This window comes from Microcoleus sp. MON1_C5 (genome assembly GCF_036701875.1).
Taxonomy (GTDB): Bacteria; Cyanobacteriota; Cyanobacteriia; order Cyanobacteriales; family Microcoleaceae; genus Microcoleus.
Genome location: NZ_JAUBRN010000001.1, coordinates 1 through 115,343, shown reverse-complemented (window position 1 = coordinate 115,343; position 115,343 = coordinate 1). Strand labels below are relative to the sequence as shown.

The window sequence follows — 115,343 nt, the reverse complement described above, 5'->3', positions numbered from 1 at the left end:
TTTCGGATTACTCTGTCACCTTGGCTGGCCGATTTCTTTATTTGGCTGTTCCGAATTCAGGTGGCTGCTTGGGATAGATTTTGCATCAGCTACCGCCATTTTACCTATCAAAATCTTGTGAATCCTGAAAGCATAGGAATGCCGAGTTACTGCGGCACAGTTGCCGATATGTTAAGAACTAGCGGGATTCCCGGCAAAGATTTAAATTAGGGGAGAAGGAAGAGGGAAGAAGGAATGTGGACCAAACGAGTAATGTAGGGTGATCCGTGCACACCAAATGACTAATTTACTGTTTCAAGTTCTTTTTTGCCTTAATCCCATGCTTTTTAAATGCGATTATCGTCAATTAAGGGTCAAATACGATAAGATATCAGCATTTGCAAACTTTAACAGGGAACTGCAAGCTAAAAATTGCGCTCATTGTGTGTGGCTTAGGGGGTGTCACCCCTCGCCAGATATTCGATCGAGTGCAAGATCGTAATTTTAGCCTTAACATTAAGTCTTGAGAGTCGATCGAACTCTCAAACACGCCAGCCCGATCGCAAGTTGTTTACTGATGTGAGGTTTAACATATAATGCGAGTTCTTCTAGTTTACCCGCTGTTTCCGAAAACATTTTGGTCTTACGAGAAAATTTTAGAATTAGTCGATCGTAAAGTGCTGCTGCCACCGCTGGGTTTGGTAACGGTAGCAGCTATTTTACCCCAAGAATGGGAATTTAAGTTAGTCGATCGCAACATCAGACAAATCACCGAAGCAGAATGGGAATGGGCAGAGCTCGTTATTCTGTCCGCAATGATTGTCCAAAAAGAAGATTTGCTAGACATCATTCGCGAAGCAAAACGGCGCGGTAAATCCGTAGCTTGCGGCGGCCCCTACCCGACTTCCGTACCCGAAGAACCTCAAGCAGCGGGCATAGATTACCTGATTCTCGACGAAGGCGAAATCACCTTGCCGATGTTCGTCGAAGCAATAGCGCGCGGCGAAAAAAGCGGAATTTATCGATCGGACGGCGTAAAACCCGATGTTACCACAACTCCAATCCCCCGCTTCGATTTGCTGGAATTAGACGCCTACGATTCGATGTCGATTCAATTTTCCCGAGGTTGTCCCTTCCAGTGCGAATTCTGCGACATCATCGTCCTCTACGGCCGCAAACCCCGCACCAAAAACCCCCAACAATTGATAGCAGAATTAGACTATCTCTACAACTTGGGCTGGCGGCGCGGCGTGTTCATGGTAGACGACAACTTTATCGGCAACAAACGCAGCGTCAAACTGTTGCTAAAAGACTTAAAAGTCTGGCAAGAAGAACACAAATTCCCGTTTACTTTCAACACAGAAGCCTCCATCGATTTAGCCCAAGACCAAGAATTGATGGATATGATGGTTGCTTGCAATTTCAATGCAGTATTTCTAGGGATTGAAACTCCCGACGAAGAAAGCCTGCAAATGACGAAAAAATTCCAAAATACCCGCAATTCTTTGATAGAATCGGTAGAGTTAATTGCCAAATCCGGTTTGCGAGTAATGGCCGGATTCATCATCGGATTTGACGGGGAAAAACCCGGTGCCGGCCAGCGGATTGTCCAGTTTGCCGAAGCAGCCGCCATTCCGAGCACAACCTTTGGAATGCTGCAAGCTTTGCCACACACTGCGTTGTCCCACAGACTAGCAAAAGAAGGGCGGTTGCGCGACAAATCTGGCAACCTCAATCAGACTACTTTGATGAACTTTATCCCGACGCGGCCTCTCGAAGATATTGCCCGGGAATATGTCGAAGCATTCTGCGAAGTGTACGATGCTGAGAAATATTTAGACCGGACTTATCGCCATTTCTTAATGTTGGGTGCACCTACAGCAAATATACCTGCAAGAATTCCCAGTTGGATCGATTTGCGAGCACTGCTAACTGTGGTGTGGCGGCAGGGAGTCAAGCGCAAAACTCGCTGGAAGTTTTGGCATCATTTGTTCAGCATTCTCAAGCGCAATCCTGCGGTTTGGGATCATTATTTAACAGTGTGTGCTCACAACGAGCATTTCCTGGAATACCGCCAGATTGTGCGGGATGAAATTGAAGCTCAATTGGCTGACTTTTTGGCTAATGAGTCTCAAACTGTATATCAAGAACCTGTGGCTGTTGAGGAAAAGCAAGTGCAAGCTGTTTAGGGTTGGAGAATTCAACCGAATAGCCAGATACCCTACTTCTTAAACAAGTCTGGTATCTGGCTATTCTCTTCTGTTAGGTGGAGTTACTTATAAAATTTTTGCCTTCTTCATGACCAAACCCGCTGAATTGGATAAGCCTCAAAAGCCTCATCGCGACTAATCAAAACCAGCGAATGATTCATCGTCTGTGCTACCAGAATGCGATCGAAGGGATCTCGATGATGCAGAGGAAGACCTGCGTAAATCTCAGTGTCTTCAAATGTAATTGGTAGAATTTGAGCGTTAATGTATTGCAATTCCTTCGGCAGCTCTTGAAATGGCCGATTCAGTTGAAGCTTACCGACATTGATTTTAATAGAGATTTCCCAAAGGCTGGCAATACTAAAATACAAACCTGTTTTAGTATCGATCGCTTCTTTTGCTTTACTACCTAGATTGGAATCGCCCAGCAAATACCACAGAAAGGCATGAGTATCTAAAAGGGATTCCATGTTACATATATTCCTTTAAATCTTCCAGCGGTGCCTCGAAATCATCAGACATAACGATCTGACCTGCCCAACTACCATAACCATGAGGTTGTTCAAGTTGTTCTTGAGATGATTCAGTTTTTGCGTGTTTTTCAAGTAAATATTTTGCATAATGCAATATCTCTTGTTTGAGAGATTCTGGCATCTTGACGACAGTTTGAAAAATCTCTATATCGAGAGTCATGATTTATGTGAAATTTTTACTATGTCATATTCACCAATTATACGGTAATTGCAGTCAAAGGGTATTTAGAATGGTTATCTCGTTTAATCTCGTTTCCAAGCAGAGCCTGGAAATGTCATATCCTGCGGCTCTACCGCCTCTTGAGAGCAGGCGAGAGAGCCTCCCGAGGCATTCCCAGTTTCTGACTGAAAACTTGAAATACTACTATTGGCGGCAGCAGTTATTTCGGCAGATAGAGGCGCGATCGCCCGCAGTTATGAAAATCTAATTACAAGATAAAAAATATCAAAATAGCGATCGCCCTCAACCCGCCATGCTAGGAACCAATCAACTCAGAACAGCCGCTCTCTTAGGACTTCTAAGCGGCCTTCTCGTTTTAGGAAGTTATTATTTAATCGGCAACGAGCAAGGACTTTACATCGGTTTAGCGCTAGCAGCGTTCTCAAGTTTTAGCTCTTGGTACTATTCCGACACCGCCGCGTTAATGGCTTACCGTGCTCAGCCGATCGCCCGCAGCGAAGCACCAGAAATCTACGATATGGTAGCATCGCTCAGCGAAAAAGCCCAAATTCCGGTGCCGAAAATATTTCTAGTTCCCACTCAATCTCCCAACGCATTCGCTACAGGAAGAGACCCGGAACACGCGACAATAGCAGTTACTGAAGGCATCATAAAGCTGCTTTCTCGCGAAGAATTAGAAGGCGTTTTAGCCCACGAACTCACGCACATCCGCAACCGCGATACCCTCACTCAAGCAGTTGCAGGCACAATTGCCGGCGCGATTACATTTGTCGGGCGAATTCTGACTTTTGGAGCGCTTTACGGCCCGGTAACGCGGGATAGCAGACAAGGCGCGAATCCGTTTGGTTTGCTGTTTTTAATCATTTTAGCACCGCTATCAGCAACCGTAATTCAAATGGCGATTTCTCGGACGAGGGAATTTGCAGCCGACAGCGGTGCGGTGGAAATTACCAATAACCCGATCGGCTTAGCAAACGCCCTGCAAAAGTTGGAGAAACTGGGTCATGAAATTCCCATGCACGGCAATCCTGCGATGTCGCCGCTGCTGATTGTGAATCCTTTTTCGACTAAAGGTTTGCAGTCACTTTTCCGCACTCACCCGCCGACAGAGGATCGCATTCAACGGCTATTGGAAATCGCGCAGCAGCAGCAGCAAGGTACTCCAGTTATGGCCTACGTGCCCGGAATTTGATCGCTCGAAAATGCAGCAACAATATTTAGAAACCCCGGTGTTTGAAGCAGCCGGGTTTCTGTTTGTTTATAACGATCGCTTTATGGAGGGACTAATTCTTCGAGAGGTAGAGGCAGATCGCTTTCTCCGTAAATATCGCACAGTTTTGGAGTTACTGTGAGGGGTGATGGCTCCATTGAAAAAATTTACCCCACGCAGCAATTCATCAGGCTTGTTCTTTAAGTCCGGTGATGCTAGTAGTGGTTTATAAACTTCACCTTCATAGGGCTTCCAAACATATCCCAGACTGAACGATTGAAAAACCGAAGATGCTCCCGTTGCTTGCCAAACAGCTTCAGCTAAAACCAATCCAGGAAAAGCCAAGCCAGGCTCTTCAATCAATTCGCTGTAGGTTCTAAACTCATCTACTTCCATACCAACTAAAGCATACCGAAACGGTGGAGCAAACCGCAAACGCAGATACAGAAATCTACCTATTTCCGTCATTAAATAAGCACTTTCTGGAGTGTTAATTCCAATCTCACTGATGCCACTTGGACAAACTCGACACCACCAATTTTCTTCTATATCCTGAAAAATTTCTGCCCGACATTGGGAAACTCTACCGTTTGAGAGCACCCAGAAACTTTTATTGAAATATTGAGCAAATTGCTGTGCTTCAGATTGCTTTGTGCCACATTCAGCCGATAAGCTAAACACCCATGCCATTGCTGTTCTCCCGTTGACTAAATTAAACTCTCAAACTTTCTCCCATTCGTTCTGTGTCTGGGCCAGGGCTGCTTCATATTTCTCTAAAAGCATTGTAGCGCTTGGCAAAATACTGACATGAGTTGGACTATCTTGCACAGCTTCAATATCTCCGAGGATCTTGCTGTCGTCAATCTGCCAAAGAGGATCTTTTCCTGTTCCGCCAAATTTTGGGGGTTTGCGGAATGGTGGTAAGCCCTCGATAGAGAGGGAGACAGACATTCCTTTTGTGTTTCTAATGGCTACAGTGACAGACTCCTCTGAAGACTTGCGCTCTGTTTCTGGTAGTAAATAACCTTGTTCATCCAACCAGTCTTTGGGCACTTGCTCAACATCAATGTCAATACTGGGTCTGACTCCCAGTAGCCTCGCGTTGCGTCCCCTTTTGGGTTTACCGTTCTCTTCTGCCATGCCTCGATAATAGAGTCTTGCCATTAGCCTTTTATCAGCCCAACTCGATCGCCCGACCAATCATAATGTAATTCCTGTATTGGTTGGATGCGATCGCTCTTTGTTTTTGCAGCTAATTCGTGAGATGTCACTGCTCATTTATTTTGATTTGAGTATCAGGGAGAGCGCCCTGTGATTGCTCTGGCTGGATACCCAGTGCTTTTTGTGGTGGTTTGCCAAACCCGATCGATTGAATGAGGAAACGATCGCACACATTGCTTAACTTCATGAACCTGGAAAATGCTGTAACCTTCACGATCCCTTTGTTTCCTGGCTAATAGGGAAAAAGTCTTTGTACAATGGCGCACAGCCTTCCCTGGACTCGTCAGGTACAACCGCTTCGTGGAGTGAATTCCCTCAACCTTGATACCATTGAGCGTCTATATGCACATTTGTTTCAGACAATGTACGGGACTATCTGTCATTGATTCCACCAAGGCTCTGATCTGGTACAATCGGCCTAGACAGTGAAAATAGAGATTCAAGCTACATCTAAAAGCAATTCAAAACTATAACATCAGTTAAAAACACTCAAAATGCTTGGACTCCAAGAAATTTTAGTCAGCTATGTACCCAAGAGTCTAGTGCAACGCATCGCAGTCAACTCAGAAATCTTACAAACACCCCTGCAAGAACACTTAAAAGCGGCAGTTTTGTTTACCGATATCTCTGGATTCACAGCCCTCACCGAACGCCTAGCCGAACGCGGGCCTGATGGTGCAGAAGAACTAACCAAGCATCTGAACGCCTATTTTGGACAACTGATTGAACTGATTAGCGATCGCGGCGGCGATATTATTAAGTTTGCTGGCGATGCCATGTTGGCAATTTGGCCTGCCACGGACGAGTCACTGGCGACAGCAACTTACCGCGCTGCTGAGTGTAGCTTGGCAATTCTGGAAAAACTCAGCCATTACGTTGCTGGAGACGTGCGCCTTACCCTACATATCGGTATTGCAGCAGGGGATTTGATGAGTCTGCACGTTGGTGGGGTAAACGAATTTTGGCAATATTTAGTAGCCGGTCAACCTCTGGCTCAAATGGCGCTAGCTGAAGTACAGGCTCAATCTGGCGAAGCCTGTATTTCTCCTGAAGGTTGGGCGCTGATTCAACACTACTGCGAAGGTACTCCCCTAGAGTCGGGAGTTGTGAGATTGAATCAGGTGAAAAAGAAGTCAGAGGAGCTATTTGGGAGCTATTTGGCATCAGGAAAAGAGGATTTACTAACACCTAAGCCGGTTTGCGATTCCTCTTCCCAATTTCCCATTCCCCAATCCCAATTCTCCAATCCCAATTCCCCAATCTTAATGCCAGAAATGGTAAAAATCTTGCGGAGTTATATATCTCCGGGCATTCTAGTGCGACTGGAGGCTGGACAAAGCCAGTGGCTGTCGGAACTTCGCCGAGTCACTGTATTGTTTATCGGACTACCACCAGTAAAAGACTTGACTCAAGAGGCTTTAAAACTGATTCAGTCATGTACGCAGACTATCCAGAGTCTCTTGTTTCAGTATGAAGGGACTCTGCGAAATGTGATGATGGATGATAAGGGTCTGCTGGCGATCGCAGCTTTTGGTTTGCCGCCCATCTCCCACGAAGATGATACTGTACGGGGTGTCCAGGCAGCAAAAGCTATACAAGCGAGATTGCGGATCTTGGGGTTTGAGGCCAAGATTGGTGTCACCACAGGTCGAGTTTACTGCGGGACAGTGGGCAGCGAATGGCGACGAGAATATACAGTATTGGGAGACGTGGTGAACCTCTCGGCGCGATTGATGCAAGCTGCAAATAACGAGATTTTATGTGATGAGACGACTTATCATGAAGCCGCAAAGAGTTTGCAGTTTGAATCTTTAGAACCAATTCGAGTGAAAGGAAAAGCCCAGCCCATCCCAATTTATCGTCCCACGGGCCAGTTGCTCGCTGCTAAATCTAGTCGTAAAACTTTAGAATACCAGAGTCAAATGGTCGGTCGTGTTAAAGAGCGATCGCAAATGGCATTGCAACTACAAGTTTTTGTAGAAAACAATATTAGTGGAGTTTTAATTATCTCCGGCGAACCGGGCATCGGTAAATCCAGATTGGTAGAAAATTTTATCGCAGCAGCGCAGGGGCAAGAACTAGGGATTTTATTGGGAAATGCGGATGCGATTGAAAAATATACTCCTTATTATGTTTGGCGCCAAGTCTTCAGTCAGGTGTTCAATTTAGACTTAGAAGACAAAAGCTATCTGGAAATTCAACAGCGAACAACAAGCAGTCAGCGCGAGGCGAGCGATCGAGAACAGGAAACAGGGAAAAAACAACACTCAGCCCATAACCATCAAAAAGTTTTAGATTTTCTGACCGAAAAACCGGAAATTTTAGAGTTAGTGCCACTGCTTAATGTCGTGGTACCTTTAGATTTCCCTGAAACTGAACTAACGGCATCTCTCAGCGGCAAAGAACGTGCTGAGAAAACGCACAATTTTTTAGTTGAAGTTTTACAAATTGCTTCTCGAAAATTACCAAAACTATTGGTATTAGAGGACGCACACTGGCTGGATTCTGCTTCTTGGACACTCGCATTCCAAGTCAGCAAGCAAGTTCAACACTTACTATTAGTGATATCCACGCGCCCCCTGACTGAAAAACCACCAGATGACTATCTGAAATTACTCCAATCTCCGCACACCCAGCATTTACAATTGCAGGTAATGGATGAGTCAGATACACTGCAACTCGTGTGTCAGCGTTTGAATGTAAAGAACCTACCACCATCAGTCACCAATTTAATTGCTCAAAAAGCACAGGGAAATCCTTTTTTTAGCGAAGAAATCGCTTATGCGCTGCGCGATGCAGGTTTAATTGTGATTCGAGACGGTGAGTGTAACCTCCCACCCGGCCTATCCGATTTAGACAGTTTGAATTTGCCCAATACGGTTCAGGGTGTGATTACGAGTCGCATCGATCGCCTTTCTCCTTCCCTGCAACTTACCCTAAAAGTAGCGAGTGCGATCGGACGCGCATTTGCCTTTCAAATATTGCAAGAAGTTCACCCCATCGAAGCCGATAAAGAGGAATTAACAGAGTATCTCAAACAACTGGCTGTCTTCGACCTGACACCGCTGATGACACCAGAGCCAGAATTAGCTTACATTTTCAAACATATCATCACTCAAGAAGTATGTTACAACCTCATGTTGTTTGCCCAGCGACGCTCGTTACATCAACTGGTGGCCCAGTGGTATGAGCAAAATTATGGTAGCAAGATGCCAGAATATTACGAGATTCTCGCCTATCATTACCAGCAGGCAGAAATTTGGGAAAAAGCGCTAGATTATCTGCTTAAAGCTGGACAAAAAGCACAGCAAGCTTATGTTAATTCGGAAGCGCTATCTCATTATCAGCGCGCCTTAACTGTTTGCGAACAACTGGGAAATTCTGTAGATAGCAATACTTTAATTTCGATTTATGCCGGGGTGGGACAGATCCATTTTCTGCTGAGCGAGTTCCAGCCTTCAATTGCCGCTTATAAAAAAATGTTGGAAGTATCTCGTCGTCGAGGTGACAGACAGAAGGAAGCAGAAGCACTTTACAACATCGGGTATGGTTTTTTATGGGCGCATGACTTCGAGTCGGCCCTCGAATATGCCCAACAAGCTTATAACCTGGCATTACAAATCGGCGACAAAAGTATGCTAGCAGCCAGCCAATATGTCATGGGCTTTATATATGCCGTGACGGCCAAGCTTGATGAATCTTTTGGGTGTCTTTCTCAAGGGATAAAGCTGAGTCAGGATACGGGCAATAAAACTCAGGAAGGCTTCAATACTTTTATGCTGGGTTTGGTCTATAACTGGAAAGGAGAATACGAACCAGCACACCAATGGGGCGATCGCGGAGTCGCAATTGGCAGAGATTACAATATCCTACTCGTCTCGATAATGAACTTGTGGGAGAGAGGAATTACTCGCTGCGGTAAAGGTGAATATGAAGGAGCGTTTTCTGATTTGGAAACGCTACTGAAATTAAGCGATCGCCTCGGTGACAAAGTTTGGAAAAGTCGCAGCATTAATACTTTGGGTTGGCTGTACAGCGAACTTTATAACCTAGAACCTGCAATTGCATACAATCATGATGGGTTACAATATGCTGAGAATCTAGGCGACCCAGAAATTATTCGCAATGCCGCTATAAACTTGGGAGATTGCTATCTGCTGAAAGGAGATTTAATCACAGCCGGATCTTTTTTAGAGATGGTTTACCGAGATTCCCAAGAATACGGGAAGTGGGGAGAAGAATGGATGAAGTGGCGCTACTTGCAGCGCTGCTGTCACAGCTTGGGCGAATTGCGACTGGTACAGGGAGATGCAGAATCAGCGTTGAGCCTCGCCCAGGAGTGCCTACAGCTAGCGGAACCGACAAAAAGCCGCAAAAATATCGTCAAAGGGTGGCGGTTAATGGGTCAAGCCTTCCTTGCCCAAGGTCAGATTGAACGATCGCAGGAATTTTTAGAAAAAGCGATCGCGCTTGCCGAAGAGCTAGGTAATCCTCCCCAACTTTGGACAACTTATACAGCTATGGGAGATTTACACTCTCAATGCGGACAAACTGAGAAAGCAGTCACAGCTTATCGCCAAGCTTTGCAAGTGATCGAGGAGACAGCATTTCGATTGCAATCCAAGCAAATCAAACAAACTTTTCTCACCGCCGAACCCGTGGTGGCGATTCGGCAGAAACTCGAAAAAATTGAACTTATAAAGGTATAGTTATTTCAAATAAAAATGAGACACTAAGTTGCACAATAAGCGCGAATAATCTCATCAAGAGATGTGGCCGAATGCGAATACATTATAGCTCTCTTTAATGCACTAAAATCATGCTCAATATCATTTAAGTCAGGAGAGTATTTTGGCAAAAAAAGTATCTGATGGCCTGCTGACTCCACCAGGAGTCTAATTGCTGTCTTACGATGAATCGGTGCATTATCCATGATTAATATTGATGGTATTGTTAAAGATGGCAATAAATATAAAGCTAACCACCCTTCAAAACTTTCTGCATTCAAGCTCCCTGTAAAGACCATAGGTGCAATCAAGTCCTTGTTTCCTTTTCTTCTGCCTGTTACTAAATTTTCTCTTTTTCCGCGTTTTCCTTGTCTATCCCCATATACTTTTTTTCCTTTTTTTGACCACGCATAAACACAAGCATGAAACTCTTCAAACCCTGATTCATCAATAAATACAAGGCTTTTACTACCATGAACCTTAATTAAATTTCTCAGTGTTTGGTAGTATTTTATTCTTTCTTCTCTATTCCTTTCTCTATAACGAAATTATTTTTTTTCTCGTAATTTTCATTTTCTTTAAGGCATAGCATATGGCACTCGCTCTCACCCCGAATTTCCTTGCTCTTTCTATTAATCTTGCTTCGGGATTTTCTTCTACATCTTTTCTGAGCGCTTCGGAGTCTATTTTTCGCTCACGGTGTTCTACCTTGATTGCTCGAAGGTCTTCCCTCCCTAGCCATCTGTATATTGTTGCTCTTCCTACTTTAAACAGGGCGGCGGCTTTGGTTATACCCCCTCCATTTTCCACATAATCCACTACTCTTTTTCTCAAATCTAGACTGTATGCCATTTTTCGGCTCCGAGTTAACAATTTTTCTTGATTTTACATCATCTTGCATTTGTCTCACATTTATTTGAAATGACTATAAATTAAAAATCATCCATCTAGAGGTTCAATGTATCTATCTGGCAACTATTGCAACGGGGCTGCGTTACATCCAGAGTGCATTCTATTCTCTAACGACTTGGCGCAAGCAGTTGTAAACCCGGAGTTTGTCAGCAAAAAGTTTTACGACCACGAAGGAATTACAGGACGCCATCCTGCTCCAGCTTATATCCGCGAAGTGCTTGGCTTATGAGTAGGTCGATTTCAACCCACAATTTGTTTAAGTCCCGTTAGGTGGGCGCGAACGACTGAGAAACCAGCCCTACTCGCTTAATTTGAAATTAAAAAACGCAGATGATTTCAAATCATCTGCGTTCATCTGCGGTTTAATTAAACCCTATTAACCTCAAGCCGCAACCTTATCTAAAGGCCGCACTTGACGGAGGAATTCGCGAAGTGAATCACCTTCCACCACCTCAGTTTCCAACAGTTTCTGCGTAATTGTTTCCAACAATTCTCGGTTTGCTTTCAGAATATCCAAAGCTTGCTGATGTGCAGTTTCGACAATTTCCTTCACTTCTTGGTCGATCGCCTCAGCAGTCTGAGCACTTACCGCACGGCGGGCATTTCCCATACCGTCATTGAGGAACATTGATTGTTGACCTCGATCGTAAGCTAGAGGCCCCAAAACCTTACTCATCCCGTAAGTTGTCACCATCCGTTCAGCTAAATCAGTCGCCCTTTGCAAGTCGTTGGAAGCGCCAGTAGTAATGCTACCAAACACGACTTCCTCAGCCGATCGCCCGCCCAACAAAGTCGCAATTTGACCCCGCAATTCCGACTCATCTAACAAGAAACGGTCTTCAGTCGGTAGCTGCAAAGTATAACCCAAAGCAGCCATACCGCGAGGGACGATCGAGATTTTGGCAACTTCGCCATTACCAGTCATCAAAGCACCTACCATTGCGTGGCCGACTTCGTGATAAGCAACGATGGTTTTCTCTTTTTCATTGAGCACGCGGCTTTTCTTTTCCAAGCCAGCTACAATTCGTTCGATCGCCTCTGCAAAGTCTTCCTGCGCTACAGTTAGGCGTTTGTTGCGCGCCGCCAACAAAGCAGCTTCATTCACCAAATTTGCCAAATCTGCGCCGGAAAAACCGGGAGTGCGAGTGGCGATCGCCTTCAAATTAATATCCGGGCCCAACTTCACTTTTTGAGCGTGAATGTTCAAAATTTCTTCGCGACCCGATAAATCCGGGCGATCGACTAGAACTTGGCGATCGAAACGACCAGGGCGCAACAAAGCAGCATCCAAACTTTCCGGGCGGTTAGTTGCAGCAAGCACAATTACCGTAGTATTGCCCGCAGCAAAACCATCCATTTCAGTTAACAGTTGATTGAGAGTTTGTTCGCGTTCGTCATTCCCGCCGAAGCTAGCGTTACTGCTACGAGATTTGCCGATCGCGTCCAATTCATCAATGAAAATAATACAAGGAGCCTGTTTTTTAGCCTGCTCGAATAAATCTCTAACTCTTGCAGAACCAACACCTACAAACAGTTCCACAAACTCCGAACCCGAGATGCTAAAGAACGGCACGCCAGCTTCACCAGCCACTGCTTTAGCTAACAGCGTTTTGCCAGTTCCCGGAGGCCCGACTAACAGCACACCTTTCGGAATTCGCGCGCCAATTGCCGTAAATCTGTCAGGAGTTTTCAGGAATTCAACAACTTCGACTAATTCAGTTTTAGCCTCTTCTACTCCAGCCACATCAGCAAAAGTAATTTTCGCCGATTCGCCTTCTACATAGACCTTAGCTTTGCTTTTTCCGAGCGAGAGCGCACCCTGAGGCCCGCCACCCTGTCTGTTCATGAAAAATTGAAAAATCGCCACAAAAATCAGCGGCGGAACCACCCAGCTTAAAACACTGCCGATCCAGCCATTTTTGGCAGGGGGAGTTGCCGCAAATTCAACGCCTTTTTCTTGCAAAAGTTTAGGAAGTTCCAGGTCAAAAATCGGCGTAGTTGACAGCACTTGACCGGGTTGGTCTCCTTCGCCTTTTAGTTGGTAGCGAATTTCATTTTGGCCTACCGAAGCTCGGACTACATCTTGTTCTTGAACCTGATGGACGAACAAGCTGTAAGGCACTTGGGGAATTTGGGGGCCGAACAAATTCGGTAAAAAGATGTTTGCCAACAGGAACAAACTTGAGAGCAATAACAAGACATTGCTAATTTGTCGAAAACGAGGTGGTTGGGGCTGGTCTTTAATGGCCATTGATAGCTGTCATCCTTTGATTTAAAGCAGTTTTATTCATCTATTTTCTCATCAACTAGGCAGACAATGTTAAGCGGATTTCCTCACTTTATCGGGTGGGTTAACCCGCTAGCACGGATTTGCTATTATTAACAATGCTTTTTTTAATGAACCGCGAAGATGCTACGGACACGAAGGAAGATAAGAGCGTTATAGTATGTAGGGTGCGCCGAAGATCACCGAATATTTATGCCGCTTCTGGGTTTAATTGAATCATTTCCCAAGTAGTATAAGTGCCGATCGCACCCCAAATCACGTAAGGCAAAAGTAACAAAGCCGCAGTTTGAGAAATCGGCAAAACAGCCAACGTCAACACAGCTCCCACAATCTCGCCAGCCCCTCCCAAAATTGTCCCTACTTTGAGACTTTTGGCTCTGAGAGTAGCAGGAATATAAGCAACTGTGACAATTTCTAAAAGCAAGTACAAAGCCATCAGCAGCCAAGTTTTAAGGCTCCCTGGCTCCTGTTCCCACACGAAAGTAGCGCTGCCGGCCCCGCAAGCAAAAATCACCGTCCAAATTAACGGAATAGCAGGCTCAAAAAACATCCAATCCGGTCTTTGAAGTTTGACGGCCCAGTTAATATCCCGCAGTTTAAAAGACAGAGTGCCGAAGGCGACTGAGAAAGTCACGCCGCCGATAATCATCCAAGATTCGATCATGGTTTTCAACTTTCAAATTGCTCGATCGCTCATTAACTTGATCGTGTCAAATCCAAGCCGAACTTAGATCCGCCTTTAGTAATAACTTTTGTAAAGCCCGATGCAATTATCGCTAACCGCCAGACAAATTCTTAGCAAACTCTTCACGTCCCGACACCAAATTAGCTGGAATTCCGTTCGGGTAATTTTGCGCGATTAAAGCTTGCAACTTTTCAACTCGGTTTTCAGGGTTGGGGTGAGAACTCAAAAACTCCGGTGGCGCTTCGCCCTTCCTAGCGGCACCGAGAATTTGCATCACCTCAACAATAGCTCTAGGATCGTAACCCGCCTCCGTCATAAACCGAAAACCGAGCCGATCGCTCTCAAGTTCATCAGACCTACCGTACCGCAAACCGACCACTTGATTGACAGCTTGAGCAATTAATGCTGCCTGCTGGCCGCCCCCGCGCTCGTCGCTAGTAGCCACCCCAACCGCCGTTACCAAAGCCCTGCCCAACTGCTGTTTTGCCAAGTGTTCCGCACCGTGCCGGCCCACCACGTGACCGGCCTCGTGCCCCAGTACAGCAGCCAACTGAGCCTCCGAATTCAGGCGCTGCAGAAGTGCGGCGGTAATGAAAACTTGTCCCCCCGGTAAAGCAAAAGCATTGACAGTTTGGGGGTCTCGCAGCAGGTGGAATTCAAACGGATAACCCGCTTGTTTCGCCGCCGAACTGTTGACAACTCGTTCGCCGACTCGATCGATATACTGCTGAATACTCTCGCTGGGATAAAGCCCCCCGTGCTTGGCGGCCATTTGATCTCGCGCCTGCAATCCCAAAACTATCTCTTGGCGGGGAGAAAGCTGCACCCGCTGTCTCTCTCCAGTTACCGGATTTTGTACGTCGTTTGTAAAATAGGTAATTGCCCCAAAAAATGCCATTAACAGCCCGATCGCGGCCCTGAATAAAAATTTTGTCACAGACTTTTACCTAAAAAGTTTCGCGATTAGAATACTAGGGTGACAGCTACCTCCACATCTGTCTGAAGTATCAAGAATGGAAAGTTGTTAGAGTTTTTTGAGATAATTTGCCAACAAGGCTTTTTTTAACGAACCGCGAAGGCGCGAAGGGCACGAAGGAAGAGAAGAAGAGAAGAAGATAATAGAAGAAGGTTATAGTTATTAAATCGGTTAAATCTGTTGAATCAATTACACAATCCGTTGCCGAACTTCCTTCGCAATATGTTTCAAGCTACCCGCCGCCGCCTCGCTATTTGGTACACTGCCGTTACTGCTGTATTGTTACTGGTATTCGCCACAGGTTTCTATTTCTACGTCCGCAATACTTTGATCGATCGCATTGATGACACCCTCAATCATGTTGTCGAAGTAATAGAGCGAACTCTCGTTATCGAACCGCTAAGTTTCCCTACTATCAAAGATAAAAATAAGTGGCAAGTTAATATTCAAGCCAGTTTTCCAGATAGCACCGATGCAGTAGAAGACGACCACATTGATTTAGAATGGTTCAGTCCTACGGGCGAATTGCTGTGGTCTACATTATTGGAACCGTTGAATATTCCCATTCACGCTAACCGCACCGGCGAAACAGTTTGGATAATTAATAATAAGTTGCAGTCGGAGCAAAACTACTCCCTCAGACAAGTAACGCAGCGAGTACAAATCGGACGCCAAGTTCTAGGATATTTGCGAGTCAGCCATCCTTGGTTTGAAGTGACAAAACCCATCCGCCAATTAATTCTCGATTTGATTTTGGGCGCGAGTTTAACTCTAATTTGCGTTGCAGCTATTGGCTGGCTGCTGTCGGGATTGGCTATGAAACCTGTGCGGGAATCTTATCAGCGTCTCAAACAGTTTACCGCTGATGCTTCTCACGAACTCCGAAATCCGATCGCCACTATTCAAACTAACGTCCAAGTAGCTTTAGCGGAACCGGATATCGAACCGCAGCAGCATCAACAGCTACAAGTTATCGAACGCCTAACGCGCCGTTTGGGGCGCTTGGTTGATGATTTGCTGTTTTTAGCCAGACAAGATAGCGGTATCGTGCAGCAGCAGTGGATTGAGGTTCCTCTCGATGCTTTGCTGATGGAGGTAATTGAAGAACAACAGGCGATCGCCACTACCCAAAATCTCTCTCTTTCTTTGGAAATTGTCGATCTGCCCAACGCTGAGGACAACTTTACACTGTTGGGAGACTGGGATCAATTAGCCCGACTGTTTACCAATCTCGTCAGCAACGCCGTGCAGTACACCCCCTCTGGCGGTCAAATTCAAGTAGAATTGCAGCTTGCAGCTAAAAACAAAAGAAATTCGGCGATGTTAAATCCTGCGCTGCAAATAAAAGTAACAGACACCGGCATCGGAATTTCCGCAGAAGCCCTGCCGCATTTGTTTGATCGATTCTACCGCGCAGATCCCGCCCGCACCCACCGCAGCGCCGCCGGTTCCGGCTTAGGATTAGCCATCGCCAAAGCAATTGTCGAAAATCACCGCGGCCAAATCCGCATTGACAGCCAAGTCGATCGAGGTACCGCCGTTACCGTCACCCTCCCCGCCCACAAATCAGAAGCATCTCGCCCCTAAAACTTTCCCTCCTCCTCTGCGCCCTCTGCGCCCTCTGCGGTTAAAAAAAAATCTACCCCTCAAGCCTGGTTCTTCTTACCTCTGCCCCAAACCCAGCTATTAAAATTCAATTCACGCATAGATTAACATGAACTTTGTTGGAAAACCTCGATCGAACTTGTGAGGAGTTATTTATGTTTCGCCACAATCTACCGTTAAAAAAAATCAGCTTGCTAGCAGCCACCTGCGGAGGTTTACTCGTTAGTCTCGCAACACTTTCCCACGCCGGCGGCCCACCGCCCCAACAAGGAAAACCCGTTTCCCAACCCGCAGAGACTCCCTCAGAGACTCCCGCAGCCACTGAAGAACCCGTCAGCGAACCAACTCCGGCTGCAAGTCCGGGCCTCAGCGGGATGCCATCTACACCCACAGATGCGCCTCCCCGCTTTCCCCTGCCCAGTGCGCGAGTTACGCCTGCCGAAGGCGGGATAGTAATTAAACTGGTGAATACCACCAATGCTGTCATCAATTATCAAATCGTAGGCGTTACCCAGCCGCGCACTCTGGGCGAACAATCGGAAATTTTGCTTCAAACCCTCCCAGTGCCAATCACTCTCACTTACCAGCGCCCAGACGGCGGATTGGTGCTGGTTCGCCCCCAAGCAACCGCGATGCCGGGAATGTTGCAAGTCAGTTTCGGCGCGACAACTGAGGTGGCCGCTGATACAAAATCCCTGGAAATTCAGGAAGATGGGAGAGTATTTGTGAATTAGGTTAATTGGTTGACGGTGGACTGTTACCATTCGTGTCAACTTAAGACTAAAATCCCTAATAAATATCGTTTATAGTTGAGTTTCGCTCCCCCCTAACCCCCCTTATTAAGGGGGGGACAATAGTATTCTCACGTCCCCTCTAACTCCTATTAATAAAGGGGGAAGAGCATTCTAATTCCCCCTTCTTAAGGGGGATTTAGGGGGATAGAAACTTCGATACCAACGAGATATACACAGGGTTTTAGTATTATGTTGACACCGATGGGCTGTTAGTAATTCCCAATTTCCAATTCCAAATTCCCAGTCAACCGTCAATCGCCGAGTAACAACGGAGGTAACTTAGTAAAAGGTAAATCCTCGTTGATTGCATCAATTTCTTCCTGTTCTCTTTCGTTGATTTGACCGATATAAGACTTGAGAATTTGGGCCAGACGGTTGTTATAAAATCGGTGCAAACTATAATTTGGCGTAGCTGGAAAGCCGCGCCGTTTTTTGTGCCGCCCGCCGGCACCGGGATCGAAGCTTTGGATGCCCCGATCGATCGCCCATTCGATCGGCGTATAGTAACAAGCATCGAAGTGCAAGCAGTCTATTTCCTGCAAACTGCCCCAATAACGCCCGTACAGTCGATCGCCCTTATACAAACAAAAAGACATACCCACCGGCTGTCTCTCATCTTCCTTGTCGTAGGCGGCTACAAATAAAACTCGATCGCGATAATTGTGGTGCAACTGTTCAAAAAATCGCTTAGTCAGATACTTGCTTCCCCACCAACCAAATTTGTCGCAAGTATTCTCATAAAAAGCATACATTTGACCAAACATGGCTTGGGGAATTTCATCGCCCGTCAGCGTTTTTACCAACAACCCAGCTTGATCGACTGCTTTGCGTTCGCGTTTGATATTGCGGCGCTGGTTGGCATTAAATGCGCCTAAATAATTGTCAAAATTTTCATAGCCTTGATTTTGCCAAATATAGCTGTGGTGCAGCCAACTGCTGAAACCGTGGCGTTCCATTCTTTCGCGCCATTCGGGATCGACATAAAGGAAATTGCAACCGGAGATATTGTGGCGATCGCAAAAATGGTCGATCGCGCTTACCATTACTCCAGTTAACTCGTCTTCATCTTCTCCCTCGGCAATCAAAAACCGATAGCCTTCAGCCGGAGTAAACGGCGTCATTCCCATCAATTTGGGATAATAGTGAACACCCAAACGTTGGGCTAAATCCGCCCACTGATTATCGAATACAAATTCCCCGTAACTGTGACTTTTGACATAAAGTGGCGCGCAAGCAATCAACTGTTTGTCTCGCCAGACTGTTAAGTGATGCGGTAGCCAACCGGTTTTACCTGTTGCACTGCCCGAGATTTCGAGATTGTTCAGCCAATCCCATTCCAGAAAAGGAGTTTTTAGTGGCATCGCCAAGGCATCCCACGACGCTTGCGGGATTTCGCCTATTTTGCTAATCCAGGCTACAGAATATTCAGGTTTTGGCTGTTTCAGCATAGGGAGATTTGAGCGTAGAGCGATCGAACTTCATTTAAGTTAATACAATTATTCGATCGCTGGGAAAGCTGAATGGCAACTGGTGTCAACTGAACCTTGAAACCTCACAAATCTCGCTTTTGTCCGAAACCCGATCCCCCTAAATCCCCCTTAAGAAGGGGGACTTTGAGCGGAAGGGGACTTTGAGTGCCTCCGGTTCCCCCCTTGTTAAGGGGGGCTAGGGGGGATCGGAGGGCTTAATCGTCAAACCCTAGTCTCGGAGTACGTTTGAGCTTCAGTTCGATCGACCCGATAATGCAAAAATACCTCTTGTCCCACCTGTTTAACCGCCAAAAGCTGCAATTTCGGCGCTACATCCGCCAAAAAACCCTCTCCCTCAACAGCCGTCGGTGCATCCGCGCCGCCCAAAATTAACGGGCACACCGTCAGCCAAAGTTCGTCTACCAAGCCTGCAGCCAGCACAGAGGCTACCAGTTTTCCCCCGCCCAGAATCGCCAAGCGTTTGATACCGAAGCTTGCTAGCTGTTGAAACGCATCAATCCAATCAATTTCTCCACCTGCGGTTTTTGCATAGATAATTCGATCGAATTGAGATGTTGCACCATTCTCAATAAGCCTTTTATGAACAGGCAAGATGCCTGTTCCACAAGAAAATTCATCTTTTGTGGAACGGGCATCTTGCCCGTTCTTGAGAATGGTGCCAGATGTGCGATCGAACTTAGTGTCTTTTGTCGGGTACGGAGACGGCATTGCCGTTTCCCTACTGTCTTGCCCTGTCAGCAGCCAGCGAGGCACCGGTTGCTGGAAAAATCGCAAGTTTGGGTCAAATTGGGACGATCGCGAACACACAATTTGCATCGGTTGTGGGGGCTTCCCTTGCAGTTGCCTCTGTTTGACCAATTCCGGCGAAATCACTCTCATCGTCGTCCCATAAGCCTGTAACGTGCCGTTGCCGAACAAAACGGCGTCGCTTGCTGCTACTTGCTGTTCGAGGTGGGCTTTGTCGTTGGCAGAACCGAATCTCGCGGGCGATCGTACTGCATCTGCAATTTTACCGTCTGCGCTGATCGCGAGTATTACTGTGGCGTGAGGTTCAGTCATGACTTATCAGAATTTCGCAGAACATTTAAATGTAGCAATTCACAACTATTTGTAAAGTTTGTTTTCAACTCGATCGTACTGGTTTTATTTGACGGATAATGTGGGTTTATTTATTTTGCAACCGCAGCGACCGCCCTACCAAAGTATTTACTTTTCTTTACAAACTGCAGACAAAAAACGGCGCGGGAAGTAAAAAATCCGTTGCAGACTTTAAATGCGCCGCGCGATCGACTAGAGTAAAAAAAATGGCTTGATCCGTTTATTCATCGCAAAGGAAAAAAAGCTCATGGTTCAACGCGGTTCTACAGTCCGGATTCTCCGCAAAGAATCCTACTGGTATCAAGAAGTGGGCACCGTTGCTACGGTAGACCAAAGCGGCATTAAATACCCAGTTATCGTTCGCTTTAACAGCGTAAATTATGCAGGCGTCAACACCAACAACTACGCCCAAAGCGAATTAGTGGAAGTGGCACCACCCACAGCAAAATCGAAAACAGGGACTCCAGTAGCTTCCGGCGGCAAACAAACCACGCTCGACGAGAGAACTCGGCAAACCGGCCAGGGTACCCCCTCGCAGCAGCCGAAAACTTCTACGGACAGCAAACCGGGCTCCGAAACGCCGGGCACGGTCCAAGGTTCGCCTCAAGGTCAAGGAACAGAACAACGCTAATTGTGCCAGAACTGCCAGAAGTTGAAACTATTTGCCGGGGTTTGAATCAAGCGACCCTCGATCGAGAAATGTTGGGCGGGGACGTGTTGTTAAACAGCACGATCGCCCGCTCAATATCTGCGACCGATTTTTTGACAAAACTCAAAGGAAAGTCGATCGCCCGCTGGTACAGACGCGGCAAATACCTCCTGGCAGAACTATCTCAATTCCCAGAAGGAGAAAGAGAGAAAGGGAAAGGGGAAGAATTTAGGGCTCAAACTCCAAGCTCTTCCCCTCTTGCTTCTTCCTTCCTCCTTCCTTCAAAAGCCGGCTGGTTGGGCGTTCACCTGCGGATGACCGGGCAACTGCTGTGGGTGAACAGATCCGAACCCCTGCAAAAACACGCGCGAGTGCGGCTATTCTTTGAAGGAAACCAAGAATTGCGGTTTGTAGACCAGCGCACCTTCGGGCAAATGTGGTACGTGCCTGCAGAAACCGAGGTTTCGAGCACTGTCATAGGTCTGAAACTATTAGGCCCCGAACCGTTTTCCGAGGAGTTTACAACAGAATATTTGGCCCGCAAGCTGCACCGGCGGGCGCGACCAATTAAAACAGCTTTGCTAGACCAAGCACTGATAGCTGGTTTGGGCAATATTTACGCAGACGAAACTTTGTTTTTGTCGGGAGTGATGCCCACAACTCTGTGCGCGGATTTGACCGCAGAGCAAATTGGGCGCATCCATACAGCTATTATTCAAGTTTTACAGAAGGCGATCGAATCCGGCGGCACGACTTTTAGCAATTTTCTCAACGTCCAAGGTGTCAACGGCAACTACGGCGGCGTCGCTTGGGTGTACAATCGCGCCGGTCAACCCTGTCGCACTTGTTCCACAACCATCGAACGTATAAAATTAGCAGGGCGATCGACTCATTTTTGCCCCGCCTGCCAGCAATAAGCGGAAGGAAGTTCGGCAACGGATTCTGTAACGGATGTAACGGATGTAACGGATGTCAGGAAGAAGGAAGAAGGAAGTTCGGCAACTGATTCTGTAACGGATGTAACGGATGTCAGGAAGAAGGAAGAAGGAAGAAGGAAGAAGGCGGAAGAGGGAAGAAGGAAGGAGGAAGAACTGATATCTTGTACCCTTGTCAATAAGGTTTTCAGGGGCGGGCGGGGCCCCCAGCGCAAGAATATTGAACTATGGTGGAACAGGTGGGAAATCCTGTTAAGCGAGAATGGTGCCAGATGTCAGAAGAAAGAAGAAGTCCTTTCCAGCCCAATCTAGATTAAAATTTGTATAGTTTTTTAAACTAAACAAAGCAAGTTATGGCAATCAAGAAAGGCAGTATAGTTCGCGCTGTACGCGAAAAATTGGAAAACAGTCTAGAAGCCAAAGCCAGCGACCAGCGCTTTTCCTCGTATATATTTGAAACAAAGGGCGAAGTGATGGATGTTCGCGGCGACTATGCCTTCGTCAAATTTGGCAAAGTACCCACCCCCAATATTTGGCTGCGGGTAGACCAACTCGAAGATTTTAACTAACTCACCAAAACTAAACATCACTGTTCTTAATGTAGCGAAGGGTGCACACCGCGCACCTTTCCCCAATTAAGCTCATTGCTCAAATCTAAAATCTAAAATCTAAAATCTAAAATCTAAAATCCAATGAATTCTCCATCAAACCGCGTATCAATTATTGGTGCAGGCAAAGTCGGCAGTACGTTAGCCCAGCGAATTGCTGAGAAAAATCTGGCAGATGTAGTATTGCTAGATATTGTGGAGGGTTGGCCGCAGGGCGTTGCTTTGGATTTGATGGAAGCCAGGGGAGTAGAACGCCACGATCGCCAAATTGTCGGTACAAATGATTATAGAGATACCACCAACTCAAATATCATAGTAATTGCCGCCGGAGTGCCGCGCAAACCCGGTATCAATCGGGAAGATTTAATTAAAATCAATGCTCGAATTGTCACCGAAGCCACAAAACAGGCGATCGAGCATTCTCCCGAAGCAATCTTAATCACAGTCACAAATCCCCTAGATATCATGACTTATTTAGCTTGGGAAGCAGCGGATTTGCCCAAACACCGAGTCATGGGTATGGGGGGAGTTCTCGACTCCGCCCGCTTTGAAACTTTTATAGCAATGGAATTGGGCGTTTCAATTGCTGAAATCAATGCAACTGTCATCGGTTCTCACGGCGATTTGATGGTTCCTTTGCCCCGCTATTCCACCGTCAACGGTATTCCCATCAATCAACTTATGGATGCTGGCGCGATCGATCGACTCGTACAGCGGACTCGCCACGGCGGCGCAGAAATTGTAGAATTGATGAAGACTGGTAGTGCTTATTTTGCACCCGCATCTGCTGTCTGTTTGATGGTAGAATCTATTTTATTTAATCAGTCGCGACTCTTGCCTTGCTGCGTTTATTTGCACGGCGAATACGGCCTGCAAGATATCTTTTTAGGAGTGCCCTGCCGCTTGGGATATCAGGGAGTCGAACAAATAGTGGAACTTGAACTCAGCGATACTGAAAGAGCAGCCTTTATCGAGTCGGGCAAATTGGTTGCCCAAAATATTGAGGAAGCCAGGGCAATACTGAAAACGGCTTCTTAAGTTTTTAGCAGTTCGTCGATCAGAGCAGCCTGCTCGCCACTTCAATATAATAATTTATATCGAGTATGGCAGTGCGATCGCTCGGTCTGAAATAGGCTTACTGGCTCTCAATCCCGCTTTTATAAATATCATTGAAAATGCTTTTTATGCTGCATTTTAAAAGCAGAAAAATGGCCGCAAGGAACCGATCGCTAAACTGAAAGTTTTATTATATCAACTCCGGTAGCATCGGAATTAATATTACCTGCAGTCAGGAGACGGCTTGGCCTAAGTCCCTACAATTAATCGGGGTAGGGACGGCCAAGCCGTCTCCTCGGTATCATTCCGATACAACCGGAAACGATATTATCCAAAATTTGGTAAAAATGCCAAGACTGGCAAAAGCACTTGAACTTTTTCTCCGCGAAAACAACCTCGGAATTTCTCTAAAAAGCAAAGAAAAAATTTAGCCTTTCTTTACTACTAAACCGACAGCAGAAGCCATCAGTTTTGGATTGTCTCTGCATCGCGATATTATTGCCCGACAGCAGGGTGGCACTTTAAATATACAAAGCGCAATGCGAGTTTATACGCAATTTATCATTACTTTGCCCAAACTTTAATCCTCGCGATCCCCATTTCTGTGCATCAAGCTTGAAAGACCTTGACTTTAGTCAAAAATGTGATACCCTAAATCTTAGTATTATCTAAGAATTTCTACACTTCTCAAAAAATGCAAAAAGTGGGCAAAAACTGTTCGTAAAGCGAAGCTATCCCGAACCCGGGTGCGTTCGGTCAAGGGTAGGGAATCGCCCTTGAGTTCAGCCAATTTAACCATACTCTGCAACTACCTCAAGTGTTTAACTTAAAACTGATCTCTGCTGCGGTGGGTTTTAATAAGTTTAAAAAATCAAATCGATAGCATAAAACAATTAGAAGGCTAGGAAAATTCTCTAAAATATCGGATTGCCCGAAACTCTGTATTAAATTTAATTTAGGACAGATAAATCGAGAATTAGCGAAAACCATAGAAAAGGCGAGCGCCTAACTTTAAACAAATTTTCATACAGGCGCTCCCAACAGGATATTCGATCGCCCAACCAAGGAAACCATAGAGCGAGTTTGCCGTAATAATAAAAAGGTGACAATTGCAACCGAAGGCGAGCGAAAAAAATGTCAAGATTAGTCAGGATGCTCCCCACGCTCCTGGCATGAAAGGCTGTTTCTTGTTTCCACTTTCGGAACTTCCCTGACTTAATTACCTTAAGAAACCGGGTTTATGTTTAAGCTTTGTTGCCATTATTCTCAATAATTGCCAATTTATTAAGTAACAAGTTATGCCATTTTTTCAGTAAAAATACAGGAGCTAACATGGTCGATTGACCATTCAATCTAGAAAAAATACGGAAATGCAGCGTGAGTAGCTGCTAAGTGCTAGCAGAAGGAAGAGAATATATTCTTTGCCTTTTTGAGTTACCAGGCTCAACTTGCATATCGCTATGGAGATGCCATCAACCTCGATACCAAACCGCAAAATAACTAAAGAAAAAGCATTATGTTTCATGAATACCTGTATCACGAAGTCAACCACCTGCGCGAGAAACTAGCTCACCTAGAAAGACAAACGCAGTCTCAAACCTGGTTCAAAAAGCTGCAAGCGCTGATGGGAGTTATTAGCAAAATTCGTGAATCCCTAGACTTAGAAACAATATTCAAAATCACAGCCACCGAAGTTCGGCAACTCCTAAATGCCGATCGAGTCGCCGTCTACCGCTTTCTTCCCGAATCCGAATGGAATGAGGGCGAAGTAGTGTCCGAAGACGTACTGCCCCAATACAGCCCATCTTTGGGAGCAAGAGTCAGCGACTACTGCTTCGGCGAACAATTTGCCGCCAACTATGCCAAAGGATACGTTCAAGCAGTCACGGACATTTACAAAGCCCGGTTGAGCCCTTGTCACCTCAAAATCCTCAAGCGATTTCAAATCCGAGCCAACTTAGTCGTACCGCTGCTGCAAGGGCAACACCTGTGGGGATTGCTGTGCATTCACTCCTGCGGTCAACCCCGCCAGTGGCAAGAAGACGAAATCGAATTTGCCAGACAAGTAGGCGACCATTTAGCAGTTGCCATCCACCAAGTCGAACTGCACTTGCAAACCCAGAGGCAAATAGCAGAAATCGAAGCGGCACAGCAGAAACTCCGCGACAGCGAGGAAAAATATCACCAAATTCTCGATTCGATCGGCGATATGGTATTAGTCAAAGGCCCCAAATCCAAAATTGTTTGGGCAAATCAAGCGTTCCGCGACTATTACGGCATGACTGAAGAGGAACTTCAAGACATAGTAGACGCACCTTTCGCCGATACCGACAATACTCTCCAGTACATCAAAGATGACGCCTTCGTATTTGAAACCGGACAGACTCTGCAAATTTCCGAAGAACCGGTGACGCGCTACGACGGAGAAGTGCTGCTGTTCAGCACAGTCAAAACACCGATTCGCAACGCAGACGGCCAAATTGTCATGACTGTCGGCGTCTCCCGCGACATGACGGAACGCAAAAAAACAGAAGAAGCCGTCAAAGCCAGTGAAAGCAAATACCGCAGCCTGGTAGAAACCTCCCAAGACATGATTTGGTCGGTCGATGCTTTAGGACGCTATACCTTCGTCAACCCAGCAGTTAAGTACATTTACGGTTACGAACCAGAAGAAATGATCGGTAGGTCGTTCTCCGACTTTGCGACACCAGAACAAAGCCAGAAAGATTTAGAAGTTTTCGCCCGCCTGTTTGCCGGAGAATCAGTTTTCCAGTACGAAAGCACCCACATCGCCAAAGACGGCAGCATGAAACATTTGATGTTTAACGCGATCGCCCTCTACGACGAAACCGGAAACTTCCTCGGCACCACCGGTACAGCTACCGACATTACCGATCGCAAGCGAGCAGAAGCAGCCTTACAACACGCCAACGCAGAACTAGAGCGCAGAGTAGAAGCACGCACGGCAGAACTGCGCCAGACTTTTGCCGCCCTCACCGCCAGCGAAGCCAAGTTTCGGACGATCGCGGCCACCATGCCCGGAGCCCTGTTCCAGTTTTGCAACCGTGACGGAGTTTGGCGCATTGACTACATGAGCGATCGCATCGAATATATCAGCGGCGTTACAGCAGCAGAAATGATGCGAGACATGAATACATTCATTTCCCGCGTCCACCCTGAAGACTTGGAAAGCTACATCGCCTCTGTCTGCGAAGCCGTAGAAAACCTCTCCCTGTGGCACTATGAAGGGCGGTTAGTCAAGCCCGACGGTGAGATTCGCTGGTGGCAGGGCGACTCCATGCCCACCCGCAGCGAGAACGGCGAAATAATATTTTGTGGCGTATTGTTCGACATCACCGATCGCAAAGTTGCCGAAACCGCCATCCGCAACAGCCAGCGGCAGCTACAAGAAGCCCAGAGACTCGCCCACGTCGGCAATTGGGAACTCGACGCAACAATGGGAACCGTCACTTGGTCAGAGGAACTCTTCCGCATCTTCGGACTCGAACCGGCCGAAAGCGCGCCCAACCTAGCCGAACAGGTCGCTCTGATCCATCCAGAAGATTTGGAATTGTGGCAAACTCAAGTGCAGCGGGGACTCACAGCAGGCATCCCCTTTGATTTGGACCTCCGCCTTTGCCGTCCCGACGGCACGCTGCGGCATCTCAACGCCGTAGGCCGCGCTGAAACCGATGCCAGTGGCAAAGTGCTAAAATTGTTCGGCACGGCGCTCGACATTACCGATCGCAAAGCCGCCGAAGCAGCCCTGCGACAAGCAGCCGCCGAGCTGGAAGACAGAGTGAGCGAGCGCACGGCCGAACTTTCCCAAGCAGTCACGCAATTAGAACAAGAAATTGGCGATCGCAAACAGGCAGAAGCAGCGCTGCAAGTTTCCGAGCAAAACCTGCGAACCATATTTAACAATGTCTACGATGCTATTTTCATTCACGATTTAGAAGGCAACATTCTCGATGTCAATAATCGAATGTTAGAAATGTACGGAGTGAGCCAAGAACAAGCAACAAAATTATTAACTAAAAATGACTATTCAAGTGGCGACAATCCCATTGAACAAATGGGAGAACTTTGGGAAAGAGTATTAGCCGGCGAAACAGGTCGCGTGGAATGGAAAGCGAGGCGTCCAAACGACGGTTCAACTTTTGATGCAGAAGTTGCCCTGTCCAGAATTCATCTCAACGGGAATCTCAGCATCATTGCCAACGTCCGAGATATTAGCGATCGCAAACAGGCAGAAGCAGAACTGCAACAGGCTCAACAGTTTATGGAATCAGTGCTCAACACCATACCCGTAGGAGTATTTGGCAAAGAAGCAGAAGAGTTGCGATTTGTACTGTGGAACCCGGCAGCCGAAGAGTTGCTCGGTTTCAGTGCAGCAGAAGTTATGGGCAAAAATGATTGCGACTTTTTCCCCAGAGAACAAGCCGAATTTTTCAGCGCAAAAGACCGGGAAGCGCTCGCCAGCGGGCAAATTGTAGACATTCCCGAAGAACTGATTCAAACAAGAGAAGGCGATACTCGCATATTTCATACCAAGAAAACCGCAATACTCGATGCTGATGGCAAACCGCAATATCTATTAGCTGTCACCCAAGACATTACCGATCGCAAGCGGGGAGAAATTGCCTTGAGGCGATCGGAAGCCCGACTCAGACAGCAGGCCGATCGAGAAAAATTGCTCAACAACCTCACTACTCAAATCCGCAATTCCCTCGATTTCGACAGCATTATTGCTGTCGCCGTCCAAGAAATTCGCGCTTTCATGCAGATCGATCGTTGCAACTTTAGCTGGTATCGCTGCGACGGGGATGAACCTTTCTGGGAAATTATTAAAGAATCTCGCATCCCCCAACTTCCCGATTTAATAGGTTGCTATAAAGCTTCTGACTTCGGCGCTGTAGGAGAACCAATCTTGCGTCTAGAAACGCTGCAAATCGATGATGTCGAAGCAATCGCAGACCCTGTTTGGAGAAAGTCTCTTCGTTCTATGGGCTACCAATCTATATTGGCAATTCCGATGCAGGCACTTTCGGGAGTCCTGAGTGTTGTTACCTGCTCCCACTCCGCTTGTGTGCGGGATTGGAGCGACAGCGAAGTAGAATTGTTGCAAGCGATTACAGTTCAATTGGCGATCGCTCTCAACCAAGCCGATCTTTACGCCCAAACTCGCAATAAAGCTCTCGAATTAGAACAAACCTTGCAGCAATTAACCAGCACTCAATCGCAGTTAATTCAAAATGAAAAAATGTCGAGTCTCGGTCAACTTGTGGCAGGAGTCGCGCACGAAATTAACAACCCAGTTAACTTTATTTACGGCAATCTCACCCACGCTAACGACTATACTCAAGACTTGCTACACCTGATCGAACTTTACCAAAATCACTATCCCGATCCAGTCCCGGAAATTCAAGACGAAGTAGAGACTATTGAACTCGACTTTCTGATGGAAGACCTGCCAAAGTTGCTTTCTTCAATGAAAGTCGGTGCAGACAGAATTCAACAAATTGTTGCTTCTCTCCGCACATTTTCCCGCATGGACGAAGCGGAAATGAAAGCAGTCAACATCCACGACGGCATAGATAGCACCCTGATGATTTTGCAGCACCGGCTCAAAGCTAAACACAATCATCCAGAAATTGAGGTGATTAAAGAATACGGTCAACTGCCCTTAGTAGAATGTTATGCCGGACAGTTAAATCAAGTATTTATGAACATCTTGAGCAATGCTTTGGATGCTTTGGAAGAACGGGATCTGCGCCGTTCTGCTGAGGAAATGCGGGAACAGCCGAGCCACATCCGCATCCGCACTGAAATATCGCCAGCGGGCAAGGTAATCATTCGGATTGCTGACAACGGGCCGGGAATACCGGAGGCGGTCGGCACTCGCCTTTTTGACCCGTTTTTTACCACTAAACCTGTGGGTAAAGGTACTGGGATGGGGTTGTCAATTAGCTATCAAATTGTTACAGACAGACACAATGGGTCGCTGAAATGCAGTTCTTCACCGGGAAAGGGTACAGAATTGACGATCGAGATTCCCCTCAAAGCTAATTGTTAATGGGGAATTGGTAAGTTGTAATTGGCAATTGGCGATTGCGAAAGCGTTACTGTGCGTCCGTTGGGTAATTTTCAACCCGATCAAATCCGGTAGCATCGTCAGCCGTAAAATCCAGTCAATAGTCAACAATCAGCGACTGTGCAACCGGGATTGATAGAATTCATCTGCGTTAATGTGTGTTTATCTGCCGTCATCTGCGGTGTGAAAAAGATAATTTCTCGGGCCGCATATGACAAGGGATTAACGCGGATTCACGCAGATGCCGAGAATAGATATATGAATATAGCAATCCTTGCAGGAGTCGTAAATTTTTGACCCCACCCCAACCCTCCCCTTATCAAGGGGAGGGAGTAAGAAATTCACAAATGATTTAGGATGGCTATAATTCCGATGCTAACAGATTTGATATCATCACCGAAAATCTAATTTTGATGCACCATTTATTCCCTGGTGCATCTGTTTTGAGATTGTGAGTTTGTAGCAAAAATGTCTTCACGGGGTGACGCACTATTTACCAATCTGTACCTCACTCAGTCCATAATTGCTCTATTACCGAGATCTATCAGCATTTCGGTCACGGTGGAACTGTCCAAAGGTTTAGAAAACCAATATCCCTGAGCTAATTCGCAGTCGAGTTCTCGAAGCTGTGCTAACTGTTCGCCTGTCTCTACACCTTCGGCGATCGCATTCAATCCCAAGTTGTGAGCCAAAGTTACGATCGCCCGCACAATCTGCAAAGGCTGACCCCCGTCGTCACCATTTTCGCCAGCCCCCAAGCGGCTCACAAAAGATCGATCGATCTTCAGTGTATCCAGCGGAAAACGGTGCAAGTAACTCAAAGACGAATAGCCAGTACCGAAATCGTCGATCGACAATCGAATATTTCTAGCTTTTAATTCGGCTAGCACAATATTGGCTTTCTTCACATTTTCCACGATCGCGCTTTCAGTAATCTCCAATTTTAAACAGCTCGGATTGCAGCCCGTTTCTGCTAAAATTTCATCTATTTCCTCAATTAAATTCGGCATACCTAACTGTTTAGGAGAGAGATTGACGCTCATTGTTAATTGCGAAGGAGCAATAATTGGTAATTTAAAATTCGGAATTGGTACCTGGGAAGTTGTACTGAACGTAGCCGAAGTATTGGTAATTGGGAATTGGGAATTGGTAATAGATGAGTGGAAATCGGTAATCGGGAATTGGTAACTGGGAAGTGGTAATTTTTTACCGATTCTTTCTTCCCTGTGACCAATACTGGGGCTAACCTCAGTAAAAGTTCCGTGTTCCTCATTCCCTGTATGTGTTACATCAGTTAAATCCCCTACATTGCCCGTTGCCATCTTCCCTGTTGTTACCCTGACCGAAGTCGAAGCGCCTTCTTCCTTTTTGTTACCCTGAGCGACTTGCCCTGAGTGAAGCCAAAGGGAGTCGAAGGGCCTTATTCCGACTTCCATTGGACTTCTTCTCTCTTGCTCCGTTAACATTTCTTGCCAAATCCGCAATTGCTGACAAGCTTCCCGCAACACCCAGGCTCCCAGAGGCACGATCAAACCTGTTTCTTCAGCTACAGGGATAAAAGTAGACGGCGGAACTAGACCGCGAACTGGGTGGTGCCAGCGCACTAAGGCCTCAAAACCTTCGAGCGCACCGCTGGCGATCGAAACAATCGGTTGGTAGTGCACAATAAAGTGCGAACATTGATCCTTGCTCTGTCCTAATTCCTCCTTCCCCAAAATAGCCAACCGCAGGTCAGTTTCTAACTGCAACAGCGACATAGTTTGGTCGTGCATCGCCAAATTAAAGACTTCGTGGCGGGCCTTACCCAAAGCTTTAGCGCGGTACATAGCGATGTCAGCATCGCGTAGGAATTCTTCCGGGTGAGTGTACGAATTTGATTCGCCACTGGCGGTGGCGTCGCCTCGACTGAAAACAATGCCAATGCTAGCGGTGGTAAATACTTCGTGCCCTTCAAGATGAAACGGCTTCGTCAGTTCTGTTTGTATCTTTTTAGCTGCGAGGGTGGCGTCGCTGAGGCTCTGAATGTGGTCTAGCAGGATGGTGAATTCGTCTCCCCCCAGCCGGGCGACAGTATCAGAAACCCGGACGCAGTTTTGCAGTCGCTGCGCGAGGGCAATTAGCAGTTTGTCTCCTAAAACGTGTCCTAAAGAATCATTAACTACTTTGAAGCGGTCTAAATCTAGGAAAAGTAAACCAAATTTGTAATCGGGGGACTGATGGGATCGGCGGATGGCTTGTCCTAGCCTGTCTAGGAACAAAAGGCGGTTGGGCAAACCTGTCAGCGCATCGTGAAAAGCGCCGTGCAGCAGTTCCCGTTCTACTCGCTTGCGCTCGGTGACATCTCGGATAATAATCTGGGCGGCGGTCAAGCCTTGATAAGTAGCGGGGATGCCGGCAACTTCAACGTCTATTATTTGTCCATCGAACCGAATCAGTTTTTGTTCGGCAAGGTCGAGCGGCTGATTTTCTGTCTCGACTAGCCGAATGCGCTCTCTGGCTGTTTCCACATAGTTTGGATGAACGAAATGCAATACCGGAAAGCCGATTAGCGCCTCGGGAGAACTCGCACCGAGGAGTTTAGCGCCGGCAGCATTGATGTAGGCGATTTTCCCTTGGCTGTGAACTGCGATCGCTTCGGGAGATAGTTCTACTAAACGGCGATAGCGTTCTTCACTTTCTTTGAGAGATACTATCAACTCGCATCGCTCTTTTTCAGCTTGCTGGCGTTCGACTTCCATTTGGTGAACCGCCAGAATTTTGCCAATACTTTGAGCCATCAGTTCTATAATTTCTATCTCCTCGTACTGAAACTTTTTTTTCTTTATTTCTCTAGAGCTAAAACTCAAAGTGCCGTAAGTTTTGTTATTAACAAATATCGGCGTCCCGATGTAAGATTCCGAGGGGCATTTTTGATAAGCTGGATGTTGGCGCATCTCAGGCTCTGCTCCTATATGAGAATACGCAACTGTTTTGTTAAGTTGAATGACGGCAGCGCAGTAAGTATCGCTGAGGTTCAATTCACAGCCTCGCACTAAGTATTCTAAATCAGTTTTCGCTGCTCGTACAATAAAAGTCTCGCGGTCAACTTCAGCCATGATGCCCCTAGAAAGTCCAAACATCAAACAGCCTGCTGTTAGATAATCGTCAACCAGTTCTTCAAAGTTTTGATAATGATAAGTTGTAATCCGGTGCAAGTGTTTGAGATTAGCGCTAAAAGTTGCTAAAGCTTGAGAATTTAAAAATAATTCTTCTTCCGAGCGCTGGCGGTCGGTAATGTCTGTTTGTACTCCAATAAAGTGGGTTAAGTGTCGCCGCGAGTTGTAAACCGGAGCGATCGACAGTTCGTGCCAAAAAGGCGTGCCGTCTTTCCGAAAGTTGCGTAATATAACTTGAGATTCTCTGCCTTCTTCAATCGCAGTTCGCAATTGTTTGGCAGCGGGGCTGTCAGTGTCTGTGCCCTGCAAAAATCGGCAATTTTTGCCGATTAACTCGTCTCTGCGATAACCAGTAATCCGCTCAAAACTGGGATTGACATAAATAATCGGATTATCTGCAACGGTTGCGTCGGTGATTGCAATGCCGTTGCTGCAACTTTCGATCGCCCGTTCCATCATTTGTAAGCGCTCTTGCGATAGAATGCGCTCGATCGCCGCAGCTAACAAGTTGGCGATGGCTTCTACAAAATAAACGTCATCTTGGCTGAAAACCCGCCTTTGGCTGGTATGAACCCCCAAAATGCCCCAGGCCTGCGAGGAGGAACTGTTCGTTGGTTCTGCTTGTCCCCAGTTGCTTCCCAGTTTTCGATTGCCGGGAATAATTACAGTAACGCCGCTGACAGCCCGGTGGTTGTGCAGTAGCGGCAACTCGCTAAAGCGCGTTTCCACCCGCAAATCTTCGACGATAGTGGGTTCGCCCACTAGCAATGTGTAACCTGCTTGCGAGCGGGCAGAAGCGGCAACAGTAGCGCTGCCGACGAGGCCCTGCTGCCAGCCAACCCCCGCTCGCAGCAGAAAAGCATGACCGGAGGGCAACAGTTCTAACAACTGGCAATAATCAACGTCGAGGGTTTGAGCAATTAAAACCGCAGCTTTGTCCATCAGTGCAGACAAATCTGTTTCGGCCAGGGCCTGCTGCCCCAAGTAAGCGACGGCCGCTTGCTGGCGGGCCCGCGAGTGGATTGACGTGAGCAATTCCTGCTCCTTCGCGGCCGCTCGTTTCCGAGCGGTAATGTCGCTGAACACCGACAGAACAGCTTTCCCCGACACCAATGTCAGATACCGCATCGATACACTTGCCCAAAACAGCGTGCCGTCAGCTTTTTTAAGCCGGACTTCTGTCTCGCAGACGTGTTCGTTGCGGGCGAGCCGCAACAGCAATTCCTGGCGATCTGCAGGTTTGTGGTAGAGTATTTCGGCTTTTTGGCCGTCGATCGACTTGAAGGCTGTGAACCCGAAAGCCTGACGGCATAAATCGTTACTATAAAGAATTGTGCTGTCCGCCAGACTGCTGACGATCAGTGGCATTGGCATCGAGTGGGCGATCGTCAGCAGTAATTCTTTGGTTCCTTGCAGCTCTTTGTACAAGTCTGGCTTAGAGGCCCAGCCGTGACAGTTTTCAGACTTTTCAGGGATAAAACTTTCCATTGTTTAATCGATCCATTAGCAGGACAACTTTTTTAAACTTGTGGTAAATGACGATTTCCGATGCAGAGCATTGGTAACAACTGAAAAACTTAATTTCATTTGTCAATCAGTAAGATTACTCAAAAAAACTGCTTTTCTAGGAGTAGAAAATTCGCGATTTGGGAGTGGGTGAGCCTAAATATGGCACTCGGCATGATTCCTCGATCGCGCCAATCTGAGTTTTGTACCCACAATCCGAGTAAATTCTGAGCATAATTGCTCACTGACAAATGCTTCCCTAGCTTTAGCTGTTAGGGATGGATGCAGAGGACGAGCGATCGTAGCCCACAACACATTAATCTTAACCACAACAATGCAACTGACGGCCTCTACACTGCTCGGCTGGAGTGCGATCTCGTACACTCGGAATGGAGAACACATCTATCTTTGGTATGACAATCTACTGTTTTTAAAGTTGCGTTAAGTTTTTATAAGAGCGAGGTACTTTACTCAATGTGCAGCGGAAGCTCCTAATCTAAAAAGTAAAGTCACCTGCTTGCCAACCACCGAATATTATCCGAGGAGAGAGGAGAAATGCTTGAATCTTACCGCCGTACCGCGGCCGTTCGGGCCGCTTTGGGAATTCCACCGCTGCCGCTGGACGCCCAGCAAACGTCGGAACTGTGTGAACTGCTGAAAAATCCGCCGGCTGGAGAAGAAGAAACCTTAATAGAATTATTGCGCGATCGCGTCCCGCCCGGAGTAGACAGCGCCGCCTACGTCAAAGCTGGTTTTCTAACTGGCATTGCTAAAGGTGAAATCCACAGCCCCCTAATTGCTCCCAAATGGGCCGTTTACCTGCTGGGGACAATGATGGGCGGTTACAACGTCCAATCTTTAATCGATTTGCTCAACCCCACTGCCGAGGTCGCCATTCCCGCCACCGCAGCCCGGGCACTGAGCAAAACGTTGTTAGTATTCGACGCTTTCCACGACGTTATAGCTTTGTCGGATACAAATCCCTACGCCAAGCAGGTAGTCGATTCTTGGGCGGATGCCGAGTGGTTTACGGGTCGTCCTGTGTTGCCAGAAGCGATTACCGTTACAGTCTTCAAAGTTCCTGGAGAAACGAATACTGACGACTTGTCGCCAGCACCTCATGCTACCACGCGGCCCGATATTCCCCTGCACGCTTTGGCGATGCTGGAAAGTAAGATGCCTGGGGGTTTGCAAACCATTGCAGAATTGAAGCAAAAAGGCCATCCGGTAGCCTATGTTGGTGATGTTGTCGGTACCGGTTCGTCGCGGAAATCAGCGATTAATTCCGTGCTGTGGCACATTGGCAATGATATTCCGTTTGTGCCCAACAAGCGCAGTGGCGGTTATATTCTGGGAAGTGCGATCGCCCCGATTTTCTTCAATACCGCTGAAGATTCCGGTGCATTGCCGATCGAATGTGATGTCTCCCAAATGGAAACAGGAATGGTAATTACCATCCATCCCTACAAAGGCGAAATCACTAACGAAGCCGGAGAAATTATCTCCACCTTCACTCTCAAACCCGACACAATTCTAGACGAAGTTCGCGCCGGTGGTCGAATTCCGCTATTAATTGGACGCACTTTAACCGACAAAACCCGCGCAGCTTTAGGACTAGAACCTAGCACTATTTTTACCCGCCCTACAATCCCAGTAGATACGGGCAAAGGCTTCACTTTAGCACAAAAAATGGTAGGCAAAGCTTGCGGTTTGTCCGGCGTTCGTCCCGGTACATCTTGCGAACCAGCCATGACAACAGTCGGCTCGCAAGATACCACCGGGCCGATGACTCGGGACGAATTGAAAGAACTTGCTTGTTTGGGATTTAGCGCCGATTTGGTAATTCAAAGTTTCTGCCACACCGCCGCTTATCCGAAACCAGTTGATGTCAAAACTCACCATGAATTACCCGATTTCATTTCACAGCGGGGCGGCATAGCTTTGCGCCCCGGAGACGGCATTATTCACTCCTGGCTGAATCGAATGTTATTGCCGGATACAGTGGGAACCGGCGGCGATTCTCACACTCGTTTTCCTTTGGGAATTTCCTTTCCTGCGGGTTCGGGATTGGTGGCCTTTGCTGCTGCCTTGGGCGTCATGCCTTTGGATATGCCGGAATCGGTTTTAGTGCGGTTTAAAGGTGAATTGCAGCCGGGAGTAACGCTCAGGGATGTTGTGAATGCCATTCCCTATGTAGCAATTCAAAAAGGTTTGCTAACCGTCGAGAAACAGAACAAGAAAAACATCTTTTCTGGGCGAATTATGGAGATTGAAGGTTTGCCGAATTTGAAGGTGGAGCAGGCTTTTGAATTGACCGATGCGACGGCAGAGCGTTCTTGCGCTGGATGCACGATTAAACTGAGCGTGGAGACTGTTTCCGAGTACATTCGTTCCAATGTCGCGCTGCTGAAAAACATGGTGGCGCGGGGCTATCAAGATGCGCGGACGATGATGCGCCGGGTAGCGAAGATGGAGGAATGGCTGGCAAATCCGGTACTGTTGGAGGCTGATGCTGACGCGGAATACGTTGAAATCATCGAAATCGATTTGAACGAGATTAAAGAGCCAATTGTGGCTGCCCCCAATGACCCGGATAATGTTAAGTTGTTGAGTGAGGTTGCGGGCGATCGGGTTGACGAAGTATTTGTCGGTTCTTGCATGACAAATATCGGTCACTACCGCGCCACTGCGAAGGTGTTGGAAGGTGCAGGGGAAGTGAAAACTCGCCTGTGGATTTGTCCGCCCACTCGCATGGACGAACAGCAACTCAAAGAAGAAGGTTTCTACAGCATTTTTGGAGCCGCTGGAGCTCGCACAGAAATGCCCGGTTGCAGTCTTTGTATGGGCAATCAAGCGCGGGTTAAAGATGCGACAACGGTTTTTTCCACTTCTACTCGCAACTTTAACAACCGCATGGGCAAAGATGCACAAGTTTATCTCGGTTCGGCGGAATTGGCGGCCGTTTGTTCGCTGTTAGGTCGCATTCCTACAGTCGAAGAATACAACGACATTGTGTCGAAGAGAATCGATCCTTTTGCTGGCGATTTGTATCGATATTTGAATTTCGATCAAATTGCTGGTTTTGAGGATGAAGGGCGAGTGATTGCTTTGGAAGATATGCCTCGAATTGAGGATATTTTGGGGATTCCCGATGGTGTGTTGAGCAAGTAAAAAGTGTGGCGGGCTATGGCCCGCCTTCTGTTTATAATATGAGTAAATGAGAGAAAGGAAAAAAGTAATTATGTCAGAACACGTTTTAAGCAGCGAAAGCCAAGGGACAGTAAAATCCGCGCCCGAAGCTCCTATGGTTGAAGACAAAGAAAGCGATCGCCCCTTAAGCCAGCCCATCGCCGAATTTCTGCGCGTAATTCAGCAAACTCCCAGAGAATATTGGCCGAATTTACTTCAGATGATGCGCTTATTTCTGGAAACGGTGACAGTAAAGCCAGTCTTGTCCGAGCAGACCCAAATATCTGAGCAAATAGACATTACTAAACTGTCACTGGAGGAACGGATACAAAGAAATCAAGGTGCAATTGAATTATTGCGATCGTGGCGAGAAGATGATGATGAACAAGAGCAAAAAGAAACTGCGGAATATCTAGAACAAGTCATCAATGAAGATCGGATGTCTAATCGACCCTTGTTTCAATGAGCAGAATAATTATTTTGGATTCTGGCCCATTAGGGATGGTAACAAACCCTCAAGCCAAACCTCCTTATTTGGAATGCCAACTTTGGCTAGACTCCTTACTACAAAATGGCGAAATGGTACTCCTGCCTGAAATTGCTGACTATGAGGTGCGGCGAGAATTGATTCGAGCGGGAAAAGATAGAGGTATCAGAAAACTTGACCTATTCAAGAAAGTCCTTACATACCGTCATTTGACTACAGAAGTAATGCTTTTAGCAGCTCAGTTGTGGGCTGATTCGAGAAGGAGAGGAAGACCAACCGCAGAAGCCAATGCACTTGACGGAGATGTGATTTTGGCGGCTCAACCAATATTGGAGGCCAGTGAAGGCAATGAGGTGTTAATTGCGACAACAAATGTGGGGCATTTGTCGCAATTTGTTGATGCTCGCGAGTGGCGACTAATTCAGTAATCTTTAAATCGATCGCACTTACCTAATCCCTGCTATACTTTCAACTACAGATATTTTTGCAGACACCGTTAGCGAGATAAACAGCATGGTGGAAACAGTGGACACAATCGAAAAAATTGACGATCGCACACAAACCCGCTACTGGGGTCAAGTGACAGTCATAGATGCGGGCGATCGTTATAAGATCAATCGCATTGAAGTCAAGCCGGGGCATCACATCAGCACCCAAATGCACTATCACCGCAGCGAACACTGGGTTGTCGTCTCCGGTACCGCTAAAGTTATCTGCGACGACAAAGAGACGATTCTCATGCAGAAACAGTCAACCTATGTTCCCATGAATACTGCTCACCGCGTAGAAAATCCAGGCGTTATTCCCCTGGTGATGATTGAAATCCAAAATGGTGAATACCTCGGCGATGATGACATTATCCGCTTCGCCCAAGATAGTCACGAGGAAGATTGATCCTAGATCGAAATATGAAGCAATCCCAGACGCCAGGGAAAAGCTTCGCACACCGAACAATGATCGAAAGCATCCAGGATACAAGCCCCCGGATTAATACGTGGGGTCAATGCTTCAATCTAAAATCTAAAATCTAAAATCGATTGACCTACGCAGCGATCGGAAACAAGATAAATCCTACAATTAAAACTGTAGGGGCAATTTCAGAATTGCCCCTACGTTATTATATTAAGTTTTGTAAGCAGAATTTGATATAGCAATTGGCGATCGTCCTACGGCAAAGAAGCGTTTTTCAAATCTACATTTGCCATATTGGCATTCTTTAAATTAGCACCTGTCAAGTCCGAACCGTTCAAATTTGCACCATTCAAATTTGCATTGGTCAAATTTGCATCCCGCAAGTTGACTCCCTGTACCTCCATTCCCGACAAACTGCCACCTCTGAGGCTAACATTCGCTAAATTCGCTACAGACTGGCGAGCATTTCTCAGGTTTGCACCCGCCAAATTGGCGCTTTCTAAATTAGCGCCGATTAAATTAGCGCTGGTGAGGTTGGTATTTTTCAAACTCGCAATCACTAAACCCGCCATACTTAGATTAGCACGGCTCAAATCCGCACCCTCCAAATTAGCCCCGTGCATTTTAGCCGCAATTAAACTCGCACCTTGCAATTTAGCTTGTTTCAGATTGGCTTCGTTCAGTTTGGCTTCGTCCAAATTTGCACCGTTCAAATTTGCACCTCTGAGATTCGCACCGCTCAAATCTGCCCCGCTCAGATTAATACCAGCAAGTTGCGCTCCCGTCAAGTCACATTGGCTACATTTTTTAGTTTCTAATAGTTGCTTGACGTGGGATACGTTTTCTGCCTTTACTCCCGAGGCCCAGCCCATCGCAATCAGCAGCCCTGTTGTTGTTAAAATTCCAAGTTTCATATACCCACCCTCAGCAAAATCTCTCTTTTAATAATATCCCACATTATTAAAGAGGTTAGGGTGATCAGTCTCTTTGAGAAACTGTGACAATCATCACCCTGTTGTGTACAAAATATGCAATAATTATTGACGTTTCAACTCCCCCAAATTATTGTAACGAATTATTGCTTCTTCAGGAACCAAAAAGGAAAAGATTGCGTCGGTTCGAGACGAACCCCAGCGATGGTGTTCTGAGCAAATGTATAGTCCTTATCCTGCCAAAGAGGGATGAAAGGTACATCTTTACCCAGTATGTCTTGAATTTCGGCAAATATGCCTTTGCGGGTTTCAGGGTTTGTTTCTTTGCGCTGCTGGTCGATCAGTTGATTTACCCGATCGCTATAATAAAACGAACCCTGACTTTGACTTGCACCCTTGGAGCAGCCCCCAGCCTCCGAACCTGTGGCACAATCTAAAAACGGCTGAATGTAATTGTCAGCGTCAAAAAAGTCGGCGGACCAATCCACTAAAACCGCAGGATAAATTCCCTTCTCTATGTTTTGAAACAAAGTCGGAGATTCAACGCTGTTAATTTCTACCTGCATTATCCCGTCCATTTTGAGTTTAGTTTGCGCCTCGATCGTACTGGCGACTAAAGCTCTTTTTCTGGAAGCCGAAGCATACCAAATTGGCAGAACAAAAGGATTTGTAGCCGAGTATCCCGCTTTCGTTAAAAGTTCCTTGGCTTTTGCCGTGTTGGCGTCGCCGTACAGTTCTTTGAAAACTGGTTTTTGAACGTCCAAGGTTGTGGGAATCAGACTGTAAAGCGGTTGTGCTTGTCCCTGCAGTACGCGCTCGTTAATCAGGGGGCGATCCATCACTGATGCGATCGCTTGTCTCACTTCTAACTTATCCAGCGGTTTAGACTGCATATTCAGCGTCATGTAATTAACCGTACTGCTTTCCCCCGCGATTTCCTGCCATTTCCCTTTTTTTGCTCCTTCGTCCAAGCTGCGAACTTGGTCTGCATCCAGAGACAAATAAGCCACATCGACTGCACCAGTCTGAAAAGTATTGAACAAATTTGACGAACTAGAAAGCAGCAAAATGTCAATTCCTTGATTAACCGGCTTTTCCCCCCAATACTTGTCAAACACGTCAAACTTGAGAGAATCGCTGCCGTACTTCGCCAGCTTGTAACGTCCAGTTCCCACAAAGGTATCGGGTTTAAATTTACCCTGCCCAATCTCGTAAGCTTTTGGAGAAACGGCACACATACCGGAAAATGTCAACAGGGAAGGAAAAGCAGCAAAAGGCTTTTTGAGTTGAAAAGTTAATTCGTATTCGCCCGTCGCTTTCACCGATTCCACTGCATCGCTTAACAACAAAGCCGGACTGCCGCCATTTTGGATAAACCGCTGCAAGGAAAATTCCATTGCTGCGGCGTTAAACGGTGTGTCGTCGTGAAAAATAACTCCTTGACGCAAGGGGATTGTATATGTCAATCCGTCTTGGCTAACTTTTGGCATTGCTGTGGCTAAGTGGGGGATTAACTTTGTAGTTCCCGACTCGTAGGTGTAGAGAGTGTCGCCCAAATTTCGCAGCAATTGTCCTGATAAGGTTTCGTAACCGTCCGCAGGGTCGATCGTCCGCAATTTCAAGGTTGTGCCAATAGTAACGCGGTTATTAGCATTTTCGCCGCTCGCAGTCACCGATCTACGTGGCCCCTGTCCGCAACTTGCAGTTAAAAAGCAGCATAGAAAGAACAGAGCTATTGCTTTAATCACTGAAGGTTTTATACGTATTCTAGGCTGCTGCTTGTTAATTCCCATCGTCTTTTTTTGACACTCCAAATTATTGATTATATTATCAGGACTTACGCACTGTTAGACTAGAAACCGGATTTATTTGTAGATTCTCGTGCAATACAAATATCGCTGCCTAACCACAGCAACTTAAAAGCTTGGTGATGTTCGATCGGTTTGAGCTCCTTGGGTTCAATTTTTATAGCTGGCTGGGTCATGAGTGTTCTTGCTAAGAAGTGCGACGATCGTCTTAATTAATTCATCCGGTGCGATCGGCTTTGCCAGATGTCGGTGGAATCCAGCTTGCAAAGCTTGCTGTTTATTAAACTCGCCCGCATAGGCAGTCAGGGCGATCGCGGGAATCAGCCCACCCCGTTCTGGCGGCAGGGCTCGCACTTGCCGCAACAGCATATAGCCATCCATCCCCGGCATTCCAATGTCGCTCAACAGGACATCGGGCTGGACATTAGTCAACGCTGTGATGGCTTCTTGAGGGACAGCAACAGTCAGTACCTCTGCACCTGCATCTTCTAGCAAAAAGGAAATCAAGTCTCGCATATCCGGCTCATCATCTACAACCAGTATCCGCATCCCGGATAACGGTTCATCCGCAGTCGATCGTTCCGAAAGTCCTGCAAGAGAGTTTTCTTGTCCCTTTACCTTCCCTGATAGGGGCAGTCTTACGGTAAAGGTAGCTCCTAGCCCTTCACCCGGGCTATCTGCGACAACGGTGCCGCCGTGCAGTTCGACTAGATGGCGCACGATCGCCAGCCCCAATCCCAAGCCACCAAAATTGCGGGTTGTGGCGCCATCTTTTTGCCGGAAGTAGTCAAACACGTAGGGTAAAAACTCGCGCGCGATGCCAATCCCTGTATCCGCCACCGTAATTTGAGCGTGATTGCCAACACGAGTCAAATTCACCTCAACGCGCCCTCCGGCTGAGGTGAATTTGACCGCATTAGAAACAAGATTCCAAACAATCTGCTGCAAACGGCCCGAATCCCCCAAAATCTGTCCCACCTGAGGATCTAACACAGTCCGAATATCAATGGATTTGGCAACTGAAGCCAAATTGACGGTTTCGATCGCCGATTCCACCGTTAAAGCTAAATCGACTGGACGCATATTAAGACTGAGCTTGCCTTGAAGAATTTTCGAGACATCGAGCAAATCTTCAATCAGTTCACTTTGCAGCCTGGCGTTGCGTTCGATCGTCGCTAACGCCTGTGCAGTTTTCGCCGCATCCAGCTTGCCAGTTTGCAGCAGCTTTGACCAGCCCAGGATGGGATTGAGGGGCGATCGCAATTCATGGGATAGTACCGCTAAAAACTCATCCTTGATCCGATTTGCCTGTTTTAGCTGTTCCGCTTGCTGCTGGAGTGAATCGTTCAGGCTTGCCCGTTCCAGAGCGATCGCGATTTGGTCACAGGTCGATCGCAGCAGCTCGATTTCTGCAGGCGTGAAGTGCGTCCGAGTCCGACTGGCAAATGAGAGCGTTCCTAATAACCGCCCTTGAGCGATTAACGGTTGACCCGCGTAAGCCGTGATGCCCATTTCAAAGAGGGCTTTAGCATTTGGATGAGTGGAAATTTGGGCTTGATTCAAGATTAGTTGCTGCTGCGTTTGGGCAACGACTCCACAGAGATATTCACCTAATTCGATCCATGCGATCGCCTGCACCCTTTCTTCAGAGAGGCCGTCGTAGTTTCTCAAATGCAGCATCAGGCGGTTGTCTTTTTCTTCCACCATGAAGTTGTAGTAACAGTGCAGATCGAGTTGCACTGAAAGTTTGCGGAATAGCGCGTGCATCAAAGCCAGAGGCTGTTCTGTCTTCAACAGATCGCGGGTAGTTTCATAAAGCAATTGCAGCCGCTCACTTGCTTGCCGTTGTGCGGTCTTGTCCTGCATGATTTTGACAAATCCCTGCGGACAATCGGCTTCATTAAGCAGGGGCATCATCAATCCACTGGCCCAAAAGCGATTCCCATCTTTGCGGACGTGCCAGCGTTCGTCTTCGGCCCGTCCTTGCAGTAGAGCCGTTTGCCTCTCGCACTCGGCTTGTCCTTGTTCGTTATCTTCGGGCGTGAAGATCATCCGAATCGAGCAACCAATTGCTTCTGTCTCGGTATAGCCCAACAACCTTTCTGCCCCTGAGTTCCAACTGGCAATGATGCCGTTAAGGTCGAGGGTGAAGATGGCATAATCTTTGGCGCTTTCAAAGATCAGACGGAGGCGGGATTCACTCTGGCGCAGGGATTCCTCAGCTTGTTTGTGGTCTTCAATATCAACACAAGAGCCTATGTAGCCCAAGAACTCACCTTCCCATCCGTACCGAGGAACAGCTTCATCCATAATCCAACGGTATATGCCATCAAAGCGTTTCAAACGATATTCCATCTTGAACGGTTGACGGGCATCAAAGGCAGTCACATAGGTGTGTAAACACCGATCGAGGTCGTCGGGGTGGACTCCTTGTGTCCAACCATTGTCCCTTTCTTGTTCGATCGTCCGTCCCGTAAAGTTTAGCCACGGGAGGTTGAAGTAATAACAGAGTTTATCGGTGCCAGCCATCCAAATCTGCACAGGGGCAGCATCTGCCATCAGCCGGAACCTTTCCTCACTCTCCCGTAGTGTGGCTTCGGCTTGTTTGCGATCGGTGATATCGTTGACCAGTGCTACAAACCCTTCAACTTTTCCCTGGCTATTGAAGCGGGGAACATAGGTTGCATTGACATAACGGGTTACACCATTTTTGTAGGGAATTTGGGTTTCAAAGGTCACTTCCTCTCCTGCCAAGACTTGCTCAACATAAGGACGAATCCCTTCATAGGCAGTTTCGCCTAAAACCTCTCGGAGGTGCTTGCCAAAGATTTCCGCTGCCGGATGTCCAAACCATTCTTCATATGCTCGATTGTTGAAGCGGTAGCATTGGTCTGAGTCTACAAAGGTGATCAAGGCAGGCACGGCATTGGTAACTAAACGAAGTTCTGCTTCTCGTTGTTGCAATACCTCCTCGGCAAGTTTTCGATCGGTAACATTTCGGAAATAAATGGTAATCCCGTTCGCGGCAGGGTAGGTGCGAACGTCATACCACCGATCGTGGTCGGGATAAAACGCCGTGACTGATAAAGCCACGCGCTCGTTGGCCACGCGCCGATAAACCCGCTCAAACTCGCTACCATCGAATCCGGGAAATTCTTCCCACAAACTCTTCCCAATCAGATCGCCCGAAGTGCGGTCTAGCAGAAGTTCCGCTGACCGATTCACGTAAGTGAAACGCCAATTCTCATCCAGGGAAAAGAATCCATCATCAATGCTTTCCAGAATGTTCCGACTCTGCTCTTCGCTTTGACGCAACGCTTCTTCGGCTTGTTTGCGATCGCTGATGTCGATCAATACGCCCCGCGTCGAAATTATGATTCCCTCAGCGTTGTAGGCGCAATCGCCCTTTGCCAAAATCCAACGAACGGTGCCATCTGCCCACAGCGTCCGATATTCTATTTCAGTATGCGCTTGATTCGCTTTTAGCTCAGTGAGTACGGTGTGAACGAATGGGCGATCGTCGTGATGCACGGCTTCTAAAAACACCTGCACCGACATTGCCTTATCCACGGGTAAACCAAACATCGCTTTGGCTCTATCCGTACAACTCAGCGTGTCTGTTTCTATATCCCAATACCACAAACCCAAATTTCCGCCTTCGGAAGCCAGTCGGAGCTGTTCTTCGCTCTCACGCAACGCCTGGAACGATCGATCGCGCTCGAAGGCGATGCTGGCAACTTGCGTGCCGAACTCGGCGAGTTTATATTCCCAATCCGTCGGCCTCCGCGTCTCGCTAAAGCAAAGCATCAGCGACCCCATAGCTACATTGTCCTGCCCGATCACGGGCTGAGAATGACACCCTAGAATGCCATGAGCCACGCATAAATTTCGCCATGCTTGCGACCAGCGATCGTCGTTGGCAATGTCGGCGCAGGTCACGGGCTGACCGCAATACACTGCTTCGCCGCAGGTTCCAATGCACAAATCGTTAATCGGAGCATCCTTGAGTCCTTCACCAAAAGACGGTGGAAAGTCTGGACTAATGGAAGCGTTAAACGTCAGTCGCCGATCGTCGGCTAGCAGGAAGCAGGCGCGGGTACCCGGATTTAGCCTGGATACTGAGCCACACACGGCTGCCAGACAGTCGTCTAGTGGCTGTCCGAATGCGATCGACTCCAGCAGTCGTTTCTGCTCGATTAGGATGAGTTCCGCCTGTTTGCGATCGGTGATGTCAGCAAGCAAAACGGTCAGTCCACTGGGCGAAGGGTAAATTCGATGGTCGTGCCAACCATTCCAAGGAGAGTAGAGATAATCAAACTGGAGCGGCTTTTGTTCGCGCATTGCCCGATGAAACTGCACATAAGCATCGGTGTCAACGGCAGCGGGAAATAGCTCCCAAACGTTCTGACCCAGAATCGCTGACCGCGGCATTCCAACCATTTCACAGTAGCGATCGTTGGCATAGGTGTAGCGCCAATCGCGATCGAGGATGTAAAACCCATCGTTGATGCTAGAAAGTACCGTTTCTAGCTGTTCTTTTGCCTCAGTCACCGCAGCTTGTGCTGCTTCGCCCTGCATCTGTTGTTCTAGTTCCATTGCCTGCTGTAAATTTTGCAAGGCTGCTTTCGTGTTTTTTATAGCAGTGCGCCAGGATAGATTGAGTGAAGCGATCAATCCTGCCGCGATCGAAAACATACCCAACCGAACTATTGTCTGTAGATTAGCGCTCTGTAACGAATAGAACGGCTCAATAAAAAAATAGTTGATTGCCAGCGTGGATAAAATTGTTGCCAGCAATCCGGCCCCGAAACTGCCATACCAGGTACTCACTATCACCGCGATGAAAAACAGGGGCGTCGTGGTTGGGTAGATCCACGGTAAAAGCGATCTCGTTAGCCCCAGTGCCAGAGCCACAGAGAGGGTCGCCACACCATAGGGAAATAGTCGAACTCTGAAAATGCTGTTGATTCCCTCTAAACTCACCCTTTGTACTCCTTATCCGAAAAATATCTTGCTCGGAGCGCCTTAATGTATTCGCGAAGCGTTGCATCTGGCGAATTACCTAACTCATCCAGCAAGATGTAAATTTGCTTGAGTGTCCAGCGAGAACGGGTAGCGTGTCCGTTTTCCCAACGATTAATCGTGGGAATGGTCATCCCTCATTCATCCGCCAACTTTTTCTGAGACAGCTTCAGCGCTTGCCCCAGTTCTCGCCCCCAATTATCGATCGCTGCTTGTTCCGCCCTCAGCCGTTCTATTTTTTTGAGAGGTCTCAGAATTAACAATAAAGCTTTTTATATTTTACACCTTTGACAGAGCCCGGAGGTCAGTCATCTCTCTCAAGATAGGTTTTAGTTGTTGCGGCTTGAACATATAAACGCTTCAGCTTACAAACGCGCGTCTATTACCGGGGACGGTTTGGCTTTGCTTGAAACTCTCGGGTTTATGCTTTTCCTAAAAGTTCTATTTTTGATGGTGTTGTGGCTGATTTTAAACACGCGATAGGCTTCTGTTTTCTTCATCCCAGAAAGCTCTCGGGCCTGGGATGACTTGGTGACGCAAGTCATAACTGTAGAGTTTGGCCATGAGCGGATTGAACATTATCAAGACGAGGGACTATCTCTAGTATCTGTCCTAACAGCCTTGGCGACTGTTAGTTATATTATTCGGATGTAACCGGATTTGATATGATTGATGATTCATGACTCCGCCCAACAACGGATATTTGCTTTCCGACAGGAGTTGTGAGCAGTTGAAAATTTTAGACCAAACTTCAATGTCCCAGATTCCTCCGTGGAATGAATCTAAAATCGACTAACTTGCTTTAAATTCCTTTGAGGAGCGATCGCCAATCCCGACAGCGTTTCAAGTAAATGCGAGCTACCCGATCGCTCGGATTTGTCCGCAAACATTCTTCAAACAATTTCCCCGCTTCTCGGAAATCCTTGCGATCGCACAGTAACATAGCTTCATTATATACAGGCAAATTTGCTAGCTTGGCCGACAGAATTTCCGGCGGATCTGCATCAAATACCTCATAGACTACGACATATTGAGATTTTCCTTTTACCTGTACTTTATCTACAATCCTAATAGCATAATCGTTCGGATTTCGCAACCGTTCCAAAGTCTGCTGAGAAATTAACAGAGGTACGCCGTAATCTTTGGTCAATCCTTCAATGCGAGATGCTAGATTAACAGCATCGCTAATCACAGTGCTGTCCATTCGGCTTTTACCCCCGACTGTCCCCAGCATCAAAGAACCCGAATTGATGCCAATTCCAATTTGAATCGGGATGTAGCCGACGCCTTGACGGTATTCGTTGTAATTTTTTAGGAGATTTAGCATTGCAATACCCGCTTTCACTGCATCATCTGCAAAGTCACTAAACAAAGCCATAATTGCATCGCCGATGTATTTGTCAATAAACCCGTTATTGCTAGTAATGGCAGGCTCCATCCGCGAAAGATAGGCATTGATAAATTTAAAATTTTGTTGGGGAGTCATAGTTTCTGAAAGCGTCGTGAAATCGCGAATATCCGAAAATAGCACCGACATTTCCTGCTGCACTTGGTCGCCTAAATTGACATCTATAATACTTTCATATCCCAACAAATTTAGAAATTGGTGAGGCACAAATCTACCGTAGGCATCAGTTAACTCTGATTCGGCATCCAGGGATTTTTCTAAATTTTGATTAAGGTCAAATAGTTTCTTAATAAATAAATGGCGATCGGCTTCAGCTTCTTTGCGTTCCGTGACATCTTGAAAAACTGCGATCGCAAAAGCAACTTTGCCAGCCTCGTCAAAAATTGGCGTTCCCCAAATCTCAAGGGGAACTTTCTTGTGGGGTTGATGAATTTCCAAATCCTCAGCCGTCGCGTTTTCGCCCCTCAAAGCTCGGACGATCGGCAAATTCTCGAAAGGGTAAATAGTGTCAGTTCCCGCAATATAAATTTGATAACTTTCTGACAAATCCTCAACTGCATTTAATGGCAAAACTCCTTGACCGAGTAACTGCTGTCCGGCCTGATTTACGTAGTAAGGTCTGCCTTGAGAATCCAGCACGAGCACACCTATGGGAATCGCTTCGAGAAATTGAGCCAGCTTGACTTCGCCTTCGCGCACCGCCTCGAATGCACGAGATCGCAACTCAGTTTCCACCGTATCGGAATGTTCAGCAGTAGTTTCCAGCAAGATTTCCAGATCCGCTTTTTCCTCCTTCAAGTCTTCCACTTGCTGGCGCAATCTTTCTATCTCTAAAAGTAGCTGTTCTCTAGATGGTTGTTCTTCCAGCATAACTCGAGAATTGGCGCCTCGACTAACAAAAAATTGCTCAACAGCTCGCACCCTAAAAGTAATCGTGTTTCTAGAAAAATTCCAACTCCAAACCAGGCATCAGGCGCTGGAAATTCTTCAAAGATTTACCGTGCCAAGCTATGCTTTGAGAACCTTGTACCGCCATTTGCACCCTGGCTGTTTTCCGAACCTCGATAATAAACTTCGATAGCATATTGATGCCAGAACTGTTCAAAAATTCTAACTGCTGCAAATTTAGGGTAATTTTCATCGGTTCCACGTCGGCAACCTTCGCCAGCAACTCCGCTATCGGCGTGTACTCTGCAGGCCCGCTCAGCCTTAGAGATCCAAGAAAACTCACGGTTGCCGTTGCTGGATCGTAACAGATCTGGTAATCTCGTGTATTAATTTCCATAGCCACAAAAAAAAGTCCCTTAGATATTATCGATCGCCAGCGTTGCTTATACTGTTAATTGCACCATAGTTGTCACCGCAATTACTTCCGGGTCTTGGTGCACGGTCTGGAATTTCCAGCCAAGTTTAGCAGTATAATCGGTGAGCATGGTCAACAAACCCAATCCAGAATTGGTACAGCTTTCGTCAGCAGCATTTTTTTCCAGCCGCTGAATGTAAAGTTCGCTTGGCTCCGAGGACAGCAACTGCTGAATATAAGCCTGAAACTTGTCCACAGCTTGCGGAGAGATGCTGTTAGCAACTGAGAAAATCACACCGTCGCTCTCTAATTGCAGTTTAATATCGATCGGGTACTCCGAGGTTTCATCATTAAACTTCATGGCATTTTCTAATAACTCGTTGGCAATGTAGCTAACAGCGCTTTTTATTTCAGCTTGTCTTTCAATTGTCGAGGGCTCGTCTTCGTGGCGCGGAAAAAAAGTCGTCAGGTAGTCAGCCAGAAAATCCGCCGACAAACCGTTGTTCCGCCACCGCTGCTTGAGAGGAACCGAACTCGGAGAAAATCCAATTATTAAGTATTCTTGGCTAGCGGGCTGCTCGATGAAATCGCCGAAAATCTGGGTCATATCGGTGTAAGAGCTAAAGTTTGAGATGAGGGGTCTCACTAAATATATTTTAAACTTTAGAAGGGATATCCAAGTAGTTATTTTTGTTTGAGTACCAGCAATGTGATGTCATCAAAAACTTTTTGTTCGCCGATGTGCGATCGCACGTCGTTAATTACAGCCTGCCTGATTTCGGCAGCCGAACGCTGCGAATTAATCTCTATTACCTTAATTAACCGCTCTAAACCATAAAGCAGTTTATCCATATTTTTAGCTTCCGTAATCCCGTCAGTGTACAGCACTACCACATCTCCTGAATACAAGTGCACAATTGTTTCAGCAACGAATTCAGCAATATCTGCATCCAGTCCGATCGGGAAACCCAAATCGATCGTATCAAACCGCTCTACACAACCGTTAGATCGCACTACAATCATTTCTTCGTGCTGGCCGCTCAACTTCAGCATTCCCTGCTGATAGTCGAGCAAGGCAAGGCTAGCGTTTCTGTCGCATTTCATCCGCTGGATGTTATCGTAAATTACACTGTTAATAGCGCTGAAAAATTTAACCGGGTCTGATTCATTGTAAGCAAGCAAAGTTCGGACGGCCGTTTGAACCATAATCATTACAACGCCGCTCTCCAATCCATGTCCCGTCACGTCGCCAATGCCAATTATCACTCTACCTTTGTGCTGGAGTACGTCGTAATAGTCGCCGCCTACTTCATCGGCAGCTTCCATAAATCCCGCAATATCTAAGCCCATAACTTCCTTGAGTTCTCGGTCTTTCGGCAGCAGCATCTGCTGAATCTTGCGAGTAACGTCTAGTTCTGCGCTCATTCGGAGATTTTCAGCTTTTAAGCGATCGTTGAGAACAGTAATTTCTTGATTAGCAGCAACTAAGGCATCGGCAATTTTGTTAAACGCAGCCACAACTTGCCCCAGTTCATCTCTGTTATCCAAAATAATTTTGTGATCGACATTGCCACTTGCCATCTTTTTTGAGGCTTCGTCTAGGACAAATACTGTTTGCATAACGCTTCTGTAAAAAGCTACAAATAAATAAATAACTATTAGTAAAGTTATTAACACCAAAACCGAAATAAAAAGTTTTTTTGTAACAAAACTCTCAATACGTTTGTGCAGTAAGAAGTCTAATTCCTTAGAAGTTTCGTCCCATAGTTCAAAACTCGAATCCAGAACTCTATCGCTTCCATCAAGATAGGCATAATATTCCACTAAGGCTGTGGGATTAATCAGTTTATCTAGTTGCGCGGTTAGCAGATCTACTACCGAGTTAAATTTTGTCAATTTATCGCTTAATTTCGATCGCAGATTCCCGTGACGATTATTGCTAAATCCTACCTCCATATTGATTGCTAAATCATGATTAAGTTCTCTCAATTTGCCAGCCAAAGTAATCAGTTTTGCTCTTGTTTCAGGTTTGGCATAGGAAAGCAAGCTGTTTTTTTGAGAAAGTAGTCTAATTTCTGATAAAATTTTTTGCATTTCTGGAATCTTCAGCAAAGTTGCATCCATTAAATAATAGGTATCTAAATCAGGGTCTAATATGAGATTGGAAATATCGCCGACGTGAGCGCTCAATCTATTAATATCTTCTGTTAAACTTTGGCATACAAAATCGTAAGTTTCTCTACTCCAATGGCTGCGACGAAGTTTAAACTTTTGCCAAGTGTGATAGATTTTATTAAAATACTCGCTAGAAACTAATTCTTTTCCTAACTGACGGTCTGTATATACCAGGGATTGAAAGTTCGCGTCAATCTTACCTTCTAAATCTGCTATCGTATCTTGCGGGCTTAAATTTGTATTTAAAGGCTGATAATTTAACAGTTGAAGTTTAGGTATGTATTGCCTCAACTGGCGGAGCGGGCGCAGGTATTCATTACCGTATATTTCTTTTTGGGCAAAATCAACCCTGCTATTAATTTCTGAAATCAGCAGGTACATGACTAAGGTTAACGGTATTGCAAATAGAAAACCGATTAGGGTAAATTTTTGAGGATAGCTCAACCGATTCATTAAATGGATTCCCAGGGATTTTCTACTCATAATCGATAGATTTCAAAAATATTGAACTAAAAAACTAACGTTTGCTACTAAAGTATTTCCCGGGACTATCGCTCTAAAAAACAATAATGCTAATACAATTAATCAGCGATAGCTAGCTTAGTTTATAATGCGTTTCCGTCCTGTTGCAACAAGTTTTGTGGCATCCCTTTCATCTCCTCGGCTCAGCTCGCCTACCACAGTCTAAAACACCTTTAGCAGTTTTGGAACGATGAAAAGTCATTCGTGCTGAGATTGTGGGACACAATTAGAGGATTTTAAGAATATTTACTTAAGCATAAATTTTTCTTAATACCCCGAGACAAAAAGTAAAAATTAAGTGATAACTGGGTAGTGCAAGTTTCCTGAAACACAACTGCCGGCCGCGAGTAGGAAATACTTGGGCCGCACCAGCAGTCAAGTTAGTTCTGCACAAAGGAACTAGCAGCATCAGCAAAAGTGCCTAAATAAGTATCTGCAGTTGAGTGTTCAGGAGCGATCGCGCATTGTGTAAAGTGAGGCAGAGGGCGTATGATGAAAAGAATCTCCACAAATAAATTTCCCCAGAATAAAAACCGAGACCAAAAGCAGCCCAATCCAGTAATCTTGGCTTTGGTGCTGACAGGAATTCTGGTATGGGAAATGTATCCGGCGCTAAGACACACCGCTGCGGCGAACGCGGGCGCTCTCAAAGATTCCCTTGCCCAGTTGGATAAGCAACAGCAGCAAACCGCGCAGCAATTTTCCTCAGCAGCGCTGCCCCCAAAAATCAGCTATTCGGTATTGGCACTTAATACTCTAATTTCCGAACCGGGCAATTTGGCCGAGGCTACACGCCAAAATCCCCCGAACAAATTGCCCGCAACCGTAGCAACAGCAGTTCGCCGAGAGTTGTCGGACTCCACTGGCATTGCTGCTGACAAGTTGAAAGTAACTGAATCGAGCGGACAAAGTTGGCCGAATACTTGTTTAGGACTCTCGAAAGCAGATGAAATTTGCGGTCAAATGATTGTCGAAGGTTGGCGGGTTGTGGTTTCTGATGGTAGGCAAACTTGGGTTTACCGTACTAATGCTAGGGGAAATATCTTGCGTTTGGAAAAAAAGTCAGCTAGGTAAATGTACCCCTGTGAAATGAAATATAAGTTTCATTTTGGGACAGGCTTTTGGGCCTGTTCCACAAAGAGTGAATTTTCTGGTGGGAAGTTGGTTGTGGGCTTCTGGGAACAGGCAAGATGCCTGTTCCACAAAGAGTGAATTTTCTTGTTGGAAGTGTCTTGTGGGGTGAGCTTCTGGGAACAGGCAAGATGCCTGTTCCACAAAGAGTTAGTTTTTTGGTGGGTGGTTTCTTGTGGGGTGGGCTTCTAGCCCGCCCCTTGCCTTAATTTGGGAGTTGGTTTCTTTCGATGATGCCGCCGCCCAACAGCACGTCTCCGTCATACCAAACAGCCGCTTGTCCGGGGGTAATGCTCAACTGCGGTTCGTCAAAAATCAACTTAACTCTTGTACCGCCGGCTTTTTCCTCTGCTTGGGATGGTTCCACAGGAATAATAGTAGCGGGCACGGGGTGCGATCGATATCGAATCTGTACCTGAGCCCGAATTGGAGCCGTCGGAGCAGCCACAGAAACCCAATTCACTTTCTGGACTGTACACTCAGATTCTACTGCCAACTGTCGATCGCCCACAATTACCCGATTGCCAGCAGCATCGAGTTCAATCACGTACAGCGGTTCCGGTGCAGCAATACCGAGTCCCTTCCGCTGACCGATAGTGTAGTGGTGTACGCCGTCGTGCTGTCCGAGCACCCGCCCAGACTTGTCCACAATGTCACCCTTTTGCGGCGCAATGTACTTGTCCAGAAAAGCCCGCATCGAACCGTTACTTTCCACCAAGCACAAATCCTGACTTTCCGGCTTATCAGCAGTTTTCAAGCCAAATTCCGCCGCAATTCTGCGAGTTTCAGTCTTGGTAATTCCCCCCAAAGGAAACTCCGTACCCGCCAACAAATCCTGTGTTAGATCGTACAAGAAATAAGACTGATCTTTCGCAGGGTCGATCGCCCGCAGCAACTGATAGCGACCTGTAGCAGCATCGTAAGTAATCCGAGCGTAGTGCCCTGTAGCGATTTTTTCAATTCCGAGTTCTTCGCGAGCATACTTAAGCATTGGCCCGAACTTCACAGTTTTATTGCACTGCGAACAAGGCAGAGGTGTAACTCCTGCACTGTAACCCTCCACCAAATAATCGACAATACTTGCCTGAAAGACCTCGCGGCTGTCAACAATGTGGTGGGGAACGCCCAAATCTTCGCAAATTTTAGCTGCATCGACCATTCCCTCAGAGCAGCACTGACCTTTGCCCTTCATCAACCACAGCGTTAAACCCACCACTTCATATCCCTGATGGTGTAAAATTGCGGCTGCTGCGGAACTATCGACCCCGCCGGAGAGGCCTACAACAATCTTGTTCATGGTTGGGGAGAAATTGCTATTTTACTGTTACTTTGTTCGATCGAGCTAATTCATTGTAGCACTAAAATACTACAAACTGCGACTGCTGCTGTTAGCTGAAAGCTTACCACCACTGTAATCGAAATGACTATTCAAAAATTTGTTGTGACCGCCGACCAAATGCGGCAAATAGAAACGAGAATCTTTGCTGCTGGAATGCCAGTCGCAGCTTTAATGGAAAAAGTCGCGGGACTGATTGCTAGACGCATTCAGACGCTTTTGAAAGCGGAAGGAAGTTCGGCAACGGGCAGTGTACGGGATTTAACGGATAGAAGGAAAAGGCAAGAAGGAAAAAATCTTGTTAATTCTCAATTCCCAGTTATCGGCGTATTGGTTGGGCCGGGACACAACGGCGGCGATGCTTTGGTTGTTGCCCGCGAATTGCACTTTCAAGGATTCCAAGTAGTTATTTACTGCCCCTTTTCTAAACTCAAAGAACTAACAAAAAATCACGCTGATTATGCGCGTTGTTTAAATATTCCATTTATTGACAAAATTGAAGCGCTGAAAAACTGCCATTTGCTCGTAGATGGTTTATTTGGATTTGGATTAGAACGAGAAATTATTAACGCCACTGCCGCAGCCCTTGAGGAAATAAATAACTTAAATATACCAATTTTAAGTATAGATATTCCCTCGGGAATTCATACAGATACCGGAGAAGTTTTGGGAACGGCAATCCGGGCAAAACATACATTATGTTTGGGTTTGTGGAAAATGGCATTTATGCAAGACCGAGCATTAGAATATATCGGCAGTTCCGAATTAATTGATTTTGATATTCCCGCAGCAGATATTGCAGCAATATTGGGCGAAACGCCAGCACTCCAACGCATTACAACAGCCTCGGCAACTCAGCATTTGCCGTTACCCCGATCGCCCATTTCGCACAAATACACCAACGGTCACTTACTAATTATTGCAGGTTCCCGCCGCTACAGCGGAGCAGCAATTTTGGCAGCATTGGGAGCAAGAGCTAGCGGCATCGGAATGCTGTCAATTGCTGTTCCTGAGTCGATTAAACCGATGTTGAGCAGTCAGTTGCCAGAGGCATTAGTTATAGGATGTCCCGAAACCCAAAGCGGTGCAATTAGCGAGTTGCCAGTAGCAATTGATTTGAGTTCTTATGATGCGATCGCCGCAGGGCCAGGTCTGACATTGGAAGCTGCAATAGCTGTAGAATCTTTACTGGAGAGCGATCGACCTCTGGTTTTAGATGCTGACGGTTTAAATATCCTCGCTCAACTCGGCACAGTCCCGATTTTGTCCGAACGTTCAGCACTGACAATTATCACGCCTCACCCGGGCGAATTCAAGCGTTTATTTCCCGACTTAGCGGATCTAACGGGCGAGGATCGAATTGCTGCAACTCAAGCAGCAGCTCAACTTTGCGGCGCAACGATATTGCTCAAGGGAGCGAGAGTTTGCATAAGTTGGAAGGAGGAGGGCGATTCCCTACCGGATAGCTACGCTTCACGTACCATAACCTACCTCAATCCCGAAAGCACCCCAGCCCTCGCCAGAGGCGGCAGCGGCGACGTTCTGACAGGCTTGTTAGGGGGACTATTAGCAACTGCGATCGCCCGCAAATCCCCCCCCCAATCAGTTGCCGCAACAGCAGCTTGGTGGCACGCTCAAGCCGGAATCATGGCTGCCAAAGAACGGACGGAATTAGGAGTAGATGCCTTTACTTTGACACAGTATTTAATTCCAACATTGCGAGAATTTGCTGAGTAAACAATCAACATGAGTTGGTAGGGTGCGTATCCCGCATCTTTGTATTGGGTAGGTGTCCACCGCGCACCTTACCCCTTGGTTTGTATTGACAACGAAAGTCCTCATAAAAATATTACAACTTGCATTCCTTGCGACAAACCAACGGGTAACTCAAACGAGTGACACTCACATGAGTGACACTCCAAAAAGTGACTGTGCATCCACAAATCCCACCAGTTATACCTGAAATATCAAAGACCAAAACTTAAATGTTGAGAGGAACCACATTATGTATACCGAAGAAAGAAGCTTGAACAATGAAACTATGGCTCTCGTCGCCGATACTACTGCTCAATCAAGTCTTGCATTTGCTGAAACCACGGGAGTAAACAAACCCACTTTACAAATGGGTTCAACAGGTCAAGCTGTCAAGGAACTACAACAGCTTCTATATCATTGGGCATATTATTTCGGGCCGATTGACGGTATTTTCGGCGTCCAAGTTCAAAACGCCGTCAAAGGCTATCAACACCGCGTCTTTTTAAAAGAAGATGGGATTGTGGGTTCTATCACTTGGGAAGCACTATACTCTGGTGCACCTGTGAATATGCCGATCGTCATGAAGGGCAGTTCTGGTAATGCTGTTAAAATTGTTCAGAATGTCTTGAAAATCAATGGATACTATTTCGGTTCCATTGACGGATTCTTCGGGGCGATGACAGATGTAGCAGTGCGGCAATTACAACTGAGCAACGCTTTACCGCAAGATGGAATTGTCGGCTATAGAACTTGGCACGCCCTCAGCAAGTTACCGCACTAATGACTGGTTGGATTAATATCTATTCCGGTTACACGAGCGAGATGATGGTTGACTTTTGACGGTTGACTCGGGGTCGAAAAACTGAATGGTTGAGTGTTGACTGTTGACTGGATTTTATTATTCCGATGCAACGGGAAACGATATTACTTTCAGTGAGCGCCCAAAATCGGTAGATAAATTAGGGATTTAGGCTTTGCCTAAGTCCCTAATTCTCGTTAAGGGGAAGGCAGTACACGGGAAGGGCGATCGCCAATTATATTACCGTTCCCGGCGATGAAAAATATTCTTAACCTTGCCGTGTTTTTTGTTAGTATACCCTAGGAAATTGGGAGTCACAATCCGGTTTATTTCCCTTCTAATTTAGTTGTAAATAGTTGCACTCATAAAATTATTATTCCGATACTTACCTAACAAGACTTAGGCATGGGGGGCTTATTCCCGGTTTCTACGAAAAATTCCAGGTTGAGTAACGAGAAATTTAGGAATCAACCGGGTTTTTAAGCCAAGCGCGCGCAAGTCCAGAACTAGCCTTTGATGAACTTTTCTAATTTGTGAGCCATCTTCTCTACAATTCCCTCTGAAGTATCTGCCGCCGATGATTCAGCTTCAATACGCTTGACCACATCCTCTGAAAGATTCAGCAACTGCACTAATTTTTGATAAGCAGCAGCTTCTTCAGCGTTAATTTTTGGTTCGTCGGGAGTGCGAGAACTAGAAGAAATCACTTCATAGCCGAGTTGCAGGACTAATTCCCTTTCCTCTTGAGTTTCTAGTTGACCGATCAACTCGTCAAGGGGGATATTTTGCATGATGTAATCCCGCAGTTCTTGTTGCATTTGTTGTCCGTCGCTATCTGGGGCAAACAAACTGCAAAAGCGATCGAGCATTAAATCAACTTCTTCTGTCGCGAGTTGGCCGTCAGCCCAGGCCATAGAAGTAACAATCCTCAGCAGATTCATCTGGCGGGGTGTAATTGATGGAGGAGGTGGGGTTTGCATAATCAAAATTGGTAATTGGTAATTGGGAATTGGGAATTGGGAATTGGGAATTGGGAATTGGGAATTGAGCCTGATTCCTTCTTGTCTTTTCTTTCCCGTTCCCCTTCATTTATGTCACAATTTCGATAGAGGAACTCCCAGCCATCCAGTAAAGTTTTGTTTCTGAATAGCGGTGGGCTGTTCCACCGGCACGATCGAGTAGCGCGTCGGCCGCGGCGGGGCGAGAGTAACACGACAAGTCCGCAGTTCGTCTTGGTGAAAAACCGTCACCTCTATTGTGTCCCCCGGCTGATAATCTTTAAGCCTCTCACTCGCTTGTTCTGCATTTACCCGAAAACCTTCGATCGCCAGCAACTCGTCCCCAGCATCAATTCCAGCCAATTGTGCCGGAGATCCTACTTCGACAAATTTCACCATTTCCCGCCCGTTTTCCGCTCCCAACATCCAACCGATGCGAGGCGTTTGGTCAATTTCACCGGCGATGAGTTCCAGCCCGAAAGGTTCGAGATACTGGTTGTAAGGCAACTCTTCTGTGCCGTCAATATAGCGCGCGAAAAAGTCGCTCAAATCGATGCCGGCGACGGACTCGATCGTACTTTGCAACTCTTCGGGAGTAAAGCCTATTTCTGCCGGCAGCGAAGGAGAATTTAACTGTCCGTTTGATGTCAGATGCGCCGACGTGGCGTCTGTTTCCGGCTTCTGTTCAAAATCGTCGTTTTTACTCGAATTAGCATTGCCAAACTGCTGCCACATCAAACGCATCACATCGTCGAGCGATCGCTCGTTGCCGTGTCTGGCTCGAATCAACAAATCGAGCAAAAACGAAACAACTTCCCCTTTCAAATAATAGGAAACCTGCGAGTTGTCGCTGTTAGCATCCCTGCGATAAAGTTTAATCCAAGCATCCCAGCTCGACTCACTGACCGGCTGCACGCTCCGCCCCGGAGTCGTCTGCAAGCGAGTGATTTCCTTAGCCATACTTTGGAAATAACCTTTCACGCTGTAGATACCAGCTCGAAAAGGAATCACCAAATCGTAATAACTGGTCGTGCCTTCAGAAAACCATAAAGAAGGAGTGTAGTTCTCCTTTTCGTAGTCAAATACTTCCAGAGCTTTCGGTCGAATGCGCTTGACATTCCAGAGGTGAAAAAACTCGTGAGCCACCAACTGAATAAAGCGTTCGTACTTTTCCTTAGCCCGAAAATTAAAACGGGGATAGTTGAGAGTGCAGCACTGCTTGTGTTCCAAACCACCAAAACCAGAGCCGGACAAATGCAGGAAAAACACATAGCGTTCGTAAGGCAAACCGCCGAACATTTTTGCCTCGACTTCGATAACTTTTTGGATGTCTCGAATCGCGCGCTCGGGTTCTAAATTGCCTTTTCCCCAAACAACTAGCTGGTGGGATTTTCCCATCACTTCAAAATCGTAGACTTCGTGACAGCCAATCTCAAAAGGACTGTCTGCGAGAGTGTCAAAATCCGCTGCAGCAAAAGTAAGATTTTGCCCGGAAACAGGCGGCAAAGCAGTAACTGTGCGCCATTCCGGCTTCGGCGGCACAACTGTCACGGTGTAACAGTTGCGCTCAAAAGCGGGCAAGAAAAAGCACAAAGCCGCCGGATTGAAATAACCGTGAGTCGAGTCTAAATGATTGGTTCGCACTGTCAGTTCGTTGGCAAAAATACGGTAGCGAACCGTGACATCTGACACCGAATCGGTCTCGATTTGCCAGTGATTTTTGCTGAGCTTGCGCCAAGGTAAAGCTCGATCGCCTGCCTGGGAGCTAAAATCTTGCAGGTGGCGGGCGTACTCTCGAACCAAGTAAGAACCGGGAGTCCAGACAGGCATTTTTAAATCCAGAACCGGCTCCGACCAACCTTGCACGCGCAAAGTTACTTCAAAGAGGTGGGATTCAGGATTGGGCATCGCCACCGAATATTGAATTGTCGGTGCTGTTAGTTGCCCCTGACAATTGCCGGCAGCGGACGAGGTATCCAAAGAAGTAACATCAGTCATTGACTTGCCAAATTAATCAAGTGCTTGAGGTTGATCAAATGGATAGTTTGGCGGTCTGGATCGATATTGATCCAACCTTTACTATCGAGTTTTTCCATAATTTTGCTGGTTTCATCTAGGGTGATATCTGTGACATCCGCTAAGTCTTCATAAGGAATATTGAAGATATCTTTGCCCTCAGCAGTTTTCTGACCGTAGTTTTCTGCCAGCTCGACTAAAGTATTTGCTAGTTTAACCGCTGGCTGGCGGTTTCGGAGTTGATAGCGGTGATTGGTTTGGCGGAGTCGCCGCACCATCAGTTGCAGCATCCGGTGGTGCAATTGCGGGTCTTTAAACAGGGTTTGGATAAATCGCTGAGCTGTGACGCTCAGCAGCCGCACCGGCGAGAGAGCAAGTACGTCATTCGATCGGGGAGATTCGTCAAGAATTGCCATTTCGCCGAAGAACGCACCCCGTCCTAAAATAGCCATTGATACAGCTCGATCGTTTGACAAGCGCCGGACTTTTACCCAGCCAGACACGACAAAGTAAATCGCGTTGCCCCAAGAATCCTCCATCACCACAGCTCGGCCCGGGGGATACTCATGCTTGACGGCATTTGATAGCAGCCCTCCCAAGGTTTCTGGGTTAGCACCCTTAAATAGAGGGAATAGCTCACTGAAAGCTTCTGTCTTCATGCAAACTCGCGGAGGTGGGAAATATGATTAGGCGACACCCAACAGCTAGGGAACGATCGATGTTTGGGAACACAAACAATCCGTTGCTCCTTTAATTGATGATAAGGGTGCAGAGGCCCGGTTCACGTAAAATTGGCACATTCTTTAATCTTAAACGGGTTTACAAGCCTGCCACTGCCTGTTGAACTTTGCCCAACAGAGGTTCTATGTATTCCGGCCAGCCGATCGCGATTGACTGCGTGTGGGCCAAAGTCTCCGGCTCGATCGCATCTTTAGTCCACCTCAGCGGTTGACCTTGCATATCGCAACACACCAATCCGGCTGCTTTTGCTAAAGCCAGAGGGCCGGCGGTATCCCACACTTTAACTCTGCCGTTGAGATACAAGTACAAACCAGCTCGACCGAAGATAACTTCCATCACTTTTAAGCCAAAGCTGCCCAGCGAGTAAAATTCTGCTCCGGGTATGCTTTGGGCGATCGCCCGGGCGTAGTTTTTTTGGTCTTTGTCTCCGAGAACAATTTTACAATTTTCCGCTGTCGGAGCCGGGGGTTTGCACAGCGCGATCGGCTGCGGCGCTTGGGTTCCCACAGTTTGGAACAATCCCCAATCTTTGCCCCCAAAATACATTTGGTCAAAAGCCGGGGCGTAGAGCCAGCCGGCCACCGGTTCTCCTTCCAGCAGCAGCCCCACCATCGAAGCGTAGTGCAGTTTTCCCCGAATAAATTCTTCAGTCCCGTCGAGGGGATCGATGCACCAAAGGCGCTGATAATTGGCGCAGTAAGCTGTTCTGGAGGCGGCGTTTTCCTCGGTGATCCTGCCGTCTTCAGGAAACAAAGCGCTAAATGCTGCCGATAGTTGTCGGTCTAGGTATTGATCGATACTCGTCACGTAGTCGTTGGGCCCTTTCTCGGAAACTTCAAAAGGTTCGGCTGCTAGCTTGTAAGCTTCTTGACCGCACTCGCGCATGGTGTAGCGAATTTTTTGATCTTGCTCTGGAGAAATATACATGAGGTTAAACATAAATTCTTTAGCTAACTTCAGCATAAAAGCTTAAGTCCTTGGAATCGATCGGTGCGTTTCACTGTTTTTGATTCGTACAGGATTTGCGCGCGGGTGTCCATAAACCCGGTTTCCTAACCGTGAGGGCCGTTGCTATACCAGCCCCAGACAGGATTCGTGGAACTCACAAAAATTTAGACATGAGGGAGAACCCCCCAGATTTATCTGTAGACTCAAATCTCAAATCTAAAATCTAAAATCTAAAATCGACTGACCGATCGCACTAGCACTTTCAACAGCAGAGGATAGAATCTTCTGAGGTTAGATAATTTGTGGCAGCACCAACATGATTATAAGGAGAATACTTTGAAATACCATTTGGCATTAGGTCGCAAAATAGACCTAGATGGAATTGACCGCGATGCACAACTCGGCAAATGCCCTCGCCACGTCCTGCGGGCCCTCAGAGACCGCTTAAATGCCACCGTTCATGCCCCGGATGGCGAAGGGATATCGTTGAGTGACAAGCTGAGATCGAAAATTTCTTCTAAGCCCGAACATTGGGCCGCCGCCCGCAAATTGTCCGAGCAAGTCAGCAGCGACGACGTGATATTTTGTAACGGTGAGGACATTGGGATTCCAGTGGCGGCGGTGTGTGGCCAATTGCCCAATCGCCCGAAAATTGTTGTACATTTCCACAATATCGATCGGCTGCGCGGCCGCGTCGCCCTGAAACTATTTGGTTTAGCCGACAAAATTGACGTGTTCATGGCCTGCGCCAGCCCTCAAACTGACTTCCTCCGCAGCTATTTAGCTATACCTGAATCGCGCATCTTAGTGCTTCTAGACCAGACAGACACCCAGTTTTTCACACCTGGCCCCGTTTCTGGCGAGAAAAAGCGGCAAACAGTTGTTAGCGTCGGATTAGAAAAGCGCGACTACCGACTCCTAGCAGCAGCAACTGCTGACTTAGATGTTGACGTAAAAATTAGCGGTTTTTCTAAAGATGCCAAAGCTTTATCGCAAGCTTTCCCCGATACTATGCCAGAAAATATGTCCCGCAAGTTCTACGAATGGCCGGATTTAGTGCAGCTTTACCGAGATGCAGACGTAATTGCAGTTTGTTTGGCGGACAATAAATATGCTGCTGGAGTGCAGGGTTTGCTGGAAGCAATGGCCTGCAAGCGCCCGGTCGTCATTACTCGGACTCAAGGTATGGTCGATTATTTAGCGGCCCCGGATATTGCCAAAGTGGTAGATGTGGGAGATGTATCAGGTGTGCGCGAGGCGATCGTCCATTTGCTAAAAAATCCTCAAGAAGCTGAATCTCAAGCGCAGCGTGGCTACGAAATGGTTGTGAACCAGCACAGCAGCGAACCTTATGTCGATGTTTTAGCCCAGAAGTTGCGATCGCTTTAATAAAAATGTAAGGTGCGCGGAGGCGCACCATAACTCACGTCCGGAGGATGCACAATGCACACATTACTGCTATACATAGAAGGTCAAAATATTGATGATCTAAGTCATCTTTAAAAAGTAATGAGTTATGAGTTGCAATTAGGAATTCAATCTCACAGCAGTTATGCACCCCTACTCAATCAACTGGGTTTTTAAAACATAATCGAAAGCCTGAAACAAGTATTTTCGTCCATCCAACCCGGTTGATGCACCCATGACTATCTTACTCAACACTCAAAACTCAAAACTATTAAGACTCCCGTCCACTCGCCCACTTATCCCGCCATTTCACAGTCCCTTCCGAAACTAAAACCCAGCGGCGACAAACCAGATTTTCTCGCAACGGCGACAGTCCTTCCCGTAGCAGCGCATACTTGTAAGAAATTAATTTCCCCGCACTTTCATTAAAAGGAATTTCCCCAAACCAAGTATTAGTATTGATATACTCCAGGGGGTAACCCTTACTAATATCCCAATTCCCTAATTCAGGACAATCTCCAATCACCACAATTCTTTCCCCAGGCTGAGTTCTAACGCTGTTAAGCTGCGCCCGCACAATAGTTTTCGCCTTAACTCGCTCTCCGACGCGACTAAAAATCATTACTTCCCGCGCACCCAGCTCTAAATTGTACAGCATCCCATCTTTAACTTCAAACTTACGGCGCGATAAAACCTCCGTATGCTCTCCATCAGGCAGCTCAGTATCAACCTCTGTAATTGTAACAGCATTGCCACGATTCATCGCTACAAACACCACCGAATCGCGATAGCGGCGCACGTAACAATAAACATCAGCAGTTAGATATTTTTGCCACTGACTCCCCATCGAAATAGCTGGATTAAGCCGCCGCAATCCCGACAGCAAACGCACATCTCGGTAAATTGGCGAATCAGTATCCCACTTTTCCATCATCGGGCGGTTGTAGGGGTCATTTCCCCCTTCTGTATCATCATGCAGATACTGTTCAGTGCCGTAATAAATGCAGGGAATGCCGCGAGTCGTCATAATTAAACATATCGCCAACCGCAGCATTTCTGGATCGGGATTCAACGACTGAAACCTGGGCATATCGTGGTTGTCAATAAAAGTAATCAACTCCGTCGCCCCGTAGTAGCGGTGATCCAAATTCAGGACATCTTGGATTAACTTAAATCCTGCGTCGGCACCTTTCCCCAATACTTCTCGAATTGCCACGCACAGACCAAAATCTAAAATAGTCATCCCCGACTCGTTGACAAATTCCACAGAACGATCGTTTCGAGGATCGCTGTAAATCCATTCGCCAAAAATGAAAACATCAGGTCTATGTGCTAAAATGTCAGCATTAAATTCTTGCCAAAACCAAATAGGCATATGCTTAACTGTATCAACCCGCAAAGCATCAACGCCTCTGTCGAGCCATTGTTTAATTGCTGACTTAATGTAATTGCGGTAGGCAATATTGTTTTCGTTGAAAGTTGCTAAACCCGACAGTTCGCAGTTTTGGACTTGCCATTCATCTTCCCAGTTTGTGACTTCGCCGTAGTGGTGATACCAGTTATCTTCATCGTCGTTAAAGTCAGCTATTTTTACGCCGTCGTCGTAGAGTTCCCCTTTTTTACCACTAAAATCTGGGTTGCTGTGATTGCAGACAATATCGAGCACGAGTTTCATGTTTCGCTGGTGCAACTCGTGTACTAACTTATCAAATACCGTATCTTTACTTTCTTGTGTTTGGTTAATAGAAGGATTGTCGTCTGTGGCGATGAAGCGGGGATTTAGTCGCTTGAAATCTTTAGTCCAGTAGCCGTGAATAGCAGCTTGTTCGACAAATAATGCTTCTACTTGCTCGAACAGTGGCGTCAGCCAAACTGCGGTAACACCCATATCTTTTAAGTAGTCGAGTTTGTCAATAACTCCCTGCAAGTCGCCGCCCCAATATTTGCCCCAATCTTTCCCTTCTGGATCGTAAAGTTCTGGGTTTGGCCCTTCGTTATTTGCGGGGTCGCCGTCGTAAAAGCGATCGACTACAATGAAATAAATTGTTTCTTGGCGAAATTCAATGTCTCTGGTGTAGAGGAATTCTAAATCGATTTCGCTTTCGGGCTTAACTTCTTCTACCAGAGACTCAATTTTTTCTTCTGCTTCTGTAACTTCGTATTGAGAGGAAGTTTGATTGGGACTGACTGGTGTCATGAGATGTATTTTTTTATATTGTAAGATTGGTCAGTTATTGGGAGCTCAAGTCGGAAATAGCTTTACCCTCGGACTGACTTTTACAGCATCATACGGAATTTACTCGTTTAAAGAAATCTTCCTTTAGAGGGAGGGCAGACTCATCCTTAAGCATTAGGTGGATGAGAGTTAATATTTAGCGGAATTATCAATCCAAGAGGCCGAGCCTCAAAAACCTGCGCTACCAGGCTAAGCCTGGTAATGAGAAAAGGTGTACTAATTGTGCGATCGTCCTTTTTTCCTTCCTTTCATTCCTCCCGCAAATTTTGGATATCTTCAACCCTCAAACCAGTTGTTTGAGTAATGCTTTGATTGTCAAGTAGATTGAGAAGTTGCCTAGAAATTTCCCGAGCATTTTCTCTCATTCCTTGCTGCATTACTTGCTACAATTCGTGTTGTAATCCTTGTGCAAGCCGTTTATCCTCACATCTTGCACCATTCTGGCTCGCACAGGCTTTCGAGCCGGTTCGACAAAGAGTTGATTTTCTTGTGGGTGGGCAGGAGCTCCCGCCCTGAAAGGATTATTGAGAATGGTGCAACATCTCAGCTATCCTGACTATGCAGCAGTATTTAACTAGAGCGATCTACTTATCCCAAAAAAGAGCGATCGCCCGGCATCTACCCAAACCCTAGCTAACTACAGCCACCGCAGACTCGGACACCTGAGAATGCTCCACCCGAAACACATTTGCACTTAAATTAGCAACTACTTGTTTCCCCTGCTGTGTCAGTTCCAAATAGCCGATCGCATCCTTCACATACCGATAAACCACATTCCAATAAAACTTCGGATAACCATCGCGCAACTCCCCCGGATTTTGATAGCCCAAAATCAGATTCTGCCCTGTTTCTTCAAACTCGTAAAACAGCGCAGCAATCTTTTGCAAATATCGCGGATCGCTCAACTGACCAATTAAATCAGCAGCGCGAACTAAGCCCGGATAATTTACCGTATCTTGATAATCTTTATCGGCCGGAACCGGGAAACGAGTTAGCTCAATATTACGCTTAACCAGCTCAGCATCAATCAGTTTATGACCGCCAAAACGCTCGTCAATAAACATTTTTCCGCGATCGACATGATAATTCATCAAACTAGCATCCGTCGCCCCCGGAGCCAGCGTTAATTTCAGGTCGCCTATTCCCGTCGCATACAGTCCCAAATCTGTTCTATCTTGCCTGCAAACACCTTTAACATACCCGATATCGTGACATAGCAAAGCAATGTGGAAGTGCAGCCAATCTTCGCAGGAAACGCCCCCTTCGCGGATGTGCTTCCCACCCAGAATTGCTTGTCCCACCAAGGTTACTAAAATAGTGTGTTCGACATTGTGGTAAAGAGCATCGCTATTAGCAATATTTTCTAAAGCCATACTCGCCACCCAAGCAATAATCTCTCCATAGTCAGATTTAAACCCGCCATAAGTGTGGCGGTAGCCTTCAATCAGGCGATTGACAAAAGCCTTAATCAGCAGTTCAGTTGCGTTAAACATATTCACTTCCCTGAGTCCACGTAAATTATTAAATTATTTTTATAGTTATTGTTTTTGCTGCTAGCGTTTGATGTTATTTTTGGCTTAAGCGCCACAATGGATACCCGCTCCTATCGAGAGGCATCCATCGATATTATCAACAATTATGGCTTAAATTATGGCTCTCGCAACTACCAGAGCGACATACCCCATAAATAATTGATATCAAGGGGCGATCGAGGTATGACACCCCTCAATCAGCAGTACCGTGTTACATCTTCCGCGCATACCTCAGTCGATTTTAGATTTTAGATTTACTCCACAGATACATCTGGCGGCGGGAACTAGGATCTAAAATTTTGGGTTGCTTACCACTGTTGTCGGAAACTTGTCTCTGTTTTGGCTGACCCCGCCCAAAAACGAGAGCGAGCGAAAGCGTAAACCCATTAATTCCTCATACACAGGATTAAGCTTGCACATAGGCGGTATGTAGAAAAGATGGTGTCCCCATAACGGAATATCTCTCTCACAAGAACAGCGGGCGAGTATAAGTTGGCACACCACGGAGTTATTGAGGGCTCTCCCACTGCAATGCTATCGAGGCACTGTCGCACTGGTTGCACGAGGCGGGCGGGGCGATCGCGAAAAGTTAAGTCTTGGTACTGATTTTTCAGGAAAATACTTGTAGTCAAGTTCATGATTGATCTCAGTAATCATTACTAACAAAAACTTATGAATCACCCGACTTAATCATCAACGAAACCCGCTGCTGCTCCAGTGACGTGAATAAGTTTTATCCGTGACACTCGCCGCCCCCAAATGTGATGCGAAGAGCTAGCATTTGTGATTTAAAATCCGCAAAAGTGTGAGACAGATCACGCCCGCTCTTCCCTACAGAATGTATATTTAGATAGATGGCAATAAAATAAGACAGAATAACTTGCAACCCTCCGTCGCAGCTTCCCCCTCCCATAATCTGCGCTCTACTGCTCTTTATACTTACTAATATAAGGTTTCAGGCAATGATTAAACAAAAACATAAATATGCCGACCTTGCTCAAATCCCTCACACAGATACGGTGTTCCAAAAGCTCCCTGTAGAAGTTAAAGATTGGGCCCAAAGCTTGCCTTGGAACCAACGGCGCTATGTCCTGTCCCTCTGCTACATATTGTGTGCATCTACTCCCGACTTGCAAGCAGAATTTTTAGATGATTATACAGCCGACGGTTTAGTCTCAAAAATGTTTGAAGATGTAGATACTCTACACCGAGTCAAAGAGTATTTAATCAGATTTCGAGTCAAAAAACAATTAAACGAATCAGATTTAAGAAGCTACATCAAACAATTTTATATCCACTCATCTCAACAATCGCGGCGAGAAACTGACCAATATTTAGAATCTGCACTCCGCTTCGTCTTGAGTACAGAAGAACGCAATAATGTTTTTAACTACATTTTGGGCTTTGAATTTATTAAAATTGTGTTTCAAATGAGCTGGTTGCAACACGAAAGATTAGCGAGACTGCAAAAAAATCAGTCCCAGTTTATTGAAACCTATATCAAGCCGATTCAACACGCACACAGAATTAATGGCATAATTCTACCGAAAGATGAGAGAATTTTTTTTGCCAGACGCACTTATTACGTTCAACTGCCTAACATTTCCTACAGAAAGCTCATTGAGTTAGTCATGGCAACTTTTACTACAGAAATGGTGAGTAATTGCGGATTTTCTATCAGCCGCCACTCTCAAGCTCTGCGCTTTGACTGCGATTACATTTACGATCCCGAACCAGAAGAAGAAAGATTTCCTACCGACTTGCAATTTATTCATTAATTTTAGGCAGTAAGGTGTACCCTACATTGCTTTTTTCTCTTTAGTTTTAGTGTCGCTTGCGGCACAGGAGAGTTTTTTTTGAAGCATGGGACTTCTACGGGGCAGGTTAAGACCGAATTTTTCAGCCGGATTTGATATAAAATACGATAGCCGTATCAATTAACCTTCCGCTTGCATTTCTTCAATGTCAAACCAGCTAACTATCACTCCCGCTAGGGGAATAGCCAGAAATATACCTAGAAGTCCTGCGGCTCTTGCCCCCACTAACAGTGCAAAAAATACCACTACCGGGTTGAGGTTAAGCGAATTTTGCATCAGTCTCGGATGAATAAAGTTGTCTTGAATTTGCTGCAAAACAATGCAAGCTGCCAATACTTTTAAAGATAGCCACACATTTTGAGACAATACAATAAAACAAACTAAGCTAATTCCCAGCGTCGCTCCGATCCCTGGAACTAAATCAAACAATCCGATAATAAAGGCTAAAATCAAGGGAAATTTCACATCTAACAGCAGAAAAATTAAAAAACTTGCTGTTGTCAAAAATAACATTAACAAAATTTGGGCCTGAAAAAATCCTAAAAAGTTTCGCTCTATTGTTAAACTTAAACGCCTGTGCAGGTGTCGGGGTATAAATTTGAGAACCAACACCCACAGCCTCTCTCCATCAAGTAACATGAAAGAAGCCACGACCATAATTAATATTAAATTCAATAAATTGGTTAAAAATACTTGTAAAAAAGCAATACTCGAAACAACTCCTGCCAAAGCTTGATTTCGCAGTTGTTCCTCAATAACTCGCAGGTTAACTTGCAGGTTTCTCGCCCGCAGGAATGTTTCCAGGCGCTCGGACAGAGGCGCCAGAGCATTCAGAAATTCAGTCATGCTGTCAATTAATTGCTGCCCCTGAGATAAAAGAGTGACGCCTACCGTGACGGTGAGACCGCCAAAAACTAAAATGGTGAGCAAGACAACGAAGGCGACAGCTAAACTTCGCGGTAAAAATCTCTGGAGAGTTCGCACCGGATAGTTGAGCAAAAAAGCCACGAGGGCAGCAATGGTGAAAACCGCGACTGCTGTTTCAAAGTAAGCTAAAAGTTGCAGTCCAGCCCAACCAGAAGCAAATAAAAGCAAAAACCGGACTAAGGCTAAATTGCTTAGCATATTCCAAAAATTGGGAGGGGTTCTTTCTTGCTCTTTCACAGGGATTTTTAGGGGTTAATACTAGAGCTCAAAAATATTGCAGAGCCCTCTTTTAGAATCGCACCCAAGATATATCTGCGGCTATCCCCCTCAAGGCAGAAAACAGATGCCGAACTGAGGTAGGAGTGGGTTCTATTCACCATAAGTTCGATCGTCACGAATACCCAATGAAACACGCTCGCGATCGAACAAACAGCCTTTCTGAGTCTAAAACCGCCTCGGAAACTCTTTGCGATGGCAGTATGTGTCGTGGCAGTCCGATCGCAACTAAAACACAAACGCTCAAACTTGCCGGCGCCGAAAAACGGAGTTTCCCTGCCAGTCGCGAAAAATTTCAACTCTGCCTCGTGGAAGATAGTATGAACAGGTCAATTTTTGGGATACTTGAAACTAGCACTCAACTTAGCTGAGGAACAAACGTGCTGCTATCAAAAGGCTTTGAAGTAGAAATGTATACCGGCACTCCCGAAGGTGAGGTTGTCGGTCTCTCCGATCGCATAGTTGCCGATCTAGACGGATTTGTCCGGGAGCCTGATAGCCGTAATGTGGAGTACACGACCGCCCCGCTGTGCAGCTACGATCGCCTGTTGTGCGCCTTAGTCAAGCCGCGAGTCCGGTTGCGGGAGTATTTAAAACAATTGGGCGACTATACCTTGCTGCCGGGAAGTACCCTGTCTCTCGGAGGTAGCGATCAATTTTACAGATCCGATCCCAACAACCCCTACCACACCTACATCGAGCAAACCTACGGCACCAAAGTCGTCACCGCCAGCATTCACATCAACATCGGCATCTCCCAACCAGAAATGCTGATGCGGGCCATCCGCCTCGCCCGCGTCGAAGCACCGCTGTACCTGGCCTTGAGCGCCTCTTCCCCCTTCCTCGACGGCGAAGTCACGGGCTATCATTCCACTCGGTGGGGTTTGTTTCCCAAAACTCCCGCCATCGTCCCCCTGTTTGAAAGTCACAAGCATTACATTCAGTGGACTGAAGAACAGCTAGAACTCGGCACCATGCAAAATGTCCGCCATTTGTGGTCTGCCGTGCGGCCCAATGGCGATCGCCGCCCCTACTGTCTCAACCGCCTCGAACTGAGAATTTGCGACCTCGAAGTCAATCCTCTGGCTTTGTTAGCCATCACTGCCTTACTAGAAGCTCGCATTTGGCAGATGATGGAAGACCCCAGCTTAGACCCTTTAGAACTCAGCACCTTGCCGGCGGCTACCCGTAACGAAGACTTAGTTGCCCTCACAGACGCCAACGAAATTGCTGCATCCCGGCAAAGTTTGGATGCCGAACTCACCCATTGGCAAGACGGCAGAACTATTCTGGCACGAGATTGGATTGAGGAAATTTACCGAGAAGTGTGGCCTATAGCCAAAAAACGCGGCTTTAGCTGCTTTCTCTCGCCACTCAAAAAGATTCTCCGGGAAGGCAACACGGCGCAGCAGTGGTTGAAGCTACACGAGGGCGGTTCGGACACCCGCAGTATTATTCTCCAAGGAATTCAGGGGATGGCTCACCAAGAATGGGAGCTCGAAGACAACTTGTGCGCCCAGTTAGCTGCCTGAAGTACCCGCCGTTATTATAACGGGGGCTTTCACTAGCCCCCTGGCTATGCGTACTCAGCCAATAATACAAATAGCCCGAACCTCCCTGAAAAAAGTTGCAGAGCGACGCCCAAAAACAAATCAGAATATTTAATCAATGGAGCTCGACAAAGGTTATAAATAAAAGCTATAAGCTAGATCTACCTTTGGGTGGTTGGAGAAATTTCTCAATAGCTGTATTTTTTCCTTTTAATTAGCTTCATGCCCCAACTTGTCTTGATTCACCCGCAAATCCCCCCAAATACTGGCAATATCGCCCGCACTTGCGCTGCCACAGGCACCGAACTGCATTTAGTCGGCCCGCTGGGGTTTGAAATTAGCGATCGCTACCTGAAACGGGCCGGCTTAGATTACTGGCCCTACGTCAATCTCCACTGCCACGAAGACTTAGCGGCTTTTCAGGCCTGTCGGCAGCAGCGCGGGGGACGATCGATCGGATTCAGCACTGGCGGGCGATACAGTTACGCGCAATTCCAATTTCAGCCCAGCGACTGGCTGATGTTTGGCTCGGAAACTGTAGGCATTCCCCAATTCGTCTTGGATGCCTGCGACGCCACACTTTTTATTCCTATGAGCCAGCCTGGAGTCAGGAGTTTGAACCTCTCCGTCAGCGCCGCTGTGGGTTTATTTGAGGCTAAACGACAGTTGGGCGAGCTGGGATAAATCATTATCAACACATAAATATATAGATATTTAATAGCTGCCGCAGGCTGGCAAATCTTCTTTTAAATATAAGAAATTTGTATCAAAGGGGTGAAAATCTAGATAGCAGACATTAATATATTTTATTCATTCAAAAACAGATTGTTATCAGCAACACCAAATGACTGCCAAGAGGATTCAGCAACAAAAATAAAGAATTTTAGCGGTTTAGGGCGTGAGCGAGCGCCAGCTTAGGTCTGAACACTATATCTAGTAAATATACGGTTGTTGCCTGTCCGGAAATTAGCATAAAGTCGGATAATAGGTAAGAGTTCAGAGCCTTACAGGAACGAAGATTTTATATATTCGTTCCAGCTATTGCGGTGTAAGGCTTTTGGGGTTAATTGCAGCAGGTTTGACCGAGAATTTTAAAATTTCTGACGGTTTGAGCTTGTCTAAATTTAAAAAGCAAGGTAATCTGGCCTAAGCATGGTAGCTGTCAACAATCAGAATACTTTTGCTTGTTGATTTAAACTCAGCGTCATGCGATCCCCTTGAGTGTTTCCAAGGACAGTTAGCGCTTCTCAGTAGGAGGTCGTTTTTTTGAAACGAACATATCCCCAAATTAAGCCTGTTCAGGCTAGTGAAATCGACAGAGACGGTTCTGCGGAACCATCCAAACAGACAACGCTCAGCACAGGCAGAGTTCGCTCTCTCGCCACGATCGGGCTGGCAATATCGGTAGGTGCTTCTGGCATCCTGCTACCGAGAAATGGAGACAGCGCTCGCGCGTCTGAACTCGCACCGACATCCGAATCCACCGCTGAAGTACAGCCAGTATCGGCCAACGGGCCCGCTACGTCGGCACAAGTTGACGGTTCCAGGGCCGAACAGCCCGGATCACCTTCTGAACCCGCGACGGTTAAGGTGCAGGAGGGGCAAAGCCTTTGGGAGCTTTCTCGGGATTATGAAGTTGAACCGTTGGCACTAGCAACTGCCAACGACATCAAACCCGAGACTCTACTCCAAGTTGGCCAACAGCTCAGAATTCCGACTGCGACGGAAGCCACACCACAACAGAACGCCGGCTATAGCACATCGGCTTCGCTAGATCGCGCAGCGACGGTCAATCCCGAACAAGAGTTAAATCTGACTGGCTCCGAGCCATTGGATAGTGCAGCCATGACAGCGCTGCCATCAACCGCAGCGACCCCGCTGGCCACGACGGTACCGGAACAAAGTTCGATCGACATCCCGAATGCAGACGGGGCGATCGACAGTTTGAAAAAACAGGAAAACCGCACCACAGAATCGGGTCGAACTATGTTCGGGTCGGAGGGGGGAGCAAATTTATCTACACCTGCGGCATTTTTGCCCGAGTCAGCACCGACGCTGACCTCCCCCGGATATGCAACTGGGACAACTATTCCTGACCTCGATGCCACACCTGTAATTCCCAATTCCGGGGGAGGTCAAGCAGCATCGCCCGATCGAGCATTCGAGTCAATTGAACAGTCTTTGGCAACACCCAGTTTGCCCTCGGCTGTGGTAGTCCCCCCTGCGGGAAGTACCGCCGCGCCGGCTGAGGCTCTCTACAGCGTGCGTCCGGGAGATACCCTAGATGCGATCGCCAAAGGTCACGGCGTATCGCCCAAAGATCTGATCTCCGTCAACAAGCTCGGCAACCCCAACTTGCTGAATGTCAATCAACGGCTCAAAATTCCCCAAGTTGGGTTTAAAAATCCAGGGGTGGAGGCGGCAGCCTCTTATTCTGCATCCAACTCTACATCTGTCTGGTCGGCGACTTCGGTTCCCGCATCTTTGAACCCCAGCTCGTCTACTTCGGAAATAGCCGGTGCTGGCGTTGCAGCACCCGCTCCCACAGTGCCTGTTGTCTCTCCCCTGGAGAACCTGGAAGGTCTGAACAATATTTCAGCGCCGATGGTTCCTCAAATTAACAGCATTCCGCTCACTCAAGTTTCCCAAACGATTCGCGATCCCGGGAAGCTGGCTCTTCAAGGCGAACCAACATTTACAGGTGCAGTTGACACCAGTGCCCTGCCTGGGCCAGCCAGTGCAACTGCTACCGCCATAGCTACGGGAGAATACCCGCAGCCGATCAGCTTCGTGGCAAATACTAGCGCCCCGGCTTCAAATGCCGATCCAACTAGCGCTTTACCAGAGTCGAATTCGGAGGCTCTCCCTACCGCAGAAGCTCTCAACCCTTATTCCGAACGCTTGAGGGCAGAAGTGGTCAGGCTGCGAGAGGAATATCGCGCCTCGCGCAATTCGATCGGCGCCAATGCGGTGTCCCTGACTCCAACTGACGGGCCCTCGGTCAACCCGTCTGAGGATATGCCAAGTGTCAATCCATATCTCTACACCCCCGACTATACTGAGGCGGTGCAGAATGAAATCAGCAGACCGCCATCAAGAGCGTGGTCTGAGCAGGTTCAGAAGCAGCAGCAAGAGCGTTTAGACCCCGCTCGCGCAGCCGAAATGCAACCGATAAACCTGACGCCGACCTCTGCTCAGCAGCAGCCTATGGTAGCAACTGCTCCTTTGGGCTCTGAGGGTTACGACCCCCTAAGCAACCCGTCTTTGGGACGCATGGTTTCTCCGGAACTGCCTCCGCTTTCTAACCCTGATACTTATCTGCCTAACGGCAAACAACAGTCGGCTAGCGGGTTTATTTGGCCATCTAAGGGCGTTCTTACTTCTGGCTACGGTTGGCGGTGGGGACGGATGCACAAAGGAATTGATATTGCAGGGCCGATCGGCACGCCAATTGTGGCAGCATCAGACGGGGTGGTTACCTATGCTCAGTGGAACGACGGCGGCTACGGGTATCTGGTGGAAATTACCCATCCTGACGGCACTGAGACTGTCTATGCCCACAACAGCCGAATTTTGGTGCAAAAGGGTCAGAGAGTTGCTCAAGGGGAACAAATTTCAGAAATGGGCAGCACTGGCTTCAGTACCGGGCCGCACTTGCACTTTGAAATTCATCCCGCCGGACAGGGTGCTATCAATCCAATGGCTTTGCTGCCCGACGATGCGTCCAGCGCTTCTCGGTAACGACTGGTCGAAAGTTATGGGTTTTGAATGATTACCAAAACTCATAACTTTTACTGTAAGTCATTAGAAATAGTGTTGCTTGAAAAGAAGACATAGCTAGCCCTACCGTGCTACGATAGTAAATCGTGAAGTAGATTTGGCTCAGTGGCGCAGTGGTTAGCGCAGGGGACTCATAAGCCCAAGGTCGCAGGTTCAAATCCCGCCTGAGCCATTATTTAATCAAAAAAACTGCGCTCTCAAATTTGAGAGCGTATTTTTTTTGATTGAGCGAGAAGATACTTGTAGTCGTTATGAGTATGATATATTTGTAACAGTTCGTAAAACAGGAAACAAAATCTATGACCAGTGAATGCCTCCGGGTTGGTCAAGCTGCACCCGATTTCGCAGCAACAGCCGTAGTGGATCAGGAATTCAAGACAGTTAAACTGTCAGACTATAAAGGCAAAAAGTATGTAGTCCTGTTCTTCTACCCCTTGGACTTCACCTTTGTGTGCCCGACTGAGATTACAGCATTTAGCGATCGCTTCGAGGACTTCAAGAAAATCGATACCGAAATCCTCGGCGTATCCGTTGACAGCGAATTCTCTCACCTCGCTTGGATACAAACAGACCGCAAATTAGGCGGTGTCGGCGACCTCAACTATCCCTTAGTTGCTGACCTCAAAAAAACAATTAGTTCAGACTACAACGTCCTCGACCCAGAAGCAGGCGTTGCCCTCAGAGGTCTGTTCATCATCGACAAAGAAGGCATCATCCAACACTCTACTATTAACAATCTTGCCTTCGGCCGCAACGTGGATGAAACTCTCCGTACTCTGCAAGCTATCCAACACGTCCAGTCTCACCCCGATGAAGTTTGTCCCGCCGGCTGGCAGCCCGGTGACAAGACTATGACTCCCGATCCGGTCAAGTCTAAGGTATTCTTTGCTTCAGTTTAAGCACATTATAGGTGTAGGGACACGACACTGCCGTGTCCCTACCCGCAGGGGAATTCATTTAACCGGATTTTTAATTAACAATTAGCTATTAGCAATTACCCAATTAGGAAATATGCTGACTTCTACTAATTTTAGCGGCTTGTTAAATGAGCGGTTTTTCCAAAATTTATTGCCTGTTCCGGCGAGTAATGTTCTGAAGCTGGGACAGATGACGCCTGATTTTGAATTGCCGGATATTAATAATGACAAATTGGTGCGGCTGTCGAATTATCGGGGCGATAAACCGGTAATTCTAGCTTTTACGCGGATTTTTACAGAAAAGCAATATTGCCCTTTCTGTTTTCCTCACATTAAAGCTTTGAATGAAAACTGGGAAAAATTTGCCGATCGCAATATAGAATTACTGATGGTTGCCAGTACCGACGATCGCCAAAGCCAAATTGTGGTTAGAGATTTAGGCTTGAAAATGCCTCTGCTTTCTGATCCAGGCTGTAAAGTATTTCGGGCTTATCAAGTCGGTCAGGCTTTAGGTGCTCCTTTGCCTGCTCAGTTTGTTTTGGGTGCAGATGGAAAACTCCTCTTCAAACATTTGTTTTCTTTCATAGACCACAATGCTAGTGTAGACACTTTGCTGCAATATGTCGATCGGTAAGGACACCGCTACGGTGCCCTAATTTGAAGTTTTTCACCGCTGATGTACGCTGGTTTAGGCCCATCAGCGGGATTTTTTTATCGGTTGACACTGGCTGCAACAGATATTTAGTCATAAATACTTATTGTGCCAATTTCAATGGCGGAATGTTGCTATGTTCGCTCGACATTAATCTAGGCTATAGCTTGAAGGTACTTAGTACAAGTTTAAGCCAATGTCGTCTCCCAAAGATCGATCGAGCAAAATTGAATTGAGCGTCTTAGCATCGCATCCTGAGTTGTTGACAGGTTTAGATGCGTGGCTGGGGCTAGGTTTACTTTCGCCCGCTGAGGTTGAGGAATTGTGCCGACAGTATTTAGTCTGCCCACTCAGAGATCTCGCTGTAGACCTTTCTGAAATTGAGAACCCGCGAGCTCCTATTGCGGAGCCAAAAGTACCTGCCTTATCAACGCAAAAAGCAGTACCTAACAGCAGAGAAAGGGTTGCTAGGCCCACAGAAACTACTCAAACCCCTAATTTTATCGGTCAAATTTTGCAGTCGCTAATGGCAGAAATTAGCGTGGTGTGGCTGTTGTTTTTAGGAGTGTTCATGGTAGTTGTCTCCTCTGGAGTCTTAGCTGCCAGTCAGTGGGAAAGATTTCCTGCCGCCGGACAATATGGAGTTTTGTTAGCTTATACTTTAACTTTTTGGGCGATTAGCAGTTGGGCAAACAGACAGCATAATTTGCACTTGACTGCTCAAACTTTGCAAGAAGTGACACTGTTGCTAGTGCCGATCAATTTTTGGGCAATGGATACTTTTGGATTGTGGCGGTATCCTTGGGATTGGGCGGTAGCAATCGCAGCGGCACTTATTTTGACTTGGATAACAGCCCGGATTATAAAAGATCAATATCAAAGCTTTTCAGGAAAAAACATCACTCGCTCGATCGCCTTAAATCACTTGGGATTGAGTTATTTGCACTGGGGGTGGGCATTGGCCGGCTTTTCCCTGGCTGCGGTTTATTTAGGTACAGTGGGAACTGCTGCTGCTAGAGTTTATCAAGTTCAGCAACAACGATTGCAATCTATCAAACGCGGAGAAAATACTGAAAGATTCGCCGCTGCTTTCAGTTTGAGCCGAGATTTTCTGACTTACAAAAAAGCGGCTTTAGTAGCTTATTCGTTAGGAATTTTACTGGGTCGGGCGATATTTGTCAAGGATGTAAATATCGCTGAAATGGGTTTAGCTTTGGCGATTTGTGGCGTGCTTTTAGCATGGCTAGATTGGCAGCAACCCCGGCAATCTGGAACTATTAAAAACAATATATCCGGTCAGCCAAATCCCAGCAACTTTTTTAACTGGCAATTAGCGGGAGGGGGTTTGTGGGGTTTGGGATGGCTGGTTTGTTTTCGCCAAATTCCGCTAGAGGCGATCGCAGTTAGCGGATTGGCTGTTTGGTTTTTTTACAACCGTTTAGTGCGGTTTTGGCAAGAGTTTGATTTGGTAATGCTTGAGGCGGTGGGACTTCAGAGTATTTGGCTGTTTTGGCGAGTGCTTCCTTTAGGGATTAAAACACAAGTTGTAGCATTTTTAACTCAGCTTACAAACTCTCAGGAAACTCCTTGGGCTTTTTGGGGTGTTCTGCTGTTGCCTTATTTAATTTTAATAGTAAGTGCCGCCGAGTGGCTCTACCGCAAGCGAAAGTTTAAACTTGCCAGTTTTGGCGAAAACCTTGCTCTCGGTTTGGGGAGTGTTTTAACTGTTATTAGTTTTGTTAATCCGTTTTGGCGATCGCTCAATTTATTGGTATCTACTTTAACTTTAGGTTGGATCGCTTGGAAATACGTAATTGCCGAGAATTCCCGCCGAGTTTCGATCCCGGCTTCTGCTGTTGAACACGAGGGAAAGCCGGCAATTTTGGTTCTCCTAACTCATATTATGGGTTTAGGCGCGATCGGTTCGGCAATTGACTTAGTTTTCCCGAACCAGACACCCAATATTTGGACGGCAATTTTATTAATTTTCATGGCTGCTGAATGGGGATTTTTTGTCTGGATGAAAGCGGCCAATGCCCGAGAAAGTTCTGCGTTTTTCCGCTGGCATCCTGCATGGTTCCAAAGTTCATGGTATCTAGGCTTAGCAATAGCAGGATTCAGCTTTATCTTGTTGCAAAATTATTTGAGTGCGGGTACTGCCACTCATCGCCCTCAGTGGAGTTTGCTCTGGCTGGCGACTCCTTTGGCTTTGACTGCTGTTGCTAAATATACTGAGGTTCCTCACAAACAAGTTGCCAGTACCTTTAGTGCGATCGCTTTAATACTTGCACAAGTTCTAATTTTTATTTTTCCGGGATATCGATTAATTGGTTTGGGCTTGGCATTGGTGTTGATGTTAGTCAATACTTACTATTTAGTTGAGCTGCCAGCGGCTGCAATTGGAGTGGGATTTGGCTTGAGTTTCGTAGCTGCGGTGATTTATGAATTAGGTTTTGTGTCGGGTTGGGATTGGGCAATTGCTGGGGCGATCGCTGTTTTGTGTGTGTGGTTGCTTCGCAGCATGATTGTTCGTTTTTCCAGGGATTTACCTGAGCCTTCTCAATTAGCTGAAATTTACGATCGAGCTTTAGATGGGTGGGCAATCTTACTGGCAGGCTTACTGTTAACAACTATTACTTTTTATTCCTATGAACTCTACGCAGACAGTACCTTGAGTTTCCCGCCCTCTGCTGAAGTTTTGGCTGCTATTTTGGTGATAATGGCTGCGATTATTTTCCGAAATTTACGCCAACTTTCCCCTCTGGCAATTTATGCTGTGGCTTGGAGTTTGGAGTTATTGACAGCAGTGGGTTTAAGTTTTGTCGATCGCACTACGATTAATTTGGCAGTTGCTAATATCGCTCTCGGGTTGTCTACGCAATTATTGGGCGATGTGTGGCGGCGCCGCCACCGCGATCCCACAATTTTACCTAGCATTCATTTTATACCTTTGGTTTACGGGGTATTGGGTTTAACTTTCCGATCGCACACTTTGACGAATTGGACTGGTTTAAGTGTGTTGGGGGCGTCTTTAATTGCGATCGGTATTGGTAGGCGGGAGCCAGAATTCAAACCTTTGGTTTATTTAGGATTAATTGGCGTGTCCGTTGCTGCTTACGAATCGCTACTCTATCAACTTTTTCAAACACCAGGAGGAGCTTTTGGCGATGGCTTAATTGTCCTGGCCACTCTCGGCACAACTTTAACATATATCTATCGAATTTTATCTCCTTGGCTCAGTAATTATTTACATTTAACCAATGCTGAACTAAAAATCTTTGCTCACCTGCACTGGCTTCTGAGCAGTTTGCTCCTGATTTGGGCTTCTGCCTATGATATTAAATCTGGCTTAAGTTTAGGATTAGTCACTGGTGCTTTATTAGTTCAATATGCTTTCTTGCAAGGGCGAAATAATCTCGATCGCCAATGGGCAGAAATTTGGATTTACTTGGGCTGGCTAGAAGCCTTTGGCATCCGGCTTTACTGGATCAATACACCTTTAGTTAAGTATATTTCCGGCCCGCTGGGGCCTTGGAAAGTTGCCTTCGCTTCTCTATTAGCCTATTTCATTTACATTTTGCCTTGGGACAACTGGGGTTGGTCAAAAAAACCTTGGCAGGTAATTGCTTCGCTGATTCCAATAGTTACTATTTTGGAAAGTCCGGCTAAGTTTTATCCGATTAGCTTGCTGATAGCTGGCGCCTTCTATGTTTTCCTGGCTTGGGAAAGGCAGGAAGTCCGTTTTACCTATGTGAGTGTGGCGATAATTGACTGGATATTGCTCAGGTGGTTTGGACAAATGGGATTGACTCAGCCGCAGTGGGTTTTTACTCCTTTAGGGCTTTCTTTCCTTTACGTTGCTCAGTTCGATCGCGCTCTCAAATTACCAGCACAAAAACCGCTGCGCCACACTCTGCGAATGCTCGCAACTGCGCTGATTTGCGGGATACCTCTTTTGACTCAGCAAAGCCACGGTTTAGTTGCGGCAGCTTTTAGTTTAGTGGCGATTGCAGCGGGTTTGGCACTGCGAGTTCGGGCGTTTTTGTTTGTGGGAACGGCTGTATTTTTAATCAATGTTTTCTATCAGTTGGTGGTTCTGATATTCGATTATCCGCTGATTAAATGGGCTATTGGTTTGGCTTTTGGGATTGTATTTATCTGGATTGCGGCTACTTTTGAAACTCGGCGCGATCGCATTTCTGCTTTTGTGCAGCATTGGGTTGAGCAATTGCAATCCTGGGATTAGATTCATCGATAAGTTGCTTTTTTTTACTGGTATTTAATGAAAAACCCGGTTTCTCAGAGAAACCGGGTTTTTCATCAACAGTATTTATCCGTCTGTAGAGCCCATTAATGGCTCAATGCGAATTCTGGCAATTTAGGCTCAGATGGACCATCGGGCACTACCTTAACCTGACCGTTTTCATCCACATCAACGATCGCCTTTTGGCCGTCTTTCAGCTTCCCAGAGAGCATTTCCTCAGCCAGTACATCTTCCAACAACCGCATGATTGCGCGGCGCAAAGGTCGAGCACCGTAGCTGGGATTGTAGCCTTCTGTAACTAACAAGTCCTTGAACCGGTCCGTCACCGACAAAGTAATACCCTGTTCGGTTAAGCGGCTGAAGACTTGCTGCAACATGATGTCCGCAATCTGCTTGACTTCTTCCCTGTTCAACTGGCGGAAGACGATAATCTCATCCAAGCGGTTGATAAATTCGGGACGGAAAACCTGTTTCAGTTCTTCGTTTACCAAGCTGCGAACGCGGTTGTACTGACCGTCTGCGGCACTTTCAGCAAACTCGAAACCGAGACCGCCGCCACCTTTTTCAATCACTCGCGAACCGATGTTGGAGGTCATGATCAGCAGTGTATTCTTAAAGTCAACTGTCCGACCTTTAGCATCCGTCAAGCGGCCGTCTTCCAAGATTTGCAGCATCATGTTGAAGACATCCGGGTGAGCTTTTTCGATTTCGTCGAACAAGATGACCGTGTAAGGACGGCGCCGGACTGCTTCTGTTAGTTGGCCACCTTCGTCGTAGCCGACGTAACCGGGAGGCGAACCGATGAGTTTAGAAACCGTGTGGCGTTCCATGAATTCGGACATATCTAACCGAATCATGGCTTCTTCGGAACCGAAGAAATAAGTTGCCAATGCTTTTGTAAGTTCCGTTTTGCCGACGCCTGTGGGGCCGGAAAAGATGAAACTGGCGATCGGGCGATTGGGATTTTTCAAGCCTACCCGTGCGCGACGGATAGCCCGAGAAACTGCGCTGACAGCTTCTTCTTGACCGATCAAGCGCTGGTGCAGGGTGTCTTCCATGTGCAGCAGCAATTCCGATTCGGATTCTGTCAGCTTGCTGACTGGTACTCCCGTCCAATTAGCCACGATGTGGGCGATGTCTTCTTCGGTGACGATGGGAGAAGTTTTGAGCTGACTTTTATTGATCGTAGCTTCGGCGATTTCGGCTTCAATTTCTAATTCGCGATCGCGCAATTTTCCAGCTTTGTCGAAGTCTTGCTCGCGCACTGCTGCATCTTTTTCTTTTGTTACTGCAGGCAGTTGCTTTTTGAGTTCTTTAACTTCGGGCGGGGTTTGTGAATTCATCACGCGGACGCGGGAACCTGCTTCGTCAATTAAGTCGATCGCCTTGTCTGGCAAAAACCGATCGTTAATGTACCTGTCTGACAGTGTAGCCGCTGCTTCTAAAGCTGCGTCGGAAATTGTCAGTCTGTGATGCTGTTCGTAAGCCGATCGCAACCCGTACAATATTTCTATTGTTTCAGCCACGCTCGGTTCACCGACTTTGATCGGTTGGAAGCGGCGTTCTAAGGCAGCGTCGCGCTCGATGTGCTTGCGATATTCCTCCAAGGTAGTGGCGCCGACACACTGCAATTCGCCTCTAGCAAGGGCGGGTTTGAGCATATTGGAGGCGTCCATGCTGCCTTGAATTGCGCCTGCACCGACTAAGGTGTGAATTTCATCAATTACCAGAATGATGTTGCCGGCAGCGCGAATTTCGGCCATGATTTTCGTTAGCCGTTCCTCAAATTCGCCGCGGAACTTTGTACCAGCAATCAGCGAACCCATATCGAGGCTGATTACTTGTTTGTCTTCTAAAATTTCCGGGACGTTTCTATTAACAATCCGCTGGGCTAGGCCTTCGGCGAGGGCTGTTTTGCCTACTCCCGGTTCGCCTACTAACACAGGATTGTTCTTCGTGCGGCGACCGAGCACTTGGATCACGCGCTCGATTTCATTTTCGCGGCCCACTACGGGGTCGAGTTTGCCGGCTGCGGCTAACTTGGTCAAGTTTGTGCCGAATTCTTCTAAAGTCGGGGTTTTGCGATCGCCGCTATCTCCCCTACCTCCGGGTACCGCTGCGACTTCTCCCACGGCACGAATTACCTGTGTGCGGACTCTCTGGCGATCGATCCCCAAGTTTTGCAGCACCTTCGCCGCCACCCCTTCATCGTCCTGAATCAGCCCCAGCAGGATATGCTCAGTGCCGATGTAATTGTGCCCTAACTGCCGCGCTTCGTTAAGCGCCGTCTCAAAAATCCGCTTGACGCGGGGCGTAAAAGGAATTTCCGGCGGGAGGAACCCAGAACCTCTACCGATGATATTTTCGATTTCATTGCGTGCCTCTTTCAAGTTGAGGCCCATATCCAGTAATACTTTTGCAGCGATGCCAGTGCCTTCGCCGACGAGTCCCAGAAGAATTTGCTCGGTGCCTACAAAATTGTGACCGAGGCGCCGCGCTTCCTCTTGGGCTAGCATGATTGCTTTAATGGCTTGTTCTGTAAAGCGTTCAAACATATTTTTTCTATCCTACTGTCTTGGCGAGGGCTGTATCGCTGCTGGTGAGGAGCGATTTGGAACACTACACAAATTATAGATGTAAATTTTTGTGTATTTCGTTCTCTAACAATGTATCTTGCTAAGGGAGGAGGGACAGTGGGGAGAGCCGAATAGTAGGGGTGTGGTTGCCGTCAAAAATCATGCTATCTGCTGTGCCTCAATCTACTTTCGCACGGGCATCCTGTCAAGCATCCTCTCAAAGAAAGCAAGCGAAACTGCTTCGATCGCGACCGGCGAATGCTTTTGTGGGCAATGACGCGCTGCGACACAGAGTATTTGCACTTTAAGCAATTTTATTTTAACAGGTTAAGGGACTTCTGGGATCTCCGGCTCGCAATGGTAAAATTGGCAGTGTTTTTCAATTGCTATTATTTGCATACTTGCCGGAGAAATTACCCGGAGTTTAGCCGGCAGTTTTTTTGTGTTTTTGGCCTTTTTAATCATGACAATTTTATCCTGTTTTAAAGCAAATGTAGGGTGCGTGACTGCGAATAAATTCGAGCAGATCCACAAGGTTTCAATCGTCACGCACCATAACTCGATATAGCAAATGTAGGGTGCGGGACTGTAAATAGATCGAGCAAGTGAAGAAGGGAGCATCCCGTTTTTGTAGCTGTAGGGTGCTTCCGACAAGTCGGGACGCGAGAGTCACAGCATGGAGCGATTGTGGCAACGCACCCTACAAAACAACGACATCTCGCTCTTTTACAATGTAGGGGATGCTCCCAGTCAAACAACTATTATTGTTCCCGCACCATTGGTAACAGGTTAAGCTAAGAAAGCATTTGTCAATCAGCAATTATGCTCAACATTTACTCGGATTTTGGGCATAAAACTGAGATTTGGGCGGTCGAGGAATCATGGCTCCCATGATATTTATACCTACTTTCTCTCAAATCGTGAATTTTCCACTCCTAAACAAGCAGTTTTTTGAGTAATATTACTGATTGATAAATGCAATTAAGTCTTAACTTGTCACCAATGTTCCCGCACTGATAGATAATGTAGCGGTTCTCACTGATTTGCCAAACCTAATAATTGCCAAAAAACCTGTTTCTTTGAGAAACCGGTTTCTAGATTTTCACCACTTAATGTAGGAACGCTATGTGAACTACCAGACGCTGACCGATTAGGCGGTACAGCGCTGGCTTCCTGATTCAACGGGGATAGCGTCCAACAAAACCGGGCGTTGCTGAATTAGGGTATGATACGAGCAAAAATACGGGAGGGGAGTCGAAAATGATTTCCAGGATTTTGATGGGGAATTGGAACATCTCCAAATTTTAGATAATGAATTAGTAATTTAATTGAATATCCTAGCATTTTTTCACACTTAGAATAACAAAGAGTTTTTCTTGTAAGCCGAGCCAAATAATGTCTAAGTCTTGTATTTTTACCTTCAACTGCAAGTCATATAGGTTTTGCTGATAATCTGGTCTCCTTCTGGAATAAAATTTGGGTAAACTTTCCAGCCATCTGTTACATAAAAGTAGCATTTCCATTTACTAACAAGATCCCATAGTGGGTCAAAACTTTTGGCGCTATGGTCACCTAAAACCCATCCTAAAATACCTGGCTTAAAATGGTCTACCGCCGTCGCTCGCCAGGTTTTGTTTTTTTTTGAACCCACAAATGTTTGTAATTCATCTAATTCTCCCACTTCGGGATTTGTTTCTGGTTCGTAAAAATTTGGCAAGAGTTTTTCGGCTTATTTTACCCAATTAATGATTGTAGTATGATGTACATTCTTGACTCTTTCAATTGCTCGAAAACCATGCCATTAACATACATTTTTAGACATTCACGTTTAACTTCTTCTGGATATCCTCTGTGAAGTTTATAATCATCTATAAATTGTCTTTTGCCTTGGACACAAATATAATTTTGTTTGCCTTTTGTGTGACCATTCTTATTGATATGAGTTGAATTGCATTCAGGGCATTGCATAATATTTTTTTTTTAAATATGTGTTATTTTTGACGCTCAGAGGACAACTTCATCATACCATAGTTCAGCAACGCCGGAAAACTTATAGGGTTGAGCAGGCGAAGGCGGCGGAGCAAATTACCGAGGGTGGCGATCGCATCCGTGCTGGAGGCCAAACGCCGGGACTGGCAGCCAAACCTTTAACTAGCGTGCGGTCTGTAGTCGCCGTTTGTCAAGTATCCTCTGCCGATCGCACATTTGGCTTGACGATTAACCTCAGTTTGCAAAAAATGCAAATCGCCAGTTAATACATTAGGTAACTAACTTCATAGTTTACAGTATAAGCGGCTTAATTGCAAAGTCGCCCAACGTTACCGTAAAACTCTGCTGCTGTTTAGCGGCGGCAAAATTAATAATAACTTCACAAGCAACAGCTACTGTTAGCATCACCAAGTTTCTCGCTAGCGGATAATCGCAAATGTCATCATTTGCAGGTGAAGGAACGCGATAGTGCTGATTCCAAATTACCTCCGCATAATCAGCAGCTAAACCAACGTGGAGACAGGGTATTGATGTGCTAGCACACCAATCTTTCACCGCTTGCCGCCCTACGCTATTATCAAAAGTATCTACTATTAGTCCGCTGTTGGCAAGTAGTTGAGCTGCATTCGTCGCTGTTAGTTCTTTTGACTGTGCATCAACTTTAACCCCCAAAGCACGGTACAGGTTATTAGCGAGAATTTTTGCTTTGAATGCGCCGACATCTGAGCGATAATAAGGTTGAGTGGATAAGTTGTGCTCCTCAATGCGATCGCGCTCGATAACCTTTAAATTTTCAAACCCAGAACGCGCCAAATTTTCCGTAACATTCGCACCCAAAGCGCCAGCGCCGCATACGGTTACGGGCAACTTTTTCAACTGCGCCATAGTTGCGGGAGTGCGGTAAAGTTGCTCGTGAAAAAAGATAGACATAATGGCTAATTGCTAATGGCTAAATCCTGACTTATCTAGCTTCAATTACTCCCACTAATGATTGTAAATCAAAGTTTCTGTCTAGTCCGCTAAGACAGATGCCAGCGCTGACAACTGTGAGGTCATTTTTGGCGATCGCACTCGTATGGCGATCGCCATTTCCCGCCGTCCACTCGATCAGCCAATAATCATCGCGATCGCGAAACTCCCGCAACTCGCCGCCACCCATTTGTAACGCCTCCCGCAAGCGATTTTCATCCCGCCTTTGCTGAAACTTTTCACTAAACTCCTCCGTCTGCTGTGCCACCAACTCGTAGACAGTACGCATCTTTGGTGTCATCCCCTTAAAGCGGATTTCTTGAGGAGAAATCACCTTGTTTAAACCTTTTCTCAATTCCTCAGATGGCAGCGGATCGGCACGGCGATCGATATCCTCAAACCACCAAGATTGACCATCCCACCTAGCAATAATTGGCTCAAAACTAGCGCCGTCATTTACTAAATGCACAGGTAGAGGTTTAGCAACACCAAAGCGCTGTTTAGCATCGGATTCATTAACAGGATAAGCCAACCAAGTTTGACCCTGCAAAGCGCCAACCAATTGCAAGCGAATTGGCACCAGCAGTTGCAAATACTCTGTCAGTTGTGGCAAAGTTGGTTCTTCCACCACCTCAGCAATCTTTTCATTAACTGGCTGAAAAATACCCCAACCTTCAAAGTTTCGGGGCTTTGGTTTGAAAGTACAAACCATTCCAGCTACCCTTGTCCGCACCCGCCCCCCGCGCGTACAAGGCGCGAGAAACTTAGTGTCGCACAAGTGTGTTTCCTGTGCAGCCAGTTGGCTTATGAGATTGCGGATATCTGCCACTGCGTTTACCTCCCGACTCCCTTAAAAAATTTCGTAAATCAAATGTTGATGTAAGTAATCCGGCATAAATAAAGTAAACAACCGAAAAACTGAAATTTTTGCCCCAAAAAACTTTGAGAATTTTGGATTGTAACTTTATAAAAGTTCACATCCTTAGTAAAAGTTATATACTATAATAAAGATTAACACACTAAAAATATTAACTTTCAAGGAACAAGTGCATAATGTTGGTAAAATCTTTCCATCGCGGCATCCTAGCAGCAGCCCTATCGCTTCCAATCATTTCATTTAGTATCCAGAGTGCCCTAGCTGAATCTATTTCCTTTACTCTTATTAACAGAACCAGCCGCAATCTACTAGAGTTTTATGCTGGCTATCCTTCTGAACGGGAATGGGCGGACGATATTTTGGGAAGAGATGTACTCGCGCCCGGAGAATCGGCGACCATTACGATCGGGAATGCTCACGAAGACTGTCGCTACGACTTTCTAGGTGTGCTCGGTCCCAGTGATGACGGAAGGGTTGGTCGCGGAGAATTAATACAGACTAACGTCGAGGTTTGCGATGGCGGCACTTACGAATACACCGAGTAAACGAAAACCACTATTAAGATGGGGGCATCATTGTCGCTTTAAGAGAAATTGCTAAGCGATTGCAACCCATCCACGCAGGTTTCTATAAAGAAACCTGTTTTTGTCACAGGAAATAATATACTGACCAAATTTCAATAAATTGAAAAATCAAACGATTGCATTCAGGAAATTTTTGTGTTAGGCTAGAGTTTAAAATCCTAGAAGTTACGACCAATCATCTCAATACAATGGAAAAACAGATTATGACTACTCCAATATTTTTAAAGGTGGCAGTTGCGATCGCAGGTGCAACTCTGAGCTTAGGGTCTATTCTCGCTAACCCAACTAAAGCAGAGGACTACAAATTTACAATTGAAAATAACACAGACGTAGCTATTAGCAAAGTGTTGGTAGCTCAAGACGGGGAGAGTTGGGTGCCCTTTCATATCGAAAGTAACATTCCTCCTCATGGTGACGGAGAGTTAATTTGGGGTAATGTCGCTGGCGAAGATTGCAGCCAGTGGTTAAAAGTAGGGTTTGTGGACGGCACTATGTCAGAGGCGGTGAAATTTGACTTTTGTGCCAATCCTGAGATAGTCATTAACTAAAGGTTAAGCTGTTAAGTGGCTTAAAAATCTAGTTTATGTGAAAGCTGAGGTGATGTAACTTCAGCTTTTTGTATTAATTTATTTATTGAAAATAATTATTTAAGCCTACAATCAATTCAAAGTTTTAGGATGTTGGAGTCCCCCTCTAATTTCTGGATAGGGCTTATTATTAAAGCTCTAAATTGAGCAATTCTTCTACTAGCAATTTGATTTCAGTGGCAGCTAGTCCTTTAGGCTCTGTTTCCAATACAGTACAGCCAATGCCTGCGGATTCTGCAAAGGCAACTCGCTGACAAATGGCTGATTTTAAAACGGGAATTTTATAGCCAGAAAGGGCTTCTACTACATCCTTAGCAATGGATGTATTGACTATTTTACGATTAATTAAAAATACTGACTTCAGCCAATTTTTATAGACAGAAGCTTCTTGGATCAGGCTAATAACTTTCTCTGTTGCCCAAACATCGTAGGCAGAAGGTTGAACGGGGATGAGTACCAGATTGGAGGCCATGATCGCAGAACGAGCTAGGTCTGAGACTCTGGGCGGCCCGTCAATGATCACATGATTATAACTTTTCGCGATCGCGGGTAAATCGCCGTGGATAGTAGGGCGATCTAAACCGACAACGGAAAAGGGTATTTCGCTGGTTCTAACGGCTGCCCAATGTACTTCATAAACCTGGAATACGCTGTAAGATAGCGAGCTTTCCGCGAACCCTCCAAAAACGAGATGCGAGCGTGCACAATGCCTCAATAGTCACGCACCATACCTCTATCTGCACCTCTGGCTCACATACTTGCCGGAGAAATCAGGAAAACTTGTGAAATGTACTTTTTGGGAGCGTTTGCCTTTTCAACTATTACACTTTGCTACTCTTAAAGCCATCGTGAAAGCAACTCTTCAATTACTTCCACAAAGCCGATCGCAATTTGGATCAATGGCCAACCCACAAAACAAATTAACACCGCCCAGCGAGTTTGAATATCCAAACCTTGGCGAACCGCCACAATTACAGCTAGCAAACTCCAGACAGCTAATATCCGCTCTATTCCTTCTCCCAGCAAGGGAATTAGCGTTAAAAAATTCAGCACCTGGGGGGCGTAAGCAAACCCGATCGGAACCAACAACTCGCCATAATTTACGTGCCCCGGCTTCAGCCACTCCCCGATTTTAAAGATAGTGAAAGTCCAAAAATAATAACCCCCCGCGACTGCCAAACCCTCTATGAAAAGTCCTAGAAATATTACTGATAGCTCAGTTCGGTTGATTAACAAGATGACAGCACTGCCCAACACGCGGGACAGCGCAGCTAACATTACAATTGTTAAAGCTATTCGCTTAGTTCTGCCAGTGTAGGGAGTTTTTTCGTAAAAATTGCCGTTCAAAGAAAGTGCGTTCCAAAGCGTTGCCCCCAAACCTGCAATTGAATCTTCTCCCTTCACGTTGAACTCCTGCTCCTCAAGATAGTTGACAATTTTTACAAAATAAGCTCTAATACAGCAGAATCACCGAACTATTTCTACGTAATTAAGTAATTAATTGGCATTCTACCAGATTTTATTAAATGCTAAGATTGATTTTACGGATACTTGCATGGCTGCGCGGGGGAAGTTTAAATTTGTTGCTCATCGCAGGTGTAATCCTGATAATTTGGGGCATTCTTTCGCCGGTGGGAACTGTTATATGGTGGCTGAATCAAAGTGCCGAAACTTTGGGTCTCAAGAAAAATCCGCCGGAGATATTGCCCTCAAACAAGGGCAATCTAGAAGCCCGCAAGTCTTCGCAGCTCAATTGTTATATCATCTTTTTACCGGGAGTTGGGGATTTTTCGGGGGACGAATTAACCCCTGGTGAAGAGTTGTTTCTCAAGCGTTTAGTTAAAAGTCACCCGCAGTGCGTAGCAGTGGGCGATGTTTTTCCTTATTCAGCGTCTAACAAAAGTTTAGGAGGAGAGCGGTGGCTAGCTCCTTTTTGGCGGTTTGCAGAACAGGCAAAAAGCGGGCCGATTGCGGGGGATATATTCATCAAAATTCGCAATCTCTGGAGGTTTGCAATTTCTCTAGATTATCGCTACGGCTTTGCATACAATCAGGGAATGGCTAATGCAATTATCGAGCGCATGAATGCTCAATCTCCCATTTCAGTTAATTCTCAACAACCTTTGAAAGTTATTTTAATTGGCACTAGCGGCGGCGCACAAGTTGCTTTGGGTGCTACTCGCTATCTTAAAGAATGGCTGAAGGCAGAAATTACGGTTGTTTCGGTTGGGGGCGTGTTTTCGGGACAAAATGGTTTTGCAGAGGCCGATCGCATTTTCCACTTTCGCGGCACTCGCGATTCAATTGAGGATATTGGCGGCATAGTTTTTCCGAGTCGCTGGTACTGGTACGCGACTTCTCCTTTCAATCAAGCTCGTTTGCAAGGCCGCTATGCAGAAGCTTTGAGTGGCCCTCACAAGCACGACGGCGATGATGGATATTTTGGGGAAAATCAAGCGGCGGACGGTAAAAAGTATGTAGATATAACCCTGGACAAGATTAATCAATTGCCTGTATGGTCTGAGGGCGCGTCCGATTGATGGGTTCTGGCATATTCGATACCTATACAATTATAATTAAGTTAGGAGGAAAAATTTTAGTTTTAATTTATTCATAAAGAGAGGAGTGACGTTCAGAATTAAAAAATAATTTTATTATAGTCAATAATAATAATAAAACTCTTCTGGGCAGTTGCTCAGAGCAACGCCAGGAATATATAGCAATCCTTGCTGCAGTCGTAAATTTTTGACCCCACCCCAACCCTCCCCTTATCAAGGGGAGGGAGTAAGAAATTCACAAATGATTTAGGATGGCTATACAAGTTAAATACACAACCGCTTAGTCATTAGTCATTCCTTATTAATTGTGTCATTGTTCGTTGTGCGTCGCTTGAAGCTTCGCCTTGTTGGCTTCCCGTCTCTACCTCCAATTCCCGATGCCCGATGCCCGATGCCCGATGCCCGATGCCCAATTCCCCATTACTAATTATCAATGTCTCGACCAACATTATATATTGCCATCACGAATCATGGATTCGGCCACGCTGTCCCAGTCTCCTCCGTAGCTGCAAAAATTCAAGAGTTAAATCCAGATATTTTACTAATTATCACAACAACAGCACCTCGCTGGCTGCTAGACTCTTACATTGGCGGCGACTTTATCCACCGTCCCCGCGCTTTTGATGTCGGAGTCGTGCAAGCTGACAGTTTGAATATGGATAAAGACGCGACACTGGAAAAATTGCGGGAAATTCGGAAAAAGCAAAATTCGCTAATTGCAAGCGAAGTTAATTTTATCAAGCAAAATCGGGTGGGTTTGGTGCTGGCCGACATTCCTCCTTTGGCAACGCGAATTGCGGCATCGGCTGGGGTTCCTTGCTGGATGATGGCCAATTTCGGGTGGGATTTTATCTATAGAGATTGGGGCGGGGAGTTTGCAGAAATGGCCGATTGGATTGCTGAATGTTTCGGAATGTGCGATCGGCTTTTTCGTCTTCCTTTACACGAACCGATGCCAGCTTTCCCAAATATTCAAGATGTTGGCTTAACTGGCGGCAATCCTCGCTACAGTAACGAGCAAGTTCGGGAAGTATTCGGAATAGAAACACCGCTGGAAAAAACTGTATTGCTGACTTTCGGCGGACTGGGTGTAGAGGACATTCCTTATCAAAATTTACAGCTATTTAGCGACTGGCAATTTATCAGTTTTGATGCTGGATGTCCCGATTTGCCGAATTTGATTAAAGCCACAAATCAGGAGTTTACAAAATCTCTCCCGAGTTTACCGCGTCCGGTTGATATTATGCCTGTCTGCGGGCGCTTACTTTCTAAACCGGGATACAGCACTTTTGCGGAAGCTTTGCGCTTGGAAATACCTATTATTTCTATAATGAGAGAAGGCTTTGCCGAATCTCCCGTATTGCTGGAATGGCTTCAAAATTATGCCGAACATCAAATTGTGACGGCGGCGGAGTTTTTTGAGGGGGATTGGGAGTTTTTGCGACAACCGCTGCATCCGCCCCGTTTGTCGGATAAATTGGATAAAAATGGTACGGAGGCGATCGCCCAAGCTGTTGTAGACTATTTTTCATAAGTGCGATTAGAAATCGATCTTACACAAACAAAGTCTACCTCCGCCGACTGAAGACTTTTGCCTCAGTCTCATCCAAAATCTCAAATCTAAAATCGAATGAATCACTATCAACAGATACTCAAGATTCAAACTACAGGGAAATCTCTGTGCAAAATCACTCCTAAGATAGAAGAGGCGGTGGCGACTTCAGGTATTAAGACGGGACTTTGTAGCTTATTTTTGCGCCATACTTCTGCTAGTTTGGTGATTCAAGAGAATGCTGACCCAGATGTACTTAAGGATTTGGCTAACTTTTTGGCTAAACTGGTACCGGAGGGCGATCGCTACATTCACGATGCGGAAGGCCCAGACGATATGCCGGCACACATTCGCACTGCGCTGACTCATACTTCCGAACAAATCCCGATCGATCGCGGCAGGTTGCTGTTAGGAACTTGGCAGGGAATTTACCTGTGGGAACACCGCCAGCGGGGTCACATTCGCGAATTAGTTGTTCACGTCAGCGGCACTTGATGGGAATTTGTACCTCGCTGATTTTAGTTGCTTCCGGCGTCATCGGGGAATTGTAAAAAAAGCGGCGCGGCGCCCCGACTATTTCGTATTCGGGATGTTCTTGAAGCCAATCTTTGAGTTTCTGGAGGTTATTTTCGTAGCTTTCCCAAGTGTAGGCCCCGCGCACGCCGATGCTGACAACCGTCATCGGCGAAGTATCTGTAACTTCTACAGCGGAGTTAACGCTGCTGGGGGCGATATTTGGTGCGGGATAGAGGAACGAAACTTTTGCTTCGGGAACCGCATCGATTTCCCCGGAAGTTTCGGTGTAGCGCGCTTCTACTGGCGTTGTCATCGCAATTTGGTTGTTGCTGATGTGTTGAAATAAGGGATTGAAGGCGATGCCAGTTGCTTGTCGCAAATCGCCCGCGTGGGTGTAGGTGACAGCGCGGTAGTGAGGATATTGCTTAACTTCTATGACTCCAATCTGTGCGGGTTCAGGAAATCCAGTAGGTAATACCATTTGAGATTTAAAAGTTTAGATTTTACGTTGAAGAATGGGGAAAGACTGACTCCGCAAGGGTTTGGAAGTTGCTTGCAGTTGCATTATTTTTGACAACTGGTATAAATAGGCTGAGATTGTTTGCAGACAATCGTTCAGGCGGCACAATTAGTTTAGCAGTTATTTAAGGCGCTGCTAACTGTCCATCGCCTAGAATTAATTTAGAGATTATTAATTAACCTCGTAATAATACGGACGGCACCGAGTAAGCAGAGAAACATTAATCTAGTTGTGCTTGAAAAATTAGCGTTTTTCAGGTGTTTGCTATTTGTGTCGGAAAATATTCCGCTGTTGGGCCGATCGAGCTGTGCGTTCTCAGTTATTGGGACGCTTATGGCGTTCAGTAACGCCTATCAATTATACCGCTTTCAGGGAATGACGTATGAAAAAAATTCTAGTGATTGAGGACGAGCAACTAATTCGCGAGAATATTCTCAAACTCCTCAAAGCTGAAGGTTTCGACGTGACGGGTGCAGAAAATGGAGCACAAGGTTTATATGCGGCGGTGTCAAATGTTCCCGACGTGATTATTTGCGACGTGATGATGCCAGAACTTGACGGGTATGGGGTGCTGGTGGCCTTGCGATCTAATCCTGTTACTGCTACAGTACCTTTTGTTTTTCTCACCGGTAAAGCCGAGCGCTCTGAAATGCGGCAAGGTATGGAATTGGGAGCAGATGATTACCTGACTAAACCCTTTAGTAAAGCTGAACTTGTGGGCGCGATATCGAGCCGCTTGAAAAAACAAGAAGCTGTCGCCGAACAGTACAATACTTTGCGAGGGGAAGGCAGCGAATTTATCCAAAATACTGCCGACAAATTAGAGCCGATAAAAACCCGTTTGTGCAACGCACTGGAACGAGAAGAATTCCAAGTTTACTATCAGCCGCAAGTCAATGTCCAGACAGGTAAAATTATAAGTGCAGAAGCTTTAGTGCGCTGGCTGCATCCAGAAAAAGGGCTAATTTCGCCCGCAGAATTTATTCCGGCGGCCGAAGAAACTGGCTTCATTGTACCGTTAGGCGAGTGGGTGTTGCAGACAGCTTGCAGACAAATGCAAGTTTGGCAAAATGCTGGTTTTCCGCTCCGAATAGCGGTAAATCTGTCGGCGCGCCAATTTCGCCAACCGGATCTCAGCAGCAGAGTTGCCCAAATTTTAGCAGAAACTGGTTTGGAAGCGAACAGTTTGGAATTAGAGCTGACAGAAAGTTTGATGGTGGAGGATGCCGAAAGTGCGATCGCGACTTTGCAACACTTGAAAAATTTGGGAGTTTGTATATCTCTTGACGATTTCGGAACTGGTTATTCTTCTTTAAGCTATCTGACGCAATACCCATTCGATACTTTAAAAATAGACCGCTGTTTTATCAGCAAGATCACCGACGGTTGCACAAATGCAGCGATTGTAAAAGCTATTATTGAAATGGCCCACAGTCTGTGTCTTGAGGTAATTGCCGAAGGAGTTGAGACGGAAGCAGAAAAAGATTTTCTCTGGCGCTATAAGTGCGATATGATGCAAGGATATTTGTTCAGTCCTCCTTTGACAGCAGCGGATTTTGAACAGTTGTTGCTCGAAGGCAAATAGAATATCGGTTAAGTCAATATTTGTCCTCTAATTAACTTCATTTGGGGTGGAATATGGTTTTAGAATCCAGCAGTAATGTTGACTCACTCAAATCAAGCACTAAAAAAAATAAGGAGTTTTACATAGCTGTTCAACTAGCTCTAGTGATAGTTTTTTTAGCTATATTGTCCAAATTTTTTATCATAGTTAACGCTGGAGAACGGGGCGTGCTGATGCAGTTTGGTAAAGTGCAAGAACAGGTACTAGGAGAAGGAATTCACGTAATATTCCCCACAGTTTATACTGTAAAAAAGTTGAGCGTCAGGGTGCAAAAACAGGAAAGTTCCGCTGAAGCTTCCTCAAAAGATTTGCAAGATGTTTTCACGGATGTAGCGCTCAACTGGCACATTATCCCAGAAAAAGCCAATGCTATTTTTCAACAAATAGGTGACGAAAAAGAAGTGGTCGCTCGCATTATCGAGCCGGCCGTTCAAGAAGTATTAAAAGCAGTTATGGCAAAATACACGGCTGAAGAAATTATTACTAAACGCGGAGAAGTTAAAGCCGCAGTTGATGATTATTTGACCTTGAGGCTGGTTACATATTACATTGCCGTTGACGATATCTCTTTAGTACACGTTCACTTTTCTGAGCGATTTAGCGAGGCGGTGGAGGCGAAACAAATTGCCGAACAGGAGGCAAAAAGAGGGGAGTTTTTAGCGCTGAAGGCAGTAAAACAGGCCGAGGCTAAGGTGAATTTAGCTAAGGGAGAAGCCGAAGTGCAAAGGTTGCTGCGGGACAATTTGACTCCGGAACTTTTGGAAAGGCAGGCTATAGAAAAATGGGATGGGAAATTGCCGCTGATTGTGGGTGATGGGGGTAAAAATTTATTGGACTTGAGGAAATTGGTTGAGAGATAATTATAATCCTGGACGCACGGGGGGCCAGAAACCGGGTGTTTTTACGACACAATACACGGCGTTTAGCTTCTTATGTCGGTAAAAAACCCGGTTTCTTGAGTATTGGTGCGTAAGCCCTGAATTATTAATTAGCAGCACCTTGACTTAATATCTCTTCAAAAGCTTTAGTAATTCTAGTTTGAAAACGCTGTCGGTGCTTCAGTTTTAAAACAGGTTTAATTATTTCAAGACCTACTTTAGAACTTAGTTGGCTATCTATAATTTTAATCGATCGCAGTGTAGATAGCTGCAATTCTTTTTTTACCATCAATTCAGGAATAGCCGCTGCACCTGTGCCGCTTTCCACGACCGCTTTGACCATTTCACTGCTGTTCAAAACTAAAGTTACATTTAATTCATGGGGATTAATGCCCCAACTTTGTAAAGCTTGTTCCAACATTTGCTGAACTCCAGAACCAGCTTCTCGCATCACCCAATCCGTTTTCACAATTTCCGTTAAACTCACCTCTGCACGTTCAAACCAAGGGTGAGATTTGCCAACTACAATCAGCAAGCGTTCGCTGCCTATAACTTCTTCCTCCAGAGTGTTCTTAAGTGAAGCTTTAATATCTCCGGTCACTAAACCCAAATCAAATGTTCCCGTCGCCGTACCCGCACAAATTTCTTCGGCATTTGCCAAAGTACAATTCACGGAAATACCAGGATATTGCTGTTTGAACTTGCTAATTTTATCAGGCAACCAATAATTGCCAATGGTCAGACTGCAACCCAATTTTAAATCGCCTCGCTGTAAGTCGTTCAACTCCCGCAAACCTCTCTCAGTCAAAGCAACTTGGTCGAGAATTTTCTGCGTTTCAATTTGCAGCAACTTCCCGGCTTCAGTGATTTCGATGTGGCGGCCAATGCGGTGAAATAGTTTTACTCCATATTGCGCCTCTAAGCTTTGGATTGCCGCACTAACAGCGGGTTGAGTGATGTAAAGTTCCTCCGCCGCGCGGCTGAAGTGCAGGTGTTCCGCGACAGCTAGAAAAACTCGCAGTTGGTCAAGTGTCATTCCGGCCATGCTGAGTACCTTTTTACTAAATACAGTTATTTTTTGAGATTAAAATCTCTGGCGGCTCAGCTTCGACCTGAACTTCTCGATCGACTCTATTGTACAGGTTGGAATTACCAAGAAAGTACGGTTGCCAGCCGCTATTTCAATTTTCCTTTTAAGGTCAAGGGTTTGAGCTGGTGGCGACAGATACGTCTGGTATTCCAACAGTTCTTTGGCGGCGGCACTGCATCACTTGCATTTATTAATTCGATAAAAAACAACATTTGATTTTACCTCAGAAGGGGATTAGAGTTATATTCAAGCTTCTAACGCAGGGCCCAATGCTGAAGCAGCACCGACAAGTTTAAGCCGATCGCCAAAAGTCGATCGACAAAAAGAGAGAAGATAAATGACTAAGAAAACGCCAAAAAATCAGAGTGCACACGGCTTAAAGCCGGACTGCCTCTCATTCGGGGAGGTTTTAGCTCAATCCTTTGCCGTCATTGCACCTACAACGATACCAGCATCTAATATAGGGTTAATTGTGGCTCTTTCGGGTAACGGGGCATGGCTGAGCTTTCTCATCGGCTTGATAGGCCTAGTATTTGTCAGCATCAATATCAACCAATTCGCCAGCAGATCGGCTTCTGCCGGTTCTCTTTATTCTTATATTGTTAAAGGACTAGGCCCGACTGCCGGCGTAATTTGCGGCTGGAGTTTGGTACTCGCTTATTTATTTACTGCGATGGCCGTTTTGTGTGGTTTTGCCAACTTTACGGGTACTTTCATCGGTCATTTAGGCATCCATCCCTCACCGATTACGCTGTTAGCGATCGGGGCCGGCGTTGCTTGGTATGCAGGTTATAAAGATATCCAACTCTCAGCTATGGCGATGCTGTGGCTGGAGGGAGCATCAGTGGCGGCGATCGCACTTTTAGGAATGATTATCTGGGCGCACAAAGGTTTTGCCCTGGATATGTCGCAATTAACTTTGGAAGGCGTAACTCCGGGGAACATAGCGACGGGACTTGTCTTAGTAATGTTTGGTTTCTCGGGTTTTGAAAGCGCTACATCTCTGGGCGACGAAGCGAAAAAACCCTTAAAAAATATCCCCAGGGCTGTCATTGGCAGCGCTGTCATGGCAGGCTTATTCTTCATTTTGATGACCTATATTGAGGTTTTGGGTTTTAGCGGTACGGGAGTTTCTATTACTAATACTGAAGAACCTCTGAGTTTTCTGGCGCAACAAGTGGGCATGGGTTGGCTGGGAGAGTTAGTGGCTTTCGGCGCTTTATTTAGCTTTTTTGCTTGCGTGCTCGGCAGCATCAATCCAGCGGCGAGAGTGTTTTTTATGATGGCGCGCCACGGTTTGTTTCACTCTTCATTAGGTGTAGCGCATTCATCTAATAAAACTCCTCACGTTGCAGTAACAATGTGTACATTTATGACATTTTTGGTGCCTGCCGTGATGTCTATGTTTAACATCAAACTGTTCGATTGTATGGGTTATTTGGGGGCAATTTGCAGCTACGGATTCTTAACGGTATACATCTTGATTTCGGTCGCGGCTCCGGTTTACCTGCACAAAATTGGTAAATTGCGCCTGCGGGATGTGGTGTTCTCGGTTGTGGCGATCGCATTTATGATGATTCCGATTGCGGGCAGTGTGGGCATTCCAGGCAGCAATATGTTCCCAGTTCCCGAAGCTCCTTACGATGTGTTTCCTTACTTGTTCTTGATGTATTTGGTTGCTAGTTGCGGATGGTTTGTCTGGCAGCGGCGGCGCTATCCTGGACTTGTGGGTTCGATGGAGCAGGGTATTGACGCAATTCATGCTAAATTCGACGAAGAAAATGCAATTTACGGCGGTGTTCGATTCAAAGCAGTCCCGTTTGACAGCGATCGTTTTTGATTAGCAGTTACCAGTTCGCCGTCGGAACGAAGAGTTTTTAGCAACGGGGTTTTTACTGAGCTCTTGCAGCATTGCCGATCGGCATTTCAAGGGCGGGCTAGCCTCCACAGCCCACAATAAAATTTAATTTTTGTGGAACGGGCATCTTGCCCGTTCCGAAGATACGATCCCAGCGAGTACAACGAAATAAAAAATCTGAGGAGACACAGAAATGAATGAGTTACTAACAGCAATTTCTACCGCACTGACAGCTTTTACGGCTACGAATCTAGACGATATTCTGATTCTGCTGCTGTTTTTCTCGCAGGTAAATGCAGTATTTCGGCACAGGCATATCGTCTTCGGTCAGTATCTGGGTTTTACTGCACTGGTGTTTGTTAGCCTTCCCAGCTTTTTTGGCCGCTTAATCTTTCCCCCAGATTGGATCGGAATGCTGGGTTTGCTGCCAATTGCGATCGGGCTTAGCCGCTTGCTGAATCCAGAAACTGACGATTCGGAAGCTGAGGCAGAATTAGAGCAATCTGAGAAATCTTTTTTTAGCAGTTTTCTGTCTCCTCAAACTTACAGCGTAGCAGCGGTGACGGTGGCAAATGGGGGCGACAATATCGGGATATATGTGCCGCTTTTTGCTAGCAATACTTTAGAAAGTTTGGCGGTGGTTCTCACTGTATTCTTCGGGATGGTGGGCGTTTGGTGCTACGCTGCTTATCGGTTAATTCAGATGCGGGCGATCGCAGATACTTTGACTCGCTACGGCAATCAATTAGTACCTTTTGTTTTAATCGGATTGGGAATGGCGATTCTGGTTAAAAGCGGCACTCTGGCAAGCCCAACTTTAAGTATAATATCTTTAGTCGGTTGTGCTTTCTGTTTGATAACTATGAGCAGAGGTAACGCCAGGGAAACTGAAGTCTAGAAAAATTGCAGGGACAGCACATGAATTGGATTGCAGCAGCGATTATTGCCGGGATTACGTCTTTTGCCGCAACCAATATCGACGATATGGTGCTTTCGATGCTGTTCTTCGCCCAGGTAAATGATACTTTCCGCCCCCGGCATATCTTTGTCGGTAAGTACCTCGGATTTGCAGCACTCATCGCTGCTAGTTTGCCCGGTTTTTTTGGCGGTTTAATTGTGCCGAAAGCTTGGATTGGCTTGCTGGGTTTGGTTCCGATCGCGATCGGCATCAGTCACTTGGTCAAGAGAGAAAATGAGGAAAATGACGTACAAGCGGTATCGGGCGAATTTAACCCTCAATCTAATTCATCTGCTTTGTCAAAATTAGCAAATCTTTTTAATCCCCAAACTTTGAATGTGGCTGCGGTAACAGTGGCAAACGGAGGAGACAACATCGGCATTTATTTGCCGCTGTTTGCTAGCAGCGATTTGCCGAGCTTGGTGGTGATTTTGGCGGTTTTCTTCGTGATGGTAGGTGTTTGGTCTTATGCCGCTTACCTGTTAACTCGCCAAAGGGCGATCGCCCATATTTTGACTCGCTATACCAAGGCTGTTGTCCCTTTTGTCTTGATTGGCTTGGGAATATTCATTCTGATTGAAAGCGGTACTTATCGCCTGCTCCCGGCATTTCAATCTAACTAAGAATTAGCCCCGGTTTCGCTACTTACATCCCTCTATAGGTAGATAGTTTTTCCTAACTTCATAAGTTCTAACTTATCATTTTTACCTTACCAATTGTTTTCTTAAAAGCGTGTCTAAATTACTTGCCATATATCACTAAATATGCTAAGTTAATAATGAACTAATTGACCGAGCTAAAAGCAGCTTCAAACTAATTTAGCCTCGAATTTTTACGAAAGTTCAAGCCATATTGTGAGCTAGCCAGTTGCCAGACTTAGGCAAGAATATACCTGTCATTTCACTAAATCCTGTAGTGGTGAATCCAACTCAGCTAAAAACTTGAGGAGGAATCCTTAAAATATCGCCCGAACACTTCGCCACTACCCCACGCCGCTCGACTTTGACAATAGGTCTAATCCTAAAAAACCAGAATTTTCGATTCTGCTAAATTTGGTTTCTGTGGCCAATCAGTTAAAGAGAGTTCGTTTTTGCCTAAGTCCTAAGATAGCAAGCAAACAGAAAGTGGGAAAAAACCTGACAACCTAGAAAAGGACAAAAATTGTGAAAATCTTCAAATTTGTTTTAGTGCTCTTGGTAATGGTCGCCAATTTAGTATTCGTTCCCCCCTCCTGGGCCGACGCTCCAAAAACGCCGAAATATGCGAGCAATCCCGACTACATAGAGGTGACTGAAGCTCTGACTGAAGCTCTGAACACTCTCAAGGCTGCGAAAGACTCACCCGATACCGCCCAGAATTATACCCCTAAAGAACTCCGGAAAAAAATCTCTCAATTGGAGTTTCAAAAATACACTTTAGAAACGGGAAAACCTTGGGGTCAGTGCCGCAACGAGACAGGGAAAACCCTGGCTGTCTACGGTCCGAAAGGCAAAAAAGCAGCGGACTCTTCTTACGATAATGCCCTGTATTTTCTAGCTGACGGCCAAACAACTGAACATAAATGGGATTGCGATGGGATTTTTCTACCCAGCGATGTCAATGCAACCGATTTAAGAACGACCGATCAACCTTCAGAAGAATTGACTGGCGGTCTAGCTGTTAAGATAGTTGACGGAACTCAAGTTGTAGCGAGAGCTAATCCCGATACGGGGGCTGTAGAATTCAACGTTCCTACTGCTAAGGTTTTCCAGCCTGGGGATGCGAATTGGTTTGTTCCTGATGTGACTCAGGCTTACATAGATGCACAAGTTCCCAACGCACCTACTGAGGAAAATGATTAGTTTTGGTAAAGTTGTAATGCGATCGCCTGTGTAAAGCCCGTTGCAACGCAAGAACCCGCCGGGGATCGATCCCCGGCGGATAACCGTCCCAGCGAAAATATATCGGTTCCCCTTCTTAATTTGGCGTTAAAATTAAAAGGTTTATCTATGCTATTAAATTGGAAATCCACGAAAGTAAATACAGAAAAGATTAAGCGACCAAATCCGTCGCGGGTGCGGGATCACTTGGCCAACGAGCGCACTTATTTAGCATGGATGCGGACAGCAATATCGCTGATGGGTTTTGGCGTAGTTATCGTGCGCCTTCGCGCCTTTCATCCCCCTCTGCTGCCCACTCCCGGCAATGGTTGGAAGTTAGGTTTGCTTTTTTCAATAGTTGGTTTGCTTACGGTGCTATTATCAACTAAGCACTACTTCGGCGTCCGCGAGGATATCGATTACGATACTTATGAACCTACCGATCGCTGGGTAATTCTTTTCAGCCTCGCGATCGCCATCCTAGGGGCTGGGGTAATATATTATATGTTCACCGTTCCTTCTAGCTTAGAAGGTTTGATGGCACCAGAATAAGGGCGCCGGTTTTATATCAATCTTAAAGAGTTCGATCGCGTGCAATTATCGTTCAAACCGATGCAAGTAGATGATGAGAAACGAACGCAGCAAAATCTGTCGCGGGCGATCGATCGATCGGCAAATGAGCGAACCTTCTTAGCATGGATGCGGGCGGCGGTCGCCCTCATGGGTTTTGGCGTCATCATCGTCCGACTTCGCGTCGTGCAAATGCCCGTACAGTACCGCCAGGGGATGGGGTGGAAGTTGGGTTTAATCTTCTCTCTAATAGGTTTGGCGACAGTCTTAATCTCAACTAAGCACTACTTTACCGTTCGCCGCCAAATTGACGAGGATACCTACGAACCGTCAGATTGGTTGATATTCCTCTTTAGTTCGGCTGTCGGCTTATTGGGCATTGGAGTAATTTATTTTATCTTTGCAGCCGCCGTCAGCCCAAATAGTTCTGTCATACCCGATTAATTGTCAACAGGAGTTAATTATGAACAGCGATACAGTTGCCACGATCGCTTCCATTATCATCTTAGGTGCTGCTATCTGGGCAGCATTCGTAGTGCTGGAGACTGTCGCGAAAATAGTCCCTAAATTGCTCGGCGTGACAGTCGCGATCGGGCTTTTGCTCGTTTACCTGCAATTTTACTGGGGCATCGACACAGCATATCTTTGGCAAACTGTCAAGCATTTGCCTGAAACTTTCAATTTCTCGATCGGCGCCTAAATTAGCACTAGCCAGCATTCTCAACAACCTCTCTCGGATAGATATTTTTGTACTGGAAACACAGTATATTTAGCCGAACACCCACAAAATACGGTAACTAGATTGACTTACTAGACATAACCGATTTGGGCTGTTAAACTACGGTTAGTCGATCGAGTAATGAGTTATTAACGTGGAAAACGCTAAAAAAGTCAGTGAAGAGTACCAGCTTGCAGGACAACTGACCCAACAGTTGCCACAAGCTAAGGGCTTTAAGGAAGTCTGGTTTAAAAAGCTCAGAGGCGGGTTGTTTCTGGCAATTGGATATTTGCTATCACCGCTGTGTTGGTGGAACGACATATTTTTCAATCTGCCAATTGCCTATGCCTTTGGGTATATCTGTAGCTTGCTTTCCCCAGATTTACTGTTTCCTTGCACAATTGTCGGCTACTGGCTTTCCAATATTGCGGGAATTCTGTTGATGCAGCTAGGAACTTTAGATGTTTTTACAGACCAACCCAAGGAAAAAAACTTCAAGAAAGAGTTATTGACGGGTTTAGTATCATCAACCGCCTTCACTCTTGTCATTGTGGCATTGATTCATTTTAATGTTCTCGATACTCCCGATTTCTTTGCCGGCAAGCAGTCGGTTAACCTCAGCTCTACTTTACCTATGACGATCGTCACTTCAAGGTAGAAGACAAAATTAAACCCCATAAATCAATCCAGGGTTTTTGATCGGTTACACAGGTACATTTAAGAAAATCAGGGAGCTTTTACACTACAATTTCTGTAGTCTTGTTTATTTGCATTTACTTACTTTTACCAAGAATATTGTTGCTGAGAACGCGGCCACTCTAAAGCCTTGAAGAGACAAGTTTTTGGTAAACAATATTGAAATGCAAGTGAGATTTAGCCTGTGTAGCTGTGTTACAGGAGCCGCCCCAGTTATCTATTTGTGGGTTGGCAGCGCTTAAATACACAGTTTTTGGGCATAACCGTGAACTACTTATTACTATCCTTTCTCAGCTTTTTTGTGGGCATTATCGTTGGTTTGACCGGAGTTGGCGGAGCCTCGCTCATCACCCCAATGTTAATTTTTGTCTTCCAGGTTCCGGCATCAATTGCTATTAGTTCGGATGTCGTAGCTGCTACACTGATGAAAGTTGTTGGCGGCTTCAAACACTGGCAGCAAAAGACCCTCGACTTGCAAATAGTTAAGTGGCTGGCTTTGGGCAGCGTGCCCGGTTCGCTGACTGGCGTGTGGATTTTACACTGCATCAAATCCAGCGGAAGTCACGACTTAGACAGCATATTGCTGCGCTGTCTCGGAGTAGGGATCGCACTAATTGTCGCTTTATCGCTGACCCAATTAGTGCTCAAAACATTTTTCCCTAGTTTTAAATTGCCTTGGCCCGGTAAATGGGACTTAAATACTAATTATGGCCGTATTTGTACTGTGAGTGCGGCAGCAATTTTAGGCTGCATAGTGGGAATCACTAGCGTGTCTTCTGGTGCGATGTTTGCACTGTTGCTGATTGCTTTTTTCCGCCTGGATACTTCTAAATTGGTGGGTACAGATATTTCGCAGGCGGCAATTTTGTTGATGTTTACATCTCTGGGACACCTCAGCCTCGGAACAGTAGACTGGAGTTTAGTTTTGCCAATTTGGTTGGGTTCGGTGCCGGGAGTTTTGGTAGGTGCTAAATTCTGCCAAATTATGCCTCAACGCCCGCTAAAGTTTGTTATTTACGGAATGTTGGCGATGGCGAGTTGGAAGTTGTATCAAGTCTGAAAATTAGGGGTAGTGCCAAGAAGACCTACCCCTAATTTGCAAGGGCAACCACGGGGATTGCCCCTACTACGTATTAATAATTGCTGACTAATGCTTCGAGTTCGCGGACTGAAGGCAATTCTAAATCTTTGAACAAGACTGTACTGAGGTAGCGTTCGCCATAAGAAGGCTGCACAAAAACTATCAATTTTCCAGCATTTTCCGGACGCTTGCCGACTTGAATTGCGGCATACAAAGCGGCGCCTGCAGAAATTCCTGACAACAATCCTTCTTCTCTGGCTAGTCGGCGACTGTAGGCGATCGCATCTTCGTCGCTAACTGCGATCACCTCATCAATTAACTCGGGTTTCAACACTTCCGGGATGAATCCTGCACCAATCCCTTGAATTTTGTGAGCACCAGATTTACCTCCAGAAAGCACGGGGCTGGTGGCGGGTTCAACTGCGATCGTCCTAAAACTCGATTTCCGCTGTTTAATTACCTCAGCAACTCCAGTAATCGTACCGCCGGTGCCAACTCCAGCAACTAAAAAATCTACTTTACCCTCTGTATCTTCCCAAATTTCCTCGGCCGTGGTTTCCCGGTGAATTTTCGGATTAGCGGGGTTGCGAAACTGTTGCAGCATGAAAGCGTCGGGGGTTTCTTCTACAATTTCTTCCGCACGGGCGATCGCGCTTAACATCCCTTCATGTCCGGGCGTCAATTCCAACTGAGCTCCGTAAGCTTTCAGCATCGATCGGCGTTCCGTACTCATCGTATCCGGCATAGTTAAAATCAGACGGTAGCCTTTCGCCGCCGCGATCATTGCCAAAGCAATTCCAGTATTGCCTGAAGTCGGTTCAACTAAAATAGTTTTCCCGGGTTGAATTAACCCCGCCTCTTCTGCAGCCTGAATCATGCTGGCTGCAATCCGATCTTTCACCGAAGCAGCCGGATTCATCCCTTCCAATTTGGCCACAATTTGAGCAACTACTCCTTCGGCTTGGGGAATTTTATTGAGCTGAACTAAAGGAGTTCTGCCAATTATTCCTGTAACATCCTTAGCAATTCTCATGGCTTAATTTCTCTCCATTTAAATGTAGTACATGGGATGTGCTTGTTTGCGAATATCCCGCTGTTCGCACAAATCTTGTAATGTGTATTTGCCCAAAACCGCCAAAGATGCCTGTTGAGCTTCCTGCCAGATTTCTAGCACCGCAGTTTTTTCTATTGTTGCAGATTCCGAAACTTTTTGGGTCTGGCCGCTGCCGTCGCCTTCGAGAGTCGAAAACACCTCTAGCAAAGTAATCTGCCAAGGCTCTTTCGCTAGCAAATAACCGCCTTTAGCGCCCCGCAGACTCTGGACAATACTTGCACGCCGCAGCACGGCAAGTATTTGGTCTAAATAGCGTTCCGGTATCTCTTGAGAAGCAGTAATTTCGTTTACTGTTAGGGGCGAATCCTTCGGATGGTGGCTCGCCAGTTCCAAGAGCGCTAACAGGGCGTATTCTACTCTAGAAGATAGTTCCACATTCCCCACTGGCGATCGAGTTTAAATTGTACATTATATAATAGTACACAATTCCGGTAGGCGTACAGGGGTTAGTATATTTTTATTACAAAAACGGTTGGAGGAATCCCGTGAGCAGCGTAAATGTAGGTTTAAGCTGTCGGCACTGTCGGTTTTACGAGCAGCACGGGCACAGGGGCGGAAACTGCCTGATGCTCGGCGTGGGGGTACAGGGTGGGTGGAAAGCTTGCTCCTTCTTGGTTCCACCCTTTGCACCGTCTTGGGAACACCCCGAAGCGGGTAGAGCCCGAAAGTCTCAAATGTTGCAGGAAGCGAGTATTTTAGAGGCACTACCACCCCCTTAAAGTAACTGCTAAGTACGTAGGCGGATATATGCTGTGTCATCGTTAAGTTTATTCATACTGATATCTTGCACCATTGTCAGCAACAGGCAAGATGCCTGTTCCACAAAAGATAAATTTTCTTGTGGAACAGGCATCTTGCCTGTTCATAAAAGGCTAATTAAGAATGGTGCAACATATCAGTTCATACTCACCTACTTAACGGCAGTCAACAGGTGCGAGATATCGCATCTGTTGGCAGCCAGAAGAAAGAAATCAACAGAAAGAAAAAAGCAAGGGCGACGATCGCCCTTGCTTTTGAACTTATTGACGAGTCGATGAGAAAATTTAATTAACGCAGATTCGATACAAATTATTTGTTGTCTATAAAACTGTGAATTTGCTCGAATATCGCATTGTCACCGAAAAAAATATTTCGACTGCATTCGTATCACCTACATCGGCGCTAGTAAACAATTAACAGTTAATAACCTTTTATATTTCGTAGTGCCAAACCTCGGAAGGTTGTAGAATAATCCGGTGGAGCGGCAGACGATCGATCAAGCCTTGCTGCTCAAAATGACCGAGGGTGCGAGTGACAGTTACGCGACTTGTACCGATGATTTCTGCAATGTCCTGATGCGTTAAAATCATATCGATCAGATGTCCTTGCTCTACCTCAGAACCAAACCTCTTAGCCAGCCAAGTTAATAGTTGATAGAGCATAAAATCCACTCTTTTGTACCCTCGCATTACCATAAAGTCTTCAGCCTGCTGAATGTGATTGAGCAAAATCTCTCTATTTAGCCAGCGATCGCCACATAGTAAAATTGCCTCGACTTTAGTGAGGCATTCAATTTGAAAAGGATCGCATTTTGATATCGGTTTGCCGATCGTATCACCAGGCCCCCACAATCCCAAGGTGATAATCGTGCCATCTTCAAGCCACGTTACCGTTCGCACTACTCCAGTTTCAATGCGCCACAGAGCATTGCTTCTGTTGGGCAAGTGCGAACGACGAGAAAATATATGTCTGCTCGTTTCATCAAAAGTTTTAGTGGAAAGAGAAGCAATAGTCATAGCCAGTTACTGAAAGAATAAAAGTTAGTTTGTCCAATGACCACAGGATAGTGTGGCTGGCAAAAATCTATATAAATTAAAGCTTTACTAGATTCCTGCACCGTCTAAAAACTGTGTAATGAATAAATCAGAAGACAGGAATAATTCATGTTTTTCGACCTCTGCTTGCTCTGATTGAGTTGTTTTGAGCGGAGATTGTTGAGATTTCAAAAAAGCAACCTGCTCTTCTAAATCCTTAATTCTATCGAACAAAGCTCGAATCGCTTGAGCTTCCAAATCCGGTAGGCCTTGAGAATTTTGAGCATCTTCCACCTGCTTTTTCCGAGAGATAATACGGCCGGGAATTCCCACCACAGTGCAATCGCTAGGGACATCCCGCAGCACCACCGAACCCGCACCAATCCGAACATTATTGCCAATTTGAATATTGCCTAAAACTTTAGCACCGGCTCCTACCACTACATTTTCTCCGAGCGTTGGATGCCGTTTTCCTATTTCTTTACCCGTGCCACCAATGGTCGCTCCTTGATAAATTACAGCATAATCTCCAACGATCGCAGTTTCGCCAATTACCACCCCCATGCCGTGGTCGATAAACACCCCCCTACCAATTTTCGCACCTGGGTGGATCTCAATACCTGTTAAAAAGCGGCTCACTTGGGAAATCAAGCGCGGTACAAACGGCAGGCAAGCCGAATAAAGCCAGTGTGCTATCCGGTGGAAAAAAAGTGCTTGCAGTCCGGGATAGCAAAATAATACTTCCAGCCAGTTGCGCGCCGCGGGGTCGCGTTCGTAAATAATTTGCAAGTCACTGAACATATTTACTCTCGCCGTGTTTGGGTTATACAGTATCGGCAGTGCCGACGGTTTAAGCTGCATAAAGCAGTATTGATTGCGGCATTATTACATATAATACTATAATCCGACCGAATTACAGTAGTTAATGAGAAAAAAATTTTCCTTCGCCAGCCCTTTCTAAGCTGCCTCGGATATTTTCCGCGAAACAAACGGTACAGCTTGTCTGACTTCTTGCCGCAGCGGAATCTCGATCGAGAATTCCGTCCCCAATCCCGGTGTCGAATCGCAGCGCAGCGTACCTTTGTGCTTTTCTACGACAATTTTATAGCTGATGGACAGTCCCAATCCTGTGCCTTTTCCGACCGGTTTCGTTGTAAAGAAGGGGTCGAACAGCCGTTTTTTGACATTTTCTGCCATACCGGGGCCGTTGTCAGATATCCGCACAATTATTTTGTCAGGGATTGAATATTCTGTGGTTATGGCGATCGCGATCGGATTGGCTTTCGCTGTTTTGGGCCCGCGATCGAGGTTGTAACTCTCAAGGGCGTCGATCGCATTAGCCAGAATATTCATAAACACCTGATTTAATTGTCCGGCATAGCACTCTACTAAAGGTAAATTGCCGTAGTTTTTAACAATCTCGATCGGCGGGCGATCGCCTGTCGCTTTCAGGCGGCTTTGCAGAATTAGCAGAGTGCTGTCAATGCCTTCATGGATGTTGACAGGTTTCATTTCGCTTTCATCTAAGCGAGAAAAATTCCGCAAAGATTGGACTATTTGAACAATGCGATCTGCTCCTATTTTCATTGAGGACAGCAGTTGTGGCAAATCTTTTTTGAGAAAGTCAAAGTCCACCTTTTCTAAATACTCTAAAATTTCCGCCGGAGGGGATAAATAGTGTTTTTGGTAGAGTTTTACCAACTCCAACAAATCGCTAGTATATGCGCTGGCGTGGTGGATATTGCCGTAAATAAAACTAATAGGGTTGTTCACTTCGTGGGCGACACCAGCGACTAATAAACCCAAACTAGACATTTTTTCCTGCTGAATCAGTTGACTTTGAGTTTGCTGCAACTCTTGCAAAGTTTGTTCTAGCCGTTGAGATTTAGCCGTGCGTTCCGCTGCTATTTTTTCAATTAGAGCGGTATAATTCCACAAGCTCATTAAATAAAGTGTCGCCGCCAAAGTTAAGATTGTCCCAAAGATTAAAACAGTCAAAGAACGCCAAAATCTTAGAGGATTAATGTACTCTGGCGTTAGCCGCAGTTGCAGCAACCACCGGCGATTTTCAATATTGAGAATGCGGGTGCAACTGCTGCCATCCGGGCAGTAAGCTCTTTCCCCAATTTGAAGTTGATTTTTAATGTTTTCGTCGGTGACGATCCTTTTAGTCTTTGCTTCGTAAAAAGCGAGAAATCTTTCTGCTTCAGGAGCCATAGCATCTTGAAGATACACATTAACAAAGTTGAGTTGAGTTTCCTGTAAAGCTGACTTAACAATAGCATCAACCAGCAAAATTCCCAATGCAAAACCTTTTAAGTTTTCGGGATTCCTAGCAGGTAAATTTTGCGACAATTCTGCGGTGTCGCCAGGAGAATTTTGACTAAAAATTGGCAGAAATACGAAGACGCTTGGTTGATTTTGTGAAGACCATTTTTGGCGGTCAGTCGCGATAATTTCTTGTCTTTTGGCGGCTTTTTCTAATGCTAGCCGATTGGCAGTCAAATCTAAACCTAAATCTATTTCATCAGTCAGGAATTGCGGAGAGTCAGAAACACGGGGCAGCCAAGCGATCGCCTTCAGGCTCGGATGGCGGTACAGGGCAGAACCAACGAATGTCTTTATTTCTGGTTTTTTAACGCCGTCAAATACGCTGTAAAATGCTCCAGCAGCACGAATTATTTCTAAATTGCTGCTAACATCTTTCTGAATGTCTGTAGCTATTTTGTCCAGTCGGTCTTGCAGTTCGGCTTGCATGGATTTGTATTCCCAATTGTACGCAACTGAAGAGGCGATCGCAGACAGTCCCAATCCTGCACAAAGTGTTAATCCTGCCTGGAGGTAACGGCGATAACTAAGTAAAGTGCTAGTTGCTAAATTCTTGAATTTGTTAGCAGTCATATTCTTCACCTATCTTTTTTTTAGTTCTTCCAGCCTCTGCCTGGGATTTCTCGTTTTTCTCGTTCTCAGGCTCTGCCTGGGAATGAATTTCAGGAGGCTCTGCCTCCGGTTTAGAGCCACGAGACAGCATTACCAGGCACAAGCCTGGTAACGATGTGGGAGCAGTGTTTTGTAGAAGCGCCCGGATAGTATTTTGAGTAAGATGCAGTCGCTGATTTAAATTGAATAAGCAGGGAAAGTCATGGCGTGTTTGGGCTTGACGTAAACGTGCTGATCTCGCGTTAACTGTAGAGAATCGAAGCGCTCGCGACTCACGTAAGCTGTTACTACCTGCTCGGATTCTAACACTAACTCGGTTTGTATTTCCCGCCCTAAATGAATGATGCGGCTGACTTTTGCTAATGAAAAACCCGACTCCGGCTTAGTTTTAATTTCCACGTCGTGGGGGCGCAAAAACACTACGTCCGAATGAGCGGCGCCATTATTGCGAGGCGTTGGGGCGTGGCTGGCGAACAAACCCGCAGCATTCGAGAGTACATTGACAGGCCCAATAAAACTCATCACAAAAGCTGAGGCGGGTTTGTCGTAAATTTCAGCAGGAGTGCCAACTTGTTCGACTCTACCTTTGTTCATGACCACAATTTCATCGGCTACTTCCATAGCTTCTTCTTGGTCGTGAGTCACAAAAACTGTGGTGATGTTAACTTCTTTGTGAAGGTTGTGCAGCCACGATCGCAATTCTTTGCGGACTTTAGCATCTAATGCTCCAAAAGGTTCGTCTAGCAGCAGCACTTTTGGTTGAACCGCTAGAGCTCTGGCCAAAGCAACCCGCTGCCGCTGGCCCCCAGAAAGTTGCGAAGGATAGCGATCGCCCAAACCTGTCAACTGCACTAAATCCAAAAGTTCCTCAACCCGCCTGCTAATTGAGCCTTTAGGAACTTTGCGAATTTCCATCGCAAAGGCAATATTTTTCCGAATAGTCATGTGTTTGAATAAAGCGTAGTGCTGAAACACAAAACCGATATGGCGTTCCTGCACCGACTGATGAGTAGCATTTTCACCGATCAGGTAAATCTCACCGCTGTCCGGCGGTTCTAGCCCCGCGATCATCCTCAGCAGAGTCGATTTCCCGGAACCGGAAGGCCCCAACAGCGCGACTAAAGAGCCCCTTTTAATTTCCAAATTCACGTTGTCAATTGCGTGGAATGAGCCGAAGTGTTTCGATACGTTCCGAATTGTAATGCTCATGAGTTTATTTACCTATTTTTGGAGTTCAAAAAGTAAACTCCGCTTATCTGACAGATTTACAGTAGTATATCCTGAAAATAATATTTTGCAAGGTCTGTAACTTTTTGTATAGGATCTCGATGCCCTCCTGATGGGGACTGCGTTTCAAAGTTAAGGCTGGCGGGCCGTCCGAGTTAAGCCGTCAGCGTTTCGAGATGTGGCTGTAGCGGTAAATGCGATCGTCCCAGAGTAAGCAATGCTGAAATTACGCAGAAACCGGGTTTGATGGACGAAAATACTGCATCAAAACCTTTAAAACCTTTAATCCCCCTAAAAAACCCGGTTTCTTTGCTGTCGCTGTATATTTTACGGCTGCCGACAATTCCCCGACTCCCGGCGATATTGAAGATTTCAGGTAGGAATTGCTCAATCTGAGCTGCGATCGCACACAATTTAGATCACAATAGTTAATTCAGAAGCCAGCCAGCTTCACCTTTGAGAAACTGACAGAATAGTAAATTCTAACCAGAACACCACTATGGGAAAACCAACAGGCTTTATCGAATTCTTGCGCGAATTGCCCTCTGAACTCTCACCAGTCGAGAGAGTCCACAACTGGGACGAATTTCACCTACCGATGGAGGAGGATAAACTCCGCACCCAAGGCGCGCGCTGCATGGATTGCGGCATTCCGTTTTGCCACACGGGCACAATTATCAGCGGCATGGCAAGCGGCTGCCCGATTAACAACCTCATCCCCGAATGGAACGACCTCGTATATCGCGGACTGTGGAAAGAAGCCCTAGACAGACTCCACAAAACTAACAACTTCCCCGAATTCACCGGCCGCGTCTGTCCCGCACCCTGCGAAGGCGCTTGCGTGCTCGGCATCAACAACCCGCCTGTCACGATTAAAAACATCGAAGCCGCAATTATCGATAAAGGCTGGGATGAAGGCTGGGTTACGGCGGAACCACCGGCAAAACGCACCGGCAAAAAAATCGCCGTCATCGGTTCCGGGCCCGCAGGTTTGTCCGCCGCCGCGCAACTCAACAAAGCCGGTCATTGGGTAACAGTATACGAAAGAGCCGATCGACCAGGCGGCCTGCTAATGTATGGTATCCCCAACATGAAGCTAGACAAAGAACAAGTCGTGATGCGCCGCCTCAAAGTCCTCGAAGACGAAGGCGTGACATTCGTCTGCAACACCGAAGTCGGCAAAGACTTGCCCGCGGAACAACTGCTAAAAGAATACGACTCCGTTGTGCTCTGTACCGGCGCGACAAAACCCCGCGACTTGGGCATCCCCGGCCGGGAATTAAAAGGCATCCACTTCGCGATGGACTTCCTGACAGCCAACACCAAAGCAGTTTTAGACAAGAGTACAAACGATAACTTCATCTCCGCCGAAGGCAAAGATATCGTGATCATCGGCGGCGGCGACACCGGCACCGACTGCGTGGGCACCTCCATCCGCCACGGCTGCAAAAGCCTGGTACAGCTAGAAATCCTGCCGAAACCGCCCTCGGAACGGGCGGCCAACAATCCCTGGCCCGAATGGCCGAAAGTCTACCGCCTCGACTACGGTCAAGAAGAAGCAGCAGCCAAATTCGGCGACGACCCGCGCGGCTATCTCACCACGGCGACAAAGTTCGAGGGCGACGAAAACGGCAATGTCAAAGCTGTGCACACCGTTGAGGTGGAGTGGACGAAAAACGAGAAAGGCCAGTTTATTCCGAACCACATCCCGGGCACGGAAAAAGTGTTGCCGGCGCAGCTTGTCTTGCTAGCGATGGGCTTCCTCGGCCCGGAACAGCCCTTGCTGGATGCGCTGGGATTGGAACGGGACGCCCGCAGCAATGTGAAAGCCGAGCACGAAAAATATACAACCAGCATTCCGGGAGTGTTCGCGGCTGGGGACTGTCGCCGGGGACAAAGTTTGGTGGTTTGGGCGATTAATGAAGGGCGCGGCGTGGCCCGGGAGTGCGACCTTTATCTGATGGGGAGCACTGATTTGCCTTAGTCGCCCAAGCGGGGGCGGGTTTATTAGATTGTTGGTTTCTAACATAAATGGTTGGTAAAACCCGCCCCTACGATCGGCTGTAGGGGCGGGTTTTACCAACAATATTTGATTAATACAAACAATCTATAAAAACCCGCCCCCACCCAACCAATAACCCAGATTAACCTGATGTTCGATCGCCTAAAAAAAATGTAGATTCGGATTTACCGTTGGGCGGGGCGGGTTTATTATATTGTTTTTTTTTAGGCATAGAGGGTTGGTGAAACCCGCCCCTACAAATCCATCGACATAATATTACAGAACGATCGACTGTATATAAGATTTACCATTCGATTCGATCGCCAATGGACTAGATTCATTAATTTTGACGGAAGTATGAGGATACAATTCATTTTTTCCCCACAACAAAGGATTATTAATGATATATTCGCGAATGGCAAATAATGATTCTTCATTGCGGATGATATGTTCGTAATAACCGCGCTGCCATACCGATACGCCACTCACATATCGCATTTGGTTAATTCGCCGGGCCGAAGATGTTTTTAAACCCCGCACAATTTCCGACAAAGGATAAATTTTTGCTTTTATCAGCCCCAATTTATCGGATTCTGTATAATTTGTTTCTGGGCTGCCTTTCAAAAAAATAATTCCGTGCACGTGATTTGGCATCACAATAAAATTGTCTAATGCTACGTTTTGGTAACGTTTGGGAAGAAGGCTCCAATTGAATAAAACAGTTTTACCATAGGGACTCAATTGCATTTTATCATTAATAACTTCGCCGAATAAACATTCGCGCTGCCAACTGCAAATAGTGATAAAATACGCGCCGGGAGTCCTATAATCATATCCTGGTAGGCGAATTGAGCGGCGGTGGTGTTTGTTAGGATCGTATTTCATAATTTTGTTCCCATAAAACATTTGTTCGTTGGGCGGGGGCGGGTTTATTATATTGTTAGTTTCCGGCATAGATGGTTGGTGAAACCCGCCCCTACGATGGGCCTGTAGGGGCGGGTTTTACCAACAATATTTGAGGCTCACACACCATCTATATAAACCCGCGCCCACCCAACCCATAACCCAATTTAACCTGATTTTCGCTCGCATTCAAAAAAATCTAGATTCGGATTTGTCCTTGGGCGGGGGCGGGTTTATTATATTGTTGGTTTCCGACATACATGGTTCGTGAAACCCGCCCCTACGATGGGCCGGTAGGGGCGGGTTTTATCAACAATATTTGAGGCTGATAAACAATCTACAAAAACCCGCCCCCACCCAACCAATAACCCAATTTAACCTGATTTTCGCTCGCATTCAAAAAAGCTAGATTCGGATTTGTCGTTGGGTGGAGGCGGGTTTATTAGATTGTTGGTTTCCGACATACATGGTTGGTGAAACCCGCCCCTTGTATCTTAAAAGAGTCAGTTAATTGATCGCAACGTCAGGCGATCGAGCTGTCAGTCAGGCGATC

At 46.3% G+C, this 115,343-nt stretch carries 92 protein-coding genes, 1 tRNA gene and 2 pseudogenes (1 of these 95 running past the window's edge); 49 read left to right on the top strand and 46 right to left on the bottom strand.

The genetic code is table 11. The annotated features are described in order from the left end of the window. Window positions 1–210 carry the 3' portion of an NAD(P)-dependent oxidoreductase gene (locus QUA71_RS00475; protein WP_333280875.1) on the top strand. 756 nt of this gene lie to the left of the window's left edge, so only the last 210 of its 966 coding nucleotides appear in the window; its start codon lies off the left edge, out of view; the stop codon is at window positions 208–210. A gap of 365 nt (window positions 211–575) precedes the next feature. Continuing rightward, complete coding sequence (locus tag QUA71_RS00470; protein WP_333280872.1) at window positions 576–2,168, top strand: B12-binding domain-containing radical SAM protein; 1,593 nt, start codon at window positions 576–578, stop codon at window positions 2,166–2,168. Window positions 2,169–2,275: 107 nt separating this feature from the next. Here the strand turns inward: QUA71_RS00470 and QUA71_RS00465 are convergent, their stop codons facing one another. After that, the gene (locus tag QUA71_RS00465; protein WP_333280869.1) at window positions 2,276–2,659 is read right to left on the bottom strand and encodes a type II toxin-antitoxin system VapC family toxin; all 384 of its coding nucleotides are present in this window, start codon (window positions 2,657–2,659) and stop codon (window positions 2,276–2,278) included. A 1-nt stretch (window position 2,660) separates the two neighbouring features. After that, window positions 2,661–2,882 (bottom strand): type II toxin-antitoxin system VapB family antitoxin, encoded by a 222-nt coding sequence (vapB, locus tag QUA71_RS00460; protein ID WP_333280866.1) that lies wholly within the window; start codon window positions 2,880–2,882, stop codon window positions 2,661–2,663. A 313-nt stretch (window positions 2,883–3,195) separates the two neighbouring features. On the opposite strand from vapB, the gene QUA71_RS00455 reads away from it, so the two are divergent. Further along, a complete protein-coding gene (locus QUA71_RS00455) occupies window positions 3,196–4,095 on the top strand; it encodes a M48 family metalloprotease (protein WP_333280863.1) in 900 nt (299 codons plus the stop codon). 66 nt (window positions 4,096–4,161) lie between these two features. On the opposite strand, the gene QUA71_RS00450 is transcribed toward QUA71_RS00455, so the two are convergent. Both QUA71_RS00450 and QUA71_RS00445 read right to left on the bottom strand, forming a co-directional pair. Then, on the bottom strand, window positions 4,162–4,803 hold the full coding sequence (locus QUA71_RS00450; protein WP_333280861.1) for a hypothetical protein: 642 nt from the start codon (window positions 4,801–4,803) through the stop codon (window positions 4,162–4,164). A gap of 30 nt (window positions 4,804–4,833) precedes the next feature. After that, the gene (locus QUA71_RS00445) at window positions 4,834–5,277 is read right to left on the bottom strand and encodes a Tse2 family ADP-ribosyltransferase toxin (protein ID WP_333280858.1); all 444 of its coding nucleotides are present in this window, start codon (window positions 5,275–5,277) and stop codon (window positions 4,834–4,836) included. Window positions 5,278–5,828: 551 nt separating this feature from the next. On the opposite strand from QUA71_RS00445, the gene QUA71_RS00440 reads away from it, so the two are divergent. After that, on the top strand, window positions 5,829–10,043 hold the full coding sequence (locus tag QUA71_RS00440; protein ID WP_333280855.1) for a tetratricopeptide repeat protein: 4,215 nt from the start codon (window positions 5,829–5,831) through the stop codon (window positions 10,041–10,043). A gap of 23 nt (window positions 10,044–10,066) precedes the next feature. Here the strand turns inward: QUA71_RS00440 and QUA71_RS00435 are convergent. Beyond that, window positions 10,067–10,913 (bottom strand): annotated as a pseudogene (locus QUA71_RS00435) (IS630 family transposase). A 106-nt stretch (window positions 10,914–11,019) separates the two neighbouring features. Between QUA71_RS00435 and QUA71_RS00430 the strand changes: the two are divergent. Beyond that, window positions 11,020–11,202, top strand: coding sequence for a hypothetical protein (locus QUA71_RS00430; protein WP_333280852.1), 183 nt, complete (start codon window positions 11,020–11,022; stop codon window positions 11,200–11,202). Between the two features lie 153 nt (window positions 11,203–11,355). Here the strand turns inward: QUA71_RS00430 and ftsH4 are convergent, their stop codons facing one another. The 3 genes from ftsH4 to QUA71_RS00415 all read right to left on the bottom strand — a co-directional run bounded on the left by ftsH4 (window position 11,356) and on the right by QUA71_RS00415 (window position 14,882). Next, window positions 11,356–13,224 (bottom strand): ATP-dependent zinc metalloprotease FtsH4, encoded by a 1,869-nt coding sequence (gene ftsH4, locus QUA71_RS00425; protein ID WP_333280849.1) that lies wholly within the window; start codon window positions 13,222–13,224, stop codon window positions 11,356–11,358. A 226-nt stretch (window positions 13,225–13,450) separates the two neighbouring features. Continuing rightward, window positions 13,451–13,924 carry a tryptophan-rich sensory protein gene (locus QUA71_RS00420; RefSeq protein ID WP_333280846.1) on the bottom strand — a complete coding sequence of 158 codons (474 nt, stop codon included), beginning with the start codon at window positions 13,922–13,924 and terminating at the stop codon, window positions 13,451–13,453. 112 nt (window positions 13,925–14,036) lie between these two features. Beyond that, on the bottom strand, window positions 14,037–14,882 hold the full coding sequence (locus QUA71_RS00415; RefSeq protein ID WP_190659666.1) for a M48 family metalloprotease: 846 nt from the start codon (window positions 14,880–14,882) through the stop codon (window positions 14,037–14,039). Window positions 14,883–15,143: 261 nt separating this feature from the next. Here QUA71_RS00415 and QUA71_RS00410 point away from each other — a divergent pair, with 261 nt between their 5' ends. Further along, window positions 15,144–16,508, top strand: coding sequence for an ATP-binding protein (locus QUA71_RS00410; protein ID WP_333280842.1), 1,365 nt, complete (start codon window positions 15,144–15,146; stop codon window positions 16,506–16,508). A gap of 173 nt (window positions 16,509–16,681) precedes the next feature. Beyond that, a complete protein-coding gene (locus QUA71_RS00405; RefSeq protein WP_333280839.1) occupies window positions 16,682–17,260 on the top strand; it encodes a hypothetical protein in 579 nt (192 codons plus the stop codon). A 311-nt stretch (window positions 17,261–17,571) separates the two neighbouring features. On the opposite strand, the gene QUA71_RS00400 is transcribed toward QUA71_RS00405, so the two are convergent. Both QUA71_RS00400 and QUA71_RS00395 read right to left on the bottom strand, forming a co-directional pair. Next, window positions 17,572–18,768 (bottom strand): GNAT family N-acetyltransferase, encoded by a 1,197-nt coding sequence (locus tag QUA71_RS00400; RefSeq protein ID WP_333280837.1) that lies wholly within the window; start codon window positions 18,766–18,768, stop codon window positions 17,572–17,574. 243 nt (window positions 18,769–19,011) lie between these two features. Continuing rightward, the gene (locus tag QUA71_RS00395) at window positions 19,012–19,869 is read right to left on the bottom strand and encodes a dihydrofolate reductase family protein (protein ID WP_333280834.1); all 858 of its coding nucleotides are present in this window, start codon (window positions 19,867–19,869) and stop codon (window positions 19,012–19,014) included. A 286-nt stretch (window positions 19,870–20,155) separates the two neighbouring features. Between QUA71_RS00395 and QUA71_RS00390 the strand changes: the two genes are divergently transcribed. The 5 genes from QUA71_RS00390 (at window position 20,156) to QUA71_RS00370 (ending at window position 29,232) form a co-directional block, all read left to right on the top strand. Continuing rightward, window positions 20,156–20,539 carry a photosystem I reaction center subunit IV gene (locus tag QUA71_RS00390; protein ID WP_333280831.1) on the top strand — a complete coding sequence of 128 codons (384 nt, stop codon included), beginning with the start codon at window positions 20,156–20,158 and terminating at the stop codon, window positions 20,537–20,539. A gap of 2 nt (window positions 20,540–20,541) precedes the next feature. Then, window positions 20,542–21,474 (top strand): DNA-formamidopyrimidine glycosylase, encoded by a 933-nt coding sequence (locus tag QUA71_RS00385; protein WP_333280828.1) that lies wholly within the window; start codon window positions 20,542–20,544, stop codon window positions 21,472–21,474. 371 nt (window positions 21,475–21,845) lie between these two features. After that, window positions 21,846–22,061, top strand: a complete 216-nt coding sequence (locus QUA71_RS00380; protein WP_006635201.1) for an NAD(P)H-quinone oxidoreductase subunit O — start codon at window positions 21,846–21,848, stop codon at window positions 22,059–22,061. A gap of 123 nt (window positions 22,062–22,184) precedes the next feature. After that, on the top strand, window positions 22,185–23,138 hold the full coding sequence (mdh, locus tag QUA71_RS00375) for a malate dehydrogenase (RefSeq protein ID WP_333280826.1): 954 nt from the start codon (window positions 22,185–22,187) through the stop codon (window positions 23,136–23,138). Between the two features lie 1,534 nt (window positions 23,139–24,672). Further along, window positions 24,673–29,232 (top strand): PAS domain S-box protein, encoded by a 4,560-nt coding sequence (locus tag QUA71_RS00370; protein WP_333280823.1) that lies wholly within the window; start codon window positions 24,673–24,675, stop codon window positions 29,230–29,232. Between the two features lie 530 nt (window positions 29,233–29,762). Here the strand turns inward: QUA71_RS00370 and QUA71_RS00365 are convergent. Further along, window positions 29,763–33,893, bottom strand: coding sequence for an EAL domain-containing protein (locus QUA71_RS00365; RefSeq protein ID WP_333280821.1), 4,131 nt, complete (start codon window positions 33,891–33,893; stop codon window positions 29,763–29,765). A 174-nt stretch (window positions 33,894–34,067) separates the two neighbouring features. Continuing rightward, window positions 34,068–34,313, bottom strand: coding sequence for a hypothetical protein (locus QUA71_RS00360; protein WP_333280818.1), 246 nt, complete (start codon window positions 34,311–34,313; stop codon window positions 34,068–34,070). A 153-nt stretch (window positions 34,314–34,466) separates the two neighbouring features. Here QUA71_RS00360 and acnB point away from each other — a divergent pair, with 153 nt between their 5' ends. From acnB to QUA71_RS00340, 4 genes are all read left to right on the top strand, one after another. After that, a complete protein-coding gene (gene acnB / locus QUA71_RS00355; protein WP_333280815.1) occupies window positions 34,467–37,082 on the top strand; it encodes a bifunctional aconitate hydratase 2/2-methylisocitrate dehydratase in 2,616 nt (871 codons plus the stop codon). A gap of 70 nt (window positions 37,083–37,152) precedes the next feature. Beyond that, window positions 37,153–37,566, top strand: coding sequence for a hypothetical protein (locus QUA71_RS00350; RefSeq protein ID WP_333280812.1), 414 nt, complete (start codon window positions 37,153–37,155; stop codon window positions 37,564–37,566). Between the two features lie 35 nt (window positions 37,567–37,601). Continuing rightward, the gene (locus QUA71_RS00345; RefSeq protein ID WP_333280810.1) at window positions 37,602–38,015 is read left to right on the top strand and encodes a nucleic acid-binding protein; all 414 of its coding nucleotides are present in this window, start codon (window positions 37,602–37,604) and stop codon (window positions 38,013–38,015) included. A gap of 85 nt (window positions 38,016–38,100) precedes the next feature. Next, on the top strand, window positions 38,101–38,481 hold the full coding sequence (locus QUA71_RS00340) for a cupin domain-containing protein (RefSeq protein ID WP_333165736.1): 381 nt from the start codon (window positions 38,101–38,103) through the stop codon (window positions 38,479–38,481). A gap of 272 nt (window positions 38,482–38,753) precedes the next feature. On the opposite strand, the gene QUA71_RS00335 is transcribed toward QUA71_RS00340, so the two are convergent. The 9 genes from QUA71_RS00335 to QUA71_RS00295 all read right to left on the bottom strand — a co-directional run bounded on the left by QUA71_RS00335 (window position 38,754) and on the right by QUA71_RS00295 (window position 51,630). Beyond that, the gene (locus QUA71_RS00335) at window positions 38,754–39,413 is read right to left on the bottom strand and encodes a pentapeptide repeat-containing protein (protein WP_333280807.1); all 660 of its coding nucleotides are present in this window, start codon (window positions 39,411–39,413) and stop codon (window positions 38,754–38,756) included. Window positions 39,414–39,574: 161 nt separating this feature from the next. Continuing rightward, the gene (locus tag QUA71_RS00330; protein ID WP_333280804.1) at window positions 39,575–41,224 is read right to left on the bottom strand and encodes an ABC transporter substrate-binding protein; all 1,650 of its coding nucleotides are present in this window, start codon (window positions 41,222–41,224) and stop codon (window positions 39,575–39,577) included. A 165-nt stretch (window positions 41,225–41,389) separates the two neighbouring features. Further along, on the bottom strand, window positions 41,390–46,222 hold the full coding sequence (locus QUA71_RS00325; RefSeq protein ID WP_333280801.1) for a PAS domain S-box protein: 4,833 nt from the start codon (window positions 46,220–46,222) through the stop codon (window positions 41,390–41,392). Beyond that, window positions 46,219–46,395: a hypothetical protein gene (locus QUA71_RS00320; RefSeq protein WP_333280798.1), complete on the bottom strand. Its 177-nt coding sequence runs from the start codon at window positions 46,393–46,395 to the stop codon at window positions 46,219–46,221. Before QUA71_RS00320 ends, QUA71_RS00325 begins: the two co-directional genes overlap by 4 nt. Before the next feature lie 3 nt (window positions 46,396–46,398). Beyond that, window positions 46,399–46,524 (bottom strand): hypothetical protein, encoded by a 126-nt coding sequence (locus QUA71_RS00315; RefSeq protein ID WP_333280795.1) that lies wholly within the window; start codon window positions 46,522–46,524, stop codon window positions 46,399–46,401. Window positions 46,525–47,063: 539 nt separating this feature from the next. Continuing rightward, the gene (locus QUA71_RS00310) at window positions 47,064–48,539 is read right to left on the bottom strand and encodes an adenylate/guanylate cyclase domain-containing protein (protein WP_333280793.1); all 1,476 of its coding nucleotides are present in this window, start codon (window positions 48,537–48,539) and stop codon (window positions 47,064–47,066) included. A 70-nt stretch (window positions 48,540–48,609) separates the two neighbouring features. After that, entirely contained in the window at window positions 48,610–48,954 is a 345-nt protein-coding gene (locus QUA71_RS00305; protein ID WP_333280790.1) for a slr1659 superfamily regulator, read from the bottom strand. A 46-nt stretch (window positions 48,955–49,000) separates the two neighbouring features. Then, window positions 49,001–49,579 (bottom strand): DUF6272 family protein, encoded by a 579-nt coding sequence (locus QUA71_RS00300; protein ID WP_333280787.1) that lies wholly within the window; start codon window positions 49,577–49,579, stop codon window positions 49,001–49,003. A gap of 77 nt (window positions 49,580–49,656) precedes the next feature. Beyond that, window positions 49,657–51,630 (bottom strand): PP2C family protein-serine/threonine phosphatase, encoded by a 1,974-nt coding sequence (locus QUA71_RS00295; RefSeq protein WP_333280785.1) that lies wholly within the window; start codon window positions 51,628–51,630, stop codon window positions 49,657–49,659. 528 nt (window positions 51,631–52,158) lie between these two features. Between QUA71_RS00295 and QUA71_RS00290 the strand changes: the two genes are divergently transcribed. Beyond that, window positions 52,159–52,743, top strand: a complete 585-nt coding sequence (locus tag QUA71_RS00290; protein WP_333280782.1) for a hypothetical protein — start codon at window positions 52,159–52,161, stop codon at window positions 52,741–52,743. Window positions 52,744–53,005: 262 nt separating this feature from the next. Here the strand turns inward: QUA71_RS00290 and mnmA are convergent, their stop codons facing one another. Then, window positions 53,006–54,097 carry a tRNA 2-thiouridine(34) synthase MnmA gene (gene mnmA, locus QUA71_RS00285; protein WP_333280780.1) on the bottom strand — a complete coding sequence of 364 codons (1,092 nt, stop codon included), beginning with the start codon at window positions 54,095–54,097 and terminating at the stop codon, window positions 53,006–53,008. Window positions 54,098–54,220: 123 nt separating this feature from the next. Between mnmA and QUA71_RS00280 the strand changes: the two genes are divergently transcribed. Continuing rightward, complete coding sequence (locus QUA71_RS00280) at window positions 54,221–55,873, top strand: NAD(P)H-hydrate dehydratase (RefSeq protein ID WP_333280777.1); 1,653 nt, start codon at window positions 54,221–54,223, stop codon at window positions 55,871–55,873. Between the two features lie 268 nt (window positions 55,874–56,141). Further along, window positions 56,142–56,672, top strand: a complete 531-nt coding sequence (locus tag QUA71_RS00275; RefSeq protein WP_333280774.1) for a peptidoglycan-binding protein — start codon at window positions 56,142–56,144, stop codon at window positions 56,670–56,672. Between the two features lie 524 nt (window positions 56,673–57,196). Here the strand turns inward: QUA71_RS00275 and QUA71_RS00270 are convergent. The 4 genes from QUA71_RS00270 to QUA71_RS00255 all read right to left on the bottom strand — a co-directional run bounded on the left by QUA71_RS00270 (window position 57,197) and on the right by QUA71_RS00255 (window position 61,408). Continuing rightward, a complete protein-coding gene (locus QUA71_RS00270; RefSeq protein ID WP_333280771.1) occupies window positions 57,197–57,670 on the bottom strand; it encodes a TerB family tellurite resistance protein in 474 nt (157 codons plus the stop codon). 114 nt (window positions 57,671–57,784) lie between these two features. Continuing rightward, window positions 57,785–59,686 (bottom strand): M61 family metallopeptidase, encoded by a 1,902-nt coding sequence (locus QUA71_RS00265; RefSeq protein WP_333280768.1) that lies wholly within the window; start codon window positions 59,684–59,686, stop codon window positions 57,785–57,787. Beyond that, window positions 59,683–60,363: a Crp/Fnr family transcriptional regulator gene (locus tag QUA71_RS00260; RefSeq protein ID WP_190659615.1), complete on the bottom strand. Its 681-nt coding sequence runs from the start codon at window positions 60,361–60,363 to the stop codon at window positions 59,683–59,685. The genes QUA71_RS00265 and QUA71_RS00260 overlap by 4 nt, the downstream gene beginning before the upstream one ends. Before the next feature lie 160 nt (window positions 60,364–60,523). Next, window positions 60,524–61,408, bottom strand: coding sequence for an inositol monophosphatase family protein (locus QUA71_RS00255; RefSeq protein WP_333280765.1), 885 nt, complete (start codon window positions 61,406–61,408; stop codon window positions 60,524–60,526). A gap of 321 nt (window positions 61,409–61,729) precedes the next feature. On the opposite strand from QUA71_RS00255, the gene QUA71_RS00250 reads away from it, so the two are divergent. Further along, window positions 61,730–62,782 carry a glycosyltransferase family protein gene (locus QUA71_RS00250; RefSeq protein ID WP_333280763.1) on the top strand — a complete coding sequence of 351 codons (1,053 nt, stop codon included), beginning with the start codon at window positions 61,730–61,732 and terminating at the stop codon, window positions 62,780–62,782. 289 nt (window positions 62,783–63,071) lie between these two features. On the opposite strand, the gene QUA71_RS00245 is transcribed toward QUA71_RS00250, so the two are convergent. The 3 genes from QUA71_RS00245 to QUA71_RS00235 form a co-directional block, all read right to left on the bottom strand. Continuing rightward, on the bottom strand, window positions 63,072–64,997 hold the full coding sequence (locus QUA71_RS00245; protein WP_333280760.1) for an alpha-amylase family glycosyl hydrolase: 1,926 nt from the start codon (window positions 64,995–64,997) through the stop codon (window positions 63,072–63,074). Between the two features lie 668 nt (window positions 64,998–65,665). Then, window positions 65,666–66,529 carry an Npun_R2479 family HD domain-containing metalloprotein gene (locus QUA71_RS00240; protein ID WP_333280757.1) on the bottom strand — a complete coding sequence of 288 codons (864 nt, stop codon included), beginning with the start codon at window positions 66,527–66,529 and terminating at the stop codon, window positions 65,666–65,668. Window positions 66,530–66,859: 330 nt separating this feature from the next. After that, window positions 66,860–67,069 carry a Mo-dependent nitrogenase C-terminal domain-containing protein gene (locus QUA71_RS00235; RefSeq protein WP_333281252.1) on the bottom strand — a complete coding sequence of 70 codons (210 nt, stop codon included), beginning with the start codon at window positions 67,067–67,069 and terminating at the stop codon, window positions 66,860–66,862. A 461-nt stretch (window positions 67,070–67,530) separates the two neighbouring features. Here QUA71_RS00235 and QUA71_RS00230 point away from each other — a divergent pair, with 461 nt between their 5' ends. Continuing rightward, on the top strand, window positions 67,531–68,346 hold the full coding sequence (locus QUA71_RS00230; protein ID WP_333280755.1) for a cobyrinic acid a,c-diamide synthase: 816 nt from the start codon (window positions 67,531–67,533) through the stop codon (window positions 68,344–68,346). Between the two features lie 159 nt (window positions 68,347–68,505). Here the strand turns inward: QUA71_RS00230 and QUA71_RS00225 are convergent, their stop codons facing one another. Beyond that, window positions 68,506–69,549, bottom strand: coding sequence for an AI-2E family transporter (locus tag QUA71_RS00225; RefSeq protein WP_006631735.1), 1,044 nt, complete (start codon window positions 69,547–69,549; stop codon window positions 68,506–68,508). Window positions 69,550–69,674: 125 nt separating this feature from the next. On the opposite strand from QUA71_RS00225, the gene QUA71_RS00220 reads away from it, so the two are divergent. From QUA71_RS00220 to QUA71_RS00185, 8 genes are all read left to right on the top strand, one after another. Then, window positions 69,675–69,959 (top strand): hypothetical protein, encoded by a 285-nt coding sequence (locus QUA71_RS00220; protein WP_333280750.1) that lies wholly within the window; start codon window positions 69,675–69,677, stop codon window positions 69,957–69,959. Between the two features lie 9 nt (window positions 69,960–69,968). Continuing rightward, on the top strand, window positions 69,969–71,120 hold the full coding sequence (gene gshA / locus QUA71_RS00215; RefSeq protein ID WP_333280747.1) for a glutamate--cysteine ligase: 1,152 nt from the start codon (window positions 69,969–69,971) through the stop codon (window positions 71,118–71,120). A 240-nt stretch (window positions 71,121–71,360) separates the two neighbouring features. Next, entirely contained in the window at window positions 71,361–71,822 is a 462-nt protein-coding gene (locus QUA71_RS00210; RefSeq protein ID WP_190663490.1) for a tRNA (cytidine(34)-2'-O)-methyltransferase, read from the top strand. Between the two features lie 582 nt (window positions 71,823–72,404). Further along, complete coding sequence (locus tag QUA71_RS00205) at window positions 72,405–74,879, top strand: peptidoglycan DD-metalloendopeptidase family protein (RefSeq protein WP_333280742.1); 2,475 nt, start codon at window positions 72,405–72,407, stop codon at window positions 74,877–74,879. Window positions 74,880–75,017: 138 nt separating this feature from the next. Further along, a tRNA-Met gene (locus QUA71_RS00200) sits at window positions 75,018–75,090 on the top strand. Between the two features lie 127 nt (window positions 75,091–75,217). Then, window positions 75,218–75,817, top strand: a complete 600-nt coding sequence (locus QUA71_RS00195; RefSeq protein ID WP_333280739.1) for a peroxiredoxin — start codon at window positions 75,218–75,220, stop codon at window positions 75,815–75,817. Between the two features lie 112 nt (window positions 75,818–75,929). Continuing rightward, window positions 75,930–76,469: a redoxin domain-containing protein gene (locus QUA71_RS00190; RefSeq protein WP_333280736.1), complete on the top strand. Its 540-nt coding sequence runs from the start codon at window positions 75,930–75,932 to the stop codon at window positions 76,467–76,469. 214 nt (window positions 76,470–76,683) lie between these two features. Continuing rightward, window positions 76,684–80,733 carry a hypothetical protein gene (locus QUA71_RS00185; RefSeq protein ID WP_333280733.1) on the top strand — a complete coding sequence of 1,350 codons (4,050 nt, stop codon included), beginning with the start codon at window positions 76,684–76,686 and terminating at the stop codon, window positions 80,731–80,733. 104 nt (window positions 80,734–80,837) lie between these two features. Here the strand turns inward: QUA71_RS00185 and QUA71_RS00180 are convergent, their stop codons facing one another. Further along, window positions 80,838–83,306, bottom strand: a complete 2,469-nt coding sequence (locus QUA71_RS00180; protein WP_190662089.1) for an ATP-dependent Clp protease ATP-binding subunit — start codon at window positions 83,304–83,306, stop codon at window positions 80,838–80,840. A 1,239-nt stretch (window positions 83,307–84,545) separates the two neighbouring features. Continuing rightward, window positions 84,546–85,295 (bottom strand): annotated as a pseudogene (locus QUA71_RS00175) (IS1 family transposase). Between the two features lie 29 nt (window positions 85,296–85,324). On the opposite strand from QUA71_RS00175, the gene QUA71_RS00170 reads away from it, so the two are divergent. After that, entirely contained in the window at window positions 85,325–85,582 is a 258-nt protein-coding gene (locus QUA71_RS00170; RefSeq protein ID WP_333280729.1) for a hypothetical protein, read from the top strand. A 25-nt stretch (window positions 85,583–85,607) separates the two neighbouring features. Here QUA71_RS00170 and QUA71_RS00165 read toward each other — a convergent pair whose 3' ends face one another. Then, a complete protein-coding gene (locus tag QUA71_RS00165) occupies window positions 85,608–86,246 on the bottom strand; it encodes a ThiF family adenylyltransferase (RefSeq protein ID WP_333280726.1) in 639 nt (212 codons plus the stop codon). Between the two features lie 31 nt (window positions 86,247–86,277). Beyond that, complete coding sequence (locus QUA71_RS00160) at window positions 86,278–87,114, bottom strand: hypothetical protein (RefSeq protein ID WP_333280724.1); 837 nt, start codon at window positions 87,112–87,114, stop codon at window positions 86,278–86,280. A 224-nt stretch (window positions 87,115–87,338) separates the two neighbouring features. On the opposite strand from QUA71_RS00160, the gene QUA71_RS00155 reads away from it, so the two are divergent. Both QUA71_RS00155 and QUA71_RS00150 read left to right on the top strand, forming a co-directional pair. Continuing rightward, window positions 87,339–87,707 (top strand): hypothetical protein, encoded by a 369-nt coding sequence (locus tag QUA71_RS00155; protein WP_333280721.1) that lies wholly within the window; start codon window positions 87,339–87,341, stop codon window positions 87,705–87,707. 242 nt (window positions 87,708–87,949) lie between these two features. Then, the gene (locus tag QUA71_RS00150; protein WP_333280719.1) at window positions 87,950–88,294 is read left to right on the top strand and encodes a hypothetical protein; all 345 of its coding nucleotides are present in this window, start codon (window positions 87,950–87,952) and stop codon (window positions 88,292–88,294) included. Between the two features lie 169 nt (window positions 88,295–88,463). Here QUA71_RS00150 and parA read toward each other — a convergent pair whose 3' ends face one another. Beyond that, a complete protein-coding gene (parA, locus tag QUA71_RS00145) occupies window positions 88,464–89,048 on the bottom strand; it encodes a ParA family partition ATPase (RefSeq protein WP_333280716.1) in 585 nt (194 codons plus the stop codon). Window positions 89,049–89,170: 122 nt separating this feature from the next. Further along, window positions 89,171–89,737: a hypothetical protein gene (locus QUA71_RS00140; protein ID WP_333280713.1), complete on the bottom strand. Its 567-nt coding sequence runs from the start codon at window positions 89,735–89,737 to the stop codon at window positions 89,171–89,173. 122 nt (window positions 89,738–89,859) lie between these two features. On the opposite strand from QUA71_RS00140, the gene QUA71_RS00135 reads away from it, so the two are divergent. The 3 genes from QUA71_RS00135 to QUA71_RS00125 all read left to right on the top strand — a co-directional run bounded on the left by QUA71_RS00135 (window position 89,860) and on the right by QUA71_RS00125 (window position 92,938). Continuing rightward, window positions 89,860–90,873, top strand: coding sequence for a hypothetical protein (locus QUA71_RS00135; RefSeq protein WP_333280710.1), 1,014 nt, complete (start codon window positions 89,860–89,862; stop codon window positions 90,871–90,873). Between the two features lie 451 nt (window positions 90,874–91,324). Continuing rightward, on the top strand, window positions 91,325–92,425 hold the full coding sequence (locus QUA71_RS00130) for a glycosyl transferase (RefSeq protein WP_333280708.1): 1,101 nt from the start codon (window positions 91,325–91,327) through the stop codon (window positions 92,423–92,425). 96 nt (window positions 92,426–92,521) lie between these two features. Continuing rightward, on the top strand, window positions 92,522–92,938 hold the full coding sequence (locus QUA71_RS00125; protein ID WP_333216950.1) for a secondary thiamine-phosphate synthase enzyme YjbQ: 417 nt from the start codon (window positions 92,522–92,524) through the stop codon (window positions 92,936–92,938). Here QUA71_RS00125 and QUA71_RS00120 read toward each other — a convergent pair. Beyond that, on the bottom strand, window positions 92,925–93,440 hold the full coding sequence (locus tag QUA71_RS00120; protein WP_333280705.1) for a heme-binding protein: 516 nt from the start codon (window positions 93,438–93,440) through the stop codon (window positions 92,925–92,927). The two genes, QUA71_RS00125 and QUA71_RS00120, sit on opposite strands and share 14 nt — an antisense overlap. Window positions 93,441–93,861: 421 nt before the next feature. On the opposite strand from QUA71_RS00120, the gene QUA71_RS00115 reads away from it, so the two are divergent. After that, on the top strand, window positions 93,862–95,064 hold the full coding sequence (locus tag QUA71_RS00115; protein WP_333280702.1) for an EAL domain-containing response regulator: 1,203 nt from the start codon (window positions 93,862–93,864) through the stop codon (window positions 95,062–95,064). Window positions 95,065–95,117: 53 nt separating this feature from the next. Continuing rightward, window positions 95,118–95,963 carry a prohibitin family protein gene (locus QUA71_RS00110; protein WP_333280699.1) on the top strand — a complete coding sequence of 282 codons (846 nt, stop codon included), beginning with the start codon at window positions 95,118–95,120 and terminating at the stop codon, window positions 95,961–95,963. 124 nt (window positions 95,964–96,087) lie between these two features. Here the strand turns inward: QUA71_RS00110 and QUA71_RS00105 are convergent, their stop codons facing one another. Beyond that, window positions 96,088–97,017 (bottom strand): LysR family transcriptional regulator, encoded by a 930-nt coding sequence (locus QUA71_RS00105; protein WP_333280696.1) that lies wholly within the window; start codon window positions 97,015–97,017, stop codon window positions 96,088–96,090. A gap of 42 nt (window positions 97,018–97,059) precedes the next feature. On the opposite strand from QUA71_RS00105, the gene QUA71_RS00100 reads away from it, so the two are divergent. The 10 genes from QUA71_RS00100 to QUA71_RS00055 all read left to right on the top strand — a co-directional run bounded on the left by QUA71_RS00100 (window position 97,060) and on the right by QUA71_RS00055 (window position 104,790). Then, window positions 97,060–97,287: a hypothetical protein gene (locus QUA71_RS00100; RefSeq protein WP_333280694.1), complete on the top strand. Its 228-nt coding sequence runs from the start codon at window positions 97,060–97,062 to the stop codon at window positions 97,285–97,287. Between the two features lie 121 nt (window positions 97,288–97,408). Beyond that, a complete protein-coding gene (locus QUA71_RS00095) occupies window positions 97,409–98,911 on the top strand; it encodes an APC family permease (protein ID WP_333280691.1) in 1,503 nt (500 codons plus the stop codon). A 211-nt stretch (window positions 98,912–99,122) separates the two neighbouring features. Beyond that, on the top strand, window positions 99,123–99,827 hold the full coding sequence (locus QUA71_RS00090) for a cadmium resistance transporter (protein ID WP_333280687.1): 705 nt from the start codon (window positions 99,123–99,125) through the stop codon (window positions 99,825–99,827). A 20-nt stretch (window positions 99,828–99,847) separates the two neighbouring features. Then, on the top strand, window positions 99,848–100,510 hold the full coding sequence (locus tag QUA71_RS00085; RefSeq protein WP_333280685.1) for a cadmium resistance transporter: 663 nt from the start codon (window positions 99,848–99,850) through the stop codon (window positions 100,508–100,510). A 540-nt stretch (window positions 100,511–101,050) separates the two neighbouring features. Then, window positions 101,051–101,728, top strand: a complete 678-nt coding sequence (locus tag QUA71_RS00080; protein ID WP_333280682.1) for a hypothetical protein — start codon at window positions 101,051–101,053, stop codon at window positions 101,726–101,728. A 147-nt stretch (window positions 101,729–101,875) separates the two neighbouring features. Further along, complete coding sequence (locus QUA71_RS00075) at window positions 101,876–102,298, top strand: DUF202 domain-containing protein (RefSeq protein WP_333216968.1); 423 nt, start codon at window positions 101,876–101,878, stop codon at window positions 102,296–102,298. Between the two features lie 39 nt (window positions 102,299–102,337). After that, window positions 102,338–102,760: a DUF202 domain-containing protein gene (locus tag QUA71_RS00070; protein ID WP_333280679.1), complete on the top strand. Its 423-nt coding sequence runs from the start codon at window positions 102,338–102,340 to the stop codon at window positions 102,758–102,760. A gap of 19 nt (window positions 102,761–102,779) precedes the next feature. Then, entirely contained in the window at window positions 102,780–103,016 is a 237-nt protein-coding gene (locus QUA71_RS00065; protein ID WP_333280676.1) for a hypothetical protein, read from the top strand. A gap of 172 nt (window positions 103,017–103,188) precedes the next feature. Beyond that, entirely contained in the window at window positions 103,189–103,692 is a 504-nt protein-coding gene (locus QUA71_RS00060) for a hypothetical protein (RefSeq protein ID WP_333280673.1), read from the top strand. A 303-nt stretch (window positions 103,693–103,995) separates the two neighbouring features. After that, window positions 103,996–104,790, top strand: a complete 795-nt coding sequence (locus QUA71_RS00055) for a sulfite exporter TauE/SafE family protein (RefSeq protein WP_333280670.1) — start codon at window positions 103,996–103,998, stop codon at window positions 104,788–104,790. A gap of 73 nt (window positions 104,791–104,863) precedes the next feature. Here the strand turns inward: QUA71_RS00055 and cysK are convergent, their stop codons facing one another. Together cysK and QUA71_RS00045 are read right to left on the bottom strand one after the other, a co-directional pair. After that, the gene (cysK, locus tag QUA71_RS00050) at window positions 104,864–105,844 is read right to left on the bottom strand and encodes a cysteine synthase A (protein ID WP_333280666.1); all 981 of its coding nucleotides are present in this window, start codon (window positions 105,842–105,844) and stop codon (window positions 104,864–104,866) included. Between the two features lie 18 nt (window positions 105,845–105,862). Beyond that, window positions 105,863–106,300 carry an Rrf2 family transcriptional regulator gene (locus QUA71_RS00045; RefSeq protein ID WP_333280664.1) on the bottom strand — a complete coding sequence of 146 codons (438 nt, stop codon included), beginning with the start codon at window positions 106,298–106,300 and terminating at the stop codon, window positions 105,863–105,865. 110 nt (window positions 106,301–106,410) lie between these two features. Between QUA71_RS00045 and QUA71_RS00040 the strand changes: the two genes are divergently transcribed. Beyond that, on the top strand, window positions 106,411–106,644 hold the full coding sequence (locus QUA71_RS00040) for a hypothetical protein (protein ID WP_333280661.1): 234 nt from the start codon (window positions 106,411–106,413) through the stop codon (window positions 106,642–106,644). A 471-nt stretch (window positions 106,645–107,115) separates the two neighbouring features. On the opposite strand, the gene QUA71_RS00035 is transcribed toward QUA71_RS00040, so the two are convergent. The 5 genes from QUA71_RS00035 to QUA71_RS00015 form a co-directional block, all read right to left on the bottom strand. Further along, window positions 107,116–107,700, bottom strand: coding sequence for a Crp/Fnr family transcriptional regulator (locus QUA71_RS00035; RefSeq protein ID WP_333280657.1), 585 nt, complete (start codon window positions 107,698–107,700; stop codon window positions 107,116–107,118). A gap of 87 nt (window positions 107,701–107,787) precedes the next feature. Next, window positions 107,788–108,519, bottom strand: a complete 732-nt coding sequence (gene cysE, locus QUA71_RS00030) for a serine O-acetyltransferase (RefSeq protein WP_445243740.1) — start codon at window positions 108,517–108,519, stop codon at window positions 107,788–107,790. Window positions 108,520–108,675: 156 nt separating this feature from the next. Beyond that, a complete protein-coding gene (locus tag QUA71_RS00025) occupies window positions 108,676–110,619 on the bottom strand; it encodes an ATP-binding protein (RefSeq protein WP_333280651.1) in 1,944 nt (647 codons plus the stop codon). Window positions 110,620–110,835: 216 nt separating this feature from the next. Next, window positions 110,836–111,867, bottom strand: a complete 1,032-nt coding sequence (locus QUA71_RS00020) for a sulfate/molybdate ABC transporter ATP-binding protein (protein WP_333280649.1) — start codon at window positions 111,865–111,867, stop codon at window positions 110,836–110,838. A gap of 173 nt (window positions 111,868–112,040) precedes the next feature. Then, window positions 112,041–112,298, bottom strand: coding sequence for a hypothetical protein (locus QUA71_RS00015; RefSeq protein WP_333280646.1), 258 nt, complete (start codon window positions 112,296–112,298; stop codon window positions 112,041–112,043). Window positions 112,299–112,384: 86 nt separating this feature from the next. Between QUA71_RS00015 and gltD the strand changes: the two genes are divergently transcribed. Further along, window positions 112,385–113,869, top strand: a complete 1,485-nt coding sequence (gene gltD / locus QUA71_RS00010) for a glutamate synthase small subunit (RefSeq protein WP_333280643.1) — start codon at window positions 112,385–112,387, stop codon at window positions 113,867–113,869. Between the two features lie 294 nt (window positions 113,870–114,163). Here the strand turns inward: gltD and QUA71_RS00005 are convergent, their stop codons facing one another. Then, window positions 114,164–114,772: a transposase gene (locus tag QUA71_RS00005; protein ID WP_333280640.1), complete on the bottom strand. Its 609-nt coding sequence runs from the start codon at window positions 114,770–114,772 to the stop codon at window positions 114,164–114,166. Between the last annotated feature and the right edge of the window lie 571 nt (window positions 114,773–115,343).

Coding starts and splice junctions, on each gene's coding strand:
- QUA71_RS00470 (WP_333280872.1), top strand. CDS start 576: ATGCGAGTTCTTCTAGTTTACCCGCTGTTTCCGAAAACATTTTGGTCT.
- QUA71_RS00465 (WP_333280869.1), bottom strand. CDS start 2,659: ATGGAATCCCTTTTAGATACTCATGCCTTTCTGTGGTATTTGCTGGGC.
- vapB (WP_333280866.1), bottom strand. CDS start 2,882: ATGACTCTCGATATAGAGATTTTTCAAACTGTCGTCAAGATGCCAGAA.
- QUA71_RS00455 (WP_333280863.1), top strand. CDS start 3,196: ATGCTAGGAACCAATCAACTCAGAACAGCCGCTCTCTTAGGACTTCTA.
- QUA71_RS00450 (WP_333280861.1), bottom strand. CDS start 4,803: ATGGCATGGGTGTTTAGCTTATCGGCTGAATGTGGCACAAAGCAATCT.
- QUA71_RS00445 (WP_333280858.1), bottom strand. CDS start 5,277: ATGGCAAGACTCTATTATCGAGGCATGGCAGAAGAGAACGGTAAACCC.
- QUA71_RS00440 (WP_333280855.1), top strand. CDS start 5,829: ATGCTTGGACTCCAAGAAATTTTAGTCAGCTATGTACCCAAGAGTCTA.
- QUA71_RS00430 (WP_333280852.1), top strand. CDS start 11,020: ATGTATCTATCTGGCAACTATTGCAACGGGGCTGCGTTACATCCAGAG.
- ftsH4 (WP_333280849.1), bottom strand. CDS start 13,224: ATGGCCATTAAAGACCAGCCCCAACCACCTCGTTTTCGACAAATTAGC.
- QUA71_RS00420 (WP_333280846.1), bottom strand. CDS start 13,924: ATGATCGAATCTTGGATGATTATCGGCGGCGTGACTTTCTCAGTCGCC.
- QUA71_RS00410 (WP_333280842.1), top strand. CDS start 15,144: ATGTTTCAAGCTACCCGCCGCCGCCTCGCTATTTGGTACACTGCCGTT.
- QUA71_RS00405 (WP_333280839.1), top strand. CDS start 16,682: ATGTTTCGCCACAATCTACCGTTAAAAAAAATCAGCTTGCTAGCAGCC.
- QUA71_RS00400 (WP_333280837.1), bottom strand. CDS start 18,768: ATGCTGAAACAGCCAAAACCTGAATATTCTGTAGCCTGGATTAGCAAA.
- QUA71_RS00395 (WP_333280834.1), bottom strand. CDS start 19,869: ATGACTGAACCTCACGCCACAGTAATACTCGCGATCAGCGCAGACGGT.
- QUA71_RS00390 (WP_333280831.1), top strand. CDS start 20,156: ATGGTTCAACGCGGTTCTACAGTCCGGATTCTCCGCAAAGAATCCTAC.
- QUA71_RS00380 (WP_006635201.1), top strand. CDS start 21,846: ATGGCAATCAAGAAAGGCAGTATAGTTCGCGCTGTACGCGAAAAATTG.
- mdh (WP_333280826.1), top strand. CDS start 22,185: ATGAATTCTCCATCAAACCGCGTATCAATTATTGGTGCAGGCAAAGTC.
- QUA71_RS00370 (WP_333280823.1), top strand. CDS start 24,673: ATGTTTCATGAATACCTGTATCACGAAGTCAACCACCTGCGCGAGAAA.
- QUA71_RS00365 (WP_333280821.1), bottom strand. CDS start 33,893: ATGGAAAGTTTTATCCCTGAAAAGTCTGAAAACTGTCACGGCTGGGCC.
- QUA71_RS00360 (WP_333280818.1), bottom strand. CDS start 34,313: ATGTGTTCTCCATTCCGAGTGTACGAGATCGCACTCCAGCCGAGCAGT.
- acnB (WP_333280815.1), top strand. CDS start 34,467: ATGCTTGAATCTTACCGCCGTACCGCGGCCGTTCGGGCCGCTTTGGGA.
- QUA71_RS00350 (WP_333280812.1), top strand. CDS start 37,153: ATGTCAGAACACGTTTTAAGCAGCGAAAGCCAAGGGACAGTAAAATCC.
- QUA71_RS00345 (WP_333280810.1), top strand. CDS start 37,602: ATGGTAACAAACCCTCAAGCCAAACCTCCTTATTTGGAATGCCAACTT.
- QUA71_RS00340 (WP_333165736.1), top strand. CDS start 38,101: ATGGTGGAAACAGTGGACACAATCGAAAAAATTGACGATCGCACACAA.
- QUA71_RS00335 (WP_333280807.1), bottom strand. CDS start 39,413: ATGAAACTTGGAATTTTAACAACAACAGGGCTGCTGATTGCGATGGGC.
- QUA71_RS00330 (WP_333280804.1), bottom strand. CDS start 41,224: ATGGGAATTAACAAGCAGCAGCCTAGAATACGTATAAAACCTTCAGTG.
- QUA71_RS00320 (WP_333280798.1), bottom strand. CDS start 46,395: ATGACCATTCCCACGATTAATCGTTGGGAAAACGGACACGCTACCCGT.
- QUA71_RS00310 (WP_333280793.1), bottom strand. CDS start 48,539: ATGCTGGAAGAACAACCATCTAGAGAACAGCTACTTTTAGAGATAGAA.
- QUA71_RS00305 (WP_333280790.1), bottom strand. CDS start 48,954: ATGGAAATTAATACACGAGATTACCAGATCTGTTACGATCCAGCAACG.
- QUA71_RS00300 (WP_333280787.1), bottom strand. CDS start 49,579: ATGACCCAGATTTTCGGCGATTTCATCGAGCAGCCCGCTAGCCAAGAA.
- QUA71_RS00295 (WP_333280785.1), bottom strand. CDS start 51,630: ATGAGTAGAAAATCCCTGGGAATCCATTTAATGAATCGGTTGAGCTAT.
- QUA71_RS00290 (WP_333280782.1), top strand. CDS start 52,159: ATGATGAAAAGAATCTCCACAAATAAATTTCCCCAGAATAAAAACCGA.
- mnmA (WP_333280780.1), bottom strand. CDS start 54,097: ATGAACAAGATTGTTGTAGGCCTCTCCGGCGGGGTCGATAGTTCCGCA.
- QUA71_RS00280 (WP_333280777.1), top strand. CDS start 54,221: ATGACTATTCAAAAATTTGTTGTGACCGCCGACCAAATGCGGCAAATA.
- QUA71_RS00275 (WP_333280774.1), top strand. CDS start 56,142: ATGTATACCGAAGAAAGAAGCTTGAACAATGAAACTATGGCTCTCGTC.
- QUA71_RS00270 (WP_333280771.1), bottom strand. CDS start 57,670: ATGCAAACCCCACCTCCTCCATCAATTACACCCCGCCAGATGAATCTG.
- QUA71_RS00265 (WP_333280768.1), bottom strand. CDS start 59,686: ATGACTGATGTTACTTCTTTGGATACCTCGTCCGCTGCCGGCAATTGT.
- QUA71_RS00260 (WP_190659615.1), bottom strand. CDS start 60,363: ATGAAGACAGAAGCTTTCAGTGAGCTATTCCCTCTATTTAAGGGTGCT.
- QUA71_RS00255 (WP_333280765.1), bottom strand. CDS start 61,408: ATGCTGAAGTTAGCTAAAGAATTTATGTTTAACCTCATGTATATTTCT.
- QUA71_RS00245 (WP_333280760.1), bottom strand. CDS start 64,997: ATGACACCAGTCAGTCCCAATCAAACTTCCTCTCAATACGAAGTTACA.
- QUA71_RS00240 (WP_333280757.1), bottom strand. CDS start 66,529: ATGTTTAACGCAACTGAACTGCTGATTAAGGCTTTTGTCAATCGCCTG.
- QUA71_RS00230 (WP_333280755.1), top strand. CDS start 67,531: ATGATTAAACAAAAACATAAATATGCCGACCTTGCTCAAATCCCTCAC.
- QUA71_RS00210 (WP_190663490.1), top strand. CDS start 71,361: ATGCCCCAACTTGTCTTGATTCACCCGCAAATCCCCCCAAATACTGGC.
- QUA71_RS00195 (WP_333280739.1), top strand. CDS start 75,218: ATGACCAGTGAATGCCTCCGGGTTGGTCAAGCTGCACCCGATTTCGCA.
- QUA71_RS00190 (WP_333280736.1), top strand. CDS start 75,930: ATGCTGACTTCTACTAATTTTAGCGGCTTGTTAAATGAGCGGTTTTTC.
- QUA71_RS00185 (WP_333280733.1), top strand. CDS start 76,684: ATGTCGTCTCCCAAAGATCGATCGAGCAAAATTGAATTGAGCGTCTTA.
- QUA71_RS00180 (WP_190662089.1), bottom strand. CDS start 83,306: ATGTTTGAACGCTTTACAGAACAAGCCATTAAAGCAATCATGCTAGCC.
- QUA71_RS00165 (WP_333280726.1), bottom strand. CDS start 86,246: ATGTCTATCTTTTTTCACGAGCAACTTTACCGCACTCCCGCAACTATG.
- QUA71_RS00155 (WP_333280721.1), top strand. CDS start 87,339: ATGTTGGTAAAATCTTTCCATCGCGGCATCCTAGCAGCAGCCCTATCG.
- QUA71_RS00150 (WP_333280719.1), top strand. CDS start 87,950: ATGACTACTCCAATATTTTTAAAGGTGGCAGTTGCGATCGCAGGTGCA.
- QUA71_RS00135 (WP_333280710.1), top strand. CDS start 89,860: ATGCTAAGATTGATTTTACGGATACTTGCATGGCTGCGCGGGGGAAGT.
- QUA71_RS00130 (WP_333280708.1), top strand. CDS start 91,325: ATGTCTCGACCAACATTATATATTGCCATCACGAATCATGGATTCGGC.
- QUA71_RS00125 (WP_333216950.1), top strand. CDS start 92,522: ATGAATCACTATCAACAGATACTCAAGATTCAAACTACAGGGAAATCT.
- QUA71_RS00120 (WP_333280705.1), bottom strand. CDS start 93,440: ATGGTATTACCTACTGGATTTCCTGAACCCGCACAGATTGGAGTCATA.
- QUA71_RS00115 (WP_333280702.1), top strand. CDS start 93,862: ATGAAAAAAATTCTAGTGATTGAGGACGAGCAACTAATTCGCGAGAAT.
- QUA71_RS00110 (WP_333280699.1), top strand. CDS start 95,118: ATGGTTTTAGAATCCAGCAGTAATGTTGACTCACTCAAATCAAGCACT.
- QUA71_RS00105 (WP_333280696.1), bottom strand. CDS start 97,017: ATGACACTTGACCAACTGCGAGTTTTTCTAGCTGTCGCGGAACACCTG.
- QUA71_RS00095 (WP_333280691.1), top strand. CDS start 97,409: ATGACTAAGAAAACGCCAAAAAATCAGAGTGCACACGGCTTAAAGCCG.
- QUA71_RS00090 (WP_333280687.1), top strand. CDS start 99,123: ATGAATGAGTTACTAACAGCAATTTCTACCGCACTGACAGCTTTTACG.
- QUA71_RS00085 (WP_333280685.1), top strand. CDS start 99,848: ATGAATTGGATTGCAGCAGCGATTATTGCCGGGATTACGTCTTTTGCC.
- QUA71_RS00075 (WP_333216968.1), top strand. CDS start 101,876: ATGCTATTAAATTGGAAATCCACGAAAGTAAATACAGAAAAGATTAAG.
- QUA71_RS00065 (WP_333280676.1), top strand. CDS start 102,780: ATGAACAGCGATACAGTTGCCACGATCGCTTCCATTATCATCTTAGGT.
- cysK (WP_333280666.1), bottom strand. CDS start 105,844: ATGAGAATTGCTAAGGATGTTACAGGAATAATTGGCAGAACTCCTTTA.
- QUA71_RS00035 (WP_333280657.1), bottom strand. CDS start 107,700: ATGACTATTGCTTCTCTTTCCACTAAAACTTTTGATGAAACGAGCAGA.
- cysE (WP_445243740.1), bottom strand. CDS start 108,519: ATGTTCAGTGACTTGCAAATTATTTACGAACGCGACCCCGCGGCGCGC.
- QUA71_RS00025 (WP_333280651.1), bottom strand. CDS start 110,619: ATGACTGCTAACAAATTCAAGAATTTAGCAACTAGCACTTTACTTAGT.
- QUA71_RS00020 (WP_333280649.1), bottom strand. CDS start 111,867: ATGAGCATTACAATTCGGAACGTATCGAAACACTTCGGCTCATTCCAC.
- gltD (WP_333280643.1), top strand. CDS start 112,385: ATGGGAAAACCAACAGGCTTTATCGAATTCTTGCGCGAATTGCCCTCT.
- QUA71_RS00005 (WP_333280640.1), bottom strand. CDS start 114,772: ATGAAATACGATCCTAACAAACACCACCGCCGCTCAATTCGCCTACCA.